This is a genomic window from Gordonia oryzae (assembly GCF_003797185.1).
GTDB classification, from domain to species: Bacteria; Actinomycetota; Actinomycetes; order Mycobacteriales; family Mycobacteriaceae; genus Gordonia; species Gordonia oryzae.
This window is the reverse complement of sequence record NZ_RKMH01000005.1, coordinates 115343-230685: the sequence shown is the minus strand read 5'-3', so window position 1 is coordinate 230685 and position 115343 is coordinate 115343. Positions and strand designations below refer to the sequence as shown.

The window sequence follows — 115343 nt, the reverse complement described above, 5'->3', positions numbered from 1 at the left end:
TGCGTTGGACTTCTACGACGATCTCGAGATCGACAACACGAAGTCGTTCTGGACGGCGCATAAGGCCACGTATTCCTCCGCAGTGGCCGAACCTATGGTTGCGCTGACTGCCGACCTCGCCGAGGAATTCGGCGAGGCCACACTGTTCCGGCCGTATCGCGATGTGCGCTTCGCCAAGGACAAGTCGCCCTACAAGACCCATCAGGGCGCATACGTCGCGGTTGCGCCGGCCACCGGGTACTACGTGCAGATCGGTGCGCCCGGCGTCCGGGTCGGCGCGGGTATTTACGACACCGCGGCCGACCGGCTCGCCGCCATCCGCGCCGCGATCGTCAACGAGCGCACCGGATCCGAGCTGGAGCGAATCGTCGATGAGTTGTCCGACGCCGGCTGGGAAGTCGGCGGCGACACACTCAAGACCGCGCCGCGGGGATTCGATCGGGATCATCCGCGGATCGGTCTACTGCGACACAAGACGATCACGGTCATGCGGGACTACGGATTCGATCCGGTCATCCATACCGCCGACCTCGTCGACCGCATTCGGGTCGACTGGAGAACCACCACGCCCTTGATCGAATGGATTCTGCGACACGGCAATGCGTAGAGAGACCCTCGGGTGTGTCGGAAGTACAGCCACACCTGCGACCATGTCCCGTGCGGCGGGTCGCATCGCCCGATGCCGACGCCGCACCTCCTTGTGGTCGAGGTGATCGATCAGCAGGACCGGCCGGTCCGCCCACCGGACGGCGCGGGCCCCAGTCGGAGCAGCCCAGGTGTCCCAAACACACCGACATCCCGGATCGAGGCGTTCGAGCGCACCGACCTCCCCGTAGTTCGCGGTCACCACCGCGGCGCGCTCACGCCGATCGGCGGGGCTCGCCGACCACACGCTGTCGACCGCGGCGGCGAACTCCGGCCGCGCCACCTGCTTGCTGCGTTCCCAGTTGAGCGGGTTGACGGTTCGCACCGGGCCGACGGGTAGCACCGGCAGCGCGATCGCGGCGGTTGGAGCCGATGGTGACCATCGATCCGGCGACGAGCAGCCGCCGTCGGATGGGCGCACGTGCCCACTTCGCCGCCGTTTGGGGCAGGACCACGACAACGGCGAGCATCACGCCGACGGGCAGCCACCATGAACGAAACCTGATACGCGGCCCGACGACGGGCACGCGGTGGTACCCGCAACGGCCCGACCGGGCAAGCACAATGATGACGAGCAGCTCGGCGATGCCGGGTATCGGTACCATCGTCAGTCACTGCCGCACCTCTGCCGTCGAGGTCACCCTGTCATGGTGCGGCATAGGCACGTAGCGGGTATCGGTCCCGTGTGACAGCAGTCCGCACGACGCTCGTCGTTGCCGGCGATCACAGCTGCCGCCCGACACCGCTCGCGGCAACCTGCAGCGCCGCGAGCAGCCGACTGCGATCCCGTTTGAGCGTGGGTACCACGACCCCGATGGCCGCGACCACCGACGTCCGATCACTGGCCGGCACCACCGGCACGGCCAGCGAGCAGGCTCCTGGCGACATCTCCTCGCTGGTGGTGGCGTATCCACTTGCCCGGATGTCCTCCAGTTGACGTGCGAGGACCTCTGGCGAGGTAATCGTGTGCGGGGTGATCCGCACCAGGTTCGACATCGATTCTGCGGCAATATCATCCGGCGCGTGCGCCAACAGCACCTTGCCGACGCCGGTGCAGTGCAACGGAAGCCGGCTGCCGACGGTGCTGACGATCGGCACCGAGGCACGCCCGGCCATCCGCTCCACGTAGAGCACCTGGGCGCCATCGCGAACCGCGAGGTGCACGGTCGCCAGCGTCGCCGCGTAGACGTCGTGCAGGAACGGCTCCGCGACCTGCTTGAGTCGGCCCGTGATCGGCGCACGCAGACCTGCCTCCCACAGGAGTCGACCGACCACGAACCGGCCGTCGGGACGGCGTGCCAGCGCGTCTCCGGCGACGAGTTCGGCCGCGAGTCGGTGCGTGGTCGCCACCGGCAACTTCGACCGCCGGGCGAGTTCGCTGAGCGTGAGCACTCGGTGGCGCTCGTCGAACGCCCCGATGATCGCTAGGACGCGTGAGGTGACAGTGGCCCCGGCGATCGAGGTGTTGCCGGCCATAAGACTCCTTACGACATACCTTTTCCGCTCAGCGGAAGTCTACTCTTTTCCAGCTCACGCAGACGGCCCTACTGTGAGCCACATGACAGCCCTGAACACCAACCCCGACAGCGCGTCGGCCAGCCAGCGGGAGATCAGCGGTGAGATCACCGCCATCGAGACCGCATATCAGCACGCCGGCATCGAGGAAACCCAGCCTCGTCTGGACTATCCGCCCTATCGCAGCAGCCTGCTGCGCCATCCGACCAAGGACCCACACCACGCCGATCCGGAGACCCTCGAGCTGTGCTCGCCGGTGTTCGGGGAACGTGATGTCCACACGCTCGAAGCCGATCTCACGATCGCGCATCGCGGCGAGCCGATCGGTGAGCGCATCGTGGTGACCGGTCGAGTCCTCGACGGTCAGGGCCGACCGGTGCGTCGCCAACTCGTAGAAATCTGGCAGGCGAACTCGGCCGGGCGCTATATCCATAAACGGGACCAGCACCACGCGCCGATCGACCCCAACTTCACCGGCGTCGGGCGATGCCTGACCGACGAGAGCGGGAACTACCGCTTCACTACGATCAAACCCGGCCCCTATCCGTGGAAGAACCACCACAATGCGTGGCGGCCCGCGCACATCCACTTCTCGCTCTTCGGAACCGACTTCACGCAGCGGATGATCACCCAGATGTACTTCCCGGGCGACCCGCTGTTCCCCTTCGACCCGATCTACCAGTCGATAGTCGACGCGAAGGCACGCGAACGGCTCGTCGCCGCCTACGATCACGACGTGACCAGTCACGAATGGTCCACCGGTTACCGTTGGGACATTGTGCTCACCGGCAGCAATCGCACCCCGCTCGACAACGAGGAGAACTGATGACCGCCCTGCTGCCGCCCACACCCGCCCAGACCGTCGGACCGTTCTACGGGTACGCACTGCCCTTCGAAGGTGACAATGAGCTGGTGCCGCCACGCTCCCCCGGCTCGATCCGCTTGCACGGAATCGTCACCGACGGCCACGGCCAACCGGTCCCGGACGTGCTACTCGAACTCTGGCAGGCCGATGCCGACGGCACCGTGGTGCAGCGACCCGGATCGCTTCGCCGAGACGGGTGGACCTTCACCGGTTGGGGACGCTGCGCCACCGATGACGCCGGCGAATATTCTTTCAGCACAGTCCCACCCGGACCGATCGAGGGCGCCGCGCCATACTTCCTGATCACCGTGTTCGGTCGCGGCCTGCTGCATCGGCTGTTCACCCGCGCCTACCTGCCAGGTTCACTCACCGAGGCCGATCCATTCCTGGCCGGTGTGCCCGAGGATCGACGCGCCACCCTGATCGCGACGGCCGACGGCGACGGATTCCGTTTCGACCTGCGCTTACAGGGCGCCGACGAGACCGTCTTCCTCCACTACCCGGGACAGTAGACGTTGAGTGATCTGTTTTGGCCGGGCGCTCACCGCGCAGGCGACCTGATGAGCGAGGAAGCGCTCTTGCGTGCCCTCATCGAGGTCGAGAACGCCTGGCTGAGAGCACTTGTCAGCCACGGTGTGGCACCCGCGGACGCCGCAGCAGACCTCCGTCCACTCGTCAGCACGGACGATCTCACGGCCATCGCCGTGGACGCCGAGGCCGACGGCAACCCCGTCAGCGGCTTGGTGTCGTTGTTGCGCTCGCGCGCCGGCGACACCGCCGCACAGTGGCTGCACCGGGGACTCACCAGTCAGGACACCCTCGACACGGCACTCATGATGTGTGCGCGAGACGTACTGCGCCGCATCGAGGACCATCTGCGGACGCAGGTCGGGGCGCTACAGGCATTGATCAACGCCCATCGTGATGCTCCCCTGCTGACGCGCACACTGACTCAGCCGGCACTGCCGGGCACCGCGGGACGCAAGTTCGGAGTATGGCTCACCGCCCTCCTCGACGCCGCCGACACCCTCGACGCCCTCCCTCCGATTCCCGTCCAGATCGGCGGCGCCGCAGGCACTCTCGCAGCACCAGTCGAATTGACCGGATCGGCGCAAGCCGCGCGGGCACTGGTGAGAGCAACGGCAGGCACCCTCGGTCTGGCGGCCTCGACGCCGTGGCATACCACGCGCGCCACCACCACCCGCATCGGTGACGCGCTGGTGACCTGCTGCGACGCATGGGGGCACCTCGCAGGTGATCTGGCGATCGCCGGCCGACCCGAGATCGGCGAGTTCACCGAAGGCGGCGGTGGCGGGTCATCGACGATGCCGCACAAGAACAATCCCGTCCTCACCGTGTTGCTCCGACGGGCCGCGCTGGTCGCACCGGGTCTCGCCGCGACCCTGCATGCCGCGTCGGCGGCGAGCCTCGACGAACGCTCCGACGGGGGTTGGCACGCCGAGTGGTCGACGCTGCGCACGTTGAGCCGTCTCACCGTCACCGCCGGCGCCCACGCCGCGCAATTGCTCACCGGTTTACGGTTTCACCCCGACCGCGCCGCCGCCAATCTCGTCTCGGCCCAAGGCATTCTGACCGAGCAGGAAACGATGTCACGACTGGCCGGACATGCGGCGTCGCCGGACTATCTCGGCGCCACCGACATCCTGGTCGACGACGTCGTGACGCGCGCGCACCGCTATCTCGAAGGAGCCCATTCGTGACCGATCCGTACACCGATCCCTACGAGGCCGGAATGACGGTCCGCCGTGAGGTTCTCGGCGACACGCACGTCGACCGGGCGACCGCCGCCATCACCGACCTCACCGAGGAGTTCCAGCAGTTCATCACCCGTTATGCCTGGGGAACGGTCTGGACGAGACCGGGACTGGACCGGCGCAGCCGATCGATGATCACACTGACGGCGTTGATCGCGCGCGGCCACCACGAAGAACTCGCCATGCACATCCGCGCCGCCCGCCGCAACGGACTCACGATCGACGAGATCAAGGAGGTCATCCTGCAGAGCGCCATCTATTGCGGGGTGCCCGATGCCAATTCGGCATTCCGCATCGCCTCGACCGTGCTCTCCGAGGAGATCTGAATCCCCACGACCGATCACCTCACACCGAGCGCGTCGAGGTAGAACCAACGGCCGTCCTCGCGCACGAAGCGGCTGTGTTCGGACATCGTCCGGCGCACTCCGTCGGTTCGGTGGTGGGCGACGAAGGCCACCTCTCCGGCATCGTCGAACAGACCACCTCCGGAGGTCTCGGTGACGTCGAGGCGATACCAGTCGATCTCGTCGTCGAGTTCGAGATCGCCGGGGCGCGTGCGCCGATGCCACGTGGCCAGCAGGTACTCCCGGTCGCCAACGGCGAACGCGGAGAATCGTGAACGCATCAACGCCTGAGCGGTCGGCGCGCGCCGCCGACCCTCGAGAAGCGGTCCACAGCATTCGCCAAAGATCAGCCCGGAGGTACACGGGCATCGGTCATCGGAGGACACCACATGCATATGTGCCAGCGTATCTGTCCGGTCGCAACGCCCTCGGGGTCGCGGCAGGTTCCACGGTCGGAAATATCGCCCGTGGTATGCGCCCTTGACATCCCCGCCCAGAACCGGAAGATTCGGCGGCGTCAGGTGATCTGACGTCAACGGTGAGAAGGTCTGCAATGAGCCGCAACGTGCTGGTCGTCGTCGGAACCGAGGGCAGGGGTGTGGTGATCGCGCGTCGGCAGGGCTGCGGGCGGCAGGTCCGACTCGCCGATGCCGATGCGACCGCTCTCGAGGTGCGGGTCGACGGCCTCGACGGCCTCGACGGCAAAGGGTGTGACGTTTCCGGCTTTCCGGTGGACGTGGGCGGCGGCGGATTCGCTGAGGGCGCCGGCCGAGCACGCATCCGGGCTCGGCGCTGTGGACCAGGTCGTCCACACAGTCGGTGTGTCGCCGGTGCACGCGAGCCCGGAGGCGATCCTTCGAGTCGAGCTCCTCGGGTCGCCCTGTCGCTAGACATCGTCGACGGAGTCGCCGACCCCGGCGATGCGGGTGTGGTGATCGCGAGCATGGCAGGACACGTGTTCGGGCCGCTGCGGGCCGATCAGGCCGCGGCAGTGGCCGCCACCGCCGCACCGGATCTGCTCGGCTGGGGTTTCCTGCACGCTGACGTCGCCTCGACGCCGGATCTGGCCAATGGGATCGCCCAGCAGCCCAACCACATCCGCGGGCGCGCGGCGGCCCGCAGCTGGAGCGCCCGCAGCGCCGGTATCAACAGCATCTCTCCCAGGGTGATCGCCACGGCGATGGGCCGCCAGGAGCTCGCCGACGCCAGCGCGGAGACGATGCGATCGATGATCGAGGGCTCGGTCACCGAACGGGTGGGCACCGCACCCGACATCACCGCCGCGACCGCCTTCCTCGGCCGCGAATCGTCGTTCGTCCCCCGCACCGACCTACTCGTGGACGGCGGCGTGGTTGCCACCGTGGCCGCGCAGGGCTGAGAGGTGTACACCGTCAACCGTTTCGGGCCGGTCGACGTCCTGACGGCGGGTAACGGCGGCGTCGTACCGTACGGCAACACCGTCGTGGTCCGCGGATCGGACGCGGTGCTGGTGATCGATCCGTCACTCGCCCTCGACGACGACCCCGTCGGCGCCGACGCGGTGATGATCAGTCACGCGCACGAGGACCACATCGCCGGGCTGCGGCACTTCACCGCCGACACCTTCGCCCACCGTTACGACGCGGCCGCCGTCGGCTCGCTCGACACCCTCATCGCCGGCTATGGGCTCGAGCCGGATCTCCGCGACGCGATGACCACGGTGATGACCGACGACTACCACCTGCCGGCCGTGCGTGACGGCGTCGTGGGTGTGACCGACGGCCACACCTTCGACCTCGGCGACCAGACCGCAACGGTCATCCACCTGCCCGGACACACCGCCGGTCACTGCGGCGTGCTGATCGAGCCTGCCGGGTTTCTCTACGTCGCCGACATCGACCTGACGTCGTTCGGACCGATGTACGGCGATCTCGGGTCCAGTCTCGACGACTTCCTCGCCTCCATAGACCGGGTCGGCGAGATCGACGCCCGCTGGTACGGAACCTTCCACCACAAGGGTGTGGTGACCGGACGTTCCGAGTTCGGTATCCGACTCGCCACCTACCGTCATCGGATCCTCGAGCGCGAGGAACGGTTACTCGAGTTCCTGCGACAGCCAAGGACTTTCGACGAGATCGTGGCACACCGGCTGGTGTATCGCCCACATGTCGAGGCGCCGTGGGTGCGATCGGTGGAGCGCCGGACCGCACAGTTGCACCTCGAACGACTCCTCGACGCGGGCGCGGTGACCGCGATCGCCGACGAACAGACCGGGCGTCACACGGGCGACGCTCAGACGGACACCCGGTCCGGCGCGCTATCGACCATGTCGTGGGTTGTCACCTAAGCGGCACCCATGCACGTCATCTCGCTGTACCGGTCGGCATAGGCGCGTCGGGTAAAACCTTCGATCCCGCCGGCGCGGCGGATTCGTATCACCGAATGCACCACGCTGGCGATCCACCGCGCGCCATTCAGCCAACTGCCAGCGCGATCGCGGCGCCATCCCAGCTGCGCGCAGTGTGATGATCGGTATGCACACTGCGAAGCACTCCTTCACCGACACTGTCCTCGTCGTCACCGACGGCTCGCCGCGGTCGCGCACCGTCATCGATCAGGTTTTGCGCTCGGGCCGCAATGCGGTGGTCGCGGGGCGCCACACGCGCGATCTCGTCTCCTATGTGGACGCCGCCGTCCACGACCAGGTCTGGGCGGTCGTCTGCGATCCGGCCGATCCGACGCAGATCGAGGCACTGATCGAACGCGCCGCCACCACGATGGGGCCGGTGATCATGGTCGTCGACCCGGCCGGACAACTGCACGACGTCCACTCCGCCGACCGGCATGTCGCCTGAACCGCAGATGTGCACGCGCCACCTCAGTGACGTGAGATCTCCCGTACCGTACGCACCGCCGCCATCTTGGCCGGATTCCGCATGACGAAGACGTGCCGGATGAGACCGTCGACCACATCGAGCCACAGGATCACACCCGGATCGTCGGACACCGCCACGGTGAATCCCGGCAGCCCGTTGACCTCGATCTCGCCGACCTGCATCTCGCCCGTTGCGTGAACGAGTGTCACCGCTGTGGCGCCGATGCGTTCGACCCGGGTGTGCTCGTGGCACACGACGCCGAGAGCATCGAGCGCGCGGCGTGTCCGCTCGCGCCCACGGACGGACAGGTTGGAGGCGATCTCGTCGGCGGTGACGAGGGTGACCCGGTGACCGGCCTCGGCGAGTTCGGCGGCGGTCTCGATCCCGGTCAAGCCGCCGCCGCCGACGGTGACGCGGCCGACGCCTCGCAGCTCTGCCAGCCGGTTGCGCAGGCGGGTGGCCGATTCCCAGTCGGTGACCAGGTGGGCGTGGTCGGCGGCACCCTCGATCGCCGCACGGCCCGGAGCTGCCGACGGCGTAGATCAGCCAGTCGTAGTCGAGCCGGCCGCCCGAGTCGAGGCCGACCAGTCGTCCGGGTCCGTCGATGTGTTCCGCGGTGGCGACGATGCGGCGGACGCGTGCGCAGAGCAGCGTCTCGAAGTCGCGGGTGGGCGTGGCGGTGCCGGACGCCTATTGATGTAACCGGATACGTTCGACGAAGTGGTCTCGCGCATTCACCATCACCACATCGAACGAGGATTCTGCGGCGAGTCTGCTGGCTGCCATCGTGCCGGCGTACCCGCCACCGACGACCACCACCGTGCTGCGTTGTTCACTCATGGTTCTCATTCCTCTACTTCCGGGGATCTGACTTACCCGAGACACCAGGCGGTCCGAGAATGTGACCGGCAGTGACTCGGATCACATCGTCGATGTGGATGATGCCGGTGCATGGGTAGGGCGAACGTGGCGTCGCTGGGGGGTGAACACCGATGACATAACCTGACGAGGTGCTGTCTGTCCGGGAGCTGTCGCCGCGCTTGATCGTCGTCGGCATTCTCATCGCCGCCGCAGGCATCTGTTACTCGTCGTGGGTGCTGGAGTTCTTCTGGGCCTCGCCTCTGGATCCGCTGCGCAGCTTTATGAGTGAACTCGACGCGGAGCACCGCCCGCATCGCCTGGTCTACGTGTACGGAGACGTCATCACCGCGGTGTGCGCCATGCTTGCCGGGGTGCTGGCGTTCGTTCCTCGTCCCGTGGTGGCCGGCGGCTTCGCCCGCGGCGCGCTCGTCTCGCTTGCGGCGTTCGGGGTGTCGACCATCACCGACGCATTGTCGCCCATCGACTGCATTCCGCACGTCGACCCGAACTGTCCGTCGGAGCCGAGTGGGCTGCTGCCCCAACTACATCACATCCACGCCTTCACCAGCAGTGTGGCGGTGTTCGCCATCTTCATTGCGATGATCCTCGGGGTGGTCGCGGCGTGGCGGACGTCGATCTGGCCGGTGCTGCGTCTGCTCGGCCTGACGATCCTGGTGGTGATCTCTGTCGCGACGGTGTGGATGTTGGCCGCCGACAACCTGTCCGGGGATTGGCTGCTGGGGCTCGCGCAACGCATTCAGATCGGCGGCATGACGCTGTATCTGGTGGTGTGGGGTGCTGCGGTGGCCGCTGCGCGAAGGTCGATCACACCGTCACCGGTGTCTGCGGCGTAGAGCGAGTCGATGTGCTCGGCGTACTCGTCGGCGAGGGCTTGCACCGCAACTTCCATCGTGGGGGGTGCGGGCTACGGCGTCGGGCGTGTTCAGTACCGTCGCGCGGGCGGCGCGGTGTCGGGATCGACCACGACGAGCGCCGACACAAGCGGCTTGGCGTCACCGATCGCGACGACCTGACCGATCAGCGACGACGGCGTCTTCAGCGCGTTCCCGATGTTGTTGGGCGACGTGTTCTTTCCGGACCCCGTTGACGATGAGTTCTTCGTGCTGTCGACGATCCGCACGTTGCCGGTGGCCAACCACCCGTCGGCGTCGATCGTCTCGGCTGTCATGTCGGGCGGAGTTTCGATAGCCGACCATGACCACCGGTACCCGGGTCAGCAGTTCCCCGTCGTCGGCGCGCGTGACCTCGACATCCGACACCGGATTACCGCCCGTACCGATCCTCACGTTCACCGGCGAGGTCATCGTGGAACCTCCGGTGGGTCGCCGACATTCCTCACACCTCCAGCACCGGCATTCCCAGACAGAGGAAGAGCGGCAGCACCTCTGGCGGAATCGCTGCGGCACCCGATCCGACGACGGTGCGGTGGTTCATACCGATCGCCGACCGCACCTGCTTCAGGACGAGCGCGGGTCGGCGAGCGTATGCCGGGCGACGTCGATCGCGTTGGGCGTACGGCCGTCGAGATGGGCCGATGCGGCCGCGGCACCGTTCCTCATCGCCCAGGCTCCCAGCTTCTTCGTGACTGGGCTGGTTTCCTCGGCGCCGGTTTCCTCGGCGCCGGCCCGGACCTTCTGCCAGACCCGGTACGCCGAAGACGAAGGTCGGACGCGCCTCGGGAGTGCGTGGGCGTTCTCCCGCGGATCGGCGCGCGCTACTTCTTGGGCGGGAAGTACTTGATGAGCGCTTCCTGCACGACGGAGGTGGCCAGTGTTCCATCCCGCATCCAGAACCGCCCCGAACCCATCCCGCGCGATCCGGTCGCCACCGGGGACCGCGTCGCGTAGAGCATCCACTCGTCGAAGCGGAAGTCTCGGTGGAACCACATCGAATGATTCACGGTGGCCGCGAAAAGTCGGTCGATGCCCCACGATAAGCCGTGCGTGGTGATGATCGAATCGAGGACGGTGGTGTCGGAGGCGTAACACATCGCGGCCACATGCATGATCGGCTCATCGGGCATCCGGCCGTCGGTCTTCATCCACACGCGGTTGTCGCGCAGCGTTTCCCCGGCTTCACGCATCTTCCACGACGGGTCGTTGGCAAACCGGATATCGATCGGGTGCAGTGCGTCGACGAACGTCGCAATCCGGTCCTCGAAACCCTTGAAATGCTCACCGAGGGGCGGCAATTCCTCCGGATAAGGCACCTGCGGGATCTCCACCGCGTGTTCCAGACCGGCCGAGTTGTCCTGGAATGCCACCAGCATGGTGAAGATCTCTTCACCCTTCTGTTTGGCGGTGACCTGACGGTTTGCAAAAGACTTGCCGTCGCGGAACCGGTCGACGTGGTACTGCATCGGTTCGTTGACGTCGCCGCCGCGAATGAAGTGCGCGTGCAGAGCATGGACCGGCGGAGTACCACGGGTCAGGGTGCGGGCTGCCGCCACGACACCCTGACCGAGCATCTGCCCACCGAAGGTGCGCGCCGTCTTCTGCTCGGGGTGTTGCCCGATGAACACATCGGCGTCGCGCTGCTCGACGTCGAGCAGTTCGAGCAGCTTGCCGAGGTCGCTGGTGGGGTCCGCAGTCATGCGAACAGACTAGGGACCCCGGCGTGCCCGGTGGCCACCGGGACCGTGGCGCGGCAGACCTGCGCAACATCGGCTCAACGAGTGGGTGGGCTCGCGTCATCGGCTCACCCACCGCTCACCAGGCGTGCCCGTACGACAGGGGGTGGGCCCGCGTCAGGCGGCTCACCCCCCCGCTCACCGGGCGCGCCACGCCTGCACGACCAAGAGCGCGGAGCGAAGCGACAATGCGATGAGGAGGAAGGCGTGGTGCCTCAGGCCCGATGAGCACGCGCGGACGGAGTCCGCGCCAACAACTCAGTGGTCCTGTTCGCCGATCCGGTGCACATGGATCATGTTGGTCGATCCGACGGTGCCGGGCGGCGCGCCGGCGACGATGACGACGACGTCGCCGTCCTTGAGCCGACCGATACGCAGCAGGTGGTGGTCGACCTGGTCGATCATGTGGTCGGTGGAGTCGACGTGATCGACGATGAAGGTCTCGGTTCCCCAGCTCAGGGCCAGTTGGCTGCGTACGGCCTGGGTGGGTGTGAACGCGAGAAGCGGCAGACGTGAATGCAGCCGTGCCAGTCGGCGGACGGTGTCGCCGGACTGGGTGAAGGCCACCATTGCCTTGACCTCGAGCCGTTCGCCGATGTCGCGGGCGGCGTAGGAGATGATGCCGCGTTTGGTACGGGGAACGTGGGAGAGCGGCGGTACATCGCGTGAGCCGGTTTCGACGGCCACGCAGATGCGGGTCATCGTCTGGACTGTCTCGATCGGCCACTTGCCGACAGAGGTCTCGCCGGAGAGCATCACTGCGTCGGCACCGTCCAGGACGGCGTTGGCGACGTCGGAGGCCTCGGCGCGGGTGGGCCGGGAGTTCTCGATCATCGAGTCGAGCATCTGAGTAGCCACGATCACCGGTTTGGCGTTCTCGCGGGCCATCTGGATGGCTCTTTTCTGGACCAGGGGGACCTGCTCGAGCGGTAGTTCCACGCCCAGGTCACCGCGGGCGACCATGACTCCGTCGAAGGCCAGCACGATGGCTTCGAGGTTGTCGATGGCCTCGGGCTTTTCCAGTTTGGCGATCACCGGGACGCGGCGACCCACGCGGTCCATCACTTCGTGGACGAGTTCGATGTCGGCCGGGGTGCGAACGAAGGAGAGTGCGACGAGGTCGACGCCGAGTTGCAGCGCGAACTCGAGGTCGGCGATGTCCTTTTCACTCAGGGCGGGGATCGAGGTCTTGACACCCGGCAGGTTCAAGCCCTTGTTGTTGCTGACCGGACCGCCTTCGGTGACCACGCAGACGACGTCGTTGCCGTCGATGGCGGTGACCTTCAGCCCGACCTTGCCGTCGTCGACGAGGAGTCGGTCTCCGGCTTCGGCGTCTTCGGCGAGTTGTTTGTAGGTCGTCGAGACGCGGTCGTGGGTGCCGACGACGTCGTCAACGGTGATGCGGACTTCTTCTCCGGTGGCCCACATGACCTGTCCATTGAGTGCCCCTTCGTCGACGAATTTGCCGAGTCGGATCTTGGGACCTTGTAGGTCCGCGAGAATGCCCACGGCCTTCTCCGCGGCATCGCCCGCGCGACGCACACGCTCGTAGACGGTGCGATGGTCCTCATGGCTGCCATGGCTGAAGTTGAGTCGAGCAACATCCATGCCCGCCTCGACGAGCTCTTTGAGACGCTCCTCGGAGTTGGTGGCGGGGCCCAGGGTGCAGACGATCTTGGTACGACGTGTCACGGTGCTCACCTTAGTCGTGTCGGATCAGCATCTCTATCGCTGGCGGCTACTGGCCATCACCCGGCCATAGGACGTTCGTCCACTCCCCCGAGGTCAGTGGCGGCGCCACCGTTTCATTCTGTTCAGCCCGATCGGGGTCACGCTCCGGGCGCGCCGCCCGACGGCTGTGTCGTGATCGCGACGGCGGCCCGGCCAATTGTCAACGCACCGAAAGCGGTAGCGCCGACGGGCGGACCGGTGACGGGAGATCGGAAGCACCCATCAGGTATTCGTCGACCGACCTTGCCGCCGAACGACCTTCGGCGATCGCCCACACCACCAACGACGCACCGCGGTGCGCATCACCGCAGACGAATACCCCGTCGGTGCCGGTTTGCCAGTCACTGCCGCAGGACAACGCGCCGCGTCCGTTGGGCGCGAGTTCAAGCCCGTCGAGTAACGGCCCTCGTTCAACACCTTCGAATCCGATCGCGAAAAGCGCCAGTTCGCAGGGGATCTCAAACTCCTCACCGACCGGCGTGATCACCCGTCGGCCGTCGGGTTCGCGGACAACGGCGACTTCGGCGAGCACCATCGTGGTGACGTTGCCGTGTTCGTCACCGACGAATCGTTGCACTGCCACCTGATATTTGCGCTCGCCGCCTTCGGCGTGCGCGCTGGAGGTACGCATCACCAGTGGCCAGGTCGGCCACGGGGACCGGGCGTCGTCGCGATCGGAGGGCAGTTCGGGGTTGTAGTCGAGTTGAACCACCGAGGCCGCTCCTTGCCGATGCGCGGTGCCGAGGCAGTCGGCACCGGTGTCTCCGCCACCGATGATGACGACGTGTTTGCCCTTGGCAGTGATCGGTGATTCTCCGTCTCCCTCGCATTCCCGGTTCGCCGGAACCAGATGTTCCATCGCGAGATGCACACCGTTGAGGTCGCGGCCGGGTACCGGGTTGTCGCGGGCAGCCATCGCACCGATCGCGAGAACGACAGCGTCGTGGCGCTCGCGCAGATCCGACACCAACAGGTCGGTGCCGACGTTGCAACTGGTGACGAATTTAGTTCCCTCTGAACGCATCTGGGTGATACGGCGGTCGATGTCGGACTTCTGCAACTTGTACTCGGGAATGCCGTAACGCAGCAGCCCACCCAGCCGGTCGTCACGCTCGTAGACGGTGACGTCGTGGCCGGCACGGGTCAGCTGCTGGGCGGCGGCCAGACCGCCCGGTCCGGAGCCGACCACGGCGACCGACTTGCCGGTCATGAGGGCGGGCGGCTCGGGCCTGATGATGCCCTCGGTCCAGGACTCGCGGGCGATCGTCTTCTCGATTCGCTTGATCGTGACGCTGCCGCCGGTGGTGGCCTCCGAGATGGACAGCACACACGCCGCCTCGCACGGGGCCGGGCACACCATTCCGGTGAACTCCGGGAAATTGTTGGTCGCGTGCAGGCGTTCGCTCGCCGCGTCCCATCGTCCACGTCGGACGAGGTCATTCCATTCCGGGATGAGATTGCCCAGCGGGCAGCCCGCGGTTCCGGAGTGACAGAACGGGATACCGCAATCCATGCATCGCCGGGCCTGATCACTCACCTCGGAGAGCACCGTGAGCGGCTTGTCGGCGTGCTCGTAGACATCGCCCCAGTCGCCGATGCGCTCGGCAACCGGCCGATATCGGGCCTCCTTCTTCGAGACCTCCAAGAATCCCCTCGGATCAGCCACGTGCCGCCTCCATGATCGCTGAATCAACGTCGCGCCCTTCGGCTTCGGCCATCTGGGCCGCGTCGAGGACACGCTTGTAATCGGTGGGCATGACCTTGGTGAACGCGAGACACCGTCGCGGCCAGTCGGCCAGCATCGACGCCCCGATCGCCGACCCGGTCAGCTCGGTGTGGATGGTGATGTGCTCGTGAAGCCAGCGCAGGTCGTCTGGGTCGGGGCGCATCAGCTCGACCATCGCCATGTTGACCTTGGCGGGATCGAGGTCGTAGACAAAGGCCATCCCGCCGGACATGCCGGCCGCCATGTTGCGGCCGGTTGCGCCGAGGATCACCACCCGACCACCGGTCATGTATTCGCAGGCATGGTCGCCGACGCCCTCGACCACGGCGGTGGCGCCCGAGTTGCGCACGGAGAACCGCTCGCCGACACGGCCGCGGAGATAGACCTGCCCGGAGGTCGCGCCGTAGAGGATGGTGTTACCCGCGATGACCTGATCCTCGGCAATGAACCAGGCGTCGGGGTGCGGCGCCACCACGATCTTGCCGCCGCACAAGCCTTTGCCGACGTAGTCATTGGTGTCGCCGCTGAGCTTGATCGTCACTCCCGGCGGCAGGAACGCGCCCAGGGATTGGCCGGCCGAGCCGGTCAGCTCGACGGTGATCGTGTCCTCGGCGAGGCCGGCGGCACCGTAGCGGCGGGTGACCTCGGCGCCGAGCAGCGTGCCCACCGTCCGATTCACATTGCGTACCGGCAGTTCCAGGGTGACGGGGTGTGCGTCCTCGAGCGCGCCCTCGGCGAGCGAGATCAGCGTCTGGTCGAGCGCCTTGCCGAGTCCGTGGTCCTGGTCGCGCACCCGACGCGTCGGACCCTTGTCCTCGATCCGACGGAAGATCGGGCTGAGATCAAGGCCCCTACTCTTCCAATGCGCGACTGCCGCATCGGTGTGTAATCGCTGCGACTGACCAACCGCCTCGTTGAGCGTCCGATATCCCAACTGCGCCAAATACTTCCGCACATCCTCGGCGATGAACCGGAAGAAGTTCACGATGTGCTCGGCCTGACCGCTGAAGCGCGCGCGCAGCTGCGGATTCTGGGTGGCCACACCCACCGGACAGGTGTCGAGATGACACACACGCATCATGACGCAGCCGGTCACGATGAGCGGCGCGGTGGAGAATCCGTATTCTTCTGCACCGAGCAACGCAGCCATGATCACATCCCGGCCGTTGCGCAGCGCGCCGTCGCACTGGACGGTAATTCGATCGCGTAAACCATTGAGCATCAACGTCTGTTGCGCGTCTGCCAGACCGATCTCCCACGGCGTGCCGGCATGTTTGAGTGAGGTCAGCGGCGACGCCCCGGTGCCGCCGTCGTGACCAGAGATGAGCACGACGTCGGCATGCGCCTTCGACACACCGGTGGCGACAGTGCCGACGCCGACTGCGCTGACCAGCTTCACGTGGATGCGGGCCTGCGAATTGGCGTTCTTGAGGTCATGGATCAGCTGGGCGAGATCCTCGATCGAGTAGATGTCGTGATGCGGCGGCGGCGAGATCAGTGCCACACCCGGAGTCGAATGGCGGGTCTTGGCTATCCACGGATACACCTTGTACGCCGGAAGCTGTCCGCCCTCACCGGGTTTGGCGCCCTGCGCCATCTTGATCTGGATGTCGGTGGCGTTGATCAGATAATCACTGGTGACACCGAACCGGCCCGACGCCACCTGTTTGACCGCGCTGCGTCGCTCCGGATCGTAGAGCCGGTCGACGTCCTCGCCGCCCTCCCCGGAGTTCGACCGTGCGCCGATGCGGTTCATCGCAATCGCAATCGTCTCGTGGGCTTCGGCCGAGATCGAGCCGTAACTCATTGCGCCGGTGTTGAAGCGCTTCATGATCTCCTCGGCCGGCTCGACTTCCTCAAGCGGGACCGGTTCGCGCGCAGCGAGATCGAGTTCGAACAGACCGCGCAGCGTGCCGCCCTCGCGCTGGAGGCGGTCGACCTCGTCGGAGTACTTCTGGAACACATCGTCGCGGCCGGTCTTGGTGGCGTGCTGCAGCAGGAAGATCGTCTCCGGAGTGAACACGTGCAGTTCACCCTCACGGCGGTACTGATACTCGCCGCCCACTTCGAGCCGGCGATAGACCTGCTCGGTCGGGTTCTCCGGGAACGCGCGATGATGGCGCATCCGGACCTCCTCGGCGAGTTCGTCGAGGCCGACACCCTCGATGCGGGAGACCGTCCGGGTAAAGTACTCCCTGACCACTTCCGAGGACAGGCCGACGGCCTCGAACGCCTGCGAAGCGGTGTAGGAGCTGATGGTGGAGATGCCCATCTTGCTCATCACCTTCAACACGCCCTTGCCGAGTGCCTCGACATAGTTGCGGATGGCCTTACTGGTGGCCACCCCGATCAACTCGCCCTGCGCGATCAGATCCTCGATCGATTCCAGTGCGAGATACGGATTCACCGCGGCCGCACCGAATCCGATGAGCAGGGCGATGTGGTGGACCTCGCGGGCATCGCCGGACTCGACGACCAGCGCGACCTTGGTGCGTTCCTTGGTGCGGACGAGGTGGTGGTGCACCGCAGAGGTGGCCAGCAACGACGGAATCGGCGCGTGCTCGCGATCGGTGTGGCGGTCGGAGATCACCAGGGTCCGGTGCCCCTCGGCGATCGCCTGGCTGGCGCGCAACCGCAGATCCTCCAGTGCCGCAGCCAATCCCGGACCACCATCGGCGACCTCATAAAGCCCGTGCAGTACCTTGGCCGACAACCCGGGGTTGTCGCCGTCGTCGTCGATGTGGACGAGCTTGGCGAGATCGTGGTTATCGATGACCGGCCAGTGCAGCAAGATCTGTCGGCACGATGCCGCGGTGGGGCGCAACAGGTTCTGCTCGGGCCCCATGACGCGGGCCATCGAGGTGACGATCTCCTCACGGATAGCGTCCAGCGGCGGGTTGGTGACCTGGGCGAAGAGTTCGACGAAGTAGTCGTAGAGAAGGCGGGAACGCTTGGACAACACCGCAACCGGGGTGTCGGTACCCATCGAGCCAAGCGGCTCATAGCCGGAGGCCGCCATCGGTGTGAGCAGGACGCGCAGATCCTCCTCGGTGTATCCGAACGAAACCTGTCGACGTACCACGGTGTCGTGATTCGGTGTGTAGACCGGTCGCGACGGCAGCGTCGTGATGTCGAGCAGTCCGGCGTGCAGCCATTCGTCGTAGGGCTCGGCGTTGATCAGGTCGCCCTTGACCTCCTCGTCGGGGATGATCCGACCGGCGGCGGTGTCGACGAGGAACATCGTGCCCGGCTCGAGGCGACCCTTGGACACGACGTCGTCGACCGGAACGTCGAGGACTCCGGCCTCAGAGGCGAGGATCACCCGACCGTCGCGGGTCTGCCACCAGCGTCCCGGACGCAGGCCATTGCGGTCGAGAACCGCTCCGACGACGGTGCCGTCGGTGAAGGTCACACATGCCGGTCCATCCCACGCCTCCATGAGAGAGCCGTTGAACTGTAGGAAGGCACGTCGCTTGGGATCCATCGACGGCACGTTCTCCCACGCCTCGGGGACCATCAGCATCACCGCATGGGCGACGCTGCGTCCGCCGAGATGCAGCAGCTCTAGCACCTCGTCGAGCGATGCGGAGTCGGACGCCTCCGGCGTGCAGATGGGGAACGCGCGCGTGAGGTCGCCGGGAATCAGGTCGGTCTCCAGCAGAGCCTCCCGCGCGCGCATTCGGTTGCGGTTGCCGCGCACGGTGTTGATCTCGCCGTTGTGGGCGACGAATCGGAAGGGATGTGCGAGCGGCCACGACGGAAAGGTGTTGGTCGAGAAGCGCGAGTGGACGATGGCGATCGCGCTCATGCACCGTTCGTCGCGCAGATCCGGGTAGTACAGCGGCAGTTGCATCGTGGTGAGCATGCCTTTGTAAACGATCGTGCGGCTCGACAGCGACGGGAAATACAGACCGGTGCCCTCGGCGTCAATCTCCGGGGTCACCCGCTCGGCCTGCTTACGGAAGGGATAGATGGCCCGGTCGAGGTCGATGCCACCGATGCGTGTGACTCCTGGCCCGGGATCGACGGTGACGAACAGCTGCGCCATGTGCGGCATGCAATCGAGCGCGGTATCACCGATGTCGGCGCCGTCGGGGTCGACCGGGAGCTCGCGCCAGCCGAGGATAGTGATGCCCTCGGCGGACGCGAGGTCGGTCAACCGTGCGAGCGCCGTCGAGCGCAAGTCCTGGTCCCTCGGCAGAAAGCAGGTGCCCGCAGCGTAGCTGTTGTCGCCCGACGCAGTCGGCTCAGGAAGCTCGAAATCAACACTGGCGCGCAGCAATTCGTCGGGCAACTGAATCAGGATGCCTGCACCGTCACCGCTGTTGGCCTCGGCGCCGGCCGCGCCACGATGTTCCAGATTCTCCAGCGCCAGCAACCCGTCGGAGACGATCGAGTGTGAGCGACGACCGTGGATGTCGGTGACCATTGCCACACCACAGGAATCGACCTCAGCCTCGGGGTCATACAGGCCCTGCTTGGCAGGGAGCGCCGAAAACAGCATCAATACCTCCACCGGATTCGTGACGAATCACATGCATGATGTCCTCTGGGACAGCGCTGGCCCGTGGAGCACGTGGGGTCGCGGATATGGGCTGCCGCAAACCGTGAAATCCCACTGTAACCGACCAACCAACGGGGTGCCCGTGATGGCGAGGTGATCCGAACCGGCTCAAACACCGAATCCGGTCAGCTGCCGAACCCCGTCAGTTGGTGTGTGGGGTGTCTTTGGCTGAGTCGGGAGCGCTGTCGGCGTCAGGCTGAGCGCTGTCGGCGTTATCGGGAGCGCTGTCGGCGTCAGACTGAGCGCTGTCGGCGTCAGGCTGAGCGCTGTCGGCGGTATCGGGAGCGCTGTCGGCGGCATCGGGAGCGCTGTCGGCGGCATCGGGAGCGCTGTCGGCGGCATTGTCGAGATCCGGGTCGATGGCGGTTTCCTCGTCGTGTTCGGCGATGCCCTTGTCGATGACCTCGGTCACGGTGCTGTCGTCGCCTACATCGGTCATCTCGCCGTCGGAGTCAAACAGGTCGTCCTCGTCGGGCTCCGACTCGCGCTCGTCATCGACGTCGTCGTCCGGGTACCGGTCGTCGACGTAGCCGACGACACCCAGGGCCTCGAGTTCCTCGGCACGGTCAGGGTGATACATCTGCAGACCCCGCTCACGGCCCTTGGTGGCGACGACGAAGTAGATCGCCGCGCACACGAACAGCAGCGCAGAGGTGAAGACGTTGATGCGGATGCCGGCAATGAAGGTGTACGCGGTGTCCGAGCGCAGGAGTTCGACGACGAACCTGCCCGCGCAGTAGCCGGCCACGTACAGCGCGAACAGTCGGCCGTGACCGATGCGGAATCGCCGGTCCAGCGCCACGAGCACCAGAACCACGAGCACGTTCCACACCAACTCGTACAAAAAGGTGGGGTGGACTATCTCGTACACCTGGCCGGTCGAGGTCCCGTTGATCAGGTTGGGTCCGGTCTGAATGCCGTTGGTGCGCTCGTAGATCTCCAACCCCCACGGCACCGTTGTCGGGCGGCCGTAGAGCTCCTGGTTGAAGTAGTTGCCCAGCCGCCCGATTGCCTGGGCGAGGAGGATCGGGGGCGCGATGGCATCGCCGAACGCGGGCAACCGGATACCGTGACGGCGCGCACCGATCCAGGCGCCGAGCGCACCAAGGATCACCGCACCCCAGATTCCGAGACCACCGTCCCAGATCTTGACGACGTCGATCGGGGACTTTCCACCGTCGCCGAAATAGATCGACCAGTCGGTGAGGACGTGATAGATACGGCCACCGATCAGACCGAAGGGGACCGCCCAGATGGCTATGTCGAGGACTTCACCGGGCTGGCCGCCGCGTGCGACCCATCGGCGATCCCCCCACCAGACCGCGACGATGATGCCGAGGATGATGCACAGCGCATACGCGCGCAACGGGACCGGCCCGAGATGCCAGACCCCCTGTGGCGGACTGGGGATGTAGGCGAGCAACGTCGTCGTCGGCGCGGTCACGGTCTCACCCTAACGGACCATCTGAGGCACACGATCGCACCACCCGGTGGGTTCGTCCGATCGGACCCCACGTGTACGGGTCACCTCGGCGGGTTCGGGTGGGCGACGCCGTCGGCAAGTTCGCCTACGAGCTCCCGTAGCCGAGCCTGCCCGGCCTGTGCCGCGGTCACCAGGGCCGAACCCACGATCACACCGTCGGCATACGAGGCGATCTCGGCAGCCTGCTCGCCACTGCGGACACCGAGACCAACCCCGATCGGAATGTCGGAGTGCTCGCGGATCCGGGCACAGAGCTCAGGGGCTGCGTTCGACACCGCTGTGCGAGCGCCGGTCACTCCCATCGTGGAGGCTGCGTAGACGAAACCGCGACACGCATCGACGGTGTAAGCCAGCCGCTCCGGGGTCGACGACGGTGCGACCAGATAGATGCGGTCCAGTCCCTGGACATCGGAGGCCTCGTGCCACCTATGACCCTCCTCGGGGATGAGGTTGGGAGTGATCAGTCCGGCTCCCCCGGCCTCGGCGAGATCGGCGGAGAACCGCTCGACACCGTAGGCGAGGATGGGATTCCAGTAACTCATTACGACGGCCTGCCCGCCGGCCTCGGCGATCGCCCGGACCGCGGTGAACACGTCACGCACCCGCACCCCGTTTGCCAGTGCAAGATCGGCGGCCTCCTGGATCGTCGGCCCGTCCATCACCGGATCCGAGTAGGGCACGCCGACCTCGATGATGTCGCACCCGGCCTCGACCATGGCGGTAAACGACTCCACCGACCCGGCCACCGTCGGATAGCCCACGGGCAGATAGCCGATCAGAGCGGCACGGCTCTGCTCACGGCATCGGGTGAAGACCGGCGAGAGGTTGGCGGCTCCAGCGTGTCGGACAGTCGGCACAGTCATCGAGTCTCCCTCGGATCTGATTGGGCCGCTACAGATTCAGACTGCATCTCGGATTCCGAAAGAGGCGGATCGAACAGCTGGAACCACTCCGCGGCGGTGTCGACGTCCTTGTCGCCGCGACCGGACAGGCTGACGACGATGATGGGCGCGCCTTCGGTACCGGCCTGTGCCCCGCGCGGTGTGGTGCGAGCGAGTTCGTGGCCGAGTTGCAATGCCCCGGCCACCGCATGCGCTGACTCGATCGCCGGGATGATCCCTTCCCGCCGGCTCAGCAATGCCAGTGCATTCATCGCCTCGGTGTCGGTGATCGGTCGATACTCGGCCCGACCGATGTCCTTGAGATGGGCATGCTCGGGGCCGACCCCGGGATAGTCCAAACCCGCCGAGATGGAATGGGACTCGATGGTTTGGCCATCCTCGTCTTGCAGGAGATAGGAGAAGGCGCCCTGGAAGGCGCCCGGTGAACCACCGGTGAACGTCGCCGCATGCCGACCGGTCTCGACCCCGTCGCCTGCGGCCTCATACCCGACGAGTCGGACATCGGCATCGTCGATGAACGGGTGAAACACACCGATCGCGTTCGAGCCGCCGCCGACGCAGGCCACCACCGCGTCGGGCAACCGGCCGGTGTGCGAGAGGATCTGCGCACGGGTCTCGAGGCCGACGATGCGCTGCAGATCGCGCACCAGCATCGGGAACGGATGCGGCCCCGCGGCGGTACCGAAGCAGTAATAGGTGTTGTGCGCGTTGGTGACCCAGTCGCGGAGCGCCTCGTTGATGGCGTCCTTGAGGGTCGCCGAGCCGTTCTCCACCGCCACTACTGTCGCACCGAGCAGACGCATCCGCGCCACGTTCAGCGCCTGGCGTTCGGTGTCGACGCGCCCCATGTAGACGATGCACTCCATACCGAACAGGGCACACCCGGTGGCGGTAGCGACCCCGTGCTGACCGGCACCGGTCTCGGCGATGATGCGCGACTTGCCCATACGGCGGGCCAACAACAACTGACCGAGCACGTTGTTGATCTTGTGGGAACCGGTGTGATTCAGGTCTTCGCGCTTGAGGAACACCCGTGCGCCGCCGGCATCGTCGGACAAACGTGTGGCCTCGTAGAGCGGCGAGGGCCGACCGACGTAGTCACGTTGCAGCCGGTCGAGTTCGGCGAGGTAATCGTCGTCGGTGCGCATCTTCTCGTAGGCGGTGGTCACCTCGTCGATGACCGCCATCAACGCCTCGGGAACGTGCCGCCCACCGTAGACACCGAAATGTCCCCCGGCGTCGGGCTCAAGGGAGGTGCGGGTGGCCACTCCCTGACTGGCCGTGGGCAGGACGGTCGGGGCGGCGTCGGTGCCGCTGCTCTGATCGGTCGTCACGGGACACCTCACTGCATCACATACGCGCGTCCACAGCCTCGGCCGGAGCCGGAGACCGTTGTCAGCGAACGGGTTTCGGACAGGACGGGTGGGTGCCAGCGGTCACCAGCTCCGCCACCGCGGTTCGGGGGTCGCCACTGGTGACCAGCCCCTCGCCCACCAGGACCGCATCGGCGCCGGCGCCGGCGAAGGCCAGCAGGTCGGCGGTGCCGCGCACACCCGACTCGGCGACACGAATCACCTTGGTGGGCAAGCCCGGAGCGATTCGCGAGAAGTTGTCGCGATCGACCTCAAGAGTTTTGAGATTGCGGTTGTTGACGCCGACCACCGAGGCGCCCGCCTCCAGCGCGCGATTGGCCTCTTCCTCGGTGTGCACCTCGACCAGAGCCGTCATGCCCAGACTCTCGGTGCGATCGAGCAACGAGGCCAACACATTCTGCTCCAGGGCCGCGACGATCAGCAAGATCATGTCGGCACCGTGTGCGCGCGCCTCATGGATCTGGTAGGGCCCGACGATGAAATCCTTGCGCAGCACCGGAATGTTCACGGCCGCGCGGACGGCATCGAGATCGGCGAGCGACCCGCGGAAGCGCCGCTCCTCAGTGAGCACACTGATGATCCGGGCGCCACCGTCCTCGTAGGCACGCGCAAGTTCGGCTGGGTCGGCGATGGTCGCGAGCTCGCCCTTCGACGGGCTGGCACGCTTGCACTCTGCGATCACTCCGATGCCAGGCTGTTGGAACGCGGCCATCACGTCCCTGGGATCGGGCGCCTGGACCGAGGCCGCCTTGACGGCCGCGTAATCGACGACCGCTTCGCGCGCGGCGACGTCGGCCTTGACTCCCTCGATGATCGAATCGAGGACGTTCGGCGTGCTCACGACAGCTGGTTCCCTTTCCACGCTCCTTGCCCTCACCAGGGTAGACCGGGGTTCCCGCAGGCCCATGCGCGGGTCCGCCGAGTCCTACGTCACGCCGAGCACCGCAGCGATCAGCGCTGTTCGGTCGGGTCGATCCCGGTGTCGAGGGCATCCCACATCATGCGTTCGTTCGCGTGTGGCGGTTCTATACGCGCCGCGTCCTCGCCGTCGGCCGCCGCGTGGGTCCCCTCCCGACCGATGTGCCCGCCGGCCGGCTCGGTCCCTGCACCGCCGGCCGATTTGCGTCGCTCGTGCTCGGCGAAGATCTCGCGCTCGAGTTCGTCGCGGCGTGCGGCAGGTGTCCGGTACTTGCTCGACATCCCCGCCCCCGAAGCCGAACGCAGCAACAGAACACCGGCCGCGACACAACTCACCGTCCCCGCGAACACGATCACCGACACCCAGCCGTGGTTGGTCGTCAGCCGCACGACGTACCGATCCGACAGATCGATCGCCCGTGCCGCGTACAGCGAATCGGAACTGCTGGTCAGCAGCGACAGCGCCGGGAACGCGGCGAGCAGTCCGCCCGCGGCGACGAGGACCGCCACGATCCGCAATCCCCACCCGCGCAGCGAAAACGCCGCAGGGATCGCCGCGAGCAACACCAACGCCAGCGGCGTCAGCCACGGACTCCAGTCGGCGCCCTTGACCGGTAGGTATCGGTCCGGCGACATACCGTCACCGGCAAAAACGGTCGCCCACGTCACACGCGAGGCCGACCAGAACGCCAACGCACCCAACGCCATCAGGATCGCGGCGATCACCTTGATCCGCCGGGACCTGCGGGCCGGGTCGGCGGCGTCGGGTGTCGTCGGACCGGGGGCCTGCTCACTCACTTGTCGGCCCACCTTCGGCAGCGCCGCCAGAGACCCGACGCATCGTCGAGGCGGCGGCGACCGCATTGAGCACCGCGGTCGCCTTGTTGCGGGCCTCGTTGTACTCGTAGTCGGGATCGCTGTCGGCCACGACCCCGCCGCCTGCCTGCACATAGGCGGTGCCGTCCTTGATCAACGCGGTGCGAATGGCGATCGCGGTGTCGGCGTTGCCGGCGAAGTCGAGATAACCGACGATGCCGCCGTACAGGCCGCGGCGCGTACGCTCGTGGGCGTCGATGAGCTCCATCGCCCGCACCTTGGGCGCGCCGGTGAGCGTCCCCGCCGGGAAGCAGGCCGTCACCGCGTCCAGGGCGTGCTTGTCCGCCCGCAACGCACCCGACACCGTCGAGACCAGGTGCATGACGTGGCTATAGCGTTCGATGTGTCGGTAATCGCTGACCTTCACGGAGCCGGGACGACACACCCGACCGAGATCATTCCGTCCGAGGTCGACGAGCATCAGATGTTCGGCGTTCTCCTTCTCGTCGGCGAGGAGATCCTTCCCGAGCAGTTGATCCTCCTCCTCGGTCGATCCACGCCACCTGGTGCCGGCGATCGGATGCGTCGTCGCCCAGCCGTCCTGCACGGTTACCAGTGCCTCGGGACTCGACCCGACGATCGTGAACGGATCGGACTCGATTCCCGGGATACGCAGCAGGTACATGTACGGGCTCGGATTGGACGAACGCAGCACGCGATAGACGTCGAGCGGGTCGGCAGCGGTGTCCATCTCGAACCGGATCGACGGCACTACCTGAAAGGCCTCGCCCGCCTCGATATCGCCAACGAGATCGCGCACGATCTCGTGGTACTCCTCGCGGCTGCGCTGCACCCGATAATCGGGAGTGGGCCGGTCGAAATGCGACACCGTTGACGGCGCCGGCGCCGCGAGAGCTTGGGTCATCGTGTCCAGCCGGGCCACGGCATCGGTGTAAGCCTGCTCGGCACGCTCGTCCAAACCGTCCCAGTTGACGGCGTTGGCGATCAGGGTGATCGTGCCCTCATGGTGATCGACCGCGGCCAGGTCGGTCGCGAGCAACATCATCAGATCCGGCAAGTGCAGGTCATCGGTAGTGGTCTCGGGAAGCCGTTCGAGCCGACGCACCATGTCGTATGCCATGAACCCGACGAAGCCCCCGGTCAGCGGCGGCATATCCGGCAGCGGATCGGTGGCCAGCAGCCGTAGCGACTCGGCCAGCACCGTCAGCGGGTCACCGTCGACCGGCGCACCGGACGGAACCGCCCCCCACCAACTCGCCTTGCCGTCGACAACGGTCAGCGCCGACGGCGCACCCGCGCCGATGAACGACCACCGCGACCAGCTACGCCCGTTCTCGGCGGACTCGAGCAAGAAGGTGCCCGCACGGTCGCCTGCGAGCTTGCGATACGCCGACAGCGGGGTCTCCGAATCGGCGAGGACCTTGCGGGTCACCGGCACCACACGATGGTCGGCGGCCAGATCCAGGAACTCGGCCAGACTGGTCGTGGCCGAACCCGCCGCATGATCGTGGGTGGAGGTGGTCATCGCGGGTGTACTCATCCCAGCGGCTCGCCGCCCACGCCCCACTGGGTGCGCGGGATCTCGTTGATGGTGACCCACACCGAATCCGGGCTCTTGCCGGTGGCCCGCGCATATGCCTCGGTCACCGCCGCGATGGTCTCGCGTTTCACCCGGTCCGAAAGCCCGGGGGTCTGCGAGATCTGGATCAATGGCATGAGTGGTCGCCACCTTTCGTCAAATGAGTGTCCGCCCCGATTCTCCCAGGCACTACCCCGCGCCGGAAGCGTCGGGTTGGGCGAACGGCAACGACGGGGTATCGAAACAACTGTGATTACCGGTGTGGCACGCCGCCCCGACCTGATCGACGATCAACAGAACCGTGTCGCCATCGCAGTCGAGCCGGACGTCATGCACGTACTGGGTGTGACCGCTGGTCTCACCCTTGACCCAATACTCCTGACGGGACCGCGAGAAGTAGGTCGCGCGCCGGGTGGCCAGGGTGCGTTCGAGCGCGGTGTCGTCCATCCACGCCACCATCAGCACCGTGCCCGTCTCACGCTCCTGCGCGACCGCGCTGAATAGCCCGTCGGCATTGCGGGTGAGCCGATTCGTCAACTCCGGATCGAGAGCCATCGCCTCACACCTCCATCGGTGCGTTCCGCACGGTCGTGTCGCGCGCGTTCCGCACGGTCGTGTCGCGCGCGTTCCGCACGGTCGTGTCGCGCGCGTTCCGCACGGTCGTGTCGCGCGCGTTCCGCACGGTGATCCCGGCGGCCGCCATCGACACTTTGACCTCACCGATGGTGAGCTGGCCGAAGTGAAACACCGAGGCCGCGAGCACCGCATCGGCGCCGGCCGCGACCGCCGGCGCGAAGTGCTCGACCGCCCCCGCGCCACCGCTGGCGATGACCGGCACCTCAACGGCCGCACGGACCGCGGTCAGCATGCGCAAATCGAAGCCCTGCTTGGTGCCGTCGGCATCCATCGAGTTCAACAGGATCTCCCCGACACCGAGTTCTTGTCCGCGCCGTGCCCATTCGACAGCGTCGACACCGGTACCCCGGCGGCCACCATGCGTGGTGACCTCCCAACCCGACGGAGTGGGTTGCTCACCGTCGGGCACGGTCCGCGCGTCAACCGACAGCACGATGCACTGAGAACCGAAACGCCGGCTCATCTCCTCGAGCACCTCGGGCCGGGCAATCGCTGCGGTGTTGACGCTGACCTTGTCGGCGCCGGCCCGCAGCATCGTGTCGACGTCGGCGACGGTGCGGATGCCGCCACCGACGGTCAGCGGGATGAAGATCTGCTCGGCGGTACGACCGACGACCTCGATCATCGTGGCGCGCCCCGAGCTCGACGCGGTGACGTCGAGGAATGTGAGCTCGTCGGCACCCTCCGCGTCGTAGCGCGCCGCGAGTTCCACCGGATCACCGGCATCACGCAGGTTCGCGAAGTTGACGCCCTTGACGACGCGTCCGTTGTCGACGTCGAGACACGGGATCACACGCACGGCCAAAGTCATCGGTCGGTCTCCTCGGGTCGGGAGGCATCGGCGGACCACTCGTCACCGATCACCTCGTACACAACGTCCATCAGCGCCGAATGAATCCCCGGTGACCCCGCGACCAACGACGGCGAGTCGACGGTCCAGTGCTGTCCGGAGAGATCGGTGGCCACGCCACCGGCAGCACGAACCAGGGCTGCCCCGGCAGCGTTGTCCCACGGGTGACGACCGAAGGCGATCGATCCGCCGAAGGTCCCCGACGCCGCGTAGGCCATGTCGACCCCGGTGCTGCCGGTCATCCGCAGCCGAGCCACACGCCCGGACAGCGCCCGGATCAGGTCGGCGCGGCGAGCGCCCGGATACCGGCCGCCGTGCCCGACATCGAACGGCCCGAAACCGATCGCGCACTGCGCCAATGACGTTGCACCGGAAGGGGTTACCGGCTCACCATTGCACAGCAACGGCGAGTCGAGGTGTCCGGCGAAACGTTGCCCCGACAACGGCAGCCACGTCAGTCCCATCACACTTTCGCCGTCGACGAGCAGCGCGAGCAGGATGCCCGTCAAAGGCACACCGGCCGAGTAGTTGTAGGTGCCGTCGACCGGATCGAGGACCCACACCACTCCCTCGTCGACGGGCGGGCCGCCGAATTCCTCACCGTGCACCCCGATGCCGGTCAACTCGGTCAGCTCGCCGACGATCCGGCGTTCGAGATCGAGATCGACCTGGGTGGCGAAGTCGGTGGCACTCTTACGGACCGCGCTGGGCGCTCCCAGACCGGTGATGAACTCGTCGCTGACCCCGTCGAGGACTCGCCCGGCCACCTGGAGCAGTCGGGACAAATCCAAGTCGGCGTCCGCGGTCACCGGCCGCCGACCGCCGTCAATGCCTCGGGCAGCGTGAACCGCCCGGCGTAGAGCGCCTTGCCGACGATCGCACCCTCGACGCCCTGCTCCACCAGGCCGGCGATCGCGATGAGGTCGTCGAGCGCCGACACCCCACCGGACGCGACGATCGGCGCGTCCGTGGCCGCGGCCACCTCGGCGAGCAGCTCGAGATTCGGGCCGCCCAGCGTCCCGTCCTTGGAAACGTCGGTGAGGACGTACCGCGCACATCCGTCGCCATTGAGCCGTTCGAGTACCTCCCACAGATCGCCGCCGTCGGTCACCCAGCCGCGCCCACGCAACCGGTACGACGAGCCTTCCCGGATGACGTCGAGTCCGACGGCGATCCGGTCGCCGAATCGCTCGATCGCCGTGGCACACCACTGCGGATTCTCCAGGGCGGCGGTGCCCAGATTCACCCGCGTACAACCGGTGGCCAGTGCGGCATCGAGCGACTCGTCGTCGCGGATGCCGCCGGACAATTCGACCTTCACGTCGAGTTCGCCGACGACCTCGGCGAGCAGGTCACGGTTGTTGCCCCGTCCGAAGGCCGCGTCGAGGTCGACGAGGTGAATCCACTCCGCACCGTCCTTCTGCCAGGCCAGCGCGGCCTCACGCGGTGAACCGTAGGAGGTTTCCGTACCGGCGGCACCCTGGACCAGGCGCACCGCCTGACCATCGGCGACGTCGACGGCCGGAAGCAGTTCGAGGGTTGTTCCCATGGGGTTGCGCGGGTCCTTTCAGGAGCTCGGGGGGTTGCTGCGATGCTGGGCGCGCAGCGCGCGTTCGGCTTTGCCAATCAAGCGTTTGGAGGTGATGCCGATCGCCGTGATCATCAGCACGATGCTGACCAGCGACGCGACCAACCCGGCGATCGCATTCCATCTGGCCAACGCCAGCACCACCGGGATGCAGATCACCAGCACGATGACACCTGCGCCGAGGACGAAGAGGACGAATCGACCATAAGAAAAGCGGTACTGCAGATCGCCACCGGCACCCGAGTCGGTCATGAGAGGGCCCCGATCCAGTTGGCGAGCAGGTGCGCCCCGGCGTCACCGGATTTCTCCGGATGGAACTGAGTGGCGCTCAACGGGCCGTTCTCGACCGCGGCGAGGAATTTCCCACCGTAATCGGCCCAGGTCAACCGGGGTGCGCGCAACGCGGTGCCGTCGTTGTCCATCTCCCACGACTGCGCGGCGTAGGAGTGCACGAAGTAGAAGCGGGTGTCGGCGTCGAGCCCGGCGAACAGCACCGAATCGTCGGGTGCGTCGACGGTGTTCCATCCCATGTGCGGCAGCACCGGTGCGGGCAGCCGGGTGATCGAACCGGGCCACTCACCGCATCCGTCGGCCTCCTCCCCGAACTCGACGCCGTGGTCGAACAGGATCTGCATGCCCACGCAGATCCCGAGGACCGGACGTCCGCCGGCGAGGCGACGCCCGATGATCCGGTCACCCTTCACAGCACGTAGCCCCTCCATACATGCCGCGAAGGCCCCGACGCCCGGCACGACCAGACCAGTCGCGTTCAGGGCGGTGTCGAAGTCGGCCGAAACGGTGACCTGGGCTCCTGCCCGCTCCAGTGCCCGCTGCGCCGACCGCAGATTCCCGGACCCGTAATCGAGGACAACGACGTCGGGCCCGCTCATAGAGCACCTTTCGTCGAGGGCACCCCGGTCACCCGCGGATCGGCCTCGGTGGCCTCACGCAGCGCGCGGGCAACGGCTTTGAACTCCGCCTCGGTGATGTGGTGCTGATCGCGTCCATAGAGCACCCGAACATGCAGTGCGATACGGGCATTCATCGCGATCGACTCGAAGACGTGCCGGTTGATGATTGTCGAGTACGGGACGCCTGGATACCCGCCGATAACCGCGGTCAGCAGATGCTCCGGCTCTCCGGTGTGGACGCAGTACGGTCGGCCCGACACGTCGACGACGGCGTGCGCGAGGGTCTCGTCCATCGGGATGTAGCAGTCGCCGAAGCGACGGATGCCCTTCTTGTCCCCGAGCGCCCGACCGAGTGCCTGACCGAGGACGATCGCGGTGTCCTCGATGGTGTGGTGGCCCTCGACCTCGACATCGCCGGTCGCCTTGACTGTCAGATCGAAGCTGCCGTGCGCACCGAACGCGGTGAGCATGTGATCAAAGAACGCGATGCCGGTGGAGATGTCGGTGCGACCAGTGCCGTCGAGATCGATCTCGACGGCGATCGACGACTCCTTGGTGGTGCGCTCGACCTTACCGATCCGGGCCCCGGTTGTACTCGACTCCTGTGTGGTGCTCACTCAGCCATTCTCCAGATCGGTTGCGGCCAGGCGTCGACTGACCTCGAGGAAGACATCATTCTCGGTGCGCAGACCGATCGTCACCCGCAGATGGGCAGCAATCCCGACGTCCCGGATGAGGACCCCGTCGTCGAGGTAGCGCAGCCACGACGCGGAGGCGTCGGCGAATCGTCCGAAGAGAACGAAGTTGGCGTCGGAATCGACCACCTCGAAACCTGCCGCGGCGAGCTCGGCGACGACGCGCTTGCGTTCGGCGATGATCGTGGCGACCCCGGACAAGGTCTCGTCACCGTGGCGAAGCGCCGCCTGCGCCGACGCCTGGGTCAGCACCGACAGGTGATAGGGCAACCGAACCAGTTGCAGCGCTTCGACGATCGCCGGCGACGCGGCCAGATACCCGAGCCGTCCACCGGCGAAAGCAAACGCCTTGCTCATCGTGCGGCTGACGACGACCTTAGCCGGGAACTCCTCGATCAATTCGGCCGCACTGGGTTGCTCGGAGAACTCGCCGTACGCTTCGTCGACGATGACGATGCCCGGCGCGGCATCGACGATGGCGCGCAACCCGGCGTTCGGGATCGACGCACCAGTCGGGTTGTTGGGCGAGGTGAGGAACACAACGTCGGGGCGACGCGCAGCAACCTCACCGATCGCGTAATCGACGTCGAGCGAGAAATCGGCGTTGCGCTTGGCCTCCAGCCAGGTGGTGGTGGTGCCGTCGGAGATGATCGGATGCATCGAATAGCTGGGCACAAATCCCAACGCGGTCCTCCCCGGCCCCCCGAAGGCCTGCAACAGCTGCTGCAGAATCTCGTTAGAACCATTTGCCGCCCAGAGGTTCTCGACCGACAACCGCACCCCGGTGGCGCGGGTGAGATACTCTGCGAGCTTCCCGCGCAACGCGATCGCATCCCGGTCGGGGTATCGATGTAACTCGGCCGCCGCCGCACGGACCGACTCGGCGACATCGGCGATCAACGCCACCGACGGCGGATGCGGATTCTCATTGGTGTTGAGCACCACCGGCACCGTCAACTGCGGCGCCCCGTAAGCGCTCTTCCCACGAAGGTTGTCCCGCAACGGCAACTCATCGACCGAGATGGACGCGCCGGGTACCTTCGGCCCGCTCGCTACGCTCCCGGCGCCGGGCATCTTCGGCCCGCTCGCTACGCTCCCGGCGCCGGGTACCTTCGGCCCGCTCGCTACGCTCCCGGCGCCGGGCACCTTCGGCCCGCTCGCTACGCTCCCGGCGCCGGGTACCTCCGCAGTCACCGCGCGTCCCCCTTGAAGCGCCGGGTGATCGCATCCCCATGTGCCGGAAGGTCTTCGGCCTGGGCCAGGGTGACGACCTTGTCGGCGACGTCACGCAGCGCGGCCTCGTCGTAGTCGATGACATGGACGCCCTTGAGGAAGGTCTGCACCGACAATCCCGACGCGAAGCGCGCCGAACCCGAGGTCGGCAGAACGTGATTGGAACCCGCACAGTAGTCACCGAGGCTGACCGGCGCGTAGTTACCGACGAAGATCGCGCCGGCATTGTGCACACGATCGGCCACCGCAGCCGCGTCACGCGTCTGGATCTCGAGATGCTCAGCGGCGTAGGCGTCGACCACCGCCAGACCGGCGTCGAGATCGTCGACGAGCACCACACCGGATTGCTGACCGGCCAAGGCGATTGCGACTCGTTCACGGTGTTTGGTCTGCGCCACCTGACCGTCGAGGGCCGCGTCGACGGCATCGGCGAGGTCGACGCTGTCGGTGACGAGTACCGAGGCGGCCAGGACATCGTGCTCGGCCTGGGAGATCAGATCTGCGGCAACGAGTTCGGGCACCGCCGTCTCGTCGGCGAGAATCGCGATCTCGGTCGGCCCAGCCTCCGAATCGATACCAACGACCCCGCGGCACAGTCGCTTGGCCGCCGTCACGTAGATGTTGCCCGGACCGGTGATGAGGTCCACCGGATCGAGGACGGCGCCGGGCGCATCGGCGGCGTCGGTGTCGGTTCCGCCGTAGGTCAACAGGGCAACGCCCTGCGCTCCGCCGACCGCCCACACCTCGTCGACCCCGAGCAACGCGCACGCGGCCAGGATCGTCGGATGCGGCCATCCGCCGAAGTCCTTCTGCGGCGGCGAGGCCACCACCAGCGACCCGACCCCTGCCTCCTGGGCCGGAACGACGTTCATGATCACCGACGAGGGATACACAGCATTGCCGCCGGGTACGTACAACCCGACGCGCCGCACCGGAATCCACTTCTCGCTGACCACACCGCCGTCGACGACCTGTGTCCGCGAGGTCTGTCTGCGCTGATCGGCGTGCACTGCACGCGCGCGGGTGATCGACTCGCGCAACGCGTCGGCGACCGCCGGATCCAACGCTGCGAGTGCGTCACCGATCACCGACGACGGCACCCGCACCGACGCGGGCCGTACACCGTCGAAGCGATCCCCGTAGTCCAGCGCCGCTGCCGTGCCGCGCTCGGCGACGGCATGGACCACCGGCCCCACCGTGTCGAGAACGGCGTTGACGTCGGTGCCCCCGCGGGGCAACGCACGACGCAGTTGCGCAAGCGTCGGGGTGCTACCGCGCAGGTCGGTTCGGGCGAGCATGGATCTCTCCTGGCGTGACTGGAGGAATGACCCATCCAGGATACGGGCACGTGGCGAGCGGATTTCATCTGCACCTCATGGCAGCGAGCAGTGCACACCTTGCGGATGCAAGAACTCGGATTCATTACGCATCTCTAACAAAATCGCACCATGAGTAACTATGGCTCCACCTGTCACGGATATGCTCACAGCGACCTCACAGATATGCGTCGCGAGACCACACCATCTGCGAACGGAGCATGTGGATGACAACTCGACGACCTGGCCTGAGACGCCCCGGACCGAACGGCGCAGGACCCCATGGGGCCGGACCCACCGCTTCTTCATGGGCCCGCCGCATCGGGATGATCGCGGCGATGCTGCTGCTGGCCGCGACCGCCGGTGCGCAGGTGCCGGCTCGCGCACAGGCCGCACACCTCGTCGCCGTTCACGACCTCTCCCCAACCGAGTCGGTACTCAAGGTGTACTCGTCGGCAATGGGCAAGGTGATCACCAGTCAGGTCCTGCACCCGCCCGGTCGACCTCCGGGGCCGGCCGTCTACATGCTGCCGGGACTCGGTGGCGGCGAGGACGGGATCTCCTGGATCAACAACGGTGGCGCCCGTGCCTTCTTCGCAGGCAAGGCCGTGACGGCAGTCTTCCCGGTCGGAGGTCGCGCGTCGATGTTCACCGACTGGCAGCGAGACGATCCGGTCCTGGGCCGCAACAAGTGGCGAACCTTTCTGACGCGAGAACTGCCGCCGATCGTCAACCGCGCCTTTCACACCAACGGGATCAACGCGATCACCGGGGTGTCGATGTCGGGCGGTCCGGCCCTGGCGATCGCCGAATCGGCTCCCGGCTTGTACCGAGCCGTGGCGTCCTACAGCGGGTGTCCCGGTACCACCGACCTGCTCGGCGTCGGCGCGGTGACCGCCGTGGTCACCCGCGGCGGCGGCAACGTGCTCAACATGTGGGGACCGCCGGGCGGCCCCGATTGGATGGCCAATGACCCGATCGTCAATGCGGGCAAGCTGCGCGGCACGGCGGTGTTCCTGTCGGCGGCCACCGGTGTGCCCGGTCCGATCGACGGCGGCCCGGCCGAGACCCTCGGCGGGCTTGCCGGCGGTGGTCAGATCGAGGCGTACACGCGAGCATGCACTGCGGCCGTGTCCAATCGGTTGACCGCCTTGGGGATTGCGCACACATTCTCGGCACGGCCGCTGGGATCGCACTCCTGGGGCGTGTTCGCCGCGGACCTACGTGCCTCGTGGCCGGTGATCGGGCGCGCGATCGGGGCGTGAGCGCCAAGCTTGCCATCAGATACTTACTGATCCGCGGCCTGCACTTGATGCATGATTTCTGCATTGTTCCGAACTCCGGACTGAGATCACCGCAATGCCGTTGCGCGCCCGCGCGTGACGTCGCCGACGTCACGTTGCCGCGGTGTTCTTCGCAATCCTGCCGAGCACCGTTCAGACGGCGCGCCGCCCGGTCAACCAAAGGCCGCCCGGTCAACCAAGGTGAGTATCGCTGTCGATGTTGGCCTCGATTGCCGATCGTCACGGCCGCCGATCGTCTCAGTCGCCGATATCCAACCCGAGATCGAGCACGGCCACCGAGTGGGTGAGCGCCCCCACGGCGAGATAGTCGACGCCGGTGCGGGCGTATTCGGCAGCGACGTCGAGCGTTAAGCCACCGGAACTCTCCAACTTGGTCTGCGGTGACCGAGAATTGCGGCGCTGCACCGCGATCTGGGTGGCCCAGGGCTCGAAATTGTCCAGGAGTACCAGTTGCGGCGACAACTCGAGGACCTCGTCGAACTGTTCGAGCGAATCGACTTCAACCTCCACCGGCATATCCGGCGCGGCCGCGCGCACAGCCTGCAACGCGGCGCGAACCGATCCGGCCGCGGCCACATGGTTGTCCTTGATCAGTGCGGCGTCACCCAGGCCCATCCGATGGTTGACACCGCCACCGGCGCGGACGGCATACTTCTGTAGAGACCGCATGCCGGGCAACGTCTTCCGGGAATCCCTGATCGCGACGTCGGTACCGGCGACAGCATCGACCCACGTCGCAGTCGCGGTGGCGATCCCCGACAGGTGACACAGCAGGTTCAGACAGGTGCGCTCGGCGGTGAGCAGAGCCGCGGTCGGTGCATGTACCGCGAAGACCGTGTCGCCAGGTGCCACTCGCGTGCCGTCGGGCACAACCTCGGTCACCGTGTACGCCTCGGCACCGATGACCTCGTCGAAGACCGCCTGCACCAACGGGATTCCAGCAACGACGCCGTGTTGGCGGGACACGATCGCGGCGTCGGTGCTCGCGTCCGGCGCCACCGTGGCAGCGGTGGTCACGTCGGGCCCGTAGCGCAGGTCCTCGTCGAGTGCGGTGCGGATGAGCGCACGGATCTCGTCGGTGATCTCGAGTTCGTCTCGGCCCGTGGCCGTTTCCTGCCCGACAAACGTGGCGTTCATCGTGTCACTCCCCCGAGCCCGGATTACCGATCGCGATCATCCGCTCCACGCTGCGCCGGGCACGCTCGGCGACGTCATCGGCGACGAACACCTCGTCGCGACCCTCCCGCAACGCGCGCAGCAGCGCAGCCGGGGTGATCATTTTCATGTACGGGCAGGAAGCGCGATCGTTGACGGCCTGGAAGTCGATGCCGGGGGCGGCCTTTCGCAGCTGGTGCAGCATGCCGATCTCGGTGGCGACGAGGACCTGCCTGGCACCGGTGGAGCGGGCGGCATCAATCATCCCGCCGGTGGAGAGAATCTTGACCCGGTTGTCGGGAACTGCGCCCTCACCGGCAAGGTACAACGCCGATGTGGCGCAACCGCATTCGGGGTGGATGAACAGGTCGGCGTCGGGGTGGGCGTTGGCCTGCGCGGTCAGCTCGTCGCCGTTGATCCCGGCGTGCACGTGGCATTCGCCGGCCCAGATGTGGATGTTGTCGCGGCCGGTCTCTCGCTTGACGTGTGCCCCGAGGAACTGATCGGGCAGGAAGAGCACATCACGCTCGGGATCGATCGAGGCGACCACGTCGACGGCGTTCGACGAGGTGCAGCAGATGTCGGTGAGGCCCTTGACCTCGGCGGTGGTGTTCACGTAGGAGACCACGACGGCGTCGGGGTACTCCTGCTTCCAGGCGCGCAGGTCGTCGGCGGTGATCGAGTCGGCCAGCGAACAGCCGGCTCGGGCGTCGGGAATGAGCACACGCTTGTCCGGACTCAGGATCTTCGCGGTCTCGGCCATGAAATGCACACCGCAGAAGACGATTTCGTCGGAGTCGACCTCCGCGGCGATGCGCGACAGGGCCAGCGAGTCGCCGACGTGGTCGGCGACGTCCTGGATGGCCGGCAGCTCATAATTGTGGGCGAGCAGCGTGGCATTGCGGGCACGTGCGAGGCGTCGGACCTCCTCGGCCCACTCCGCGGTCGGTTCGACACCGGTGTATCCCCCGGGACCGTCCACCCACCGGGCGTCGATCAGTGCCGGCGTGCTGTCGCCGACGGCGATGCGGTCGCTGGTGATGCTCATCTGCCACTCCGTCCTTCATGCCGCTCGGGCATTACTGCTCGCGGCACAGGCTGTGCTCCGAGACCGGTTTTCGACTACTGATCGAAAACCCGGTGACCATCGTAACACCGGCCCCATACGCGGACATTCCCATGTATATGAGCAGTTCCAAGCGCATTCCACTGAGTGACTACGCGCGTGTGCCGGTGACGCGCGTCGAACCCAGTTTCGGTAGTGCGTCGCCGCACACCCCCGCACCTGCACGTTCCCCGGCGACGACCATGATGACCGCACGTCTGACCGCCACCGGAGAATCTCGGGCCCCGGATCGTCCCCATCGTCGCGCCACGCCTGGTCATGCCGGTGCGGCGGGGCGTACTGCTCGCAACCTCTGCCGGCGGTTCGCCGTCGGGGGTCGCTCGACCGTCTCGCCGTGCGTCGTATCGTCCCCCCGATGCCACAACCGAAGTCGTCGCGCCCTGCCCTCGTGCCCGAGCCGGCGCAGACACGGCAGTATCCCGCGGTCCCGCTGGCGTGCCGCGAGGTCGAGGTGTCGTGTACCTGGCCCCTCGTGGACTCCACGTCCGAGGCAGCGACGGATCTGAACACCTCAGCAGGTGCCACCATCACTCAGCTGGCCGGGTTGTGCAGCAAAGACGCCCAGACCGGACGCACCACGTGCACCACGGCATCGCGGTGGTCTGCCCTCCAGAACGGGCTGGTCGTGATCGACGAACTTTGCTGCGGCCGCCGGACGAACGCACAGCCGACAGAGTTCATGTCGAGAATTCACATGGGCGGCTTGAGGGTGGCGAACTCGTCGGTGACGCGAAGTTGGTTGTCGGTAAAGGCATACAAGGCCGGTGGCCGCCCCCCGGACCGGCCCGTCCGGCCCAACGTGCCGGTGGCGACGACAACACCCCGGCGACTGAGGATCCGCAGGAGATTGGTGGTGTCGACGCGGTAGCCGAGAGCAGCACCGTAGATCTCGGAGAGCTCCGACATCGGGAACCTTCTCGGCGCCAACGCGAAAGCGATGTTGGTGTAGGAGAGCTTCGCGGCCAACCGATGGCGGGCCTTGGCGATGACAGCGTCGTGATCGAAGGCCAGTTCGGGCAACGCTTCGACACGGTGCCAGTCGGCGCGATCCCGTGCGGTCGTGTGCGCATCGCTCGGCACGAGTCCGAGGTAGGTCGACGCGATGGTTCTGATACCTGGCACGCGATGCGGCGCGGAGAACACCGAAAGCTGTTCGAGGTGCACGAGGGTGTCGATGTCGACCAGGTCTGCGACGACCAGCCGCGCGCAGCTTTCCAGGGTGTCCTCGGCGCCGACCCGCCCGCCGGGGAGACACCACGTCGATCCCTCGCCGCGGGCCAGGAGCACACAGAGTTCCGGCGCGGTGCGGTCGATGTCGCGGACCTGGAACACCGCGGTCAGGACCTCGACACGCAAGGGCGAGACGGACGCCTCGCCGGACTCCTCGGCGCGCGCGGATGATGGCATGGGTCGATTGTAGGGGTGCGCCTCAGTATCGACTGGCGCCGTCGACGTCGAGATGGGCGCCGTCGATGCCAGGACGGGCACCGTCGCGACTAGGCAGGCGGGGCGGGCTGCACGGGAACAGGTTGCGGCGCCGGGGTTTCGGGCGGCGCATCCCCGACGCCGAGATCTCCGTGGCGATTGGCCAGGGCGAAGACGAGGTAGACGACCGTGGCCGTGAGCGGCGCGCAGATCGCCAACACCCATGGACCACTGGGGGTTCCGCGGGTGGCGCCGTCGAGCCACAGTTGCGGGACGGCCCGGAAGAGGGCACCTACGGTGACCGAGTCGGGATCGGTGAAGCGACGCGCCGCGATCAGGGTCCCGGCCCATCCGGCGATGCCCGACCCGAGCACCGTGGTGAGAACGACGGTCGCGTACCCGGGCAGCCCGCGCCACCCCGGGGCCACCAGCCACCCCAGTACGCCTGCCAGCGCGCCGTACCCGAGCATGACGAACGCAAACGCCGAGACACCGGCGACGCTGTCGATCGGATACACCTGATGGGCACCCTTCAGAGCGCTCATCGACGGGGTGATCACAGCCCACAGACCACCGGCGACCACCGCGAGCACTCCGATCACCACTGCGCACGCCGCCAGCGTCGCCGGGGTGCGGTGCGCGGGGTGCCTGCGGCGGCCGGCGGACACCGTCCCCGGCGCGGTCATCGGTGCCCCAGGTCGGAGGAGTCGACGCGACCGTGCCGCGAGCATCGCGCATCCCATCCGTCGGGGCGGACCTGCACGATCATGCGCCGCCCGCACTGCCCGCAGAATCGAGGCGGCTCGAGGCCGAGCCGGGCCGCGGGCGGTATGGCGTCGGCCGACTCGATCTCCACCTCGATCCCGGTGTATACGCCGTACCGGCACGGCTGATCCAGCGGGCCCGGGATCGGCACCGCGCCGGAGGTCACGCTTGTTGTCATCGCACCACTCACGCTGGCGAGCCTAGTCACGTTCGTCCTGGGGGGGGATCAGATGCTGTCGTTGAGCGCCTTGATGGGCATCGACAAGTCCTGCAGGAGATCGAGGTCGTCCTCGGCGGGGCGGCCCAACGTCGTCAGGTAGTTTCCGACGATGACGGCGTTGATGCCGCCGAGGATGCCCTGCTTGGCCCCGAGATCGCCGAGGGTGATCTCGCGGCCACCGGCGAACCGCAGAATCGTGCGCGGCAGGGCCAACCGGAATGCGGCGACGGCTTTGAGCGCCTCGGCCGCGGGCAACACGTCGAGATCGCCGAACGGGGTGCCCGGACGCGGATTCAAGAAGTTCAGCGGCACCTCGTCGGGCTCGAGCGAGGCAAGGTCGGCGGCGAACTCGGCGCGCTGCTCGAGAGACTCCCCCATGCCGAGGATGCCGCCGCAGCAGACCTCCATACCCGCGTCGCGAACCATGCGCAGCGTGTCCCAACGCTCTTCCCAGGTGTGGGTGGTGACCACGTTCGGGAAGTGACTGCGGGCGGTCTCCAGGTTGTGGTTGTAGCGATGGACACCCATGTCCTTGAGCTGGTCGACCTGATCCTGGGTGAGCATGCCCAGGCTGCAGGCGATCTGGATGTCGACCTCGTTGCGGATCGCCTCGATCCCGGCGGCCACCTGCGCGAGCAGTCGCGTGTCGGGGCCGCGTACGGCCGCGACGATGCAGAACTCGGTGGCTCCGGTCTTGGCCGTCTGCTTGGCGGCTTCGACCAGGGACGGGATGTCGATCCAGGCGCTGCGCACCGGGGAGGCGAAAAGGCCAGACTGCGAACAGAAGTGGCAGTCCTCGGGGCACCCGCCGGTCTTGAGTGAGATGATGCCCTCGACCTCGACCTCAGGCCCGCACCACCGCATGCGGACGTCGTGGGCCAGTTGCAGGAGCTCGGTAAGCCGGTCGTCGCCGAGTCGGAGCACGGTGAGCACCTGATCGCGGGTCAGCGCCTCACCGCGTTCGAGGACCTGTGCGCGGGCGACGGCGAGGATGTCGGTGTCGGTCCCGGCCGCGACGTGGGACTGTACGGGGGCCTGGGTCATGGGTGAACTCCTTGATGTGCGGGGACTGATGGTGGTGCGGGTACCGACTGAGGTGACGGCATCGGCGTTGTGGGAGTGAGGCTCTCGATCCAGCCGGGGTCGAACCAGCCGGGTGCGGTCTCGGTGAACTCGGCCCGGCTACGGCCGCCGGCACCAGCGGGCAGCACCCCGACGACCGGTACCCCGGTCAGCCGCGGCAGATCCTCGCGATTGCAGCGCATCGCGAGATCGGGCGTGCCCGGCCACGATCCGAGAACGAGCCCGGCCGGCCGCAGCCCCGCTGACCGGATGGCCCGAACCGTCAGTTCGGCGTGGTTGAGGGCGCCGAGTGCGGGGTCGACGACGACGAGCACGTCGGCGGCGAGTGCGGCGGCCACGTCGAGGATCGTGTGCTCGGGAGCCAACCGGACCAGGAGCCCGCCGGAACCCTCAACGAGCGTCATCTGGTGTGCCGCGACAAATCCGGCGATCTGATCGCCCATCGTGCCGCGGTCGGCCTGCGGCGTCCCGGCATGTCGGGCCGCGGTCTCGGGGGCAAGGGGGTCGGCGAACCGCACGCACTCGTGGGTCGGCAGCGCTCCGGCGAGGGCCGTGACGGTGGCGAGATCACCGGGCCCGTCGGGTCCGACGCCGGTTTGGGCGGGCTTGCACACCGCGACATCGACACCGCGGTCCACCAGGGTCACGGCGAGCGCTGCGGTGACGACGGTCTTACCTACGTCGGTCGAGGTGCCGGTGATCACCAGGCAACGATCCGCAAGACCATGTGAACCCGTAAGGCTTTGTGGGACAACCCGACCACCGGTCATCGAACACCCACCTCCCGGAGTGCGGCGAGGACGACGTCGGCAGCACGATCGACGTCGGCGACGTCGAGGTCGGCGCGCATCGTCAGCCGCAGACGCGAGGTACCCGGCGGTACCGACGGCGGTCGGAAGCATCCGACGAACACCCCGCGGGCCCGGCAGGCGGCGGCGGCGGCGAGCGCGGGTTGCGGATCACCGACGATCACCGAGAGCACCGCGGAGGTCTGCGGTGTCCCGTCGGGGCCGAGCGGCAGGGTCAGGCCGAGACGGTCGGCGATACGCAGGACGTTGTCGCGCAACCGTAGTGGCATGTCTGGGTCCGCCCGCAGCAGCGCCAGGGCGGCGCGGGCGGCGCCGACGGCCCCCGGATTGAGGCCGGTGTCGAAGATGAAGGTGCGGGCCCGGTCGATCAGGTGGCCGCGCAGCACCGTCGGTCCGAGTACCACTCCCCCTTGTGCGCCCAGCGATTTCGAGGCGACCGTGGTCACCACGAGATCCGGTGCACCCGAGAGCCCGGCCTCGGCGATGACGCCGCGTCCGCCCGAGCCGCGGACCCCGAGGCCGTGCGCCTCGTCGACCAACAGCGCCGCGCCGTGCGCTCGTGCGGCGTCGTAGAGTTCGCGCACGGGAGCGGCAGCTCCGTCGACGCTGTAGATCGAGTCGGTGACGACGAGTGCGCGTTCCTCCTCCCGGGCCGCGAGGGCCGCGCGGACCGCGTCGTGATCGCCGCGATCGACGACCACCACACGCGCCCGCGACAGCCGGCAGCCGTCGATCAGGGAGGCGTGGGTACCGGTGTCGCTGACGATCAGGTCGCCGCGTCCGACCAGCGCGGTGATCGCCCCCACGTTGGCGAGGTAGCCGGAGGAGAACACCAGAGCCGAAGGGAATCCCAGGAATTCGGCGATCTCGTCTTCGAGGTCGAGGTGCGCACGGGTGGTGCCCGCGACCAATCGCGAGGCGGTCGAGCCCGCGCCCCACTCGTCGATCGCCGTGCGCGCCGCGGCGAGTACGGCCGGATTCCGCGACATCCCCAGGTAGTCGTTCGAGGCGAGATCGAGCAGGCCCGCACCGCCGTCGCGAACGACGGGGTCCCGATGCAGCCCGGCCTGCGCGGTGGCATGTTGGGCCGCGTGCAGCCAGTCGAGGGCGGGCCCGGTCGTGCCGATGATCGTGTCCATGGTGGTCACGACGACACCACCTCTCGGGTTGCGGCGATACTGGCCTGCGCCGCCGATGTCATGGCGCGCGTGATCACCTCGACGTCGTCGTCGGAGCACAGGAACGGCGGCATGGCGTAGATCAGGGTGCGGAATGGTCGCAGCCATGCGCCGGCGTCGAGCGCGGCGGTGGTGGCGGCGGTCATGTCGACCGGTCGGTCGAGTTCGACGACGCCGATCGCGCCGAGGACCCGGACATCGCGGACACCGTCGAGGCGGCGCAGCGGGTCGAGTCCGTGGCGCAGCCCGTCCCGGATGCGGGTGACATCGTCACGCCACCGGCGCGACAGCAGTAGTTCGGTCGACGCGACGGCGACCGCACACGCCAGCGGATTGGCCATGAACGTGGGTCCGTGGGCCAGGCCGCCCGCCTCCCCGGAACTGATCACCTCGGCAATCTCCTCGGTGCACAGGGTCGCGGCGAGGGTGAGGTATCCCCCGGTCAAGGCCTTGCCGACACACATGATGTCGGGGGCGACACCGGCGTGATCGGCCGCGAACATCGATCCGGTACGACCGAAGCCGGTGGCGATCTCGTCGAAGATCAACAGCACGCCCTGCTCGTCGCAGATGCGGCGCAGGGCGCGCAGATGCGCCGGATCGTGGAAGCGCATGCCCCCGGCGCCCTGGACGATCGGTTCGACGATGATCGCCGCAAGTTCGTCGCGATGGACTGCGACGATGTCGGCGACGTCGGCGTCGTAGGCGTCGTCGGCGTCCTCCGGCGGCGTCGGCACGAAGATCTGGCGGGCCAGGACGTCAGTCCACATGCTGTGCATCCCGCCGTCGGGGTCGCACACGCTCATCGGGGTGAAGGTGTCGCCGTGGTAACCGCCGCGCCACGTGAGCAACCGGGTGCGGCCCGGTTCGCCACGACCACGCCAGTACTGCAGCGCCATCTTGACCGCGACCTCCACCGAAACCGATCCGGAATCGCAGAAGAACACCTTGCGCAGCGGTTCGGGGGTGAGCTCGACGAGGAGCTCGGCGAGTCGCGCTGCGGGCTCGTGGGTGAGTCCGCCGAACATGACGTGCGACATCGAGTCCAGCTGCCGCCGCACCGCGGCGTCGAGCACCGGGTGACGATACCCATGGATGGCCGCCCACCACGAGCTCATCCCGTCGACGACCGTGCGTCCGTCGGCCAGCTCCAGTCGCACGCCGGATGCGCCGGTGACGACGAGCGGCCGGGTCGACGGCGGGAACGCACCGTAGGGATGCCAGATGTGTTCCGCATCGATGCGGCTGATGCTCATCTGATCCACGGGGACGTTCCTTCGATGTGTCGATGCGGGCGACGTGTCGATCCGGGGCCGGGCGGCCCACACAGGCGCGGGAGGGGCTGCCTCTGGCGAAGCCTCGCCTGGACACTGTACAGGGATGTCCTGGACGGTGTACAGGAGCGCATCGGCGGTGCCCGGCCCCGGGGTTCTACGCTGTCCGGGTGAGCAACAATCGCGCCGACATCCTCGCCGCCGCCCGCGACGTGCTCACCCGACACAGCCTCGCAGACCTGACCATGCGCAGGCTGGCAACCGAGGTCGGCGTCCGCCCCAACGCCCTGTACTGGCACTTCCCCAACAAACAGACGCTGTTGGCGGCACTCGCCGACGATATCCTCACCGACATCGCCGAACCCGCTCCGGACCTGCGGTGGGACGAACGCCTTGAGGCACTGGCGACCGGAATGCGCACGGCCCTGCTGGCCGTCCCCGACAGCGCCGAGGTCGTCTCGTCCAGCTGGGCCAGCGCATTGTCCGGGCGGGCCGTCGCCGACGACGTGGCCTCCGCCGCCGCACTCGGCGGCCTCGACGAGCACGGGGCCCGTGCGGTCGCGACCGCGATCTGCCAGCTGGTGATCGGGCTGACGATCGAGGAACAGACGCGAGCCCAGATGGAGCGGCTCAGAGTCATCGAGCCGTCCGATCGGGACTTCGACGAGGAATTCACCGGCGCACTGGCGGTCATCATCGACGGCGCCCGCAGTCGCGCCCGCGTCGCCGGGCACTTGTAGAACAGTCGGCGCGGGTGGCGTCGAGGGTGCGCATACTTGCAAGCGCTGTCCCGCGATCGTGGACACCATCGTCGTATGCAAGGACCGCTATACCTCAGCGCAAGCCACGTGGGCCGTCGCACCGACGGGTACGACAGGCAGCTCCGGCGAGCACCGCCCTCAACCGGCGGCGTAGGAAGGCAAGACACCGGAGCTCAATGGGTTCCTGCCAAGATGAATGCGCGCGGCTTCGCGACTACTGTCGGTGCATGACCGACAGAAGGTGGGTATGACCGTACCGCCAACCGCCGATGGCGCCCCAGGGTGCGAGACCGCAGGTACCGAGACTTCTGCCACCGGGACCGGTACCGGCTCCACCGCGGGCCCTCTGAGCAGTAGCACCCGACCCCATCCGACGGACAGTCTCATCGCCGACGTCGCCCAGCGGGGAGAGGCGATAGTCGAGCCGGAGCCCACGCCGATTCCGGTGTGGCCCGGTCAGGCATACCCGCTGGGTGCCACCTACGACGGAGTGGGAACCAACTTCTCCCTGTTCTCCGAGGTCGCCGAGGCAGTGGATCTGTGCCTGATCGATCGCGACGGTAACGAACGCCGCGTCCGTATCGAAGAGGTCGACGGATACTGCTGGCACTGCTACCTGCCCAATGTCGGTCCCGGCCAGTTCTACGGCTACCGCGTCCACGGACCGTACGATCCCGGACGCGGATTACGTTGCGACCCCAGCAAACTGCTTCTCGATCCCTACGGGAAGGCATATCACGGCGAATTCGACGGTGATGCGTCACTGTTCTCCTACCCGCTACCCGAGACCACCACCGCCGCCGATCATGCGAGCGCCGGGACCACCGAGAGCTCCGACGACGAGGACAACACTCTCGACGAAGCGGATACCGCAGAGTTCGAGGCTGCCGAGGTCACCAACTCTACCGCCGATTCGACGGATGCCGACGAGTCCGACTCTGCGACAACAGATGCCATAGGCCCCGCGGTGTCCGATGCAGCAGCGCCGGGCACCGAACTGTCGGATGGCCAAGGGCCCTCCGACACCGGCGGACTGCCCGCCGACGACACCACCGACGTCGTGCCGCAGGCACCGGAGCCGGTCGCCGAGCCACAACCGTCGCCGACGATGCCGCAACTGGATTCGTTGGGGCACACCATGTTGTCGGTGGTCATCAATCCGTACTTCGATTGGCAGAACGACCACTCGCCCCGGCTGCCGTACCACCAGACGGTGATCTACGAGGCCCACGTCAAGGGCATGACCGCGACGCATCCCGACGTCCCCGAGTCGTTGCGCGGCACGTACTCCGGGCTGTGTCATCCGGTGATCATCGATCACCTGAAGTCCTTGGGGGTGACCGCCATCGAACTGATGCCGGTACATCAGTTCATGCAGGACTTCGTCCTGGTCGACAAAGGTCTGCGAAACTACTGGGGCTACAATACCTTCGGCTTCTTTGCACCGCATGCCGACTATGCGTCGAATCACGACCAGCCCGGGAGCGCGGTCACCGAGTTCAAGGCTATGGTGCGCGCCTTTCACAAGGCGGGTATCGAGGTGATTCTCGATGTGGTCTACAACCACACCGCCGAGGGCAATCACCTCGGGCCGACGATCGCTTTCCGCGGAATCGACAATGCCGCCTACTACCGTCTCGTGGACGACAATCCAGAGTTATACATGGACTACACCGGGACCGGCAACAGTCTCAACGGCCGCCATCCGCACACCCTGCAGCTGATCATGGATTCGCTGCGCTACTGGGTGCTCGAGATGCACGTCGACGGTTTCCGGTTCGATCTCGCCTCGACACTGGCACGCGAACTGCATGACGTGGACCGGCTCTCGGCGTTCTTCGACCTGGTCCAACAGGATCCGGTGGTCAGCCAGGTCAAGCTCATCGCCGAGCCGTGGGACGTCGGCGAAGGCGGATATCAGGTCGGGAATTTCCCGCCGCTATGGACCGAATGGAACGGGAAATACCGCGACACCGTACGGGACTACTGGCGCGGGGAACCGTCCACCCTGGGCGAGTTCGCCTCCCGGCTCACCGGATCGTCGGATCTCTACGAGGCGACCGGGCGGCGCCCGCTCGCGAGCATCAACTTCGTCATCGCCCATGACGGCTTCACCTTGCGTGATCTCGTGTCCTACAACGAGAAACACAACATGGCCAACGGCGAGGACAACCGCGACGGCGAAAGCCACAACCGATCCTGGAACTGTGGGGTCGAGGGTCCCTCCGACGATCCAGAGGTCAATGCGCTGCGTGCCCGGCAGCAACGCAACATCCTTGCCACGCTGTTCCTCTCACAGGGGACGCCGATGCTCGCCCATGGGGATGAGATCGGACGCACGCAGTCGGGCAACAACAACGTCTACTGCCAGGATTCCCAGTTGTCCTGGATGGACTGGTCGTTGGCGGAGAAGAACTCCGATCTGCTGGAGTTCACCCGAAAGGCCATCGCGCTGCGCACCAGACACCCGGTGTTCCGCCGACGCCGGTTCTTCGCGGGCAAGCCCATCCGGTGGGGTAGGCAGTATCTCGACATCGCCTGGCTCACCCCCTCAGGCGAGGAGATGACCACCGCCGACTGGGACAGCGGATTCGGCAAGAGTCTCGCGGTGTTCCTCAACGGCAACGGGATCGGCGAAAAGGACGAGCGCGGCGAGAAGATCGTCGACGACAGCTTCATCATCTGCTTCAACGCCCACTACGAGCCGATCGAGTTCACGCTGCCGTCCATCCTGGAGTCGGGATGGACCGGTGTCCTCGACTCCGCACAACCCACCGGCGACTCCGATATCGAGGATGCCTGTGGCGGAACCACATTCACGGTTCAGGCCCGCTCGCTACTCGTCCTGCGAGAGCAGAACTGATCCGATGGCCGGTATGTACCCGGGCGCGCATACCGGCGACGATGCGCCAGTCGCCGCCGGCGGCAACCGTCCCGAACCCATCGCCACCTACCGGATTCAGCTGACCCCAGAATTCGGTTTCGTCGAGGTGATCGGCATTCTCGGGCATCTGGCGGATCTCGGTGTCAGCCACCTCTACCTCTCGCCGATCGGCGCCGCGATGCCCGGCTCCACCCACGGCTACGACTGGGTACCCCCACCACAGGTGTCACCGGTCCTCGGTGGCCGTGAGGGTCTGGCCGCACTGCGCGCGGCGGCGCGTGCGGTCGGTCTGGGCATCCTCATCGACATTGTTCCCAACCACACCGGGGTAGCCGAGGTGCTGCGCAATCCCTGGTTCGCCGACCTGTTGCGGCACGGCCCCGGATCGCAGTACGCCGGGTACTTCGACGCGGATTTCTCTTCCGACAACGGCAGCGATGGGAAGCTGGCCCTGCCGGTCCTCGCCGCCGACGGTGACCTGGCGTCGCTGACCGTCGACCGGCACGGAGTTCTCCGCTATTACGACCACGAATTTCCCACCGCACCGGGGAGTCTCGGCGGTACGGCAACCGATGTCCATGCGCGACAGCACTATCGACTCGTCCCGTGGAACTCCGGGATCATCGGTTACCGTCGATTCTTCACGGTCAACGAACTCGCCGGACTCCGCCAGGAGAACGACGCCGTGTACGACGCCACCCACGCCTGGATACGCGAGCTCCTCGACGCCGACCTGATCGACGGCGTCCGCGTCGATCACCCCGACGGGCTGTGGGACCCGACGTCTTATCTCGAGCGATTGCGTGGCGACATCGGCACCGATCGACTGCTCTACATCGAGAAGATCCTCGCCGCCGACGAGGCACTGGAGCCGACTTTACCTGTTGAGGGAACCACCGGCTACGACCAGTTGCGGCTCATCGAGGCGGTGTTCACCGCCCCGTCGGGCATCGTCGAGCTCAGCGAGATCCACGAACACACCACTGGGATGCCGGCCGACGCCCACTGGCTACACGACACCGAGCGGCAGCGTAAACTGACCACGCTCGCGCAGATGTTCCCCGCCGAACACCGCAGGCTCGTGCGCACACTGACCCATGCCGATCCAACCGCCGACTCGGCCGCGCTCACCGACGCCGTCTCCGAGATGATCGCCGATCTCGGTGTCTACCGTGCCGACTATCCGTCGCTTCGATCCCGTCTGCTCGGTGTGGCCGAGGAGATCGCACGCCGTCGACCGGATCTCGCCGACGCCGTCACGCTCATCGTGCGCGCCACTGCCAACCCCGGTGCCCCGACCTCCCGGTTGGCACAGACGTGCGGCGCGGTCACCGCCAAAAGCGTCGAGGACAGTCTGTTCTACCGCACGGCCCGCCTCGTGTCGGCGCAAGAGGTCGGTGGCGACCCGGCCAATCCGGCACTGTCGCTTAGTTATTTCCACGAGCGCAACGTCGTCCGGGCGCAGGACTGGCCGCGGGCCATGACGGCCTCCTCGACCCACGACACCAAGCGCGGCGAGGACGTGCGGGCGCGTATCGCATTGCTCGCGCAGGTCCCCGAGCGGTGGTCTCTGCTGGTCCGCCACATCTGGGACACCGCTCCACCACCGGATCATCTGACCGGATACTTCTTGCTGCAGAACGTGATCGGGGTGTGGCCGCTCGGCGGCCGGGTCGATGGTGGGTTGCGAGATCGCTTGCGCGCCTATGCACGCAAAGCCGCCCGTGAAGCCGGTGTGCGGACCACGTGGACCGAGGTCGACGAGACCTTCGAGGATGCGCTCGATGCCTGGATCGGCGCGCTCACCACCGAACCGGTGGCTGGGAGGATCGATGACCTGGTCACTCGGATCGGCCCGGCATGGGAGCAGGAAGTGTTGGCACGCAAGGCCATCGCACTTCTCGGACCTGGTGTCGGCGACATCTACCAGGGCACCGAGTGGTACGAGGACTCACTGGTCGATCCCGACAATCGTCGACCCGTGGACTTCCGCCGGTCGCTCGATCATCCCAAGGCGCGGCTGGTGGCTGCCGCCCTGCGCGTTCGTCGAGCACACCGCCTGGCGTTCGGCCCCGACGGTGACTATCGCCCGCTACAGGTCGATGGGCCGGCCGCCGACCACGCGATCGCCTTCGGCCGCGGTGTGCGCGGCGAGAGCGATCCTCGGGTGATCGTGGTGACCGCCCGCTTCACCCATAGCCTCGACGACCGTGCCGCGACGACCACGCTCGCACTACCTTCCGGCACCTGGATCGATGCCGGGTCACGGTCCGAGCACGCGGGGTCGGTCGACCTCGCGGCTCTACGAGCCCCCGGCCCGGTGGCGATCCTGACCCGGTCGGGTATCTGACCGACCCCGACGACCTCAGCCGCCGGGTGCCGGAGCGGGCGCAGGCGTGGGTACCGGGGTACTTGCCTGCCCTGCGTTCGGAGTGGACCCACCGCCGGCACCGGCCTCACCGGCATCGGACAGGCCGGCCTGCATGGCGTCGAGATCGGATACCAGCCACTTGCCGTCGACCTTGTCGAGCTTGAGCGAATACATGAACAGCGATGTACCACCTTGCGGCGCAAGGGTACTCGTACCGGTTACCTGTACCACGGCCATGGTCGAGGCGTGGTCGGTGCCGAAGTCGATCACCGACACCTTCTGGACATCGATCTTGGTGTTCTTGACGTTGATCGACTGGATCGCCTTGGTGGTGTCGCCGAGTTGGGACTCGAGGTGTTTGCGGTACTCGCCGGTGGTCAGTGGCCCGACGATGTCCTTCATGTTGGCCACAGTGTCGGCGTTCATGCTGCTGGTCAGCTTTTGGGCGAAGATCGCCGAGGCACTCTTGGCGTCGTCGAAGGCGTTGAGGCGCTGTTGATCGCGGTAGAAGAACCAGCCGAGAAAGCCCACACCGACGATCGCAGCGACGACCACCACGGCCACCAGCGATCTCCACAGCGCGCGCGCCGACAGCGTGATCGAGATCTGCTTGCCACGTGCGGGTGCGGCCGCTGCGTGGGCGGATGCGCCACGCGCGGATGCACCCCCGGTGGCGGCCGCAGTCGATGCCGTGTGCTCGCCGGAACTGGCGGCATCAGCCTTGTCAGCATCCGCCTTGTCGGCATCGGCATCCTCCGGATCCGAGCGCCGCGACGACCCCGACCGGGCGCTCTTGGTACGCGGGATCGGCTTGTTGGTCAGCGGCGCCTTCGTCGGCGCGGTATCGGAGACACCGGCCCCGTCGGCGAGGGTTGAGTCCGGTTCGCCGGACTCCTCCACGGCGCCGAGCTCAGTCGTCGCTATGGCTTCTCTACCGTCATCGGCTGCGTCGTTGCGCACGTCGTCCTGCCCACCTGTCATCGCGTGTTTCCGTTCTCACTTGCCGCCCACTCGGCCTCCACCGAACCGACCCCACCTGACTCCTCTCGGCCAGGAGCCAGGTGCGGCGCGAGCCCCCGGAGGGCGGGCGTCACTTGTCCAGCGGAACCGTCCGTGCATTCGGGTCGTAGTTCGGCGGCGGTCCGGCGGTGTCGTCCCCCGGCGGACGGGGTGCGTTCGCCGAGCCACGGATCTGCTGGTTGGGATCCTCGGTGACACAGTACAGATTGGTCGGCACCGACAACTCCAGGATCTTGGTGGGGCGCACCGGGGTGACCGCGTAGTCGCAGTAGGGACGCGGGTAGAGCGAAGCGAACGCCCACCACGCGCCGTCGTGGAACATGGTCAGAGACTTGATCGACGCGTCCCGGATCGACGGCAACAGATTGACCACCGCTGGTGCGCGCAAGGCACCCTGACGGGTCACATCCAGCAGCTGACCGAGCACATCGGTGATCGGATCTTGGATCTCGTTGATCGAGCCGGATAGGCTGGACAACTGCTGCGGACCCTTGCCCAGCAAGGTGCGCAGCTCACGGTCCGCGGCTACCGCAGCGTTGACAACCGAACTCAACGAGGACACCGTGCCCTGCAGATCGGGCTGGATCTGCGAGGTGGTCTGCAGGATCGTGCCCGCCTCGGAAATCAACTTGGTCGTCTGCGGCAACACGCGGTAGAGATCGGCAAAGATCGTTCCGCCCGCATCGAACAACACGCGCAGATCGTTGGTGTCGCCCTTGGGATTGAGCGCGACGTCGAGGTTGTCGACGATCGAGGCGAGTTTCGCCGGATCGATCTGGTCGATCACACCCAGCGAGCTCTCGAGTAACTGCGGGAACGGCGTGGTCACCTTCGTCTGGTTCATGTTGATGGTGTCGCCGTCACGCAGGTAGGGCCCCTCGGCGCTGGGCGGGGAGAAATCGACGTACTGTTCACCCGCGGCCGACATGCCGAGTGCCGAGACCGTCGTGTTGCGGTTGATGTGCACGTCGTCGTCGACCGACACCACCACCTTCACCGACTGTGGTTGCACCTGAATAGAGGTGACATCGCCGATCGGGACGCCGCGCAGGGTGACCTGCGAGGTGTCCTGCAAGCCACCGGAGATCGGGAAATTGATCGTGAGCGTGTAGTGGCCCTGGAACGGCGCCCACCGCAGCGCGCCGAACGACAAGTAGGCCAGCCCGATGAGCATCACCCCGATCAGCGCCAGGTTGCCCAGCACGATCGAACGTTTGCGCAGCCACCCCATGAATCCACTCATCCGCAGCACCCCTGGGTCGCAGTCAGTCGGGCCAGCAGTCGGGTCAGCGTCTGCTGCAACGACTCTCCCGCTGCACCGACATCTCCGAGTTCGGGAAGGCGGCTGGCCGAATCGAACCCGGCGCCCGGGTTGAGGTAGTACACCTTCGCAGACAACGACGCCGCACTTGAACTGGTCGACTTGGCCCACTTCGGGGTCAACTCGGCGACATTGTCCGACAATGGTCCGAGGATCGCCGCACCTTGCTTGAGTTCGTCGAGGAGGGTCGCGAGATGATCGGTGAGCTCGACGAAGTTCCGTCCGTCGCTGTCGAGGAAATCGTTCGTGGCGGCGGTGACCTGGTTGGTCTTGTCGAGCGTGGTCAGGATCGTCTGCATCTCGTCGTTGATGGTGTCGAAGGCGGGCGAGAGCTTGTTGATCGACGCCATGATCTGCGCGCGACCCGCCGCGAGCTGACCGGTCAGCATCTGTGTGTTACGCATCGCAGCGTCGACCTCGGCGGAGTTCTGGTTGAGTTTGCGCAGGGCCGTGGTCAATCCGGCGATGGCACCGTTGAGTTGTTGCGGATTGTCCGGCGAGGTCGACACCGCGGCGCTGAGTTCGGTGATGATCTGCTGGGTGGAACCGAGTGATCCGCTGTCGACGAACCCACTCAGACTGACCAGCAGATCCTCGACGGTCGCCGCAGCCGACCGCGGGCCAGTCAGTGTCTGGCCGTTGGCCATGTAGCCGGCATCGGACTTCGACGGTGGGAGCAACGCGACGAATACGTCACCAAGCGGGGTCGCCTGTCGCAGTTCGGCGCCGGTGCCCTTGGGCACCTTGGCCGAGGTGCTGACATCCATGGTGACGATCGCCTTGTAGTTCTCGGCGCGAATACCGGTGACCTCGCCGACGTCCATGCCGTAGAGCTTCACCTTGGCCCGGGTCGGCAGATTCAGCGCATTGTCGAAACTCGCGTTCAACGTCATGGTGTCGCCGAGATTGCCCGGGGCTGGCAGCGGGATCTGCTCGACGGTCAGACCGGGTATCGCCGAACAACCGGTGACGGCCAACACGGTGGCGACGACCCCGGTCACCACCAACTTGCGCGTCCATGAATGAACCGGCGCCAGACGGCGTCTGGAGAACGTTCGGCGAGCGGCCGGCTGACGGGAGGAGGATGCTGGGCTCATTGTGTCAGGGCCTCCAATGCCGAGAAGACCCCGAGATCGGGCCCGAAGCCCTGGAGTTGCCCGGTCTCGCAACCGTTCTTGTGCAGATTGATCGCCTTGCAGAACTGGGATACCAGCTGGGTGTCGATTAGGGACTTATCCAGCAGGACCTGGGCACGCCAGGCACCCTGTTCGGCGGAGATGGAATTGCTCAGGTTCTGGAAGAGTAGCGGCCCGAGGTCGATGGTCTCGACGACCTGACGTGAGTAGTCGCTCAGGTTCTCCGCCAGTGCGGCCAGTCGCCCGGTGGACGCGCCGATCGTGCCTGCGTTGTTGTGCAGGAACTCCGAGGTGTTGAGCAGTGTCTGATTCAGATCGCCCAGGGTCGCCACCAGACCCGGTGATTGGCGGCCGAGCATCTCGCTGACCTGATTGATGGAATTCGAGAAGTCCTTCATCTTCGGGTAATTCGCGACGAGGGCGGCGGTGAGTTGCTGGACCGACTTGACGATGTCGACGATCGCGTCGCCGTTGCCCGATACCACCTGCGAGGCGCTGCCGAGCTGATTGATCGCTTCCTGCAGCCGTTGTCCGTTGTCGCTGGTGATGCCCGAGGTCACGTCCATCAGGTCGGCGACCGGCCCCTCCCCCGGCGCCTGGCCGGAGAGGTTGCTGACGAGCTTGTCGACCGCGTCAAAGAGGTCACCCACCGACACCGGACTCATGCCCTCGTTGCGCAACACCGCCCCATCGGTCAGCTTCGGGCCCTTGGAGTACGCCGGGGTCAGCTCGATGTGCCGGGTGGTGACGATCGAGGTGTTGACGATGGCCGCGGTCGCGTCGACCGGAACGGGCACGTTCTTGTCGATGGTGAATTTCACCATGACCCGGTTGCCCTGCTCCTCGATCTTGGTGACCTGGCCGACCGGCATTCCGAGTACCGCGACGTCATTGGTGGTGTAGAGGCCTGCGGTGTTCGGGAAGTACGCGGTGACCTCGATGGCCTGACCTGTTGCGGTCTTCCAGCCGGCCGGTATCAGCGAACACCCCGAGAGCACACCGACGGCAAGGACGATCAGCCCCGCGAGGATCATCGACCGCCGCGTCACCTTCGGAGAAACCATGTGCGCGTTCAGCATCCGTCCACCACCCGTGCCGTGCAGAGCCAGTTGTCGGGGAAGATGCCCCACGGCAGGTAGCCGTTGGCGTACGGGCCGTCTCCGATGATGTTGTTGGTCAGGCGCGCGGTGACCGGCAAGACCTCGAGCATCTTGCGGAGGTTGTCGCGGTTCTTCTCCAGGCCCTGGGTGATGGTGTTCAGGTTGGCCATGATCGGGGCGAACTGGTCGGAATCCTCGGCGGCGATAAGTTGGGCCTGCTCGGTGATCTGTGCGACGCCGTCGAGCAACCGGGTCACCAGGGCCTCGCGGGCGACGATTTTGTTCGCCAGTTGCGCTCCCTGACCGACGATGATCGCCAGCTGCGCCGAATTATCCTGCACAATGGCGGTCACCGACTTGGTGTCGCTGATCAGCTGATTGATCTGATCACGACGGTCGGTGATGATCTCCGACATCTGTGTCAGCGAGTCGAGCGTCGGCTTGGTGACCGCGGGCGCGCCGGCGAGCTGCTGGTTGAGCGTTCGGATGCTCTGGCCGAGGTCCTGTTCGTTGATGCCATTGAGGACGGGCGTGCCCTTCTCGATGGTCTTCTGCAGATCGTAGGGAACCCTGGTCTCGGTGATCACATTGCCGGCCGCCGGATCGGGTGCATTGCCCAACGAGATATCGATGTAGCGCTGGCCGAGCAGGGTCGAGAGTTTGATCTCGGCTGAACCGTTGGCGGTGACGTCGACGTCCTTGTCGACCTTCATCGTGATGTGGACGTGATTGCCCTGCAGTTCGGTCGAGCCGACCTCACCGACGTCGATGCCGGCCACTCGAACCTTGTCGCCCGGTCGCACGCCACCGGCCTGGGCAAAGTCCGCCGAATAAGTCTTCTTGCCGATATCTGCCTTGCCGATTCCCACGATTCCCAGGACGAGCAGCACGATGACCGCTGTGCCGGTCAATCCGTACCAGAGGAGTCGGTGGTCGTCGAAGCTCCGACGCATACGGCTTCTCATCGGCACACCACCGAATGGTTGGTGCCACCGATCTTATTGAGGATCCCTGGCGGGAACAACACGTCACCGATCGCGATGTCGAGGTCGCAGGCGTAGATGTTCAGGTAGGCCCCCTGGCCGAGCACGAGCGGGAAATGTCCGAGGAAGATCGGCAGGTTCTTGGCCATCCCGTCGAGTTTGGAGCCGTTGCCGATCAGAATCCTGGTCGCCTGATTGGCCGAGGTGGCCGCGTCGGCGAGATTACCCCGGGATTGGGTGAGGACGTCGGCGAATCCCGATGCGGTGTTGCCGATCTGGGTGACGGCCGTACCGAAGGCCGCCGAATTCGCGTTCAGGCTCTTGATGACGCCGGAGACGCTCTCGACGAGGGTCCCGATCTGGTCGCCCTGACGCGACAGATCACGCAGCACCCCGCTGAGATTGTCGATGATCGCCCCGATCACCACGTCCCGGTTGGACATGTCGGAGGCGAACTTGCCGACCTGGGCGACGGTGTTGGACAACGACACCGAGTCGCCCTGGAACGCCTGGACCAGACCGTTGGAGAGATTGTTGACCTGCTCGGGAGTCAAGGTGTCGAAGACCGGCTGGAATCCGGCGAGCAGTTTGGTCACGTCGAAGGAGTCTTCCGAGGGCTCCTTGAGCGTCGACCCGACCGAAAGTGGTTGCGGGGTCCCGTCGGCGAGGGACAGCGCGAGATACCGCTGGCCGATCAGGTTCTGGTACCGGATCGCGGCCTGCGTGGTGGTGTACATCGGCTGGTCGTCCTGCACCTCGAAGGTGACCTTGGCGCGGCCGTCGACGAGATCGATCGAATCGACACGACCCACCCGCACACCCGCCATCCGGACGTCGTCGCCCTTGGCCAGTCCCGAGGCATCGGTGAAGAAGGTGCTGAAGTTGTTGGTACTGCCCGACACCGATCGTTCCAGCGTCGAATAAATGATGTAGGTCAGCAGCAATGCGACGACCGCGAACAGCGCGAACCCGATCAGCGGTTTACGGATACTCGACTGCGCGGCGCTCATCGTCCCCCTCCCGAGGTGCCAGTCTGGGTCGAAGCAGTCTGGGTCGAAGCAGTCTGGGTCGAGACCGACTGCACCAGCGGACCGAGCATCAAGGTGTCGGCCGCACTGGGCGCACGATCGAGCGCGGCGGTCAGCGTCTGGTTGTCGGTGCCGGTGGTGACCATGCCCGCCGGCGACATCCGGCGCATCCCGTCGGACGGATAGATCATCAGCGGACCCGAACTCGTCGGACCCGTGCCGGTGCCCGGACCGACGCACCCGGGACCGCGCAGCTGACCGTAGGGCCCACCGTTGTACACGGGACAGTTCTGGCGGGTATAACGCTGGAACGCACTGAAACTCAGGCCTATGTTGAGCTGCGCATGCCCGTTGACACCGGTGAACACCGTGAGGACCTTTGCCGCGAGATTGTTCAGTGCAGTCAGCGCCTGCGGCAACGCATTCGGCTCATAGACCGCTGCGCCGAGCAGGGTGTTGGTGTCGGCGACGATGCGCTTGCCACCGTCACCATTGGCCGCGAACAGTGACTGCACCTCGTCGGTCAGGCCTTGCGCCGCCGAGAGCAACGCAGTCAGGTCGTTCCGCGACTGCGCTATCGTCATCGCCGGAATCACGCTGCGGCCCAACGTATCCAACAGTTGCGGCGCGGATCGCGACAGGCCCTGTACGGACTGGTTGAAGTTGTCGAATCCGGACGGCGCGCCCGGGGGAAACTGCGCGTTGATGGTGTCGAAATAGTTCTGCAGGACGCCGACGAACAGACCGAAGGTGGTCCCGCCACCGCGCAGCGCGTCGGCGATGGTGCCAAGGACACCGGCGAGTTGCTCCGGGGGCACTGCCTGCAACAGGGTCCGCAGCTGGTTTTGCGCGTCCTGCAGTTTGATCGTCTGTAGCGATCGGTCCGCAGGGATGGACGCGCCCGCCGAAAGATGGTCGGCGGCCGGATGGTCCGGTTGCACCAGCTCGACCGCGTTCACACCGAAGAGGTTGGAGGGTACTGTGCGCGCGGTGACGTTGGCCGGAATGCCCTCGGACTGTGCCGGAGTGATGTCCATATCGACCTGGCGCAGGTTCACCCCGGACTGGCCCGGTTCGTCGGTGAGACCGACGTTCTTGACCGACCCCACGATGAGTCCGTTGTAGCGCACATCGGCACCCGCGGTCAGGCCGTCACCGACGTCGGTGAGTTTGGCATTGACCGCGACGGTGGAGCTGAACACGCCCTCGTACCGCATGAACAACAACACGAAAAGGATCACCAACACGATCAGGAATGCACTGCCGCGCAATACATAGTGCATCAGCGAGGGGTTACGGCCGTCGGTGGCTATCAGCATGGCTACCCCCTCACCCCGAGATCCTGATTCCGGGCGATGTTCCCCAGAACACCAGCGTCATGACCAGATTCGCGAACACGATGACGATGATCGCCAGCCGGATCGCGTGTCCGGCTGCCACCCCGACGCCCTCCGGCCCGCCGGAGGCGAAATACCCGTAGTAGCACTGGATGAACGTGGTCAACAGCACAAAGATGATGACCTTGATGAACGAGTACACCATGTCACTCGAGACCAGGAAGGCATTGAAATAAGCGAGGTAGTTTCCCGCCCCCTGCCCGCTCTGGATCTGGAACATCACTTGGCACGCAAGGTAATTCGCAGCCAACGAGACCGAGTACAGCGGCACGATCGCCAGTACCGCCGCCGACATCCGGGTGGTCACCAGATACGGCAGGGGCCGGATCGCGATGGATTCCAGCGCATCGATCTCCTCACTGATCCGCATCGACCCGAGCTGTGCGGTGAAGCGGCAACCCGACTGCGCGGTGAACGCGGTCGCCGCCAACAGGGGCGCGATCTCACGGGTCGTCGCGAATGCCGACAGACCACCGGTCACCGGTGACATGCCGAGGAGATTCAGTGCGGTGTAACCCTCGATGCCGACCGTCGCGCCGCCCATGACGCCGAGGATCACCATGACACCGACGGTGCCGCCTCCGACCACTATTGCGCCATTGCCCCATGCGACATCGGCAAGCAGACGCCAAACCTCTTTGCGGTAGTGGGTGAACGCGAGAGGCACCGAACCGACCGACCGCACCAAGAACGTAATGAGGTGCCCCATGCGGGCCAGCGCGTCACGCGGCCCGCGGTAGACACCCTTCGCAGCCTCGACGGGCCGAAGTACGGGCGGAACATACCGGGACGCGACCATCTCACACCACCTTTGCCGGGACGACGATGGCGAACAACTGCGTGAGCACCACGTTGACGGTGAACAACAGCAGCACCGAATTGACCACGGCGGCGTTCACCGAGTTGGCGACGCCGGCGGGACCACCCTTGGTGTTGAGTCCGCGGTCACAAGCCACGATCGCCACGATCGCGCCGAAAATGACCGATTTGATCAAGGCGAACAACAGGTCCGACACCGAGGCGAACGAGGAGAAGGTGCCAGTGTAGCTACCGGGGGTGCCACCCTGGAAGTACACGTTGAAGGCGTAACCGGTGATGAAGCCGACGAAACATACGAAACCGCAGAGCAGGAAGCTGACCACCATGGTTGCGAGCAGGCGCGGCGAGATCAGTCGCTGCACGGGGTTCACACCCATCACGCGCATCGCGTCGATCTCGTCCCGTATCGTCCGGGAACCCAGGTCGGCGGCAATCGCCGAACCGACCGCACCGGCGAGCAACAGTGAGGTAACCAACGGGGCGCCCTGGCGGATGACACCGAGTCCGGTGGCGGCACCGGAGAACGACGTCGCACCGATCTGCCCAGCGATGTTGGATACCTGGATCGAGACGATCACGCCAATCGGGATGGCGACCAGGAAGGTCGGGAACACCGAGGTGCTCGACATGAAGGCGCACTGACGGATGAACTCACCGAACGGGAAGCGGCGCTTGAGAATGTCCTCGATGAGGACCCTGAACACCTCGACGAACATCGCGAGCTGACGACCGAAGGTCTCGAAACTCGCCACAATGTGTTCACGAAACCACTTGCGCACTCCCCCGGGCTTGCGCGTCCCTGTTGCCTCGTCTTCCGAAGCCACTGCGTCAGTGCTGCTCAACACCCATCCCTGCGTCGTACGTCATCCGTCGCGCGCCCCCCTGGCAGGCCTAGCTCGCAGTAATATACAGCACCGCCGAGCACGTCGTATGCCGCGGGTCACACCCCGCGTGGCCTGCACGCTCGCATCCCACCCAATACGGTGGGTTCTGTGGTCGAGCCTCAGGATGGTCCCCCCGATGTGGAGGGCCACGCATGTATGGGTGCCGACACAGTAACTTGGTCAGGCGTCCAAGGTGAGGAGAAACACGGGAATCGCTCCAACAGAATCGGCGCGACTCCCTTCCTACCCCCTCGGGGAATGGCCGACCTCCAGGTCTGGGCGCCCGCGGCAGCACGGATGCGCACCCGGGTCGTCACTCCGACGGGCACGCGTGATCTGCCGATGATCGGCACCGGCGCACCCGGGTGGTACCGGATTGATCCGGCCGTACTGACCACAGCGCCTGGCGAACTCGGACACACTGATCCCGAGCACCTGCGGTACGGATTCCTCATCGACGACGGGGAGCGCGCGCTGCCCGACCCGCGGTCGGTCCGCCTGCCTGACGGTGTCCACGGCCTGTCCGCATTCCATGTGGTCGACCCGTCGATCTGGCACGACGCACAGTGGACCGGTCGCGACATCCGCGGTGCCGTGCTCTACGAGCTCCACATCGGCACCTTCACCCCCGAGGGGACCCTCGACTCGGCTATCGGGCACCTCGACGACCTGGTGGAGCTCGGCATCGATGCAGTGGAGGTCATGCCGCTCAATGCCTTCAATGGTGAGTACAACTGGGGATATGACGGCGTCGGCTGGTATGCGGTGCACGAACCATACGGCGGCCCGGATGCCTTCGCCCGCTTCGTTGACGCCTGTCACGTCCGGGGGCTGGCCGTGGTGCTCGACGTCGTCTACAACCACCTCGGACCGTCGGGCAATTACCTCCCCGAGTTCGGGCCCTATCTCGGTGCCGGTTCGACCGGCTGGGGTTCGTCGCTGAATCTCGACGGTCCGTCCTCCGATGAGGTGCGCACCTATATTCTGCAGAACGCGCTGCGCTGGTTCGCCGAGTTTCACGTCGACGCGCTGCGGTTGGACGCGGTACACGCCCTCGTCGATCACCGCGCCTATCCACTGCTCGAAGCCCTCGCAGTCAGTGCCGACGCGCTGTCGGACTCGTTGGGCCGTCCGTGCTCTCTCATCGCCGAGTCCGACCTCAACGATCCGCGACTGATCGTGCCCAGAGCGGTCAACGGCCACGGTCTGACCGCTCAATGGGACGACGACATCCATCACGCGATCCACACCGCCGTCTCCGGGGAACGACAAGGGTATTATGCGGATTTCGGCAGCCTCAAGGGTCTGTCAAAGGTGTTGCGCGGCGGCTTCTTCCACGACGGAACGTACTCATCCTTCCGCGGCCGCCACCACGGCAGGCCGATCCCGGAGACGGTCCCGACCACCGCGCTGGTGGCCTACACCTGCGACCACGATCAGATCGGCAACCGGGCGATCGGGGATCGGCCGAGCCACTACCTCGACCACGGCCAGCTCGCCATCAAGGCGGCATTGGTGCTGTTGTCTCCCTTCACCCCGATGCTGTTCATGGGCGAGGAGTGGGCCGCCGGTACGCCGTTTGCGTTCTTCACCTCCCATCCCGAGCCCGAACTCGCCGAGGCCACCCGCAACGGCCGCAAGGCCGAATTCGCCGACCACGGTTGGGATACCGCCGACATCCCCGACCCGCAGGATCCGGAGACGTTTCTGCGCTCCAGGCTGAACTGGAGGGAAGCCGATGCGCCGGAGCACTCCCGGGTCCGGAACTTCTACCGCGAGCTCATCGCGCTGCGTAAGTCCACAGATGCCATCTCCCGCAGCGATTTCGCGTCCGTTGACACCGACTACGACGACGCCGGGGGATGGTTCGCGATGCATCGTGGAGATGACGGGTCCGAGACGCAGTGGTCGGTCGTCTGCGTCCTGGCTGACCAGCCGCTCACCGTGCCCATCGATGTCGAACCGGTGTTGTGGTGGGAGCCGGCGGAATCGGCCGACGACGGGATACGCAGCCCTGGCCACAACGTGGTGATCGGCCGCCGCCGCTCGTAACCGTCACCGGCGATCGGCCGAGACTTCGTAGCCGTCACTGTCAGGTCAGATACTGATATGCCGGCGAATCCGGTTCTAGCCGTTCACAATTGAGTCGCGAGCGATCCATCCGTTCCATCAGTCCGGCGAGTCCGTCGCGGTCGCCGAGCTCGATACCCACGAGTGCCGCGCCGGTCTCGCGATTGTTGCGCTTGACGTACTCGAACAGCGTGATGTCGTCGTCGGGACCGAGGACCTCGTCGAGGAAACGCCGAAGCGCCCCCGGCTCCTGCGGAAAATCGACGAGGAAGTAGTGCTTGAGCCCCCGGTGGACCAGCGAGCGTTCGATGATCTCGCCGTAGCGGGAGACATCGTTGTTGCCACCGGAGACCAAGCACACCACCACGGCGTCCGCGGGCAGCTTCAGCTGCGAGAGACCGGCCACCGCCAGCGCTCCGGCCGGTTCGGCGATGATGCCCTCGTTCTGATAGAGCTCGAGCATCGTCGTGCAGATCGCACCCTCGTCGACGTGGGTGATGTGTGCCGATCCCGCAGGCAACGACACCGGCTCGTCGGGCAGTACCCGAACCGGACTGTGCGTCATGGTCCCTGCCCGGACCTCGTCGAGAACCGCGTGGGCGGTGACCGATGCGTCGAGATCGGCCATCGCGCGGTGCCCGAGCACGCCGATCCGTTTGACGGCCGCACCGTCGACGAACGGGTCGATCCGATCGAGCGTCACCGGTCCGTCGGCAACCAGGGCGGCTGCGAGGGAGACGGCGCCGGTCGGCTCGACCCCGACGATGACGGTCGCGCGCGATACCGAGCGGAAGTAGGTGGCCATCCCGGCCAGACAACCACCGCCACCGACGGGTGCGACGACGACATCCGGTGCGCGGCCGAGTTGATCGACGACCTCCCTGGCGATCGTGCCCTGACCCGCGGCGGTCCGCGGATCGTCGAAGGCATGGATCCAGGCCGCACCGCTACCCGCTACATCGGCTTGGGCGGCAGCCGCGGCCGCGTCGTAGGTGTCGCCGACCGCCAAGAGCTCCACGTAATCGCCCCCGTGCCAACGAATCCGGTCGCGCTTCTGTTTCGGGGTGGTGGTCGGCACGTAGATACGTCCGGGCGTCTGCATGGCGCGACAGGCGTAGGCCACCCCCTGGGCGTGGTTGCCGGCGCTCGCGGCAACCACCCCGCGCGACCGCTCCTCTGGGGACAGCTGCGCCATCACGTTGTAGGCACCGCGGATCTTGTAGGACCGGACGGTCTGCAGATCCTCGCGCTTGAGGTAGACCTGCGCGCCGACATCACCGCTGATGCGCGGGGCCGCCTCGAGCGGGGTGTGGGCGACCGCGGGCTCGATGCGTGCGGCGGCCGCGTCGATCGCCGCGGCTGACAAACCCGGCCCCGACTCCTGGTGCGACTCATGGACGTGCGGTGTGCTCACGGCACCCATGGTCTCACCGGCAGCGCTGTCCAGACCGGGCGGGGCGGACGGCTGGACGGCCCCTTCAGACCGACGCCGGTGACACCACCGGCAATTGTCTGCGTCGAGCCGCGTGCCGGGCGTAGACTCGGCGACAAAGTGTCCACCACATCGGCGTAGGCGCGTACCGGCAGGACTCGAGACAACGGTTCGCGCCAGCCGATGACCGATCACCATGTCAGCGGAAGGAACTCCCTTGACCCTGCTCGCCCGGACCCTGCTCACACGTCCGCTCCGGCGCGGCTCTCGCCGACTACTCGCCGCGGCTTGTGGTGGAGTGCTGACCGCCGGAGTACTCAGCGCCCTCGGGACGGCCCCGGCCCAGGCGGCGCCGGTCTGCGCAGGCGGCGGCGCGCCTGCCCGGCTTGTCGGCGCTGTCCCCGGCGCGGCGCTGGAGGGCCTGACCGTCGATGCCGCCGGTCGCGCGTATGTGACCGATCTATTCAGCGGACAGGTGTTCCGGTTCGACCGCCCGGGCGCACCGGGGCGGGCGATCGCCCGCGTTCCCTCCGGTGGCGGCGGGGCATTGGCCTGGGCACCCGACGGCACGCTGCTCGTCGGGTACGGCGCCGATCCACGGGTGGTCGTCGGGGATGCGGTGCGCCAGGGCGCGATCGCGCGACTGAATACCCGGACAAATGTCCTGCGACCGTGGGTGGGCGGGCTCTCCGCCGCCGACGGGATGGACGTGGCCGCCAACGGTACCGTCTACGCCACCAACGACTTTGGCAACCTCATCGGACGCATCACACCGAACGGTGCGGTCAACGCACAGTGGGGATCGCTACCGAGTGCCAACGGCGCCGTCCTCGGTCGGGGCGACAAATGGCTGTACGTCTCTCGCACCTTCACCAATCCGGGCGTCAGCCGGATCTCGACGGCGAACCCACGTGTCGTACAAAGCCTGCTGACCCTCGGCGGCGCGGACGCCCTGGCAGCTCCCGACGGCCTGACCCTGGACTCGCGAGATCGGCCGGTGGTGCCGTTCAATGCCGGTGGGCAGATCGTCAGGATTACCGCACCGGGATCGTATTGCGTTCTGGCGCAAGGACTTCGCCTGTCCAGCGTGCTGAGCTACGGCCGTGGGGACCGCGGATTCTCGGCAGGCCGACTCTATCGTGCCGGATTCGACGGCCGGATCTATGAGATCCCCGGCGGGTTCGACGCCGGGGCGGTCGCCGCGTTTCCGGGCAGGTGACGCGCGACGAGCCACGTCGTTACCAGCGCGACACCGGAGAGCCAGGCGGTGAGTTCCGGTGTGAGGGCAAGCAGTGAGATCAGTCCGACGACGCCGGCCACTGCAATCGCCTGAAGCTTGTGCACCGGCCACGCCACTCCCGCGACATCGACACTGCGCACCACGCGAGCATGCTCACGAAAGAGGTTTATCTCGATCATCGCGGTCATCTGCGCGCTCCTGCCGATGGGTCTTCGTACTGCCGTGATGCCGAATATAGCACCACCATCAACCCTGGTTTCGGCCAGCCGAAACCAGGGTTTCGTGGTATGGCTCGGCGCGCCGACGCACCGGTCTCAACGACTGCGTTGCAGCGTGTCGAGCAGTTCGTGATAGGGCCCGACCAGATACGCGGTGTCTTCGGCAGCCAGCCGATCGTCGCGTCGGGGATGCAGAATGGTCCCGGATCGCCCGACGATCGCGATGATGCGGGTCCGTGTGGGCAGGTCGGCGAGCAGCATGCCGTCGAGGACGCTGCCGCGCCGGACGAACAGGCCGCCAACCATGAACGAATACCGTCCAACCGAAAACGTGGAGATGACCTGCAGACCGAGTGCCGCTCCGATGAACCACGGCGCGGCGAGTTCGACGGTGGACCGCACGTTCTCGAATCCGAAACGGTGCGCGACCGCCGCGCCCAACGAGTGGTCATAGACGCGAAGCACCACCGGAACGCCCGTCTGTCCGGCCGACCGGGACCAGCGCCGTCCGAGTACCTCACGCAGGATGATGCCGGTCTCGATGTTCACCATGTCGTCGTGGGTGAGCACGGCCACCGCGTGCGCGCGGTCGATACCAGCATCGGCGAGTGTGCGCCGCAGCGTCGCGTCCCCGATGATCACCGGGATGTTTAGTTCGGTCGCCACCTCGAGGAAGCGGTTGTCGTCGTTGCGTTCGACCACGACCACCTCATGTCCGAGCGCCCGTAGATCGGTCGCCACCCGGATGCCGAAGGACCCCAACCCCACGACCAGGATGTGACCGGCCATGTCGCGAACGCGCCGACGTGCGGCGGACGCACCGATTCGGCGGGACAACAACAGGTCGGCGACGAAGGCCATCAACACCGCGGTGGTGGTGACTCCGGCGAACATCAAACCGATAGCGAACAACCGCAGCCAGGTCGGCTGTCCGACGAAGCTGAAATCGCCGTAACCGACCGTCGCAATGGTCTCGGTCGAGAAATAGAGCGCATCGACCAGACTCATCCCGGGCCGGTGATAAGTGAAACGCAGCAGGATGGTGGCAAAGGCCAACAGTGCAAACGACACACCAAGCGCGCGAAAGAGGTTCGGGTTGACGTCGTCGCGGAACGCTCGGAAGGCGCCGAGAGCGCGCAGCGGGAGCGGACGACGTGAGCGCGCGGGTCGCCGGTCCGGGGTGATCTCCACACCCTGCGCGGCGAGGTCGTCGACCGTGCCGATCATCGAGACCCAATCCCCCGGTTCGACCGGCAGATCGCGGCCCGGGCATGGCACGACCGACTCCGCACCCGACCCGGATCCGGCGCGCAACACGGCCACCGGCGCGAGGTCGCCGTAGAGCTCACGCAGTGTGCCCGCTCTCGTGGCATGGGCCCCCGACACCACAAACTCGTTGCCCGCCACCGGGATCGAGTGCGTCGTACGACCCAGACACGCCTCGACGACCGACGGGGCGGCGAGTTCGGCAACGTCGAGTACAGCGCCCGGCCCGTTGCCCGAGGCGACCGCGTCACGCAGAACCGCATTGGACAGGTTGGCGACCACCCGCACGTGCGGGTCGAGAGTGCGTGCCAGTAGGGCGATTTCGAGGTTCACCGCGTCGTCCGACCCGGCGCACACCACTGCCGCGGCCTGCCCGACACCGGCGTCGGCGAGATCACCGGGTGCCGACAGCGTGATGATGCGCGCTCCGGCACTGGCGAGTTCCTCGGTGATCCTCAGCGTCAGCGCGTCGTCACCGTGCACGATGATGTGATCGGGCATTTCACAGAGCGTACCCGTGGCAGGTCAAGCACGCGCGCCGACGCTGACCGCCCCCGGTGACTCAGCTCAGGCAGCTCGGACCGAGGAGCGCCTTGAGGTCACCCATCAGCGCCGAACTCGGGGTCACCCGCAGCGATTCGGTCAGGCACAGCAGCGTCGAGCGATCTTCGGACACGAGAGTGACGTGAACGTCGGCGGTCCCGGGATGGCGGGTCAACACCTGCTTGAGTGCGGCGACCCGATCCGGCGTACACAGACGGCTCGGCAACGTCAGGGCAACCGGCTTGGTCGTGCCCGCCACGTCGAGGTCGGGGACGGCGAGGTCATTGGCGCTGATCATCATCTTGTCGTCCTCACGCAGGGTCACGCGAGCCTTGATGAGCACGATGTTGTCCGGAGCGATGTCCATCCCATAGGCCACGAACGAGCGTGGGAAGAAGTAGACCTCGACGCCACCGACCATGTCCTCGAGGGTGATCGCGGCCCACGGCTCACCCTTCTTGTTCACCCGGCGGGTGACCGTGGAGATGATGCCGCCAATCGTGATCTGGGCGCCGTCGGACACATTGCCCTCAAGCAGTTGGGTGATCGAGGTGTCGGTCTGGGCGGCGATGGCATGCTCGACGCCGGCCAACGGGTGCCCGGATACGTAGAGCCCCAACATCTCTCGTTCCAGGGTGAGCTTGTGTTTGGTATCCCACTCCTGGTCGGGCACGGGCACCGCGAACACCTCGGCGAGACTGTCGTCGGCCGACTCGTCGCCACCACCGAACAGATCGAACTGCCCGATCGCTTCGGCCTTCTTGGTGCCGATCACCGATTCGACAGCCTCGGCGTGGATCAAGAACAGACCCTTGCGCGGATGGCCGAGAGAGTCGAAGGCGCCAGCCTTGATCAGCGACTCAGTGACCTTCTTGTTGCAGGCGGTGACGTCGATCTTGTTGAGGTAGTCGGAGAAGTTCACGAACTTCCCCTTCGACTCCCGGGCCTCGAGGATCGAACCCACTACCCCGGAACCGACGTTGCGGATCGCGGCCAGGCCGAAGCGGATGTCGGTGCCGACGGCGGCGAAGTTGCGCTGCGACTCGTTGACGTCGGGCGGCAACACGGTGATGCCCAGCTTGCGGCAATCGGCCAGGTAGATCGCGGCCTTGTCCTTGTCGTCGCCGACCGAGGTGAGCAGACCGGCCATATACTCGGCGGGATAGTTGGCCTTGAGGTAGGCGGTCCAGAAGGAGACCAGGCCGTAGCCCGCCGCGTGCGATTTGTTGAACGCGTATCCGGCGAACGGCAACACCGTGTCCCACAGGGCGGTGATCGCCGCCTGCGAGAACCCGTTGTTGCGCATGCCCTCGGCGAAGCCGTCGTAGGCCTCGTCGAGGATCTCCTTCTTCTTCTTTCCCATCGCGCGTCGGAGCAGGTCTGCTTGGCCGAGTGAGTAGCCGGCGACCTTCTGCGCGATCTGCATGATCTGCTCTTGATAGACGATGAGGCCATAGGTCTCGGAGAGGATCTCCTTGAGCGGTTCCTCGAGTTCGGGGTGGATCGGCCGGATCTGCTGCACACCGTTCTTGCGCTTGGCGTAGTCCGTGTGCGCGTTGACGCCCATCGGGCCCGGGCGATACAGGGCGAGGACGGCGACGATGTCCTCGAAACCGGTCGGCTGCATCATCTTCAGTAGTTCGCGCATGGCCGCGCCGTCGAGCTGGAACACGCCGAGCGTGTCGCCACGGGCAAGGAGCTCGTAGGTCTTCGGGTCCTCGAGTGGGAGCTTGTCGAGATCGAGGTCGATCCCACGGTTGAGCTTGATGTTCTCCAGGGCGTCACCGATGACGGTGAGATTACGCAGTCCCAGGAAATCCATCTTCAACAGGCCGATCGCCTCGCACGAGGGATAGTCCCAACCGGTGATGATCGCGCCGTCCTGGGCGCGCTTCCACACCGGGATTGCGTCGGTGAGCGGCTCCGAGGACATGATCACCGCGCAGGCGTGGACACCGGCATTGCGGATCAGCCCCTCGAGGCCGAGCGCGGTGTCGTAGATCTTCTTGACGTCGGGGTCAGTCTCGATGAGAGTGCGCACCTCGGTGGCCTCGCCGAATCGCTCGTGCTCGGGGTTGGTAATCCCCCATACCGGGATGTCCTTGGCCATGATGGGCGGCGGGAGGGCCTTGGTGATGCGGTCGGCGATCGCGAAGCCGGGCTGGCCGAACTGGACTCTGGCCGAGTCCTTGATCGCGGCCTTGGTCTTGATCGTGCCGAACGTGATGACCTGGGCGACCTTGTCGCTGCCCCATCGTTCGGTGGCGTAGCGCACCATCTCACCGCGCCGGCGGTCGTCGAAGTCGATGTCGATATCGGGCATCGACACGCGCTCGGGATTCAGGAATCGCTCGAAAAGCAGTCCATGCGGGATCGGGTCGATGTTGGTGATGCCCAACGCCCACGCGACCAGTGAGCCGGCCGCCGACCCGCGGCCCGGGCCGACGCGGATACCGACCTCTTGCGCGTGCCGGATGAGGTCGCCGACCACCAGGAAGTAGGCCGGAAACCCCATCTGGATGATGACGTCGAGTTCGTAGTTCGCGCGCTCCTGGTACTTCGCGGGCACCTCGGAGTCGGGGAAGCGACGTTCTTTGAGGCCCTTGGCCACCTCCTTGCGCAACCAGGTTTCCTGGGAATCCCCCTCGGGCACCGGGAAGACCGGCATCCGGTCGCGGTGGGTGAAGACGTCGGCGTAACTCTGCACCCGCTCGCCGATCTCCAGGGTGTTGTCGCAAGCACCGGGCACAACCGAATCCCACTGCTCCCGCATCTCCGCGGCCGACTTCAGGTAGTAGCCGTCACCGTCGAACTTGAAGCGGGTGGGATCGGACAGGGTCTTGCCGGTCTGCACGCACAGCAGCGCCTCGTGCGCGGCGGCGTGCTCCTTGGTGACGTAATGGCAATCGTTGGTGACGATGGGTTTGATGCCGAGCTTTCGACCGATCTCGAGCAGTCCGTCGCGGACCCGGCGCTCGATCTCGAGGCCGTGCTCCATCAGTTCGAGATAGAAGTTCTCCTTGCCGAAGATCTCCTGCCATTTCGCAGCCGCCTCGAGTGCTTCACGCTCGTGACCGAGCCGCAACCGCGTCTGCACCTCGCCCGACGGGCAGCCGGTGGTGGCGATGATCCCCTCGGCATGCGCGGCGATGATCTCGGCGTCCATGCGTGCCCACTTGCCCAACTGCCCCTCGATCGACGCCAACGACGAGAGCGTGAACAGGTTGCGCAGTCCCGTGGCGTTCTCGGCGACCATCGTCATGTGGGTGTAGGCACCCGAGCCGGAGACGTCGTCGTCCTTCTGGTCGCGAGTACCCCACAGAATGCGGCTGGTGGTGAAGCGCGACTCCGGGGCGATGTAGGCCTCGATGCCGATGATGGGGGTGATGTCGTTCTTCACCGCGGTGTTGTAGAACTCGCTGGCACCGAACATGTTGCCGTGGTCGGTCATACCGATCGCGGTCATTCCCAGGCGCTTGGCCTCGGCGAATAGCGGCGACACCTTCGCCGCGCCGTCGAGCATCGAGTACTCGGTGTGGTTGTGCAGGTGAACAAACGAGTCTGCCACGGACGCTTCTCACCTCTGGTGCGAGTCTTTCGGATAGGGCGTCACCAACTCTAGGCGCTGCAACCGACAGCCACGCCCGGGCACGCCGCCGCGGGAAAGCTGTGGCAGGTGAGGCACCTACGCAGAGTGTCGGCGTCGGTGTGTCACGCCCGGCGTGTCGGGCGGCCGCCGGTCCGGGGCGCCTCAGCCCTCGCGAAGAACGTCGAGCGCGTGCTGCAGATCCTTCGGATACGGGCTGGTGTATTCGACATGACGACCGTCGGCGGGGTGGGCGAATCCCAGCGACCGCGCGTGCAGCCACTGACGCTCGAGACCCAGACGTGACGCGAGCACCGGGTCGGCCCCGTAGGTGAGATCACCGCAACACGGATGGTGCAGTGCCGAGAAGTGCACCCGGATCTGATGGGTGCGGCCGGTCTCGAGATGGATGTCGAGTAGTGACGCCGCCGCGAACATCTCGAGGGTGTCGTAGTGGGTGATGCTCGGCTTGCCACCCGCGGTGACCGCGAACTTCCAGTCGTTGCCGCGATGGCGGCCGATCGGGGCGTCGATGGTCCCCCCGGCCGGATCGAGATGTCCCTGCACCAGCGCGTGATACCCCTTGACGACCTCGCGGTCCCGGAAGGCGCGCTTGAGCAACGAATACGCACGCTCGGAGACCGCTACCACCATCAGTCCGGAGGTCCCGACGTCGAGCCGGGACACGATGCCCTGCCGCTCGGAAGCACCCGAGGTGGAGATCCGATAGCCCGCGGCGGCCAGCGCACCGACGACGGTCGGTCCGCTCCAGCCCACCGAGGGATGTGCAGCGACCCCGACCGGTTTGTCGACGACGATGATGTCGGAGTCGTGATAGACGACCGAGAGGTCCGCCACCGGTGTGGGCTCGACCCGCAGCGGCTCTGTCGGCGCGGGCAGCAGGACATCGAGCCAACCGCCGGCGACCAGTTTGTGAGACTTGCCGACCGCGACGCCATCGACCGAGATCTCGCCGTCGTCGGCGAGCCGGCCCACGACCGTGCGCGACAGGCCCAGCAGCCGCGCCACCCCGGCATCGGCCCGCATCCCATCGAGACCGTCGGGAATGGGCATCGCGCGCGACTCACGCATCGGCGTTCCTTCCGGTCTCGGTGCCCGTGGTGGTCCCGGTGCCCGTGGTGGTCCCGGTGCCCGTGGTGGTCCCGGTGCCCGTGGTGGTCCCGGTGCTCTTGTTGATCCCGGTATCCGCGCGTGCGTCGACCGCGCCGGCATCGATGGCCCCGGGATCGGCCTCCGACGGCTGCTCGTCGGGGTCCGGGTCGTTGCGGGCCGCCCAGCCCGAGCGGGTGCCGTCGTGGTCGAATCCGAGCAGCGACAGGATCACCAACAGCACCGCCCCGCAGACGACCGCCGAGTCCGCAACGTTGAACACCGGCCACCAGCCCACCGACACGAAATCGACGACACGCCCGCGCAGCGGGCCCGGCGCCCGGAAGATCCGGTCGATCAGATTGCCCAGTGCCCCACCGAGAACCAGCCCCAGACCGAGAATCCACCAGCCCGATCGGAGGCGGCCGGCATAACGGATGATGACGGCCACCACCGCCAGGGCGATCAACGTGAGAACCCACGTGTAACCGGTCGCCGTCGAGAAGGCCGCGCCGCTGTTGCGCACCAGGCGCAGGGTCACCGTGTCGCCGATGATCCGCACCGGCTCGCCCGGTGTGATCAGGTCCACTACAAGGGTTTTGGTGATGACATCGAGAGCGACGACGGTACCGGCGATGACGCCCAGAACGGCGAGTACCTTCGCGCTGCGATGCGTGCGGCGGGCCGTCGTCGCGGTCGTCATCTGCTCGCCGGCACCCGAGGTGGTGTCACTGGTCGCTGAGTCGTCCACCCGTCCATCATCCCTGACGTGTGCAATACGCTGACTGCCGTGCCCCCCACGCCCGCATCGTCCAGGATCGCCGCACGCACGATCCGGCGCAGGCGCCGCCCGTCACGCAGGTCCACTGCCACGGTCTGGGCGACCGTCCTCACCGGCGCCCTCGCGGTGAGCGCCTGTGGCTCCGTCAGCGATACAGCAGCGTCGTCGCAACCGCCGACCCCGACCGGGGCATGCGCCACCGACCCCGGAATCGGTCTGACGCAGACCACACCGATCCCGATCCCGACCGCGACTGTCACGCTCATCTCCCCCGGCGCGGCACCCACCCGCGTCGCCACACCCGCACCCGACGTCGGTTCGGCACAGCAGGTGACGCTGTCGACCACCTCGAGCGAGGTCTCCACCACCGCGCAGACCACCCAGGAAGTCACCACCCCGCTGACCGCACGGTTCGGCTGCACGACAACCTCCGAACTGCACCTCGTCCTCGGAACACCGACCTCGACGCAGCCCGAACTGACCGACCAGCTCGCCAAGGCGAAGGGCAGCATCGGCGGAATCGCCCTCGGACCGGCGCTGAGCCCGATGTCGCTACGTCTGCGGCCGACCGACGCGTCGTCGGCTCCCGCACGTCGTGCGCTCGAACAGTCGCTCGTGCAGACGCTGCAGGATTCGATCGTGCTACCCACCGACGCGATCGGTGTGGGCGCGACGTGGCGTAGCGAACGCACCGTCGTCGGTGCCGCAACGGTGACGCAGACGATCCAGGCGCGGCTGGACGCGTGGAACGGCACTCGCCTGACCATCTCCTTCACCGCCGAGGAGTCACCGATCAACTCGGTGTTCGCGATCCCCGGCGGCAACACCACGCTGACGATCGCCCGGTATTCCTATTCCGGGTCCGGGGCGATCACCGTCGACCTCACCCGAGGATTGCCCGTCGGCGGGCATGCCGACTACAGCGGTGCGCGAGAACTGGTCGGCGCCGACCCCGACCAGCCACTACTGCAACGCATCGGGTTCAGCGTGCACTGGAGGTGACCTGTCGGGCCGCATATGCACCCGACATCATCGCAAACACCGCAGGGCCCGACTCGTAGAGTCGGGCCCTGCGGTGTCATTATCGGATGCTCGATCAGCTCGACGGGCGGGTGCTGGTCGACGACGGGCACATCGGCGTCGTCACTCCGTTGCTGGTGATCAGCGGGCAGACGAAGCTGCTGGCCAGCTTCCATCGGCCGCCGTCGTAGACGATCTGCGCATCGATGTCCTGCGGTTGCTGATCGGGAAGTTTGACCTGAACGCGGACGCTCGCGCGATTCGGCCCATCGGTGGTCACCGGACCCCGGATCTGGTAGCTGGCTCCGGGATTATCGCTCTTCAGCTTGACCAGCCGGTTAAAGATCGACGGGTCCTTCTGCGAGTTCTGCACCAGCTGGGTCTTTTGCGCGTTCGGCACATTCGGGTCGAGTGCGGTCTGCAGCATCTGGTTCAGGGTCGCTACCGAGGGCGGATTGCTCGCATCGGTGACGTTGGTCCCGCCGCCGGCGGTCGAGGCGGCGCTGCTGGTGGTGGTCTGGGCGACGGTGGGGATATCGTCGGAGCTGTCGCCGCTGCTACACGCTGCAACGCTGACGGTCACCGCGGCCGTGATCATGACGGCACCCACGAACTTCGGAAACTTCAACGATCTCCCTCACTGTCTGTGCGACCTCGCCCTTTCCGGCGCGGTCATCCTTACGACTTGTCGCGGTTGCTCCCTCCCGGTCGGGATGGGTCAACGGTGACACCACTATGCCAAACGTTCGCACGGCACCAGCGTGCCGGACACGACACCACCACGACCGCAACGGTTGACGCCGGCGGCGGGTTCCCGCAACCTGTGACCCATGGCACCCATGCCGCGCGCACGCATCGCCCTGATCACCACTGGCGGCACCGTCGCGGCCCGCACCACAACCGACGGCGCGGTGCCCGTGCTCTCCGCCGGAGACCTGCTGACCACCGCTGATGAGTCAGCCGCGCACGAGACGCCCGTCGGGGGAGCGTTCGAACCACAGATCGTCCCCGTCGATCTGATGTCGGTGGACAGTTCGGCGATGACACCGACCGAACAGTTCCGCGTGGTCACCGCGATCGCCGACGCTCTCACCGACCCCGACATCGACGGGGTGGTGGTGACCCATGGCACTGACACGATGGAGGAGACCGCCTTCCTCGCCGACCTCGTCGCCGCCGACCCACGTCCGGTCGTCTTCACCGGCGCGCAACGCCCAGCGGACACACCACACGCCGACGGCCCGGCCAACATCGCATCGGCGTTGGCGTATGCCGCCGATCCGGACTCGCGCTCGCTCGGCGTCCAGATCGTCCTCGGCGGTCGGATCACCGCGGCACGTGGGGCGTTCAAGGTCTCGACGGTCGATCTCGATGTCTTCGATTCCGTGCACGATTCGTTGCCACGACCATTGCTGACCGGCCCACTGCCGGGTGGGCGTCCGGCGCGCGTCGACGCCTACACCCTGTATCCGGGTGTGTCACCGGGACTCATCGCGGCCTCGGTGTCGCAGAACGCCGCAGGTATTGTGCTCGCCGGGACCGGTTCGGGCAATACCCATCCCGACATCACCGCTGAGGTCAGTCTGGCGCGGCAGCGCGGGGTGGCTGTGGTCGTCACCACCCGCGTGCCCTACGGCCCGGTGGTTGCCACCTATGGCGGCGGGGGTGGCGCGGTGGACCTCGCGCGTGCCGGGGCGATCGTCTCGCGGTGGCTGCGCGCACCTCAGGCGCGTGTGGCTTTGCAGGCGCTGCTCACCACCGGCTGCGACGCCGACGAGGTCGCCGACTTCTTCTCCGCATCCGAGCCGCGGTACGACTGAGCAACCCGCCGATTGGGCGATTGGGCAGTTGAAGGCCGTACGCTCACCCGTTCGGCCAGTCCAGACTGTCGATCGGGTCCGCGCGGCGCAGATCGGGGTCGTCGGCGGCGAAGGTACGCGCCGGACCGGGCCCGCTGGTCCTGGTTTCGAACCGCACGGTGACCACCCCGTGCCCGGCACCCTGCACCCAGCCGTGCCCGTGGTCGCGGTGGGTCACATCATTGCCGGTCGCCCACTCGTTGCGAGTGGCCACATTCTCTGCACCGCCGCCGGCCCAGGTGCCGGTGCCGTCCGCGATGACGTCACTGCCGCCACTGCTCGCGATGCCTCGGGTATCGGGCACCGAATCCGAGGTGTGCGTGGACATGCCGGGCACCCGCCCGGCCGGTGCCATAACGTCATCGAACAGCGCATACTGTTCGGTGTCACTGAGACCGGAATAGCCAACTCCGACAAGGCGAATCGGCCCGATCGACTCGGGATCGAGGGCCAGGCGCCGGGCCACCGCGGTGAGTGCGTCGAGATCGCTGGTGGCCGCGGGCAGCGTGAAGCTGCGCGTGAGCACCGACATGTCGGCACGTTTGAGTTTGAGCACGACGGTGCGGGCACCACGCCCGTCGGAAATGAGCCGACGGTGCGCGTCGGCGGCCGACCGATCGATCGCCGGCCACAGTCCCGCCATCGACACGATGTCGGTGGCGAAGGTGGATTCGGCCGAAATCTGTTTGGCCGCAGCACGTTCGGTGACCGGCCGATCGTCGACACCCCGCGCAAGCCGGTGCAGCGCCGGACCGACGGTGGAACCGAGCACGGAGGCGACCTCGACGTCCGATAACGCCGCGAGGTCGCCGATCGTGTCGATACCCAACCGGGACAGACGATCCCCGGAGACCGGGCCGATCCCCCACAGTTTCCGGACCGGTAGCGCATGCAGGAATGACAGCTCACGACTGGGCGAGATCACCATCACGCCATCGGGCTTAGCCATCCCCGAAGCAATCTTGGCGATCTGCTTACCCGAGCCGAATCCCACCGACGCGGCCAGGCCCACCTCGTCGCGGATACGCCGCCGGATATCAGCGGCGAACGCGTACGCCTGCGCGGCGGTGCATCCGACAAGCGCCTCGGGTTCGGCGAATGCCTCGTCGAAGGACAACATCTCGATCACACCCACCGTCTCGCGGACCAGCGCGAAGATCCGCTCACTGACAACCCGATAGACGGCGCCGCGCGGCGGGAGCACCACCGCGGACGCGCCGACGAGTCGCCGCGCCTGATGCATCGGCATCGCCGACGACGCGCCGAAGGCCCGAGCCATATAGCTCGCGCCCGCGACCACTCCCCGCCCACCGGCCCCCCCAACCAGCACCGGCCTGCCCCGCAGGGTCGGACGCGTCAGCTCTTCGACGGAAGCGAAGAAGGCGTCCATGTCGAGATGCATCACCCATCGCGCGCTGCGCTCGGTGTCCCCACGCTCGGTGTCCCCGCGCTCGCTGCGCTCGATGGCGTCATCCCGACCGGCGATCCCCGGGACTCCTGCAGACTCCGACACCCTTGCAGACTAGGTCCTGACCCGCCCACCGATCGTCACGGCGTCGGCACACCTGGCAGCGGGCGACTAGGCGGCAGAGACGGTGAAGACCGGGATCTGTTCGGCATGCTCCGCGAGCTGCGCCTCGGTCGCGTCCACCCCAAGCCCTTCCGGCAGGAACCGCCCGACCTCCCACCCCCACTTGTCGAGGTAGCGACGGATGATTGCGGCCCGGTCGGCCGCGGGCACCTCGACGAGCGCGACCCGGCGCGAGCGCCGGCCACGACGCAATTCTCCCGAACCCGCCACCCGTGCGTTGCGGACCCATTGGGTGGCACCACGCACCGCCACCAGGTACTCGACGCCGTCGAGGACGAGCGGATTGACCGGAATTCTCTGCGGCGTACCGGAGGTGCGACCGATCACGGTCAGGGTCTGGGCGCCGGCGAGTGAGAAGCCGTGGTCGGTCAGCCAGCGGACGAAGGCATTCATTCGGGAATCCGTCGTCGTGGGCGGGAGGTAATGGGTCATCGGAGGCCACCTTTCGTCAATTGAGAGCACCGCTCTCGTTTTGAGTATGCGCGCACCCGGCTCAAAAAACAAGAGCAATGCTCTCGGTTGTGCGATGATGGTCGCCATGCCCGGACCGACGACACGCGCACACCGCACCCGAGCCGAGAACCGGCAGACCATGGAGACCGAGATCCTGCGGCTCGGTCGGGAACATCTGAGCACCCACGGTGCCGCGGGACTGTCACTGCGCGCGATCGCGCGGGAACTCGGCGTGGTCTCCTCGGCGGTCTACCGCTATGTCCCGAGTCGCGACGAACTGCTCACCCGACTGCTCGTGGAGGGATACACCCATCTCGCGGAGTCTGTTGACGCCGCCATCGACCGCATCGACACCGAGGACCATCCCGGCCGGATCATGGCTGCCGCCAAGGCGATCCGGACCTGGGCCGTCGACAACCCGGCACGCTGGGCACTCCTCTACGGCAGCCCCGTGCCCGGATACGCGGCGCCCGCCGACCGTACCGTCAGCTCCGGCACCCGCGTCATCGCACGGCTCATCGCCGAACTCGCCGCCGCACACGACGCGGGCGTCCTCGCCACCCCGGGCTGCGAAGTCTCCCCCACGCTGTCGGTTGACCTCGATGCCATCCGCACCGAGTTCGGCAGCGACCTACCCGATGCCGCGCTGGTCACCGGGACCCTGTTGTGGGCCGCGGTGATCGGGGCGACCTCACTGGAGGTGTTCGGTCAATACGGCGCGGAGACGTTCTCGGTACCCGAGCACCTTTTCACCGCCCAGATCGACGCGGTCCTGTCATCGGCGTTGCGTTGACGGATGCTCCTCGACCGCGGTCACGACGCGCACCCGCTCGGCGATCCATCCGTGCGACGAGAGTTCCTTGACGTCGTCATCGACGTCCTACCGGTGATCGGAGCCGGGAACCTCGAGGCCCGCGCAGCGCGGTGGCGGCCTCGAGCCGCCGGACCGAGCATCCGTCCCTGGTCGGTCAGGACATCGTCGTGCGCCAGGAAGACCAGAGGGAAAAGCAATACCGGTGAGATCAGCCGTGTCGGCGCCGCCGGCGAGTGAGACCAGCCGGGCACATCCCAGCCGTTGTCCGCGGATTTTCGACGACGATCTCGACAACCAGGGCGTCGCGCACGCCTAGATCTGCGCGGCGTTCCCGGCTCCCGGTCCCCCTGGTCGAGCTCACCTTCGGGGTGCCAGGATTTCCGTTCGGCGCGAGTGACTACCGATCATCGGCACCATCGGTGCCACGCACATGTTCGGGATGGCCGGCGGTAATGCCCCCGAGAGCCTCCCCTCGAGACGCCGATCGCCCGCGCGCGTAACGCGTGCGGGCAATCGGGAATACCGCGCAGCGCGGCTCAGGCGGTGGCGCGGGTGATGTCGGCGGACACTCCGTCGCCGAGCTCGATGCCGCCCGGCGGGTCGGACTGCACCACCTCGAAGACAACCGCGAGCACCTCCCCGGCGATCAGGTCGGCGTGGGTACGGGCCCAGTCCAGGCGTGTGGCAGGCACCACCAGGCGCACCTCGATCCGATCCGAGACGTCGAGACCCAGCGCTCGCCGAGCCTCCTGGAGCTCACGGATCCGATCCTTGGCCCACCCCTCGGCCTCGAGCTCCGGGGTGACCGCGGTGTCGAGAACGACCAACCCCGCGCCGCCGGGCAATTCGGCGGTCGATTCGGGCTCCTGCGCGACAAGCCGGCGCGTGTACTCACCGGGCTCGAGGTCGATACCAGCGGCACTGACCACCTCGGTGCCGTCGTCGGTGGTGCGCACCGCCCAGTCGCCTGCCTTGACCGCCTTGATGACCCGCTGCACGTCCTTGCCCAGACGCGGACCGGCGGCCCGCGCATTCACCGCGAGCTCCTGGCGTCCATACGCATCGGCCTCGGTAGACAGCGTCACCGACTTCACGTTCATCTCGTCGGCGATCAGGTCGGTGAACGGCTCGAGTTGCCCGGCCGTCGGCGAGGCCACAGTCAGACCCGGCAGGGGCAGCCGCACCCGCAACTTGTTGGCCTTGCGCACGCTCGATGCCGTTGAGCACACCGCCTGCACCTCGTCCATTGCCGCCACCAGCGCCACGTCGGCGGGTAACTCGTCGGCGGTGGGCCAGTCGGTCAGGTGCACCGACCGCCCACCGGTGAGCCCACGCCAGATCGCCTCGGTGGCCATCGGCAACAGCGGCGCGGCAAGGCGAGAGGCCACCTCGAGCACCGTGTACAGCGTGTCGAAGGCGTCGGTGTCGGCGTCCTGACCGGCCCAGAACCTGGACCGGGACCGGCGCACATACCAGTTCGTCAGTGATTCCACGAAGCGCCGCAACGAATCACACGCGCCGGCGATGTCGTACGCATCGAGCGCGGCGGTCATCTCGTCGCGGGTCAGCGCGAGTTTGGCCAGGATGTAGCGGTCGAGCACGTTGGTCGAATCGGTCCGCCAGCTCGCCGGCCTCTCCGCGTAGAGCGCCAGGAAGCTGTAGGCATTCCACAACGGCAGCAATGCTTGTCGCACACCTTCGCGGATTCCCTTCTCGGTGACGATGAGGTTACCGCCCCGCAGCACCGGCGATGCCATCAGGAACCAGCGCATCGCATCGCTGCCGTCGCGGTCGAAGACCTCGTTGACGTCGGGGTAGTTGCGCTTGGACTTGCTCATCTTCTGCCCGTCGTCGCCGAGCACGATCCCGTGCGCGACAACACTTTTGAATGCGGGACGATCGAAGAGCGCGGTGGCCAGCACGTGCAGGTTGTAGAACCAGCCCCGGGTCTGACCGTTGTATTCGACGATGAAGTCGCCCGGATTGTGCGGTGCCAGGCCCGCGTCGGCGTCACCGTCGAACCAGTCGGCGTTCTCGAATGGGTAGTGCACCTGCGCGAACGGCATCGAACCCGACTCGAACCAGCAGTCGAAGACCTCGGGCACACGACGCATCGTCGACGCGCCGGTGGGGTCGTCCGGATTGGGCCGGGTCAACTCGTCGATGTAAGGCCGATGCAGATTGTCCGGACGCACCCCGAAGTCACGCTCAAGCGCGTCGAGCGAACCGTACACATCGGTACGCGGATAGTCCGGATTGTCGGAGACCCACACCGGGATCGGCGCACCCCAGAATCGATTTCGGCTGATATTCCAGTCACGGGCGCCTTCGAGCCACTTGCCGAACTGGCCGTCGCGGATGTGATCGGGCGCCCAGGTGATCTGCTTGTTGAGTTCGAGCATGCGCTCCTTGATCGGGGTGACCGCGACGAACCACGACGGAACAGCCATGTAGATCAACGGCTTTCCCGAGCGCCACGAATGCGGATAGGAGTGCTCAATGGTCTCGTGCCGAAGGATGCGCCCGCTCCTCCGATCGGGCCCCGCCTGGACATGGCCACCACCGGCCTTGAGATCCTTGATGATTGCCGGGTTGGCATCGAAGACCATCTGCCCCTCGTAGGTCGGCACCGCCGAAGTGAACCTACCCCCGGGATCGAGGGGCTGGACAACCTCGATGCCATTGGCGGTGGCCAGCTCCATATCCTCCTCACCGAACGCGGGAGCCAGGTGCACGATGCCGGTGCCGCTGTCGGTGGTGACATAGTCGCCGAGCAACACTCGATGGGAATTCGGATGGTCGACAAAGAAGTCGAACGGTGGCAGGTAGTGCAGGCCGGCCAGCTCCGCGCCCGGGTACCGGCCGAGTTCGGCGGTGTCGCCGAGCTCGCCCGCATACGCACCCAACAACGCCTCGGCGAGCAGATAATCGTGCCCGTCGGCGGCGCGGACGTGGACGTAGGTGACCTTGGGATTCACCGCGATCGCGAGGTTGCTCGGCAGCGTCCACGGAGTGGTCGTCCAGATCAATGCATTCACGCCGTCGAGCGGACTACCGGGAGCCACGAGCGGCATGGTCACCGTCACCGCCGGATCCTGTCGCATCCGGTAGGCGTCGTCGAGCTTGGACTCCTGGTTACTCAGCGGGGTCTGCTCGTACCAGCTGTACGGCAGCACCCGATAGCCCTGGTAGATCAAACCCTTGTCCCACAAGCGCTTGAACGCCCACATCACCGACTCCATGTAGTCGATGTCGAGGGTCTTGTAGTCGTTGTCGAAGTCGACCCAGCGTGCCTGACGGGTCACATAGTCGCGCCACTCCCCGGTGTACCGGAGCACCGAGTCACGGCAGAAGTCGTTAAACCGCTCCATGCCCATCGTCTCGATCTCCGACTTGTCGGTGATCCCGAGCTGACGTTCGGCCTCCAATTCGGCGGGCAGACCGTGTGTGTCCCAGCCGAACCGGCGCTCGACCTTCTTGCCCCGCATGGTCTGATAACGCGGGACGACGTCCTTGACGTAACCGGTGAGCAGATGCCCGTAGTGCGGCAGACCGTTGGCGAATGGCGGGCCGTCATAGAAGACGAACTCTTCGGCCAGGGACCTTTTCTCAACAGACGCACGGAAGGTGTCGTCGGCGTCCCAGTACTGCAACACGGTGCGCTCGACGTCAGGGAAAGACGGCGCACCACGCTCGCCGCCGGTCATGTCGACGCGCGGATAGATCCGGCTCCCGTCGTCGGCAGGCGACGACGTACCGGTTTCGGCGGGCTGGGGGGTATGCGGGGATTGACCTACGTCGGTCACTACTGGTCTCCTCGTGCCATCTCGATACTCCTCGGCACGGGGACGCATACCGTTTCCCGGTTGCGCGGTACCACCCCGCTTGCATTGACGACGGCCAATGCCTCTCGAGTCCCGCGCAAGGATGATGCCGGTGTCACGGGACACGGGCTGTGACGGGCCCACCCGCCCGGTTCTACTGAGAACGACCCGACGGGGACGTGCGGTTCTTCCGGGTGCTCCCCGGTGATGGCCGGATCAACGCGCACACCAGTCTAGCCGTGCCGGACCTCGTCAGGCCAAATCGTTATCCGCCACACGTCAGCCGGTCGCCGGGCGAGCCGGCCGTCACAGCTCTGGTGGGGGTACCGGAGTGTCACTGCTCGGCGGCCGCCAGTCCGGATGTAGCGGATCAACCTTCTCCGGCCGCTCCCCCGCCGTGCGGTCTCCCAGCGGCGCCGTCGGCCCGACATTGGAGGAGTGCATATCGCGAAATGGCCGTGGAGTAGGCGCCGGTCCGGGCGGCCCCGCAGGAATTCGTCCGGATCCGGGCGGGCCGAGCGGTTGTCCGCCACGCGGATCGGAAGCCGTGTTCGGACCGGTTGCGTTCGGGCCAGCGGGGTTCGACACAGCAGGGTCGGCTACCGGTGTTCGCGGCCTCGCGTCGGCGGCCCCGACCGATCGCAGATAGTCGTCATATCCCCGCTCAGCGGTCGAGGGCGCGGTGTGCCGATCGGCTTCCGGTGCGCCGGGGAGAGTAGGCAGCGGAGCAGCTTGGGTCGGCACGGACTCCGGCGGACGCGGATCACTCCCGTGTGCATCCCTCTCTGAGTCGGGTGCGCCGGGAGACGAGATCACGCCTTCCCAGAGCGCCCGACGGCGATCCTCAGTCGACTGCGTATCGGTGTCCTGGTGTTGCTCGGACACCGGCTGGGGACCACCGTCCTCGGTGCTCCTGGAGGCGTGCCGGGCATCGTCGGAGTCGTCGCCGTCTTCGTCGTGCTGCCCCGCGGCAAACCCGAAGCCACCACCGGCCTCGTCGTCGGCCCTACTGCGCCGACCACTCGACACGATATCGGCAACGAGGAAGATCAGGCCGACGAGGCAGACGACGATGCAGGCGAGGGCAAGCCACAGTGTGCCGGTGATCAGGCCGACGACAAGTAGGACGAATCCGACAAGCGTGGCAGCCAACGCCAGGGTCAGCACGTCATCGACCTAGTGTCGTCCCGTTCAGCTCTGAGAATAGCTGCTGAATCCACCGTTGCCGGGATCGGTGGAGAACGACTGATCGGCCGGGCGTCCGCTCTCGACCGGAGCCGCACTACCGCGCTGCTGAAGTTCCTCGAGCTGGGATTCCAGGTAGGTCTTGAGGCGCGTACGGTATTCGCGCTCGTAGATCTTGAGTTGCTCGATCCGCCCCTCGAGCACACCGCGCTGCTGGTTGATTGTGCCCATGATCTCGGCGTGCTTGCGCTCGGCATCACTCTGCAAGGCGTCGGCACGCTCCTGCGCCTGACGCAGCTGCGCCTCCGAGCGGGTCTGCGCGTCGGCCAGGATGGCCTCCGACCGCTGCCGCGCATCGGCGAGCATGGCCTCGGACTTGCTCTGCGCGTCGGCAACCATCGAGTCCGACCGCTGCCGCGCATCGGCCAGCAACGAGTCGGCTTCCTGCCGTGACGTGCTGGTCAGACGATCGGCGGTCTCCTGCGCAAGCGCGAGGACCTTGGCCGCACGGACGTGTGAGTCGGCATCGGCCGGTGCCGCCGCCGGAACAGAAGCCGGTGCGGCCTGGGGTTCGGGAGTGGACACCGCGAAGACCTGGGTGTGGTCCTCCGACGGCGCAGGCGCCGCAGCAGCACCCGATCGCGCTTCGGTGAGCTCGCCTTCGAGTTCTTCGACGCGTTGTTTCAGATCCGAGTTCTCGTCGATCAGACGCGCGAGTTCTGCTTCGACAAAGTCGAGGAACTGGTCCACCTCGTCTTCGTTGTAGCCGCGTTTACCGATAGGCGGTTTGCTGAACGCGACGTTGTGCACATCAGCTGGTGTCAGCCGCATGTCGGTTCCCCTCAATGTCGTTCGAGCTTGTCTTGGTCGTGCGTTATGTCAGTAGTACTGCGTCAGTCGAGTAGTTCCACGCTGTCGCGTGTCGCATTACAGACTGTCACTGACCATTCATACCAGTCAAAATCTGTAACTGGCGTCTTATCCTGTCACATCTGAACCGTTCGTAGTAGGACGTCGATGTCATCCTGCAATCAAACAGTCACTCAACCATGACATCAGCAATACGCTCTCCGGCCAAGTCGCCAGGCAATTCGGCGACCGACCTTCCCGTCCGACCTCCGTCGACGCCGGTCACATTCCGAGTGCCGACACCGCGGCCCCCACCCTGAACGACCCGACCACCTGCATCGCGATCACCACCAGGATCAGCACGATCATCAACGACAGGTCGAGGCGGACCGGGCCGAGTGGAATCGGCGGGATGATCCGCCGGAACAATTTGATCGGTGGGTCGGTCACCGTGAAGGTGATCTCGAAGATCGCCACGACGATCCCCGTCGGTCGCCATTCCCGCGCGAAGGTGCGCACCAACTCCACGACGAGCCGGGCCAGCAAGAGCAGCCAATAGACGAACAGGATGTACCAGATGACTTCGAACGCAATCGCCACTTCTCAAGAGTGCCTGACGTGAGGCACCCGCGGCCGCACCGGGGTTCCGGCACGTCGCCGCGGGCGCGAGGACGGTGATTCGGGGGAATTGCCGGACGCCTCGCAGCGCGGTGCGATATCGGGCAATCCGTACCGGTCAGGACTGGTTGTAGAACCCGGTCTCGGCGATCTTGCGCCGGTCCTCGGCCGAGACGTCAATATCGGCGGGTGAGAGCAAGAACACCTTGGTGGCCACCTTGTCGAAGGAGCCGCGCAATGCGAATGCCAGTCCGGCGGCGAAGTCGACGAGTCGCTTGGCATCGTCGTTGGTCATATTGACCAGGTCCATGATCACCGGATTGCCGTCACGGAAGCGCTCACCGATGGTGCGGGCCTCACCGTAATCGGACGGGCGCAGGGTGGTGATCTTGTGTAACGGACCGTCGGCGAACACGCGCTCGAGGTCACCCCGCTCGGCCGCGCTCGGCCGTCCGGCGCCGGTCGCGCGCAACGTTGCACCGCTCGAGCGCTGCAACGGCTCGAGCCGGGTGGCACGCACCCGCTCGGGCGACACCTCGGTGGCCGCTCGGACCACACCGCCCGCGTAGGCGTACTCCGCGCCTGCGTACCCGGGCTCGTATCCCTCGTAGCCACCCACCGCATAGCGCCGCTCCTCGGCGTAGACCTCACGATCGCGTCCGGCGAAGCCGGCCTCGCGATCCCGGTAGCCGGCGTCGCGGTAATCACCGTAGGCGGCGTCGGCGAGTGCCTCCTCCCGGTAGGACGAATCGCCGTAGTAGTCGTCGCGGTAGGCGCGCTCGCGCACAGCGGTCCGGACCGGGCCGGGGCCGGGCTCGTCGAGGTAATCGTCCTCGTACTCGCTCGGAGGCACCATGCCGAAATACGCCTTGAATTTCTGCATCGTGGTCATGTGCTGGGCCTCTCTGGTCATCCGACGCTCACGAGCGGGTGTTGCAGCTGTTGCCGGTGTGTGAGCTGTTCTCGATGGTTCTCGTGTGACTTGTGTGATTACTGAGAGAGTAACGGCCGAGATCCCATGATCGCGGTACCGACACGCACACATGTCGAGCCGTATTCGACGGCGATCGCCATGTCGGCACTCATGCCGGCCGACAGCGCTGTCGCATCCGGATACTCTCGGAGGAATCTCTCGCGGATGCGCGCCGTCCTGGCCATCCACTCCCGCACCTCACCATTGGTCGGGGCGATCACCATCAGGCCCGCCAGCCGCAACGACGGCGCCGCGACCACGCGCTGCGCGAGTTCGGGTAGCTCCGCCTCGATGACGCCACCGCGCGTCGGGTCACCGTCGAGACTGACCTGACAGAACACCCCCAGCGGCTCGGTGCGCAACTGCTCGTGCAGCGCCGCCTGCGCCGCCGTCGCCAACTGATCGACGAGCTTGTGGCGATCCACCGATTGCACCGAACGCGCCCATCGTGCAACGGTTTTCGCCTTCTTGGTCTGCACACTGCCGATCATGTCGAAGACGGCTCCGCGGCTGTCGACGAGTTCACCGAGTTCGGCGATCTTGCGACTCGCCTCCGGTTCGCGGGACTCGCCGAACTCGCGCTCGCCCAGCTCGATCAGGCGCGCGACGTCGGCGGCCGGAAAGAACTTGGTCACCACCAGCAGCTCGACGTCACCCGGCACCCGACCGGTGCGTGCGACGGCTGCGTCAAGCTCCGCGCGCACCGTGGCCAGGCGCTGCGCGAGCTCCTCGGTGCGCGGATCGCTCACCGGTCGATCCAGATGACCGACGCCAGCCGACCCGTCGGCGCGCCGCGGCGGTGACTGAACAGATCAGTGTCGGAGATCGTGCACCGCGGGTCGACGGCCACCGAGTTCACCCCGGCGGCAAGCAACTGCCGCCGGATACCGGCCCGCAGGTCCAGACCAGCGGTACCCTTCGCCGTCTGGCACGCGCTGCCGGGCAAATGCTCCTCGACGTCACGCTGCATCGCGTCGGGCACCTCGTAGCGCTCACCACCGGCCGCCGGGCCGAGGAAGGCCCCGATGCGCTCAGGACGCGCCCCGAGCCGGATCATCGCGCGCAGGGTGGCCGGCACGATACCGATGCGGGCACCGACACGACCGGCGTGAACACCGGCGATGACACCGGCCTGGTCGTCACTGAGCAGCACCGGCACACAATCAGCCGAAAGCACCGCGAGCGCCACCCTGGGCAGGGCGGTGACCAGTGCATCGGTCGCCGGCACCCGGATCGAGGGGCCGATCTTCTCGACGTCGGACGCGGTAAACGTCGACTCGTCGACCACGGTCACGTTGCGGCTGTGGATCTGCTCCATCCACACCATCCGGGACTCGTCCACCCCGATCTGGCGGGCCAGCCGCGAACGATTGGCCGCGACCGCTGCCGGGTCGTCACCGACGTGATCACCGAGATTGAAACTCTCGTACGGCGCCTGCGAGCTGCCGCCGGCGCGCGTGGTGACCACCCGACGCACCTGGGCCGCCGTCGCCGGTCCGCCGGTCTGACCCACGACTATCGCTTCATGAAGGAGGGCACATCGACGTCGTCGTCGTCGATGGTCACATTGTTGCGACGTGGCCGCTCCGGCGTCGACGACGAGGCGAAGGGATCGCCCTGACCCGACGGCATCTCACCGAACAGGGGGTCGTTCTTCGCCGGCCGGGACACGTCACCGGCCTGCGCGGCCCCGACCTTGCCCGCGCCGGCGGCCGGAGCGTCGGCACGCTTGCGCGGCGAGCCACCGTCGAACCCGGCGGCGATCACTGTGACCCGCACCTCGTCGCCGAGGTTGTCGTCGATCACCGTGCCGAAGATGATGTTCGCGTCCTCGTGGGCGGCTTCTTGGACCTGGGTCGCGGCGTTGTGGATCTCGAACAGACCGAGGTCACTGCCACCGGCGATCGAGATGAGCACACCACGCGCACCTTCCATCGACGCCTCGAGCAACGGCGAGTTGATCGCCGACTCGGCAGCCTTCTTCGCGCGGTCCTCGCCGCGCGCGGAGCCGATTCCCATCAGGGCGCTGCCAGCATCACTCATGACGCCCTTGACGTCGGCGAAGTCGACGTTGATCAGGCCCGGGGTGGTGATCAGATCGGTGATGCCCTGCACGCCGTTGAGAAGCACCTCGTCGGCGCTACGGAAGGCGTCCATGAGGCTCACCTGGGCATCGCCGAGCTGAAGCAGACGATCGTTGGGGATGACGATCAGGGTGTCGCACGATTCACGCAGCGCGGTGATCCCTGCCTCTGCCTGGCCACCGCGGCGCTTGCCCTCGAATGCGAACGGTCGCGTCACCACGCCGACGGTCAGTGCGCCAAGCTTGCGGGCGATCTGGGCCACCACCGGTGCACCACCGGTGCCGGTGCCGCCGCCCTCTCCCGCGGTCACGAAGACCATATCGGCGCCCTTAAGGAGCTCCTCGATCTCGTCGCGGGCGTCTTCGGCCGCACGCCGGCCGACCTCGGGATCTGCACCGGCGCCGAGCCCCCTGGTCGAGTCACGTCCGACGTCGAGCTTGACGTCGGCGTCGCTCATCAGCAGCGCCTGGGCGTCGGTATTGATGGCGATGAACTCCACCCCCTTGAGCCCCTGCTCGATCATGCGGTTCACGGCGTTGACGCCGCCGCCGCCGATGCCGACGACCTTGATCACGGCCAGGTAGTTGTGCGGTGGCGTCATGACGCTCGCCTTCCTCTTGTCGATCGCGAAACCCTAAACCTCAACCATAGATTCAGAGTTATGTCAAGTAGTGATGTTGGGATTGACGCTAGGCATCACCACCCCGGTGGGCCAGCAGGTGGCCCGGCGTGTCGCCAAACTCGTGTCCTCCGACACCGATTCGCAGGGCGTCGACAGCGAATCCTCAGCGAAAGGCAGGGAAGTTCGGCGCCGAGACGTTGTACTCGGTCGCCCTCTGGCTCAGGAGGTAGCCAAGTGTGCGCGCCTTCTCGTCGTTGCGAGTGTCATCACCCCAGATGACCTTGCGGTCGCCGGTCAACGCCAATTCGATATCCACCGGCGAATTCGCGATCACCCGCAGCACCAGCGCCGACAACTGCGGAGGCAGGCCCGCGGTCACCCCGAGCGCAGCGCGCGTTGTCGGATCGGCCGGACCGGGAGTCGCGGTCTGCAACACCGGGAGTTTCTTGACCTCTGCGGGAATCGCGGAGTTCGGGTACGTCAGGTATCCCACGCCAGACCGGTCGAGCACGTGCACCTTGTCGCCATCGGGAACCACTGCGACCGGTACCCGTTCGGAGACAGTGATCTGCAAGGTCGAGGGATAACTACGCTGCACCCGCGCCGAAGAGATGGACGGGATGGCCGCGATCCGCCGCGCCACCGCCTCGGTGTCGACCTGCAACAGCGGCGTACCGGACGCGACCGCGGCAGCACCGAGGATCTGTGCTCCGGGAACGGTTCGATTGTCACTGATCTCGATGTTGCGCACCGACATCAGCGGCGTCAGGTAAGCGATGAGCACCAGGCCCACGACCACCACGACGGTCAGAACGACGCCAAGAACAATCCGCGGACGACGCCGTTGCGGCAGCACACGCATCAACGCTCACCGCCGCCCGTTGTCTCGACGTCGGGATCGAGATCCCCACCGGACGCGCGATGCGCGAGCGCGGCAAGGATTTCCGGACCCTGCATCGTGATGTCGCCCGCACCGATGGTCAACACCACGTCCCCCGGCCGCACCAGCCTGGCCACCGTTGTTGCCAGCGCGGACAGATCGGGCTCGAAGTGTGCCGCCAGCGCCATCCGCTCGACGATCATCCGGCCACTGACACCGGGTACCGGCTCCTCGCGCGCCCCGTACACATCGGCGACCACCACTGCATCGGCGAGGTCGAGCGAAGCAGCAAAATCGTCGGCAAATTCCTCTGTGCGCGAATACAAGTGGGGTTGAAACACCGCGACGACGCGGCGTCGGTGGCCGGAGTCGTCGCCGTCGACCATGGCACGCGCGGCCGTCAGCACCGCGGCCACCTCGGTCGGATGATGGGCGTAATCATCGAAGACCTCGACGACTCCCCCGGCCGTCGCACCCCGTTCGGCGCTGTCGTCGCCGTCGGCCCCACCGCCCTCGACACCACCGTCGTCGATGCTCACGCGGCCCTTGAATTCGAATCGCCTGCGCACGCCGGCGAACGCCTCGATCCCCTTGATCACCGCCGAGAGGTCACCGCCTGCGCAGGTGGCTGCGACGATCGCAGCAATCGCGTTGCGCGCCATATGGATTCCCGGAATCGTCAGTGCCACCGAGCGGTGCACCGGATTGTCCGCCACCGCCTCGGCATCGATGACCGGCGAGCCGAAACGCACACCGATCTCACTGCCGGTCGCCGTCGGCATCCAAGAGGTCATCGTCGCCACCACCCGCACGCCGTCGGGAACCTCCACCTCCGGCACGCCGTAACCCAGCACCGACACGCCACGCTGCGACAGAGACGCCGCGTGGCGCCGCGCAAGTGCGCAAGCACCCGGATCATCGAGACACACCACCAAGGATCCACCCGGCTTGATCCGCGCAACGAACTCGTCGAACACCGCGACGTAACGCTCCACCGTGCCGAAGAAGTCGAGATGATCGACCTCGATGTTGGTGACCACCACGATATCCGGGACGTATTCGAGCAGCGACCCGTCACTCTCATCGGCCTCGGCCACGAACACCGACCCGCTTCCGTGATGGGCGTTGGTACCCGACTCGTTGAGTTCACCGCCGATCGCGAACGACGGATCGAGGCCACAGTGTTGCAGTGCCACCACCGTCATCGAGGTGGTCGAGGTCTTTCCGTGCGTGCCCGCGATCAGCACCGACCGGTACCCGACCATCAACTCCGCCAGCACATGCGGCCGCAACAGGATCGGAATCCGGCGCGACCGCGCGGCAACAAGTTCCGGGTTGGTCTTGGGGATCGCCGCGTGCGTGGTCACCACCACCGACGGACCACCAGGGATCTGATCCAGCGCCGAGGGGTCGTGCCCCACCTGGATCAGGGCGCCACGTGTGCGCAACGCCAGGATGCCGCGACTACTCTTGGCGTCCGACCCCGACACCTGAGATCCCCGCGCGAGCAGGATACGAGCCAAACCCGACATGCCCGCACCACCGATGCCGACCATGTGGACACGGCGCAGATGGTCGGGCAGCTCCCCGACCACCGACCCCGACATCTCGCCGGTCATGGGTTACCTCCCTCGCCGGATTCCACACGACAACTCACGTCGGCACCAGGCGTGCCGACTCCCCAATTGTTCACTGCTCGGAGGCCGAGAGCGGCGAACGAAACGCGGCCGCCAGCGGCTTACGATGCTCACCGGCGCGAAACCGCGCAGCCAGGTCCAACGCCGCCCGCGCCACCTCGGTCGCCGCGTCGCGATGCCCGGTACCCGACGCGGCCGCCGACATCGCCGACAGCCGTTCCGGATCCGACAACAGGTCGGGCACCTCCCGCGCCACCCAGTCGCTGGTGAGATCGTCGTTGTCGACGAGCAGCCCACCACCGGCACGCACGACCGGCAACGCGTTGAGCCGCTGCTCCCCATTGCCATGCGGCAGCGGCACGTAGATCGCCGGGAGCCCCGTCGCCGACACCTCGGCCACCGTCATCGCACCCGACCGGCACACGACCAGGTCGGCCGCGGCATATGCGAGGTCCATCCGCTTGAGATATCCGACACCCCGATATGGTGGAGCCCCCTCGGGCGAGACCGGATCGATCGAGTTCTTCGGTCCGTACGCGTGCAGAACACCGATGCCCGCGCGACCCAACGCCTCGGCCGCACCGGCCACCGCCGCATTGAGCTGCGCAGCCCCCTGCGAGCCGCCGAACACCAGTAGCGTCGGAGCATCCTCGTCAAGCCCGAAATAATGACGAGCCTTGGCGCGCAAGGCCATCCGATCCAACTCGGCGATCTGCCCGCGCACCGGGATACCGACCACCCGGGCGTCGGCGAGCCCCGAACCGTCCACCGCTGCGAGCACCACGTCAGCGAACCGTGCACCCACCTTGTTGGCGATACCGGCACTGGCATTCGCCTCGTGGATCACCACCGGTAGCCGCCGTTTGCCCCGCAGATGCGCCTGCGCCGCGAGGTAGGCGGGAATCGACACATAACCGCCGAAACCGACGACGACGTCGGCATCCACCGCCGCCAGCGCCTTGCGTGCAGCTACCACCGACCGGGCCAGTCGCAGCGGAGTCTTCGCCAACTCCACACCCGGCTTACGCGGCAACGGCACCGGCGGGATCAACGACAACTCGTATCCACGCTCGGGAACCAGCGACGTCTCCAGCCCACGACTCGTTCCCAACGCGGTGATCCTGGCCTGCGAGTCCAGACGCCGCACCGCGTCGGCGACCGCCAACGCAGGCTCGATGTGCCCAGCCGTACCGCCACCGGCCACTACCACCGAGAGCGGGCGAGAGTCCGATCCCTCGGCCCACGCAGCACCGTGCTCCTGTGATTCCATCGCGGGTCGTCAACTCCATTTCGCCGCCAGTCGGCGGGTCACACCGTCACATCCGAACACGCACGTCTGCCTCAGCGGCGACGCGCCGTACCACTGGGATATCCGCGCGGCTGCGACCGCGACTGCGAACCCGAATATCCAGACCGGGGCCACCTCGAATGACCGGCCGAGTACCGCGCGTTCGCTTCGCTCCCGGCGCCCCGATAACGAGGCCCGCTCGCTTGACTCCCGGCGCCCCAATAACGAGGCCCGCTCGCTTCGCTCCCGGCGCCCCAATAACGAGGCCCGCTCGCTTCGCTCCCGGCGCCTGCACGATACCTGCCGGCGTCCTGGGTCGCCCCTGCCGGGCGCACCGCCGCTCCCGACCTGCGACCCGGCAGCACCCGGCGCCATATCGATCGCTTGGCCTCCGGAGTCGGAGCCGGACCACCCCTCGGTCCTAGCCGTCCGCGACGCACCGACGCCGGGGTCGAGCCCGACCCCGAACGCCGCCCATCGAGTCGATCACGCAGCACCTCGGCGCGAGACGGCTTGTAGGCCACCGGGGTCGGTAGGCGCAGGATACGGCCCAGCCGTCCGGGCCTACTCGTCGACAACGCCACCACCGCTTCCGGTTCATGGCGGGCCGCGTTGGCCAACAACCCGAGCATCGCCAACACCGTCAACGTCGATGTGCCGCCCGCCGACAATAGCGGCAACTGGATGCCGGTTACCGGTAGCAGGCCGATCACATATCCAATGTTGATCAGCGCCTGCGTGGTGATCAACACGGTGATCGTCGCCGTCATCAAGCGCAGGAACGGATCGGTCGACCGGTGGGCGATGCGCAGACCGATGAAGGTGAAGATCACGAACAGCGCCACCACCAGCAGGCCCCCGATGAGCCCGAGTTCCTCACCGATGATCGCGAAGATGAAGTCGTTGTGCGCGTTGGGCAGATAGTTCCATTTGGCACGACTCTGCCCGAGCCCTACCCCGAACACACCGCCGTTGGCCAGTGCATAGGTCGCCTGACGGGCCTGGTATCCGGCCCCCTGCGGATCGTCGATACCGCCGAGGAAGCTCATCACTCGCTGCGAGCGATAGCCCTCCACCAGAGCCAGCACGATCGCGATGCCCGCACCCGTCAGCGCGAACGCAGTGAACACCTTGATCGGTAGACCCGCGAACCACAACAGGGTGCCGATGATGATCGCGATGGTGATCGTCGTCGACAGGTTCGGTTCGAGGATGATCAGCAGACAGATCAGCAAACCGACCGGCAACAGCGGGATCAGCAGTTCCTTCAGCGGTGCGTTGTCCCGACGCCGCGACGCCAGCAAATGCGCACCCCACACACAGAGCGCGACCTTCACCAGCTCCGACGGTTGCACCGACAGCCCCGAGATGACGAACCAGCGTCGGGCACCCTGGCTGAGCGTGCCCACCCCGGGGATCAGCACCAGCGCCAGCAGCACCGTCGTGATCACCATCAGGGGCGCGGCCATCCGGCGCAACAACCGCACCGGTAGTCGCAACGTGAGGTAAAAGACGACCACGCCCATCAGGGCGAACACGACCTGCGTCGCGAACAGGCCGTAGGCCGATCCGTCCTGCGAATAACGCTCGACCGACGACGCCGAGAGCACCATTACCAGCCCGAACGCCGTCAACAGCAACGCCAGGGTCACGATCAGGTGATACGACGCGAGCGGACGGCCCAGTAGGCTGCGCGTACCCTCCGCGATCGTCGACAATGCCGTCCCGACCATTTCGGCCACACCGGCCTGCTTCGGCGTGTCGGAGGTTCGCGCGTCTGCTCGTGACCGGGAGCGCGAGGGCGTGCTTTCCCTCGTCTCTGTCGCGTCGTTCGCGGCCCCATCGTTCGCGGCCCCATCGTTCGCAGCCCAGACGGCGTCGGTATCCGACTCCACTTCCGTGTCGTCGGTCGGCGCGTCGGGATCGTCGGACGATCCGTCCGTCGACGCGGTACTCATCGCCGCTGCGCCTGCTCATCGACCGCCCGGCCGTCGCCGGCGAGCGAGCGTGCGGCGTCGGCGAATGCATCCCCGCGTCGACCATAGCCGGCGAACATGTCCAGCGACGCGGCCGCGGGCGCCAGCAGGATCGCGTCGGGACGATCCTTGCCCCGGTGAGCCGCGGCGAGGGACCACGCGACGTGTACGGCGCGATCCATCACCGCCACCGCGGTGTCGCCGGGTGGCGATGCGGATGCCGACGACACACCGGAGGCACCCGGGGCGACGGAGGCACCCGGAGCTGCGGGCAGGTCGACGCCCGACGGGAAGCAGAGCTCTCGCTGTACGGTCACGCAGCCATCGTCCCCTGTGAACACTGTGACGGTTGGGACTTCTGGGGCGTGTCGCGCGATCGCTGCGACAACCAGCTCGCGATCGCGCCCGATCGCAACGACGCCGGCAAGACGATCGGCGACGGCGTCGAGCATGCTCGCCAGCGACGCGCCCTTGAGCAAACCGCCGGCGATCAGGATCACCCTGCGATGAGCGGCGATCGCCGCCTGCGCGGCATGCGGATTGGTCGCCTTGGAATCGTCAACGAAGGCAATGCCATCCAGCTCTGCAACGACCTCGCCACGGTGTGCGGCCGGCCGGAACGCCGCCAGTGCCGATCGGATCGCGTCGGGGCTCACCCCGATCGACCGGGCCAGCGCCGCAGCGGCCAGGGCATCGGCCAGCCCGGACGGTCCCGGTGGCCGGATACCCGCGACTTCGGCGAGTGTCGTGCCCTCCGCACTCCCGACTCCGGCCATCGCGTCCGCCTCGCCGAACGCGCGGTCGACCAGTTCCCCGTCGCGAACCCCGACTTCGCCGTCGGCGGGCGCCGACAGCGTGAACCCGACCCGCCTACCCATGACCGCCAGCGCTGCGGCGACGGGATCATCGAGCCCGACGACGCCGACGGCTCCGTGCAGGGCGATCTGCTTGGCCTGTGCGTAGGCGTCGAAGGACCCGTGCCAGTCGAGATGGTCGTCGGCGACGTTCAGCACGACACCGGCACTCGGCACGATCGACGGCGCCCAATACAGTTGGAACGACGAGAGTTCTGCGCAGAGCACGTCGACGCGGGGGCTCTCGGCCATGGCGTCGAGCACCGGGCGCCCGATGTTGCCGCACGCTGCGCCGGCACGCCCGGACGCGGCGACGATGTCGGCGAGCATCGAGGTCGTCGTGGTCTTGCCGTTGGTGCCGGTAACGACCAGCCACGTGCGCGGGGGTCCATAGATCCCGGCGGAATCCAGCTGCCAGGCGAGTTCGACCTCACCCCATATGGGTAGGTCTGCAGCGCGTGCGGCGACGGCGAGCGGGTGGTCGGGCGGGAAGCCCGGCGACACGATGACCAGATCGGTACGTTCTATCCAGGCAGGATCAGCAAGTAGATCGGCGACGGCGATCAGCCGAGCCCCGCGGTCGACCATGGCCGACGCCCCGGCGATGGCGCCCACTCCCTCGGTGGTGACGCGTTCGTCGGCAATGGTGACCTGCGCACCCAGATCCAGCAGGTGGCCTGCCGCCGACATCCCGGCCGACCCGCCGCCCGCGACGAGCACCGAACGGCCCGGCAGCGGTACCCCGGGGTGGGACGTCGCACTCATCGTCTCAGCCCTTGACGGCCAGGAACTCGCCGTAGAACAGCGAGAGCCCCAGGGCACAGGCGATGGCCGTCAACAGCCAAAACCGGATGATCACCGTCGTCTCCGCCCAACCGCCGAGCTCGAAGTGGTGATGGAACGGCGCCATCCGGAACACCCGTCGCCCGGTGGTCCGGAAGAATGCAATCTGGATGACCACCGACACAATCTCGGCGACGAACAGAGCACCGATCACGACGGCGAGCAACTCGGTGCGGGTGGTGATGGACAGCCCGGCGAGCATGCCGCCGAGCGCCAGCGACCCGGTGTCGCCCATAAATATCTTGGCAGGAGCGGCATTCCACCAGAGGAATCCCAGGCAGGCTCCGCCACCGGCAACCGCGATCAGCGCCAGATCCAGCGGATCGCGCACGTTGTAGCAACCCTGGGGGATGTCGTTGGCCGGTTTCGCCCCGCCGGAGCAGGCGTTGACGAACTGGAAGAAGGCCACCAGCACATAGGACCCGAGGACCATCGCCATCGAGCCGGCGGCCAGACCGTCGAGACCGTCGGTGAAGTTGACGGCGTTCGACCACGCGGCGACCACCAGCCAGACAAACACGACAAAGGCAACCGACACCATCGAGATCGCGTCGATGTCGCGGACGTAGGACAGGTACGGTCCGGCCGGGGTGAGACCGGAGTTGTTGCGGAACTGCAGCACCAGGATGCCGAACAGGATCGCGGCGATGAACTGCCCGATCGATTTGGCGGTCTTGTTGAGTCCCAGGTTGCGCTGTTTGCGGATCTTGATGAAGTCGTCAAGGAATCCGACACCGCCCAATGCCGTTGCAAGCCCCAACACGAGCAATCCCGATGCGCTCGGCCCAGCGTCGGAATCCATGAAAATCCCGGCCAGGTGGGCACCGAAATAGCCGGCCCACAAGGCGATCAGGATCGCGACACCGCCCATCGACGGCGTGCCTCGTTTGGTCTGGTGGCTCTGCGGGCCCTCGACCCGGATCTCCTGACCGAAGCCCTGCCGCGAGAACAATCGGATCAGCAACGGGGTGAGCATGATCGACACCGCCACCGAGATGGCCCCCGCGATGAGGATCTGGGTCACCTGCACGTCCTCGCCTTCATTCGTTCGCTCCTGCGTTTGAGTCGTCCGGCTGCGCTGCCTTCTCGGCCTGCGCTGTCTTCTCGGCCTCCACCGTGCGCAGTGTCACCGGTTGATGAAACGCATCCTCGATGAAGGCGGCGATCCCACCGGCCCGGTCTCCCGCCGCCCACAGGACGGTGTCGCCCGGCTGCGGTCGCCACTGCGGCTCGTCGATGAACAAGGCGACGACCTCCTCGACGCTCTGGACCTGACGGACCTCGTCTCCCCAGGACCCCTCCATCACGGTGCCTTGATGCAGCGCACGCACGGCCCGACCGGACCCTACGCACAACACCTTGTCCACGGCGAGACGAACCGCAAGCCGGCCGACCCGGTCGTGTTCGACGGCCCGATGGTTCTCGTCGTCGCGGTCGGCGCCGTCGAGCAAGAGTTCGCCGATGATCGCCCACGTCCGCCGGCCCAGGAGGTCGCCCGCGCCCGCTCGCCGAGCCCGATCGGCCGACTCTACGAGTGCCCGCAGCCCAGACGTGACGTCATCGATCCGCGCGGGCATCGCGGTGGTGAGCACGGTCAGCTCGGTGCTCACCGGAGTGCCTCTCGGCCCGCCGGCTGCTCGGTGGCGCCACCGGAAATCTGGTCCAGGGCCTCGCCCAGCACCACACGGTCGTCGAAGGGGTGCTTCACGCCGTCGATCTCCTGACCTGCCTCATGTCCCTTGCCGGCCACCAGGATCACGTCGCCGGGCTGCGCCCACTCGACGGCTGCGGTGATGGCCGCCCTCCGATCCCCGATCTCGCGATGATCGGCACCGGCGGGCAGATCGTCGGCGGGTACCTCGGCGAGTCCGGCGAGCATCGCCGCCCGGATCGCCGCGGGGTCCTCGGAGCGCGGGTTGTCGTCGGTGATGATGACCAGCTCGGCCCCGCGGGCTGCCGCGGCGCCCATCATGGGGCGCTTGCCGTGGTCCCGATCGCCGCCTGCGCCGACGACCACACCGATCCGGCCAGCACTCTGCGCGCGCAACGTCGACAGCACGGCATCGAGGGCGCCGGGCTTGTGCGCATAGTCGACGATGGCCAGAAATGGCTGTCCACGGTCGACCCGCTCGAGACGACCGGGCACCGACACCTGCGCCAACGCGGTGGCGGCCTCGGTGGCGCTCACCCCGGCGGCAACGGCGATCGCGACGGCCAAGGTGGCGTTGGCCACGTTGAACCGGCCGGGCAGCGGCAGCATCATCCCGACGCCGCTGCGCCCGGGACCGGTGAGCGTGACGTGCTGCGACCCGTCGGGCCCGACCGTCACCTGCTCGGCACGCCAGGTCGCCGCGACGTCCGCCGTCGTCGACACCGTGACCGGATCGAATGACGAACCAGCAGAAGCGATTTCGGCCATCCGACGACCCCACTCGTCGTCGACGCAGATCACCGAGCGCACCGCACGGGTCGACGATCCGGCAACGAACATCAGCGCCTTGGCCTCGAAGTAGGCTCGCATCGTCGGATGGAAATCGAGGTGATCCTGCGACAAATTGGTGAACGCGCCCACCGAGAAATGTGCACCGTCGACGCGCCCGAGCGCCAACGCGTGGCTCGAGACCTCCATGACCACCGCGTCGACGCCGCGCTCGACCATGGCGGCGAGCAACCCCTGCAGCGTCGGAGCCTCGGGAGTGGTGAGCGAACTCGGCACAGCGGCACCGTTGACCCGCGTCTGGACGGTGCCGATCAGTCCTACCGAGTGCCCGGCGGCCAGCAGCGCCGCCTCGACCATGTAGGACGTCGTGGTCTTGCCCGAGGTACCGGTGATGCCGATGAGCTTGAGTCGCTGTGACGGATTACCGTAGATACGCGCACTGACCCCGCCGAGAACACGCCGGGGTTCGGGGTGCACGAGGACAGCACAGTTCGCGTCAATGGGTAGGACACGGGTCAACTCGGCTCGTCCCGCGGCATCGGTGAGCACGGCGGTCGCGCCGCGTTCGACAGCGTCGGCGGCGAATCGGGCACCGTGGGTGCGAGCGCCGGGCAGCGCGGCGAACAGGTCACCGGACCGGACGTCCTGGGCGCGCAGCGACACCCCGGTGACGGCAGTTGTCGCACGTGCCTCGCCCACCAGATCGAGCCGCGCGCCGGTCGCCTGGGAGAGGACGCCGACCTCGGTGGGATCGAGATGGGTCGGGCGGCTCAGGTCGTTCGGCCGACGCCGCGGTGACGATCCGCTTCGTCCTGCCATCGTGCAGATCCCCTCCTCTCACGCCGTCGCACACATCTCGGGTTCGGGTTCGGGCGGACCCGTTGTCAGATATCGGCTGTCAATACCGGCCCTCATGTGCCGGCTCTCGCCTGCCTACCAACCGCTGTTGTCTGATACGCCCGTGAACACACCTACGATACCGTCAGCCCGGACGCCACCCGTACAGGGTCGGCGCCGGCGTCGGGGCTCACGAAGCCTGCAACACCATATGAGGCGTGGGCTGCGGCGATTGCGGAATGCGGTCGTGCTGCAAGATCCACGATGCGATCGACTTGAACAGCGGAGCAGCCGACTGCCCGCCCGAACCGTCGGAACTGCGCTTGGGATTGTCGAGCATGATCCCGACCACAAACCGCGGATCATCGGCCGGGGCGATCCCCGCGAAGGTGATGTTGTAGCTCGAGTTCGAGTAGCACCCGCACGCCGGATCGACCTGCTGTGCCGTACCGGTCTTGCCCGACAGTTGATAGCCCGGTACCGCACCCTTGGCGCCGGTACCCTCCTGCTCACCCGTCGGATCGTCCTGGAAGATCCCGCGGAACATGTTGCGCACCGTCACCGCGGTCTGCGGACTCACGACCTGCACGCCCTGTGGTCGAGGTTCGTCGGACGGCGATTGCCCCTGTCGTGCTTCGGACTCGAGAATGCGCGGCGGGATGCGCAGTCCGTCGTTGGCGATGGCCTGGTACATGCCTGTCATCTGCAACAGCGTCATCGACAGGCCCTGCCCGATCGGCAGGTTCGCGAACGAACCACCCGACCACTGGCTCAGCGCGGGAACCTCGCCGCCGCTCTCGGCGGGCAAACCGACGCCGGTGATGCGGCCGAGTCCGAAGCGGTTCACCAGATCGGCGAATCGTTGCTCGCCGACCTGCTGAGCCAGCATGAGGGTGCCGACATTGGAGGACTTACTGAAGATCCCGGTCGTGGTGTACGGGGCAACACCGTGCACCCACGCGTCGTTGACGGTGACCCCGGCCATGTGGATGCTGCCGGGAACCTGATGAACCTGTTCGGGCGTGGTCAACCCGTACTGAATCGCCGCCGACGCGGTGATCACCTTGTTGACTGAGCCGGGCTCGAACGGTGAGGTCACCGAGGGGTTGCCCAGGTTGGCGTCTGGCTGATCCGACAGCGGCTTGGATGCGTTGAACGTGCCGTCGTTGGCCATTGCGAGTACCTCACCGGTCTTCGCGTCGAGCACCACCGCCGACGCCGACCGCGCACCTGATGCGGCCTTGGCCTTCATCACCTCGCTCTGCACGTACCACTGGATGTCGGAGTCGATGGTCAGTTGCACGTTGGCGCCGTTGATCGCCGGGTGGACGTTGCGTGTTGATCCGGGGATGATCGCGCCGTCGGAACCGCGGTCATAGGTCTTGGAGCCGTCGGTGCCGGCCAGCACCGAGTCGAGTGATGCCTCGAGACCGATCAGCCCGATGCCGTCATAATTGACGTCTCCGACGATGTTGGCGGCAAGCGATCCGCCGGGATAGATCCGCACGCTCTGCGGATCGGCCCCGACCTCGGGGTAATCGGCGGTGATCCGCGATGCAACGTCCGGGCTGATCGAGCGCGCCAGATAGACGAATGTGTCGTCACTGGTGAGCTTCTTGTAGAGGTCGTCGGCGCTGATCGATCCGCCGAGCGCGCCCGAGACGCCGTCGGCGATCTGATGCAGACGGGTCTCGACGTCAGGCAAATTGGGATTGTCTTTGTGCGCCTTGGCGATCGAGTTGCGCACCGCTTTGGGCAAGAAGGTCAGCGACCGCGCCTCATCGGTGTAGGCCAACGGCCGTCCGTTGCGGTCGAGGATGGCCCCACGCTTGGCGGTCATGATCTGCGTGTACTCGCGCTGCGCAGCTGCCTGTTGCGCCAGCGACGGCGCCTCGATGGTGTGGACGACCACCATGCGAATCGCCACGGCGATGACCGCGAGCAGTACCACCACACCCGCGATCCGACTGCGAACCACGAAGGTATGCGGCCGATTCGGGGGTTGTCGGGGGCGCCGTGGTGATCGGCCTGCTCCGCCGGCGGGCGATCGGCCTGCTCCGCCGGCGGCCGAATGGCCGGAGGCGGCCGATCTGGTCGCACGTGTCGTCATGATCGTCAATTGTCCACCGTACTAACGCGTCTCCGGCGAATTTCCGCTCGGCGGGTTGCTCGTCGCCGGCGCGGGCACGGCCTGCGGCAGCACATTGGGCGCAGGCGTGGTCGCCGCCGCGGCCGGCGATGCCGGGGTTGTGGGGGCCGTGGCACCCGGCGTCGCGGTGCCGGCCGGAGCACCAGAACTCGGTGTGGTGGAGTTCGGTGCGGTGGAGTTCGATGCGGAAGTCTGGGCGCCACCGAGACCCACCGAGTCGTCGACCTTCTTCGGATCGATCGTGGCAGCCAGATTCGGCTGATCATCGGGATTGATCGAGGGCATCCGTTTTCCGGTGGCCGCCTCCGGGTCGCCGACGATGTGCGCCTTGCCGTCCGCACCGATCACCATGCGCGCCGGGTTCTGATCCACCACCAGCCCGAGCGCCCCTGCGGCATCGGACAATTCGGGTGCCGAGTTACCTGACTCGAAGGTGCGCTTGAGCGCGTCGGTGCGATCGAGTAGCTCTTGATTCTGTTGGCGGGCGATGCCGATCTGATAGGAGTCCTGCGCCGCCTTGGTCGAGAGCCACAGACTCACACCCAGGCCGAAGGCCAGCACGAGCAGCACTGGGATGACGAAGGGTATACGGGAGAGCCGTTCGGACAAGCTGACCCGCCGGGTACGAGACGCCACGACGACGGCCTCCGAGACCGAACCGCGCCGCGACCGCCGTTCCTGCGCGGCGATCCGCTTGCTGTGCCGATCAATCGCACGCTGGGCCGCCCGCGATCGGGTCGGCCGTCCGACTTCACCTCGGGTGTACCGGGCGGCGCGCTCGGTGGTGTCGGAGTCCTTGTCGCGCTGTCGATCCTGACGTTCGATGTCGCCGAGAAGGGTCATCTCACCTCCTCCTCTGCGATTCGTTCGATGACGCGGACGCGGACCGGCGCCGACCGCGAGTTCGAGTCGAGTTCTTGATGGTCAGGGCGCTCGGCCCCCCGGGTGACGAGTCGGAATCGTGGGGCCGTGCCGGGCAATTCGACCGGTAGACCGGGCGGCGAGGTCGAGGTTGTCCGTAATGCGAACTCCCGCTTGACGATCGTGTCCTCGAGAGACTGGTAGCTCATCATCGCCACACGGCCACCCACCCGCAACGACGCGAGTGCCCCCGGAAGCGCCTGCCGGAGTGCCTCGAGCTCGCCGTTGACCTCCACCCGCAGCGCCTGAAAGGTCCGCTTCGCCGGGTGCCCACCGATGCGCCGAGTGGCAGCGGGGATCGTCGCATAGAGGAGTTCAACGAGTCTCGCACTCGTGGTGAAGGGCGCCCGTTCGCGCTCGCGCACGATCGCCGACGCAATCTTTCCGGCGAAGCGTTCGTCACCGTATTCGCGGAGTATGCGGGCGATGTCACCGTGCGAGTAGGTGTTGAGCACATCGGCAGCAGTAGGTCCGGCCTCGGGATTCATTCGCATGTCCAGTGGTGCGTCAACGGCGTAGGCGAATCCCCGATCCGCCTGGTCGAGCTGCATCGAGGACACGCCGAGGTCGAACAGGGCGGCATCGATTCGGTCGATGCCGGCTTCAGCGAGGACCAAAGGAAGTCCGTCGAATCGAGCCTGGTGGAAGGTGATTCGATCGCCGAAGTCAGCCAGACGCGCAGCGGCGATGTCCAGTGCAGCCGCATCCCGGTCGATCCCGATGACCCGGACCAACCCGAACTCCCGCAGGATCAGCTCGGTATGACCGCCGGCACCGAGGGTGGCATCGATGAACACCGGTTGTGCGACAGCGGGATTCGAGAGAGCGGGTCGCAACAACTCGATGATGCGCGCAGCCATGACGGGCACGTGTCCGTGTTCGCCGGAGCGAGGCGCCCCGGAGTGCTCGCGCGAGTGACCCAACGGCGGGGTCTGCGCACCCGCGCTGGCGTCGTCGTTCCGCGGTCTCACCGGCCTGCCCCTCCGAGTTCGCCGACCCCCGAGTGAAGTCTTCCGTTGTCCGGGCAGGCCTCGATGAGGGGTGGCTGTCGTGTGTTGCTTGCGTCGGCTTGTGGTGGAGCGGGGTCCCGACCCGATCGCGCACCTGGCGTTGGGGAAGTACGCCAGGGTCGGACCGGGTCGGGGCCTCGTGCCACCCGAAGCCCTGTGCATCTGTCCTGCACCCACGTTGCGGAGTTAGAGCACCGTGCTCAACGCCGCGGAGTTCGCCGCCGAGAAGTTCTCCTCATGCTGGCTCTGGTATTCACGCCATGCCTGTGCATCCCAGATCTCCAGGTGATCGAAACTGCCGATCACCACACACTCCTTGGACAGTCCCGCGTACTGCCGATGCTCGGCCGACAGGGTGATCCGCCCTTGCCCGTCGGGCCGTTGCTCGTCGGTGCTGGCAAAGAAGTACCGCTGGAATGCGCGCGCTTCGGGATCATTGCGCGACGCCTCCATCGTCCTTTCCGCGATCGCATCGAACTCCTCGGCCCGATACACCGACAAGCTGTAGTCCTGGCCGCGTGTGACCATCACCCCTCCTGCCAATGCGTCGCGAAACTTCGCGGGCAACGTGAGTCGCCCCTTGTCGTCCAGCTTGGGCGTGTAGGTACCGACGAATCTCGTCGACATCTCGGCACCTCCCGCCCACTGGGTACGGCGTTCCGGATTGCCTCACCCAGTGATGCCCACAGTACCCCACTTTCCACCACTTTCCACCCAAAACCCGACCCAATTCCCCCACTGACCATAAATATGCAGGTCACGTGCATGACTTAGGTTTCAACACGGCATGGATCGGTCGTGTCGTTGACACAGCAGGGCTCAACATTTGTGGCCTCTAGTGAGAATTGTGACTGGTGAGGTCACTCCTTCGGCATGGGTGGGGCGTGGTGGGGCACCGCTTGGGGCACGGCGGGTGACGCGGTGGGGCGTGGTGGGGCACCGCTTGGGGCACGGCGGGTGACGCGGTGGGGCGTGGTGGTGCAGCTGATCCGGCGGCCGAACCCCGGAAGCGGGTAGACAACAACAGCCGCACACCCGATAGGGGTGTGCGGCTGTTGTGATGAGTCAGTCGCGGAACCTCACTGGGTTCGTCGCGGGATCAGTCCTGCTCAAACCGGCGGTTGAAGCGGCCTTCCATGCGCTCGGTGAACCTACGTCTGGGCGTAGCGGCCTTCGATCCGCGCCCGCCCGAGCCGCGGTCGGCCGGTCGCGGCGCGCCCTTGCCGGGTAATCCGCCCCAGAGCGCAAGCAGTGCGGCGGCGAACATGACAAGGAAGCCGACAAGACTCAGGATGGGGAAACCACCCACGTCGAGTCCAATGACGGGTCCAACGATCAACAACGCGAGACCGAAGACGAAAACGACCACCGCCTGGATACGACGGCGACCGCTCGCCCGCCCGAGGCGACGCCGGCTGACGCTGGACGCGAACTTCGGGTCCTCCGCGTACAGAGCGCTTTCGATCTCTTCGAGCATGCGCTGCTCGTGCTCTGAGAGTGGCACCGACCCTCCTTAAACCTGTACCGACGAGCCATCGACGAGATGTTGGCCGCGACACTCGCCTGATGACTGCGTTCGCGGCTTAGGACCATGATACGAGGTGATTCCGGTGCCGACCACCATAACCACACTCGTTGAATCGGTTTTGCGTTCAGGGCTGTCACCGGCGCCTATGCGCTGACATGGAAGGCGCCGACGCACGTGACCGCCCGACGGCTTGTGCATATCAGGCAGGATGTGCCAGCGATCCGGATTGCGCGCCATGTCCGCCTTGTTCGTAGCCGATCACCACGGCCTCAACCGTGTCCAGGAATGTCAACACCAGGCGATGTAGCTCGGCGACGACGACGGGATCGACGTCTCGCTCCAACCCGGCCTCGATGTGCATTCGAAGACCTGACCATGCGGCGAAGCGTTCGGCTTGTTCGGCAAGATCCGGCATGATCACGGTCAGCCGATCCCATGCGTTCGACGACAACCCGCGCGTCGAACGGCCGCTGGTCGGCTCACCGATCGCCAGTGCGGCGCCGGCGGCCCGCAGCGCGGCGAGGTAGAGCTGCCGGAAGCGTTCGGCGTCGTCGGTGATCCCGTCGGCGTTCTCGAGAAGGAGATCGGCACGTTCGAGCAGGTCACGTGCGCGCCCGACCACGATCGGATCCACTTCGACCTGTGGGATCGTTCGATGTGCCATCCTGGGCCTCCCTCCGTTGTCGCGATCCTCACGGGCGGTCAACTCGGCGTTACCGGCCGCCCCTTGGGTCAACACGATCCGAGGGCAGGCGCTTCCCTCGCCCACCGCCGGACCGCGTCGGTCGTCGGGTGGCGGCGAACAGCTTGCGGAGGCACATTCATCGAACACCCGTTCGACAGATTCAATGTTAGTCAGATCTGGTCGCCGGAGCAAGGCGTGCCAGCAACCCGATACGCACCACCATGCCCGAGGCCACCGACACAATGCCGCACTCGGCCGGGGCGTGGGAACGACGACAGGAAGGACCGTTCGTGACGATTCGGATCGCCCGTCTCGACGGACGTGACTGTGCGGCCTGGCTCGGTCCCGCGCTCGAGATCTACGTCACAGCGATGAACTACCCACGCGGGACCGAGAGGCATCGCGCCGGATTGTGGCGCGAGCATATCCATCGGCCCGGATGGGAGGCCTACGGCGCGATCGCGGCCGCGCCCCACGTCGAGGATGGCTCGTTGGATCTCGTCCGACGACGGTTGGAGCCGCCCCTGTCCCCCGGCGGCGCTGAGGTGCTCGTCGGCATCACCTACGGCTATCGCGGAACTCGAGACCAATGGTGGAATCAGCAACTGCGAGCCGGCCTGCTATCGACCGGTCGGGACCCGCGGGTCATCGACGAGATCACCGAGGACTACTTCGAGCTGACCGAACTCCACGTCCACCCGAGCGCCCAGGGGCAACGGATCGGCGAATGGCTACTGCACCACCTGCTCGCCGACCGACCCGAACATCACGTCCTGTTGTCCACCCCGGAGGTCGCTGACGAGGGCAACCGGGCGTGGGCGTTGTACCGGCGCATGGGATTCGGTGACGTGCTGCGCGGATTCACCTTCACCGGCGACCCGCGCCCGTTCGCCTTCCTCGGGCGACGACTACCCCTGTCCGCACCGTCGATCGTGCCGGGCGCCGCCGCCGGTCCCACCGTTCCCGGCGAATCCGGCCGCGCCCGATGACCGGACACCCGGTGGCCGACGCGATCGTCGTTGGCGCCGGCCATAACGGGCTGGTCGCGGCCGCCTATCTGGCCCGGGCCGGGCGTTCGGTGAGCGTCGTCGAACGCGACACCATCCCCGGCGGGGCGGTGTCTACCGTCGAACGCTTCCCTGGCTATCGCGTCGACCGGGGATCGTCGGCGCACCTGATGATCCGCCACTCTCCCGTCCTCGACGAACTCGCACTCGCCGACGCCGGTTTGACCTACCTCGACTGCGACCCGTGGGCGTTCTGTCCGGCCACCGACACCGCCGGGCCGATCGTCTTCCGGACCGACCTCGACGCCACCTGCGCCTCGATCGAAGGTGCCTGCGGACGCGCCGATGCCGACGCTTATCGCGCGTTCGTGGCGACCTGGGCACCGCGCGCCCGAGCTCTCATGCGCTCCTTCTACGAGCCAGCCACGCCGGGTCGGTTCACGCGCGCGTTCGGCGGGCTCGGCCCCACCGCCACCACTGCGCGGACCGGACTCTTCGGTGCGCGATCGGGTCGGATGATGTCGGTGACCCAGGACCTGATGTCGTCCGGGGATGCCCTGCTCGACCGATGGTTCGGCTCCGAGCACCTCAAAGCCGCCCTGGCCTGGTTCGGCGCCCAGTCGGGCCCGCCGATGAGCGCCCCCGCGACTGCCCCGATGATCGGGTTCGCGGCGCTGATGCACCAGATCCCACCCGGACGCGCCGTCGGGGGCAGCGGAGCACTGACCGATGCCCTGGTGCGCCGCCTCACCGGTGACGGTGGCGAGGTGATCACCGGTGCCGCGGCCACCTCGATCTCCCGATGCGGCGACCACTGGCGCGTCGATACCGCCGACGGCGCACCGCGATGTGCCGACACAGTGATCAGCGCCTGCCACATCCTGGCCACCCTCGACCTGCTCGCGGCGGGCGGATTCGACCCCGAAGCGCTCGCGCGGTGGCGGCGTCAGATCATCGTCGGCTCGGGTATCGGGATGGCCGTCCGGCTGGCAACCAGGAAGCTGCCCGAGTATCGGGATCTGCCCGCCGACCTGCCCGCCCACGGCGTGCATTCGGCGTTGGGCCTGCTCGTCACAGATCGGGACCACCTTCGTCGCGCGCAAACCGCAGCAGCTGTCGGCGAACTGCCGGATCGGCCTGCCTGTGTGGCGATGGGATTCTCGGGCATCGACCCGACCCTCAGCCCGCCCGGACACCATCTCGTCAATCTGTGGGCGCAATGGCATCCGCGTCATCTCGCCAACGGCACCGGATGGGACGAGGTGTCCGCCACCGCCGCCGACGCGATGGTCGCCGAGGTCGAGCGCCACGCGCCCGGCTTCGCCGACGCCATCGAACTGCGCCACGTCCAGAACCCGCAGGCGCTGGAATCCGAGCTGGCACTGATCGGCGGCAACATCATGCACGTCGAGATGACCATCGACCAGATGTTCATGCTGCGTCCGCACCCGGACCTGTCCGGCCATGAGGTACCCGGCGCCGACGGAATCCTGCTCGCCGGCGCGTCCACCCATCCCGGCGGCGGAGTCACCGGAGCCAGCGGGCGGATCGCCGGAAAGGCGGCGATCGCCCGCAGCTCGGGCAGGCACAACGGTGATAGACGCGGTCGGCGCCTATGGCGGCTGTCACCCCGGCATCTGGCACGATGATCAGCGTGCGTCCGCCGATCACTCGCCCGAGCCCACCCCGCGCGTCGTCCCTTGTTCTCATGGTCGTGCTGCTCATAGCGGCCCCGTTGATGTCGGGATGCCTGCAACGGTCCACGACCGTCGGTGATCGATTCGCTGGCAGCGTGATCGTGGCCACCTCGCCGGACAATCCGCGTGGCGCACCGAAATTCGACATCCCCGAGTCGATGGCTGGCACCATCGCGGTCTCGGACTATCGCGCTAGCACGTCGACACAGACTTCGGGCGCGCCGTCGTCGGCGCAGCCGGGTGACACCGATCAGCCGGGTTCATCCCCGTTCGGTTCCAGCCCGTCGCAGTCCACGCCGTCCGATTCCACACAGGCGGCCCCGACCCCTCAGGAACAGTCCGGCGACAGCAACGACGACGCCACGCTGGTCGGAAGCCGGGCAACCTTCAGCAATCTGACCGGGGGTCAGCTCAGTCAGCTCGGCGACATCATCGCCAATGCCTTCGGCGACACCACGATGACCATGGACCTGTCTGCCAAGCGCACCGGCTCGGTGGTGCGCTTCCGTGGGTCGACCGACCTCACCGGACTGATCCCGAAGCGCGACTACGTACGGTTCACGATCTCGTTCGCCGGCCCGATCACCGCGACCAACGGTGACCAGAACACCAACACCGCGGTCTCCTGGACACCCGAGCCCGGCAAGTCCGCCGACTTCACCGCCGAATCGACCTACGCCGACCCGTCGACCGCCGCATTCGGTGGCTGGACCTGGCTGATGGTGCTCATCTGCGCCGCCGTGGTGCTTGTCGTCATCCGGTTGGCCTACGTTTCCCGTGACCGAAGCCCGCGCCCGGGACGCCCGGCAGCAGCAGGCAAGAAGACATTCGGGAAGAAGACGTCGGGGATCACAACGTCGGGGATCACAACGTCGGGGACCGCATCATCGCCGGCGACGACCGCCGGTGACATGTCGCCGGGGAAGGCCCCCGTTCACGCCGACGCTGCGCCCGATCGTGGAGCTACACAGCCGAACTCCGCAGTACCGAACCCTGGAAAGACCGGCACGTCCTGACCCGGCTCCCGCCGAATCACCCCGAGCCGACCGATCGGCCTCAGTGCGCCCCGACCGTCGGCAACGCATCGGGCACACCGACGCCGAGGCGGTCGAGCACCTCACACGTCGCCTTGGCGAAGTTCAGGCTGCAGAAGTGCAGGCCGGCAACGCCTTCGGCGATGAGTCGTTGCGCGGTCTCGGTGGCGAAGTCGATGCCGACCGCCCGCACTGCGGCACGATCCTCCTCTGGGCCGTCACCGGCGGCCTCGGCGAAGCGTCGCTCGACCTCGGCAGGGATCACCGACCCCGACAGTTGTGTCATGCGACGGGCGCTTGCCAGCGAGGTGATCGGCATGAGCCCGGGAATGAGTGGCTTGGCCGCCTGTTCGGGATCGGCGCGCGCCACCCGGTCGCGCAGCCGCAAGAAGTCCTCGACGTCGAAGAACATCTGGGTCACCGAATACTCGGCACCGGCACGCAGCTTGCCGACGAGCACGTCGGTGTCCTGGTCGAGATCGCGGGCCCGGTGGTGCCCCTCGGGAAACGAGGCGACGCCGACGTGGAAGTCACCGAGGCCCGAGATCAGCTCGACGAGTTCACGCGCGTACTCCACACCCTGCGGGTGTCGAACCCATTCGCCGAGTGGATCGCCCGGCGGATCCCCGCGCAGCGCAAGCAGATTCGTGATGCCCTGGTCGGCGTAAGAACCGACGAGGGCACGTAGTTCGGCGATGCTGTGATTGACCGCGGTCAGATGCGCAACCGTCACCAGTGTCGTCTCCGTGGCGAGTTCACCGGCGATCCGGACGGTACGATCCCTCGTCGACCCGCCTGCCCCGTAAGTCAACGACACGAATGCCGGGTCGAGACGTTCGAACACTCGAACTGCCCGCCACAGCCGAGCCTCGCCCTCGAGGTCGCGCGGTGGCATGAACTCCACCGAGAAGTGCACCACGCCGTTGACCGGAGGTGCGGCGAGTCGCTCGACGACGGAGAGGGCCGGCAGGGATGAGGTCACCGCGCCATTGTACGTAGGCCGTCACTGCGTGTCGGTCGTCACTGCGTGTCGGTCGTCACTGCGTGTCGGTCGTCGGTGCGTGTCGGTCGTCGGTGCATGTCGATCGCCGGTGCGGTGCCGTTCGCGGCAGGCGCTCCGAACGTGTCTGTCCACAGACGACATGCCCTAGCCTGAGGGAGTGAGCCCGACCGCACCGCCGCCCGCCGCAGAGCCCACGTCGTTGTCGGAGGTACCCGACGCCACGGGCGCGGTCCTCGAGCACTTCTTCGACGCCACACTGCCGGTCGCCGGCGACATCGCGCCGGTCGTGGGCCGTGCTGCCGACATCGTCGCCGACTTCGTCCGTTTCGGCGGCAAACGTGTTCGACCGATGTTCGCCTACGCGGGCTGGTTGGCCGCGATGAGTAGCCCACACCGGCGACCGCCCCATCCCGAACAGTCCGTCACCGATGCGCTGCGGGTCTGTGCCGCATTGGAACTCGTGCAGGCATGTGCATTGATCCACGACGACATCATCGATCATTCCGACACCCGCCGCGGTCGGCCGACGGTGCATCGGCGCTTCGAGACCGCCCATCGCGACGCCGGATGGTCCGGCGATGGTGCCCGCCACGGCGTCGCCGCGGCCATCCTCGCCGGCGATCTCGCGCTGGCCTGGGCCGACGACCTCTTCGGCGGCCACAGCCCGGCCGGACCGGACACCGGTGCACCTGCACCGAATCCACTTCCGGCCACGGTCTCGGCAATCTGGGCGGCGATGCGCACCGAGGTGCTCGGCGGTCAGTATCTCGACATCGTCAACGAGGTCAGCGGCGACGAGACGGTCGAATCCGCCTATCGGGTGATGGAATTCAAGACCGCCGCCTATACCGTTGCCCGTCCTCTCGAACTCGGGGCCCGCATGGCCGGCGGCCCTGCCGAACTACTCGACGACCTGCGCTCGGTGGGCCACGATCTGGGCATCGCCTTTCAGCTGCGAGACGATCTGCTCGGAATGTTCGGCGACCCGGATCGGACCGGTAAGCCCTCCGGCGACGATCTCGCCGAGGGCAAACGCACCGCGCTTCTGGCGCTGGGCCTCAAGCGCGCCCAACAGCGCGACCCACGGTCGGCGATCGCGCTGCGCGACGCGGTCGGCCGTCGGCTCGACGACAACGAATTGAACCGCATCCGTGAGCTTCTCGTCGATGTGGGAGCCGTCGACGAGATCGAACGCCGCATCATCGACCTGCTCGACGCCGCCGTCACCCGGCTCGAACACGCCGAGATCGGCACCGATATCCGGGCCGATCTGATCGCAATGGCCGGTCGAATCGCCCACCGCGAGGCCTGACTCGTGTTCTCTCGCAGTCGGATTGTGACGACGACCGGCCGGTCGACGCTCGGGCAACCGGGCCCGCCATCGCGCCTGCCGACCGAGATCTGGCTCGGCGGGATCGGGGCGATCGCGGTGTGCCTGGGCGGGTTCTCAGTCGCCGACATCCCACGCAATCACCCGGGTCTGCAGCGCGTGGGACTCGACGCAATCACCTACGGCCACGGAAAGACGCTGGGCGCGATCGTGTTCTGGCTCGGCGTCGCTGCGATGGTGTTCGCGTGGATGCGTGTGGGTCGCCGATTGTGCACGCCGGTTGCCGGTGAACCCCGGCCGAGCCTGACCACATTGCGATGGACAGTGATCGGTTGGGCCGCACCGCTGTGCGTGACCGTGCCACTGTTCAGCCGCGACGTCTATGCCTACCTCGGCCAGGGTGTGGTCTTCGCCGCCGGATTCGATCCCTACGCCGACGGACCTGCCCACCATCCCGGTCCCGTCCTCGACAGCATGGCGCAGGTGTGGGCGTCGACGACCGCGCCGTACGGCCCGATGTTCATGGCGATCACCCGAGGTGTGGTGGCCGTGTCGGGTGAGCACGTCCTCACCGGAGTCTGGTTGATGCGAGTGGCGTTGTTGCCCGGACTCCTGTTGTCACTGTGGGCCATTCCGCGTCTGGCGACCCACTTCGGCGCGTCACCGGAGGTCGGGGTGTGGCTGGCGTTGCTCAATCCGATGGTGGTGATCCACGTCGTCGGCGGCCCACACGTGGAACTGCTGATGATGGGTATGCTGGCCGCCGGGCTCGCACTGACCGTCGCCGGCCGGCACCTCAGCGGACTGGCGGTGCTCGGGCTGGCCGTATCGATCAAGGTCACCGCGGGAGTGGCGATCCCGTTTGTTGTGTGGATCTGGCTCTCCCACATCCGATCCGAACGTAAGGTCACCCGCGCCGACGTCGCGCGGGTGTTCGCGGTGGTGATTGTCGTGCCCGTCGCGGTGTTCGCTGCCTGGACCGCCGCACTCGGTCTGGGACTGGGATGGCTCACCGGCTTGGGCTGGGCCGACCAGATCATCAACTGGTTCACACTGCCCACTGCCGTGGCACATCTGGTGACGCTGGTGGCAGCACCGTTCACCTCGCTGAACCTGTGGCCGGTGCTCACCGTCACACGGGCGATCGGTGCTGTGTCTCTGGCGATCATTCTCGTGGCTTTGTGGTGGCGCCACCGCGCCGACGAACGCAGCGCCGTCGCCGGGCTGGCCTGGGCGATGCTGGCGGTGCTGCTGCTCGAACCCTCGACATTGCCCTGGTACTACACGTGGGTCCTCGTCATCTCGGTCGCGTTCACGCTGCCCGACTGGGTGCGCGCCGTCGTGGTCGGGGTGTCGACGTTCATGGTGATCGTCTTCCAGCCCGACGATTCGATCGTCTTCTACAAGCTGCCCGAGGCGGCGCTGGCTGCCGCGGTGTCGCTACTCGCCGCCATCTCGCTGCTGCGCCCCGACCCGCTGCGCCTGGGCGCCGTGGCCCGCCGGTTGTGGGGCGCCGAAGCCGACAGGCCCCAGGGGTGTGAGACCTAGAACGCCTGCGCCTGCGCTCGTCGGATGACCTCGCGTGCCGAGTGGGTGTGCAGCGCCGCGGCCGGGTGCATCTGCAAATCGTCGAACTCGGTGAACAGCCAACGCATCGCTTCGTCGCGGGTGAATCCGCCGTCAAGTAGGACATCGACAAGGCCGGTGAAGTGCTTGGCGATACCGAGGTCGTCGAAAAACAGGCGGGGCACCGCGGGCTCGCCGTCCCGGGAGACGGCCAGCAGGCGGTGGTCGCGGATCAAGGTGCGCACGCGATTGGTCGAGACTCCCAACCGTCGGGAGACCTCGTCGACCGAATACGTCTCGACCCCGGCCGGGATGACATCGCGCGAGAGGGGAAGTGAACTCACGGCCCAGAGATTACCGGCTCCCGGCCGGTGTCTTCACCTGGATCGCCGCCATCACCGCCGGGCTCGGTGGTGCACAGCACCGCAGTGGTTGCGGTGCGCAGGACCGCCACCCAGGTAGATTCACTGTCGTGCAGGCAGGGGTCGACGAGCTGATCGGGGCGGTGCTGGAGGACCGCTACCGCATCGACGCGCCCATCGCACGTGGCGGGATGTCGGCGGTGTACCTCGCTCTCGATCTACGGCTGGGCCGTGATGTCGCGGTCAAGGTGATGGACACCCGATATTCCGCGGACCCCCAGTTCTTGCGCCGCTTCGAGTTCGAGGCGCGGGCGGTGGCCGGTCTCAAACATCCCGGGCTCGTCGCGGTCTACGACCAGGGCATTGACGACGGGGTCGCCTTCCTGGTGATGGAACTCGTCGAGGGCGGCAGTGTCCGGGAATTGTTGCGCGAGCGGGGCCCGATGCCCCCGCATGCGGTCCTCGCCATTGCCGATCCGACACTGGGCGGACTGGGTACGGCACACGCGGCCGGCCTGGTACATCGCGATATCAAACCCGAGAACGTGCTGATCTCTGATGCCGGCGAGGTCAAGGTCGCCGACTTCGGGCTGGTGCGCGCGGTCGCCGAGTCGGGCGTCACCTCGGCCAGCGTCATCCTCGGCACCGCCGCCTACCTCTCCCCCGAGCAGGTCGAGTCTGCGACCGCCGATGCCCGCAGCGACGTCTATTCGATGGGGGTCATGCTCTTCGAATTGCTCACCGGGCGTACGCCGTTCCGCGGCGATACGCCACTGGCACTGGCCTACCAGAGACTGACCTATGACGTACCTGCTCCCGGTGACGTGATCGCCGGGGTACCGGTCGAACTCGACGAGGTGGTGTTACGGGCGACCGAACGCCGCCCGGCCGATCGCTACGCGAACGCCTTCGAGATGCGGGAGGCGCTGCTCGACGTGGCCGAAGATCTCGATCTGCCGCCGTTCACCGTGCCGGCCCCACGACGCTCCGCCGAGCGGGAGACGATGGCACGCCGTCGGGCGGCGGTCAGCCCGCACGGCACCCGGGTTGCCGCGCGAGCCTGGTCCCGATCGACGACCGACACGCCACCGACGACGGCATCGGCGGCGATCGATCGCCATGCCACACCCGGATCCGTGGCGAGCAACCGCAGTAGTGGGCAGGGCCCGCCCGAGAGGTTCGACGATGCCACCGACGGGCGCCTGCGCACACTGATCTGGTTGGTGATCGTGCTCATCGCGGCGGCCGCGGCGGGTGGCGCCGGATGGTGGGTCGGCTCGCAGTTGCTGCTCTCCTGAGGCACGCACCCGAAAACCCCCGGGCGCCCGAAAGCCTTCAGCAACCGAAAAGCCTAGCCGCGCAACATCTCCGCGACGAGAAACGCCAACTCCAGCGATTGCTGGGTGTTCAGGCGCGGGTCGCACGCCGTCTCATAGCGTCCGGCGAGGTCGAGGTCGGAGATGTCCTGTGCGCCGCCGAGACACTCGGTGACATCTTCGCCGGTGAGCTCAATGTGGATGCCGCCGGGATGGGTTCCCAGTGCATGGTGCACCTCGAAGAATCCCTGAACCTCGTCAACGACGCGGTCGAAGTGGCGCGTTTTGTATCCGGTCGGTGAGGAGTGGGTGTTTCCGTGCATCGGGTCGCTCTGCCAGATCACCTTGTGCCCGCTGGCCTCGACCGCGGTGACCAGTGGCGGCAACACGTCGCGGACCTTGCCGTTGCCCATGCGGGCCACCAGGGTGAGCCGGCCGGGCTCGTTGTACGGGTCGAGACGTTCGACGTACTCCACGGCCTGCTCGGGGGTGGTGGTCGGGCCGATCTTGATGCCGATCGGGTTGCGGATCAGCTCGGCGAAGGCGATGTGGGCACCGTCGAGTTGGCGGGTGCGCTCACCTATCCACAGGAAGTGCGCCGACAGGTCGTAGAGCACCCTGCCGTCGGCGCCGACGCTCGGGTCTTCTGGGGCCTCAGCCAGGCGCAGCAGTGCCCGTTCGTAATCGAGAACCAGTGCCTCGTGGGAGGCGAAGATGTCGGCGGCGCCCAGCGAGGAATCGGAGACCCCACACGCATCCATAAAGCGCAAACCACGGTCGATCTCGGAGGCCAACGCCTCGTAGCGGGCGCCGGCCGGGGACGTGCGGACGAATTCCCGGTTCCAGTCGTGCACCCGCCGCAAGTCGGCCTCCGAGTGGGTCAGCGCGCGAACCAGATTCATCGCCGCTGCGGCGTTGGCGTAGGCGCGCACCAGCCGTGAGGGGTC

At 66.8% G+C, this 115343-nt stretch carries 101 protein-coding genes and 1 pseudogene (2 of these 102 running past the window's edge); 25 read left to right on the top strand and 77 right to left on the bottom strand.

Going from position 1 to position 115343, the window contains the following annotated elements; all coding sequences use genetic code 11:
- Nucleotides 1-607, top strand: partial view of a DUF2461 domain-containing protein gene (locus EF294_RS08430; protein WP_123928132.1) — the 3' portion only. Its footprint begins 26 nt before the window's first position; 607 of the gene's 633 nt are visible here — the last part of the coding sequence; its start codon lies beyond the left edge, outside the window; the stop codon is at nucleotides 605-607.
- A gap of 253 nt (nucleotides 608-860) precedes the next feature.
- Here EF294_RS08430 and EF294_RS08425 read toward each other — a convergent pair whose 3' ends face one another.
- Both EF294_RS08425 and EF294_RS08420 read right to left on the bottom strand, forming a co-directional pair.
- The gene (locus tag EF294_RS08425) at nucleotides 861-1250 is read right to left on the bottom strand and encodes a hypothetical protein (RefSeq protein ID WP_123928129.1); all 390 of its coding nucleotides are present in this window, start codon (nucleotides 1248-1250) and stop codon (nucleotides 861-863) included.
- A gap of 118 nt (nucleotides 1251-1368) precedes the next feature.
- Nucleotides 1369-2121, bottom strand: a complete 753-nt coding sequence (locus tag EF294_RS08420; RefSeq protein WP_123928126.1) for an IclR family transcriptional regulator — start codon at nucleotides 2119-2121, stop codon at nucleotides 1369-1371.
- An 82-nt stretch (nucleotides 2122-2203) separates the two neighbouring features.
- Here EF294_RS08420 and pcaH point away from each other — a divergent pair, with 82 nt between their 5' ends.
- Genes pcaH through pcaC form a run of 4 tightly spaced genes read left to right on the top strand, consistent with a single transcriptional unit; the run spans nucleotide 2204 to nucleotide 5126 of the window.
- Nucleotides 2204-2986, top strand: a complete 783-nt coding sequence (gene pcaH / locus EF294_RS08415) for a protocatechuate 3,4-dioxygenase subunit beta (RefSeq protein WP_123928123.1) — start codon at nucleotides 2204-2206, stop codon at nucleotides 2984-2986.
- On the top strand, nucleotides 2986-3537 hold the full coding sequence (pcaG, locus tag EF294_RS08410) for a protocatechuate 3,4-dioxygenase subunit alpha (RefSeq protein WP_123928120.1): 552 nt from the start codon (nucleotides 2986-2988) through the stop codon (nucleotides 3535-3537). Before pcaH ends, pcaG begins: the two co-directional genes overlap by 1 nt.
- 3 nt (nucleotides 3538-3540) lie before the next feature.
- Nucleotides 3541-4746 carry a lyase family protein gene (locus tag EF294_RS08405; protein WP_123928117.1) on the top strand — a complete coding sequence of 402 codons (1206 nt, stop codon included), beginning with the start codon at nucleotides 3541-3543 and terminating at the stop codon, nucleotides 4744-4746.
- Nucleotides 4743-5126: a 4-carboxymuconolactone decarboxylase gene (gene pcaC, locus EF294_RS08400; protein WP_123928115.1), complete on the top strand. Its 384-nt coding sequence runs from the start codon at nucleotides 4743-4745 to the stop codon at nucleotides 5124-5126. Before EF294_RS08405 ends, pcaC begins: the two co-directional genes overlap by 4 nt.
- 14 nt (nucleotides 5127-5140) lie before the next feature.
- Here the strand turns inward: pcaC and EF294_RS08395 are convergent, their stop codons facing one another.
- On the bottom strand, nucleotides 5141-5539 hold the full coding sequence (locus EF294_RS08395) for a YchJ family protein (protein ID WP_123928111.1): 399 nt from the start codon (nucleotides 5537-5539) through the stop codon (nucleotides 5141-5143).
- Between the two features lie 158 nt (nucleotides 5540-5697).
- Here EF294_RS08395 and EF294_RS08390 point away from each other — a divergent pair, with 158 nt between their 5' ends.
- The 3 genes from EF294_RS08390 (at nucleotide 5698) to EF294_RS08380 (ending at nucleotide 7978) form a co-directional block, all read left to right on the top strand.
- Nucleotides 5698-6522, top strand: coding sequence for an SDR family oxidoreductase (locus EF294_RS08390; protein ID WP_246007753.1), 825 nt, complete (start codon nucleotides 5698-5700; stop codon nucleotides 6520-6522).
- 3 nt (nucleotides 6523-6525) lie between these two features.
- Nucleotides 6526-7470 (top strand): MBL fold metallo-hydrolase, encoded by a 945-nt coding sequence (locus EF294_RS08385; protein ID WP_123928108.1) that lies wholly within the window; start codon nucleotides 6526-6528, stop codon nucleotides 7468-7470.
- 187 nt (nucleotides 7471-7657) lie between these two features.
- Complete coding sequence (locus EF294_RS08380) at nucleotides 7658-7978, top strand: SDR family oxidoreductase (protein ID WP_185090991.1); 321 nt, start codon at nucleotides 7658-7660, stop codon at nucleotides 7976-7978.
- Between the two features lie 23 nt (nucleotides 7979-8001).
- Here EF294_RS08380 and EF294_RS08375 read toward each other — a convergent pair whose 3' ends face one another.
- Entirely contained in the window at nucleotides 8002-8481 is a 480-nt protein-coding gene (locus EF294_RS08375; RefSeq protein ID WP_246007761.1) for an FAD-dependent oxidoreductase, read from the bottom strand.
- Between the two features lie 208 nt (nucleotides 8482-8689).
- Complete coding sequence (locus tag EF294_RS21375; protein ID WP_185090990.1) at nucleotides 8690-8839, bottom strand: FAD-dependent oxidoreductase; 150 nt, start codon at nucleotides 8837-8839, stop codon at nucleotides 8690-8692.
- A 170-nt stretch (nucleotides 8840-9009) separates the two neighbouring features.
- Between EF294_RS21375 and EF294_RS08370 the strand changes: the two genes are divergently transcribed.
- A complete protein-coding gene (locus tag EF294_RS08370) occupies nucleotides 9010-9714 on the top strand; it encodes a DUF998 domain-containing protein (RefSeq protein ID WP_123928100.1) in 705 nt (234 codons plus the stop codon).
- Nucleotides 9715-9803: 89 nt separating this feature from the next.
- Here EF294_RS08370 and EF294_RS08365 read toward each other — a convergent pair whose 3' ends face one another.
- The 21 genes and pseudogenes from EF294_RS08365 to hisD all read right to left on the bottom strand — a co-directional run bounded on the left by EF294_RS08365 (nucleotide 9804) and on the right by hisD (nucleotide 33834).
- Nucleotides 9804-10049, bottom strand: coding sequence for a hypothetical protein (locus EF294_RS08365; protein WP_123928097.1), 246 nt, complete (start codon nucleotides 10047-10049; stop codon nucleotides 9804-9806).
- A gap of 546 nt (nucleotides 10050-10595) precedes the next feature.
- Complete coding sequence (locus tag EF294_RS08360; RefSeq protein WP_123928094.1) at nucleotides 10596-11474, bottom strand: acyl-CoA thioesterase; 879 nt, start codon at nucleotides 11472-11474, stop codon at nucleotides 10596-10598.
- A 294-nt stretch (nucleotides 11475-11768) separates the two neighbouring features.
- Nucleotides 11769-13202 (bottom strand): pyruvate kinase, encoded by a 1434-nt coding sequence (gene pyk, locus EF294_RS08355; RefSeq protein ID WP_123928091.1) that lies wholly within the window; start codon nucleotides 13200-13202, stop codon nucleotides 11769-11771.
- 199 nt (nucleotides 13203-13401) lie between these two features.
- Complete coding sequence (locus tag EF294_RS08350) at nucleotides 13402-14907, bottom strand: glutamate synthase subunit beta (protein WP_123928089.1); 1506 nt, start codon at nucleotides 14905-14907, stop codon at nucleotides 13402-13404.
- Nucleotides 14900-19471 carry a glutamate synthase large subunit gene (gene gltB / locus EF294_RS08345; RefSeq protein WP_123928086.1) on the bottom strand — a complete coding sequence of 1524 codons (4572 nt, stop codon included), beginning with the start codon at nucleotides 19469-19471 and terminating at the stop codon, nucleotides 14900-14902. The genes EF294_RS08350 and gltB overlap by 8 nt, the downstream gene beginning before the upstream one ends.
- 226 nt (nucleotides 19472-19697) lie before the next feature.
- A pseudogene (lgt, locus tag EF294_RS08340) lies at nucleotides 19698-20975 on the bottom strand (prolipoprotein diacylglyceryl transferase); the annotation flags it as partial.
- Nucleotides 20976-21055: 80 nt separating this feature from the next.
- Nucleotides 21056-21877, bottom strand: coding sequence for a tryptophan synthase subunit alpha (gene trpA / locus EF294_RS08335; RefSeq protein ID WP_123928083.1), 822 nt, complete (start codon nucleotides 21875-21877; stop codon nucleotides 21056-21058).
- Nucleotides 21874-23250, bottom strand: coding sequence for a tryptophan synthase subunit beta (gene trpB, locus EF294_RS08330; RefSeq protein WP_123928080.1), 1377 nt, complete (start codon nucleotides 23248-23250; stop codon nucleotides 21874-21876). Before trpB ends, trpA begins: the two co-directional genes overlap by 4 nt.
- Before the next feature lie 61 nt (nucleotides 23251-23311).
- Nucleotides 23312-24130, bottom strand: coding sequence for an indole-3-glycerol phosphate synthase TrpC (trpC, locus tag EF294_RS08325; protein ID WP_123928076.1), 819 nt, complete (start codon nucleotides 24128-24130; stop codon nucleotides 23312-23314).
- A 110-nt stretch (nucleotides 24131-24240) separates the two neighbouring features.
- Nucleotides 24241-25005 carry a TIGR02234 family membrane protein gene (locus tag EF294_RS08320; protein WP_123928073.1) on the bottom strand — a complete coding sequence of 255 codons (765 nt, stop codon included), beginning with the start codon at nucleotides 25003-25005 and terminating at the stop codon, nucleotides 24241-24243.
- Nucleotides 24998-26584, bottom strand: a complete 1587-nt coding sequence (locus EF294_RS08315; protein WP_123928070.1) for an anthranilate synthase component I — start codon at nucleotides 26582-26584, stop codon at nucleotides 24998-25000. Before EF294_RS08315 ends, EF294_RS08320 begins: the two co-directional genes overlap by 8 nt.
- Nucleotides 26581-26760: a tautomerase family protein gene (locus EF294_RS08310; protein WP_006371433.1), complete on the bottom strand. Its 180-nt coding sequence runs from the start codon at nucleotides 26758-26760 to the stop codon at nucleotides 26581-26583. The genes EF294_RS08315 and EF294_RS08310 overlap by 4 nt, the downstream gene beginning before the upstream one ends.
- A 52-nt stretch (nucleotides 26761-26812) precedes the next feature.
- On the bottom strand, nucleotides 26813-27178 hold the full coding sequence (hisI, locus tag EF294_RS08305; RefSeq protein ID WP_123928067.1) for a phosphoribosyl-AMP cyclohydrolase: 366 nt from the start codon (nucleotides 27176-27178) through the stop codon (nucleotides 26813-26815).
- Between the two features lie 4 nt (nucleotides 27179-27182).
- Nucleotides 27183-28070, bottom strand: coding sequence for an imidazole glycerol phosphate synthase subunit HisF (hisF, locus tag EF294_RS08300; protein ID WP_123928064.1), 888 nt, complete (start codon nucleotides 28068-28070; stop codon nucleotides 27183-27185).
- Entirely contained in the window at nucleotides 28067-28918 is an 852-nt protein-coding gene (locus tag EF294_RS08295; RefSeq protein ID WP_123928061.1) for an inositol monophosphatase family protein, read from the bottom strand. The genes hisF and EF294_RS08295 overlap by 4 nt, the downstream gene beginning before the upstream one ends.
- Complete coding sequence (priA, locus tag EF294_RS08290; RefSeq protein WP_123928058.1) at nucleotides 28915-29658, bottom strand: bifunctional 1-(5-phosphoribosyl)-5-((5-phosphoribosylamino)methylideneamino)imidazole-4-carboxamide isomerase/phosphoribosylanthranilate isomerase PriA; 744 nt, start codon at nucleotides 29656-29658, stop codon at nucleotides 28915-28917. Before priA ends, EF294_RS08295 begins: the two co-directional genes overlap by 4 nt.
- Nucleotides 29659-29676: 18 nt before the next feature.
- Nucleotides 29677-29949 carry a hypothetical protein gene (locus EF294_RS08285; protein WP_123928055.1) on the bottom strand — a complete coding sequence of 91 codons (273 nt, stop codon included), beginning with the start codon at nucleotides 29947-29949 and terminating at the stop codon, nucleotides 29677-29679.
- Nucleotides 29946-30587: an imidazole glycerol phosphate synthase subunit HisH gene (hisH, locus tag EF294_RS08280; RefSeq protein ID WP_014360307.1), complete on the bottom strand. Its 642-nt coding sequence runs from the start codon at nucleotides 30585-30587 to the stop codon at nucleotides 29946-29948. Before hisH ends, EF294_RS08285 begins: the two co-directional genes overlap by 4 nt.
- Nucleotides 30584-31225 (bottom strand): imidazoleglycerol-phosphate dehydratase HisB, encoded by a 642-nt coding sequence (gene hisB, locus EF294_RS08275; RefSeq protein ID WP_123928052.1) that lies wholly within the window; start codon nucleotides 31223-31225, stop codon nucleotides 30584-30586. Before hisB ends, hisH begins: the two co-directional genes overlap by 4 nt.
- Nucleotides 31226-32377, bottom strand: a complete 1152-nt coding sequence (locus EF294_RS08270; RefSeq protein ID WP_123928327.1) for a histidinol-phosphate transaminase — start codon at nucleotides 32375-32377, stop codon at nucleotides 31226-31228.
- A 116-nt stretch (nucleotides 32378-32493) separates the two neighbouring features.
- The gene (hisD, locus tag EF294_RS08265; RefSeq protein WP_123928049.1) at nucleotides 32494-33834 is read right to left on the bottom strand and encodes a histidinol dehydrogenase; all 1341 of its coding nucleotides are present in this window, start codon (nucleotides 33832-33834) and stop codon (nucleotides 32494-32496) included.
- A 245-nt stretch (nucleotides 33835-34079) separates the two neighbouring features.
- On the opposite strand from hisD, the gene EF294_RS08260 reads away from it, so the two are divergent.
- Complete coding sequence (locus EF294_RS08260) at nucleotides 34080-35117, top strand: alpha/beta hydrolase (RefSeq protein ID WP_123928046.1); 1038 nt, start codon at nucleotides 34080-34082, stop codon at nucleotides 35115-35117.
- 276 nt (nucleotides 35118-35393) lie between these two features.
- Here the strand turns inward: EF294_RS08260 and nadC are convergent, their stop codons facing one another.
- From nadC to EF294_RS08210, 9 genes are all read right to left on the bottom strand, one after another.
- Nucleotides 35394-36293: a carboxylating nicotinate-nucleotide diphosphorylase gene (gene nadC / locus EF294_RS08255; RefSeq protein ID WP_123928043.1), complete on the bottom strand. Its 900-nt coding sequence runs from the start codon at nucleotides 36291-36293 to the stop codon at nucleotides 35394-35396.
- 4 nt (nucleotides 36294-36297) lie between these two features.
- Entirely contained in the window at nucleotides 36298-37359 is a 1062-nt protein-coding gene (gene nadA, locus EF294_RS08250; protein WP_123928040.1) for a quinolinate synthase NadA, read from the bottom strand.
- 768 nt (nucleotides 37360-38127) lie between these two features.
- Nucleotides 38128-38844, bottom strand: coding sequence for an NUDIX hydrolase (locus EF294_RS08240; RefSeq protein ID WP_123928037.1), 717 nt, complete (start codon nucleotides 38842-38844; stop codon nucleotides 38128-38130).
- An 89-nt stretch (nucleotides 38845-38933) separates the two neighbouring features.
- A complete protein-coding gene (locus EF294_RS08235; protein ID WP_123928034.1) occupies nucleotides 38934-39548 on the bottom strand; it encodes a DUF2567 domain-containing protein in 615 nt (204 codons plus the stop codon).
- A complete protein-coding gene (bsaP, locus tag EF294_RS08230; RefSeq protein ID WP_123928031.1) occupies nucleotides 39545-39805 on the bottom strand; it encodes a biotin synthase auxiliary protein BsaP in 261 nt (86 codons plus the stop codon). The genes EF294_RS08235 and bsaP overlap by 4 nt, the downstream gene beginning before the upstream one ends.
- A 48-nt stretch (nucleotides 39806-39853) precedes the next feature.
- A complete protein-coding gene (gene bioB / locus EF294_RS08225) occupies nucleotides 39854-40891 on the bottom strand; it encodes a biotin synthase BioB (protein WP_123928028.1) in 1038 nt (345 codons plus the stop codon).
- Nucleotides 40888-41634: a dethiobiotin synthase gene (gene bioD, locus EF294_RS08220; RefSeq protein WP_123928025.1), complete on the bottom strand. Its 747-nt coding sequence runs from the start codon at nucleotides 41632-41634 to the stop codon at nucleotides 40888-40890. Before bioD ends, bioB begins: the two co-directional genes overlap by 4 nt.
- A 62-nt stretch (nucleotides 41635-41696) precedes the next feature.
- Complete coding sequence (locus EF294_RS08215) at nucleotides 41697-42878, bottom strand: 8-amino-7-oxononanoate synthase (protein WP_425459410.1); 1182 nt, start codon at nucleotides 42876-42878, stop codon at nucleotides 41697-41699.
- A gap of 5 nt (nucleotides 42879-42883) precedes the next feature.
- Nucleotides 42884-44182, bottom strand: coding sequence for an adenosylmethionine--8-amino-7-oxononanoate transaminase (locus tag EF294_RS08210; protein WP_123928018.1), 1299 nt, complete (start codon nucleotides 44180-44182; stop codon nucleotides 42884-42886).
- Nucleotides 44183-44361: 179 nt separating this feature from the next.
- On the opposite strand from EF294_RS08210, the gene EF294_RS08205 reads away from it, so the two are divergent.
- The 3 genes from EF294_RS08205 to treY all read left to right on the top strand — a co-directional run bounded on the left by EF294_RS08205 (nucleotide 44362) and on the right by treY (nucleotide 50186).
- Nucleotides 44362-44931, top strand: a complete 570-nt coding sequence (locus EF294_RS08205; RefSeq protein WP_123928015.1) for a TetR/AcrR family transcriptional regulator — start codon at nucleotides 44362-44364, stop codon at nucleotides 44929-44931.
- Between the two features lie 268 nt (nucleotides 44932-45199).
- On the top strand, nucleotides 45200-47815 hold the full coding sequence (gene glgX, locus EF294_RS08200; RefSeq protein ID WP_123928012.1) for a glycogen debranching protein GlgX: 2616 nt from the start codon (nucleotides 45200-45202) through the stop codon (nucleotides 47813-47815).
- Between the two features lie 4 nt (nucleotides 47816-47819).
- Nucleotides 47820-50186, top strand: a complete 2367-nt coding sequence (gene treY / locus EF294_RS08195) for a malto-oligosyltrehalose synthase (protein ID WP_123928009.1) — start codon at nucleotides 47820-47822, stop codon at nucleotides 50184-50186.
- 15 nt (nucleotides 50187-50201) lie between these two features.
- Here treY and EF294_RS08190 read toward each other — a convergent pair whose 3' ends face one another.
- The 9 genes from EF294_RS08190 to EF294_RS08150 all read right to left on the bottom strand — a co-directional run bounded on the left by EF294_RS08190 (nucleotide 50202) and on the right by EF294_RS08150 (nucleotide 59790).
- Nucleotides 50202-51188, bottom strand: a complete 987-nt coding sequence (locus tag EF294_RS08190; RefSeq protein ID WP_123928006.1) for a hypothetical protein — start codon at nucleotides 51186-51188, stop codon at nucleotides 50202-50204.
- A 109-nt stretch (nucleotides 51189-51297) separates the two neighbouring features.
- Entirely contained in the window at nucleotides 51298-52470 is a 1173-nt protein-coding gene (locus EF294_RS08185) for an MCE family protein (protein ID WP_123928003.1), read from the bottom strand.
- Nucleotides 52467-53552, bottom strand: coding sequence for an MlaD family protein (locus tag EF294_RS08180; protein ID WP_123928323.1), 1086 nt, complete (start codon nucleotides 53550-53552; stop codon nucleotides 52467-52469). Before EF294_RS08180 ends, EF294_RS08185 begins: the two co-directional genes overlap by 4 nt.
- A gap of 89 nt (nucleotides 53553-53641) precedes the next feature.
- Entirely contained in the window at nucleotides 53642-54763 is a 1122-nt protein-coding gene (locus EF294_RS08175; protein ID WP_123928000.1) for an MCE family protein, read from the bottom strand.
- Nucleotides 54757-55737 carry an MCE family protein gene (locus tag EF294_RS08170; RefSeq protein WP_123927997.1) on the bottom strand — a complete coding sequence of 327 codons (981 nt, stop codon included), beginning with the start codon at nucleotides 55735-55737 and terminating at the stop codon, nucleotides 54757-54759. Before EF294_RS08170 ends, EF294_RS08175 begins: the two co-directional genes overlap by 7 nt.
- A gap of 8 nt (nucleotides 55738-55745) precedes the next feature.
- Nucleotides 55746-56777 (bottom strand): MCE family protein, encoded by a 1032-nt coding sequence (locus EF294_RS08165; protein WP_123927994.1) that lies wholly within the window; start codon nucleotides 56775-56777, stop codon nucleotides 55746-55748.
- Complete coding sequence (locus tag EF294_RS08160) at nucleotides 56774-58114, bottom strand: MlaD family protein (RefSeq protein WP_123927991.1); 1341 nt, start codon at nucleotides 58112-58114, stop codon at nucleotides 56774-56776. Before EF294_RS08160 ends, EF294_RS08165 begins: the two co-directional genes overlap by 4 nt.
- 10 nt (nucleotides 58115-58124) lie before the next feature.
- On the bottom strand, nucleotides 58125-58991 hold the full coding sequence (locus tag EF294_RS08155) for an MlaE family ABC transporter permease (protein ID WP_123927989.1): 867 nt from the start codon (nucleotides 58989-58991) through the stop codon (nucleotides 58125-58127).
- A 1-nt stretch (nucleotide 58992) separates the two neighbouring features.
- Nucleotides 58993-59790: an MlaE family ABC transporter permease gene (locus tag EF294_RS08150; RefSeq protein WP_123928320.1), complete on the bottom strand. Its 798-nt coding sequence runs from the start codon at nucleotides 59788-59790 to the stop codon at nucleotides 58993-58995.
- 363 nt (nucleotides 59791-60153) lie between these two features.
- On the opposite strand from EF294_RS08150, the gene treZ reads away from it, so the two are divergent.
- Nucleotides 60154-61947 carry a malto-oligosyltrehalose trehalohydrolase gene (treZ, locus tag EF294_RS08145; protein ID WP_123927987.1) on the top strand — a complete coding sequence of 598 codons (1794 nt, stop codon included), beginning with the start codon at nucleotides 60154-60156 and terminating at the stop codon, nucleotides 61945-61947.
- Between the two features lie 40 nt (nucleotides 61948-61987).
- Here the strand turns inward: treZ and ilvA are convergent, their stop codons facing one another.
- A complete protein-coding gene (ilvA, locus tag EF294_RS08140; RefSeq protein ID WP_123927984.1) occupies nucleotides 61988-63388 on the bottom strand; it encodes a threonine ammonia-lyase IlvA in 1401 nt (466 codons plus the stop codon).
- 226 nt (nucleotides 63389-63614) lie between these two features.
- Here ilvA and EF294_RS08135 point away from each other — a divergent pair, with 226 nt between their 5' ends.
- Complete coding sequence (locus tag EF294_RS08135; protein WP_123927981.1) at nucleotides 63615-64616, top strand: SMP-30/gluconolactonase/LRE family protein; 1002 nt, start codon at nucleotides 63615-63617, stop codon at nucleotides 64614-64616.
- Here EF294_RS08135 and EF294_RS08130 read toward each other — a convergent pair.
- From EF294_RS08130 to lspA, 5 genes are all read right to left on the bottom strand, one after another.
- Nucleotides 64559-64825 (bottom strand): hypothetical protein, encoded by a 267-nt coding sequence (locus tag EF294_RS08130; protein WP_123927977.1) that lies wholly within the window; start codon nucleotides 64823-64825, stop codon nucleotides 64559-64561. The genes EF294_RS08135 and EF294_RS08130 overlap by 58 nt on opposite strands.
- A 126-nt stretch (nucleotides 64826-64951) precedes the next feature.
- Nucleotides 64952-66622 carry an NAD-binding protein gene (locus tag EF294_RS08125; protein WP_123927974.1) on the bottom strand — a complete coding sequence of 557 codons (1671 nt, stop codon included), beginning with the start codon at nucleotides 66620-66622 and terminating at the stop codon, nucleotides 64952-64954.
- A 61-nt stretch (nucleotides 66623-66683) separates the two neighbouring features.
- A complete protein-coding gene (dnaE, locus tag EF294_RS08120) occupies nucleotides 66684-70232 on the bottom strand; it encodes a DNA polymerase III subunit alpha (protein ID WP_123927971.1) in 3549 nt (1182 codons plus the stop codon).
- A 183-nt stretch (nucleotides 70233-70415) separates the two neighbouring features.
- Nucleotides 70416-71342: an RluA family pseudouridine synthase gene (locus tag EF294_RS08115; RefSeq protein ID WP_123927967.1), complete on the bottom strand. Its 927-nt coding sequence runs from the start codon at nucleotides 71340-71342 to the stop codon at nucleotides 70416-70418.
- The gene (gene lspA / locus EF294_RS08110; RefSeq protein ID WP_123927964.1) at nucleotides 71335-72111 is read right to left on the bottom strand and encodes a signal peptidase II; all 777 of its coding nucleotides are present in this window, start codon (nucleotides 72109-72111) and stop codon (nucleotides 71335-71337) included. The genes EF294_RS08115 and lspA overlap by 8 nt, the downstream gene beginning before the upstream one ends.
- A gap of 81 nt (nucleotides 72112-72192) precedes the next feature.
- On the opposite strand from lspA, the gene EF294_RS08105 reads away from it, so the two are divergent.
- Nucleotides 72193-73143 carry a hypothetical protein gene (locus tag EF294_RS08105; protein ID WP_123928317.1) on the top strand — a complete coding sequence of 317 codons (951 nt, stop codon included), beginning with the start codon at nucleotides 72193-72195 and terminating at the stop codon, nucleotides 73141-73143.
- Between the two features lie 94 nt (nucleotides 73144-73237).
- Here the strand turns inward: EF294_RS08105 and EF294_RS08100 are convergent, their stop codons facing one another.
- The gene (locus EF294_RS08100; protein WP_185090989.1) at nucleotides 73238-73789 is read right to left on the bottom strand and encodes a WKL family lipoprotein; all 552 of its coding nucleotides are present in this window, start codon (nucleotides 73787-73789) and stop codon (nucleotides 73238-73240) included.
- 202 nt (nucleotides 73790-73991) lie between these two features.
- Between EF294_RS08100 and EF294_RS08095 the strand changes: the two genes are divergently transcribed.
- Nucleotides 73992-74981 carry an asparaginase gene (locus EF294_RS08095; RefSeq protein ID WP_123927961.1) on the top strand — a complete coding sequence of 330 codons (990 nt, stop codon included), beginning with the start codon at nucleotides 73992-73994 and terminating at the stop codon, nucleotides 74979-74981.
- 43 nt (nucleotides 74982-75024) lie between these two features.
- Here EF294_RS08095 and EF294_RS08090 read toward each other — a convergent pair whose 3' ends face one another.
- Together EF294_RS08090 and EF294_RS08085 are read right to left on the bottom strand one after the other, a co-directional pair.
- Nucleotides 75025-76533: a DNA polymerase IV gene (locus tag EF294_RS08090; RefSeq protein WP_123927959.1), complete on the bottom strand. Its 1509-nt coding sequence runs from the start codon at nucleotides 76531-76533 to the stop codon at nucleotides 75025-75027.
- Between the two features lie 66 nt (nucleotides 76534-76599).
- Complete coding sequence (locus EF294_RS08085; RefSeq protein WP_123927956.1) at nucleotides 76600-77043, bottom strand: PNPOx family protein; 444 nt, start codon at nucleotides 77041-77043, stop codon at nucleotides 76600-76602.
- A gap of 106 nt (nucleotides 77044-77149) precedes the next feature.
- Between EF294_RS08085 and EF294_RS08080 the strand changes: the two genes are divergently transcribed.
- Nucleotides 77150-77857, top strand: coding sequence for a TetR/AcrR family transcriptional regulator (locus EF294_RS08080; RefSeq protein WP_246007750.1), 708 nt, complete (start codon nucleotides 77150-77152; stop codon nucleotides 77855-77857).
- A gap of 557 nt (nucleotides 77858-78414) precedes the next feature.
- Here the strand turns inward: EF294_RS08080 and ileS are convergent.
- A complete protein-coding gene (gene ileS, locus EF294_RS08070; RefSeq protein WP_123927950.1) occupies nucleotides 78415-81684 on the bottom strand; it encodes an isoleucine--tRNA ligase in 3270 nt (1089 codons plus the stop codon).
- 888 nt (nucleotides 81685-82572) lie between these two features.
- On the opposite strand from ileS, the gene EF294_RS21370 reads away from it, so the two are divergent.
- Nucleotides 82573-82827: a hypothetical protein gene (locus tag EF294_RS21370; protein WP_185090988.1), complete on the top strand. Its 255-nt coding sequence runs from the start codon at nucleotides 82573-82575 to the stop codon at nucleotides 82825-82827.
- 66 nt (nucleotides 82828-82893) lie between these two features.
- Here the strand turns inward: EF294_RS21370 and wag31 are convergent, their stop codons facing one another.
- From wag31 to EF294_RS07965, 20 genes are all read right to left on the bottom strand, one after another.
- Nucleotides 82894-83718, bottom strand: a complete 825-nt coding sequence (gene wag31 / locus EF294_RS08060; RefSeq protein WP_123927944.1) for a DivIVA-like cell division protein Wag31 — start codon at nucleotides 83716-83718, stop codon at nucleotides 82894-82896.
- Nucleotides 83719-84018: 300 nt separating this feature from the next.
- Nucleotides 84019-84336, bottom strand: coding sequence for a YggT family protein (locus tag EF294_RS08055; RefSeq protein ID WP_123927941.1), 318 nt, complete (start codon nucleotides 84334-84336; stop codon nucleotides 84019-84021).
- A 136-nt stretch (nucleotides 84337-84472) separates the two neighbouring features.
- Nucleotides 84473-85246, bottom strand: coding sequence for a cell division protein SepF (locus EF294_RS08050; protein WP_123927939.1), 774 nt, complete (start codon nucleotides 85244-85246; stop codon nucleotides 84473-84475).
- A 98-nt stretch (nucleotides 85247-85344) separates the two neighbouring features.
- Nucleotides 85345-86076: a YggS family pyridoxal phosphate-dependent enzyme gene (locus tag EF294_RS08045; protein ID WP_123927936.1), complete on the bottom strand. Its 732-nt coding sequence runs from the start codon at nucleotides 86074-86076 to the stop codon at nucleotides 85345-85347.
- Nucleotides 86073-86840 (bottom strand): peptidoglycan editing factor PgeF, encoded by a 768-nt coding sequence (gene pgeF / locus EF294_RS08040; protein ID WP_123927933.1) that lies wholly within the window; start codon nucleotides 86838-86840, stop codon nucleotides 86073-86075. The genes EF294_RS08045 and pgeF overlap by 4 nt, the downstream gene beginning before the upstream one ends.
- A 2-nt stretch (nucleotides 86841-86842) precedes the next feature.
- Entirely contained in the window at nucleotides 86843-88012 is a 1170-nt protein-coding gene (gene ftsZ, locus EF294_RS08035) for a cell division protein FtsZ (protein ID WP_123927920.1), read from the bottom strand.
- A gap of 184 nt (nucleotides 88013-88196) precedes the next feature.
- Nucleotides 88197-88895 (bottom strand): cell division protein FtsQ/DivIB, encoded by a 699-nt coding sequence (locus tag EF294_RS08030; RefSeq protein ID WP_123927916.1) that lies wholly within the window; start codon nucleotides 88893-88895, stop codon nucleotides 88197-88199.
- A complete protein-coding gene (murC, locus tag EF294_RS08025; protein WP_123927913.1) occupies nucleotides 88895-90532 on the bottom strand; it encodes a UDP-N-acetylmuramate--L-alanine ligase in 1638 nt (545 codons plus the stop codon). Before murC ends, EF294_RS08030 begins: the two co-directional genes overlap by 1 nt.
- 70 nt (nucleotides 90533-90602) lie before the next feature.
- Nucleotides 90603-91820 (bottom strand): undecaprenyldiphospho-muramoylpentapeptide beta-N-acetylglucosaminyltransferase, encoded by a 1218-nt coding sequence (gene murG, locus EF294_RS08020; protein ID WP_123927911.1) that lies wholly within the window; start codon nucleotides 91818-91820, stop codon nucleotides 90603-90605.
- A 71-nt stretch (nucleotides 91821-91891) separates the two neighbouring features.
- Nucleotides 91892-93796 carry a putative lipid II flippase FtsW gene (gene ftsW / locus EF294_RS08015; RefSeq protein WP_123927907.1) on the bottom strand — a complete coding sequence of 635 codons (1905 nt, stop codon included), beginning with the start codon at nucleotides 93794-93796 and terminating at the stop codon, nucleotides 91892-91894.
- Nucleotides 93793-95433 (bottom strand): UDP-N-acetylmuramoyl-L-alanine--D-glutamate ligase, encoded by a 1641-nt coding sequence (gene murD, locus EF294_RS08010; RefSeq protein WP_123927904.1) that lies wholly within the window; start codon nucleotides 95431-95433, stop codon nucleotides 93793-93795. The genes ftsW and murD overlap by 4 nt, the downstream gene beginning before the upstream one ends.
- Before the next feature lie 4 nt (nucleotides 95434-95437).
- Nucleotides 95438-96535, bottom strand: coding sequence for a phospho-N-acetylmuramoyl-pentapeptide-transferase (gene mraY, locus EF294_RS08005; protein ID WP_123927901.1), 1098 nt, complete (start codon nucleotides 96533-96535; stop codon nucleotides 95438-95440).
- A gap of 16 nt (nucleotides 96536-96551) precedes the next feature.
- Nucleotides 96552-97121 carry a UDP-N-acetylmuramoyl-tripeptide--D-alanyl-D-alanine ligase gene (locus EF294_RS08000; protein ID WP_123927897.1) on the bottom strand — a complete coding sequence of 190 codons (570 nt, stop codon included), beginning with the start codon at nucleotides 97119-97121 and terminating at the stop codon, nucleotides 96552-96554.
- Nucleotides 97118-98770: a UDP-N-acetylmuramoyl-L-alanyl-D-glutamate--2,6-diaminopimelate ligase gene (locus EF294_RS07995; RefSeq protein WP_123927894.1), complete on the bottom strand. Its 1653-nt coding sequence runs from the start codon at nucleotides 98768-98770 to the stop codon at nucleotides 97118-97120. Before EF294_RS07995 ends, EF294_RS08000 begins: the two co-directional genes overlap by 4 nt.
- Before the next feature lie 208 nt (nucleotides 98771-98978).
- Nucleotides 98979-100898, bottom strand: a complete 1920-nt coding sequence (locus EF294_RS07990) for a peptidoglycan D,D-transpeptidase FtsI family protein (protein WP_185090987.1) — start codon at nucleotides 100896-100898, stop codon at nucleotides 98979-98981.
- A gap of 21 nt (nucleotides 100899-100919) precedes the next feature.
- Nucleotides 100920-101780: a cell division protein FtsL gene (ftsL, locus tag EF294_RS07985; protein ID WP_123927889.1), complete on the bottom strand. Its 861-nt coding sequence runs from the start codon at nucleotides 101778-101780 to the stop codon at nucleotides 100920-100922.
- A complete protein-coding gene (rsmH, locus tag EF294_RS07980) occupies nucleotides 101777-102718 on the bottom strand; it encodes a 16S rRNA (cytosine(1402)-N(4))-methyltransferase RsmH (RefSeq protein ID WP_185090986.1) in 942 nt (313 codons plus the stop codon). The genes ftsL and rsmH overlap by 4 nt, the downstream gene beginning before the upstream one ends.
- A gap of 336 nt (nucleotides 102719-103054) precedes the next feature.
- The gene (gene mraZ / locus EF294_RS07975) at nucleotides 103055-103495 is read right to left on the bottom strand and encodes a division/cell wall cluster transcriptional repressor MraZ (RefSeq protein WP_123927883.1); all 441 of its coding nucleotides are present in this window, start codon (nucleotides 103493-103495) and stop codon (nucleotides 103055-103057) included.
- A 472-nt stretch (nucleotides 103496-103967) separates the two neighbouring features.
- Entirely contained in the window at nucleotides 103968-104372 is a 405-nt protein-coding gene (locus tag EF294_RS07970) for a DUF3040 domain-containing protein (RefSeq protein WP_123927880.1), read from the bottom strand.
- Nucleotides 104373-104595: 223 nt separating this feature from the next.
- Entirely contained in the window at nucleotides 104596-105060 is a 465-nt protein-coding gene (locus tag EF294_RS07965; protein WP_123927877.1) for an SAV_6107 family HEPN domain-containing protein, read from the bottom strand.
- A gap of 311 nt (nucleotides 105061-105371) precedes the next feature.
- On the opposite strand from EF294_RS07965, the gene EF294_RS07960 reads away from it, so the two are divergent.
- From EF294_RS07960 to EF294_RS07950, 3 genes are read left to right on the top strand one after another with little or no spacing between them, the layout of a single operon-like run.
- Nucleotides 105372-106070: a GNAT family N-acetyltransferase gene (locus EF294_RS07960; protein WP_123927874.1), complete on the top strand. Its 699-nt coding sequence runs from the start codon at nucleotides 105372-105374 to the stop codon at nucleotides 106068-106070.
- Nucleotides 106067-107737, top strand: a complete 1671-nt coding sequence (locus EF294_RS07955) for a phytoene desaturase family protein (RefSeq protein WP_123927871.1) — start codon at nucleotides 106067-106069, stop codon at nucleotides 107735-107737. The genes EF294_RS07960 and EF294_RS07955 overlap by 4 nt, the downstream gene beginning before the upstream one ends.
- Nucleotides 107734-108801 (top strand): LppM family (lipo)protein, encoded by a 1068-nt coding sequence (locus EF294_RS07950; RefSeq protein ID WP_123928311.1) that lies wholly within the window; start codon nucleotides 107734-107736, stop codon nucleotides 108799-108801. Before EF294_RS07955 ends, EF294_RS07950 begins: the two co-directional genes overlap by 4 nt.
- Nucleotides 108802-108841: 40 nt before the next feature.
- Here EF294_RS07950 and EF294_RS07945 read toward each other — a convergent pair whose 3' ends face one another.
- Nucleotides 108842-109801: a methylenetetrahydrofolate reductase gene (locus EF294_RS07945; protein ID WP_123927868.1), complete on the bottom strand. Its 960-nt coding sequence runs from the start codon at nucleotides 109799-109801 to the stop codon at nucleotides 108842-108844.
- A 178-nt stretch (nucleotides 109802-109979) separates the two neighbouring features.
- On the opposite strand from EF294_RS07945, the gene EF294_RS07940 reads away from it, so the two are divergent.
- On the top strand, nucleotides 109980-111134 hold the full coding sequence (locus EF294_RS07940) for a polyprenyl synthetase family protein (RefSeq protein WP_123927865.1): 1155 nt from the start codon (nucleotides 109980-109982) through the stop codon (nucleotides 111132-111134).
- A 24-nt stretch (nucleotides 111135-111158) separates the two neighbouring features.
- A complete protein-coding gene (gene mptB, locus EF294_RS07935) occupies nucleotides 111159-112700 on the top strand; it encodes a polyprenol phosphomannose-dependent alpha 1,6 mannosyltransferase MptB (RefSeq protein WP_246007749.1) in 1542 nt (513 codons plus the stop codon).
- On the opposite strand, the gene EF294_RS07930 is transcribed toward mptB, so the two are convergent.
- Nucleotides 112697-113062 (bottom strand): Rv2175c family DNA-binding protein, encoded by a 366-nt coding sequence (locus EF294_RS07930; RefSeq protein WP_123927859.1) that lies wholly within the window; start codon nucleotides 113060-113062, stop codon nucleotides 112697-112699. The two genes, mptB and EF294_RS07930, sit on opposite strands and share 4 nt — an antisense overlap.
- A 128-nt stretch (nucleotides 113063-113190) precedes the next feature.
- Here EF294_RS07930 and EF294_RS07925 point away from each other — a divergent pair, with 128 nt between their 5' ends.
- A complete protein-coding gene (locus EF294_RS07925) occupies nucleotides 113191-114378 on the top strand; it encodes a protein kinase domain-containing protein (protein WP_185090985.1) in 1188 nt (395 codons plus the stop codon).
- A 53-nt stretch (nucleotides 114379-114431) separates the two neighbouring features.
- On the opposite strand, the gene EF294_RS07920 is transcribed toward EF294_RS07925, so the two are convergent.
- A protein-coding gene (locus tag EF294_RS07920) for a class II 3-deoxy-7-phosphoheptulonate synthase (protein WP_123927853.1) crosses the window boundary here: on the bottom strand, nucleotides 114432-115343 show its 3' portion. It continues 495 nt past the right edge of the window; the window shows 912 of its 1407 coding nt (coding positions 496-1407); the start codon falls outside the window, past its right edge — the gene reads right to left on this strand; its stop codon occupies nucleotides 114432-114434.

Coding starts and splice junctions, on each gene's coding strand:
- EF294_RS08425 (WP_123928129.1), bottom strand. CDS start 1,250: ATGGTACCGATACCCGGCATCGCCGAGCTGCTCGTCATCATTGTGCTT.
- EF294_RS08420 (WP_123928126.1), bottom strand. CDS start 2,121: ATGGCCGGCAACACCTCGATCGCCGGGGCCACTGTCACCTCACGCGTC.
- pcaH (WP_123928123.1), top strand. CDS start 2,204: ATGACAGCCCTGAACACCAACCCCGACAGCGCGTCGGCCAGCCAGCGG.
- pcaG (WP_123928120.1), top strand. CDS start 2,986: ATGACCGCCCTGCTGCCGCCCACACCCGCCCAGACCGTCGGACCGTTC.
- EF294_RS08395 (WP_123928111.1), bottom strand. CDS start 5,539: ATGCATGTGGTGTCCTCCGATGACCGATGCCCGTGTACCTCCGGGCTG.
- EF294_RS08390 (WP_246007753.1), top strand. CDS start 5,698: ATGAGCCGCAACGTGCTGGTCGTCGTCGGAACCGAGGGCAGGGGTGTG.
- EF294_RS08380 (WP_185090991.1), top strand. CDS start 7,658: ATGCACACTGCGAAGCACTCCTTCACCGACACTGTCCTCGTCGTCACC.
- EF294_RS21375 (WP_185090990.1), bottom strand. CDS start 8,839: ATGAGTGAACAACGCAGCACGGTGGTGGTCGTCGGTGGCGGGTACGCC.
- EF294_RS08365 (WP_123928097.1), bottom strand. CDS start 10,049: ATGACAGCCGAGACGATCGACGCCGACGGGTGGTTGGCCACCGGCAAC.
- EF294_RS08360 (WP_123928094.1), bottom strand. CDS start 11,474: ATGACTGCGGACCCCACCAGCGACCTCGGCAAGCTGCTCGAACTGCTC.
- gltB (WP_123928086.1), bottom strand. CDS start 19,471: ATGCTGTTTTCGGCGCTCCCTGCCAAGCAGGGCCTGTATGACCCCGAG.
- trpA (WP_123928083.1), bottom strand. CDS start 21,877: ATGACTGTGCCGACTGTCCGACACGCTGGAGCCGCCAACCTCTCGCCG.
- EF294_RS08315 (WP_123928070.1), bottom strand. CDS start 26,584: ATGAGTACACCCGCGATGACCACCTCCACCCACGATCATGCGGCGGGT.
- EF294_RS08310 (WP_006371433.1), bottom strand. CDS start 26,760: ATGCCATTGATCCAGATCTCGCAGACCCCCGGGCTTTCGGACCGGGTG.
- hisI (WP_123928067.1), bottom strand. CDS start 27,178: ATGGCTCTCGATCCGGAGTTGACGAATCGGCTCACCCGCAATGCCGAC.
- hisF (WP_123928064.1), bottom strand. CDS start 28,070: ATGACTTTGGCCGTGCGTGTGATCCCGTGTCTCGACGTCGACAACGGA.
- priA (WP_123928058.1), bottom strand. CDS start 29,658: ATGGGAACAACCCTCGAACTGCTTCCGGCCGTCGACGTCGCCGATGGT.
- EF294_RS08285 (WP_123928055.1), bottom strand. CDS start 29,949: ATGACCGACTCGGGTGCCGGTGGCGATCTGCAGTACCGCTTTTCTTAT.
- hisH (WP_014360307.1), bottom strand. CDS start 30,587: ATGAGCGGGCCCGACGTCGTTGTCCTCGATTACGGGTCCGGGAATCTG.
- EF294_RS08270 (WP_123928327.1), bottom strand. CDS start 32,377: ATGCCCGGCGCCGGGAGCGTAGCGAGCGGGCCGAAGGTACCCGGCGCG.
- hisD (WP_123928049.1), bottom strand. CDS start 33,834: ATGCTCGCCCGAACCGACCTGCGCGGTAGCACCCCGACGCTTGCGCAA.
- EF294_RS08260 (WP_123928046.1), top strand. CDS start 34,080: ATGACAACTCGACGACCTGGCCTGAGACGCCCCGGACCGAACGGCGCA.
- nadC (WP_123928043.1), bottom strand. CDS start 36,293: ATGAACGCCACGTTTGTCGGGCAGGAAACGGCCACGGGCCGAGACGAA.
- nadA (WP_123928040.1), bottom strand. CDS start 37,359: ATGAGCATCACCAGCGACCGCATCGCCGTCGGCGACAGCACGCCGGCA.
- EF294_RS08240 (WP_123928037.1), bottom strand. CDS start 38,844: ATGCCATCATCCGCGCGCGCCGAGGAGTCCGGCGAGGCGTCCGTCTCG.
- EF294_RS08235 (WP_123928034.1), bottom strand. CDS start 39,548: ATGACCGCGCCGGGGACGGTGTCCGCCGGCCGCCGCAGGCACCCCGCG.
- bsaP (WP_123928031.1), bottom strand. CDS start 39,805: ATGACAACAAGCGTGACCTCCGGCGCGGTGCCGATCCCGGGCCCGCTG.
- bioB (WP_123928028.1), bottom strand. CDS start 40,891: ATGACCCAGGCCCCCGTACAGTCCCACGTCGCGGCCGGGACCGACACC.
- EF294_RS08215 (WP_425459410.1), bottom strand. CDS start 42,878: ATGGACACGATCATCGGCACGACCGGGCCCGCCCTCGACTGGCTGCAC.
- glgX (WP_123928012.1), top strand. CDS start 45,200: ATGACCGTACCGCCAACCGCCGATGGCGCCCCAGGGTGCGAGACCGCA.
- treY (WP_123928009.1), top strand. CDS start 47,820: ATGGCCGGTATGTACCCGGGCGCGCATACCGGCGACGATGCGCCAGTC.
- EF294_RS08190 (WP_123928006.1), bottom strand. CDS start 51,188: ATGACAGGTGGGCAGGACGACGTGCGCAACGACGCAGCCGATGACGGT.
- EF294_RS08185 (WP_123928003.1), bottom strand. CDS start 52,470: ATGAGTGGATTCATGGGGTGGCTGCGCAAACGTTCGATCGTGCTGGGC.
- EF294_RS08175 (WP_123928000.1), bottom strand. CDS start 54,763: ATGCTGAACGCGCACATGGTTTCTCCGAAGGTGACGCGGCGGTCGATG.
- EF294_RS08170 (WP_123927997.1), bottom strand. CDS start 55,737: ATGCGTCGGAGCTTCGACGACCACCGACTCCTCTGGTACGGATTGACC.
- EF294_RS08165 (WP_123927994.1), bottom strand. CDS start 56,777: ATGAGCGCCGCGCAGTCGAGTATCCGTAAACCGCTGATCGGGTTCGCG.
- EF294_RS08160 (WP_123927991.1), bottom strand. CDS start 58,114: ATGCTGATAGCCACCGACGGCCGTAACCCCTCGCTGATGCACTATGTA.
- EF294_RS08155 (WP_123927989.1), bottom strand. CDS start 58,991: ATGGTCGCGTCCCGGTATGTTCCGCCCGTACTTCGGCCCGTCGAGGCT.
- treZ (WP_123927987.1), top strand. CDS start 60,154: ATGGCCGACCTCCAGGTCTGGGCGCCCGCGGCAGCACGGATGCGCACC.
- ilvA (WP_123927984.1), bottom strand. CDS start 63,388: ATGGGTGCCGTGAGCACACCGCACGTCCATGAGTCGCACCAGGAGTCG.
- EF294_RS08130 (WP_123927977.1), bottom strand. CDS start 64,825: ATGACCGCGATGATCGAGATAAACCTCTTTCGTGAGCATGCTCGCGTG.
- EF294_RS08125 (WP_123927974.1), bottom strand. CDS start 66,622: ATGCCCGATCACATCATCGTGCACGGTGACGACGCGCTGACGCTGAGG.
- EF294_RS08115 (WP_123927967.1), bottom strand. CDS start 71,342: ATGCGTGAGTCGCGCGCGATGCCCATTCCCGACGGTCTCGATGGGATG.
- EF294_RS08095 (WP_123927961.1), top strand. CDS start 73,992: ATGGCACCCATGCCGCGCGCACGCATCGCCCTGATCACCACTGGCGGC.
- EF294_RS08085 (WP_123927956.1), bottom strand. CDS start 77,043: ATGACCCATTACCTCCCGCCCACGACGACGGATTCCCGAATGAATGCC.
- EF294_RS08080 (WP_246007750.1), top strand. CDS start 77,150: ATGCCCGGACCGACGACACGCGCACACCGCACCCGAGCCGAGAACCGG.
- wag31 (WP_123927944.1), bottom strand. CDS start 83,718: ATGCGGCTGACACCAGCTGATGTGCACAACGTCGCGTTCAGCAAACCG.
- EF294_RS08050 (WP_123927939.1), bottom strand. CDS start 85,246: ATGACCACGATGCAGAAATTCAAGGCGTATTTCGGCATGGTGCCTCCG.
- ftsZ (WP_123927920.1), bottom strand. CDS start 88,012: ATGACGCCACCGCACAACTACCTGGCCGTGATCAAGGTCGTCGGCATC.
- EF294_RS08030 (WP_123927916.1), bottom strand. CDS start 88,895: ATGCGTGTGCTGCCGCAACGGCGTCGTCCGCGGATTGTTCTTGGCGTC.
- murC (WP_123927913.1), bottom strand. CDS start 90,532: ATGACCGGCGAGATGTCGGGGTCGGTGGTCGGGGAGCTGCCCGACCAT.
- murG (WP_123927911.1), bottom strand. CDS start 91,820: ATGGAATCACAGGAGCACGGTGCTGCGTGGGCCGAGGGATCGGACTCT.
- ftsW (WP_123927907.1), bottom strand. CDS start 93,796: ATGAGTACCGCGTCGACGGACGGATCGTCCGACGATCCCGACGCGCCG.
- murD (WP_123927904.1), bottom strand. CDS start 95,433: ATGAGTGCGACGTCCCACCCCGGGGTACCGCTGCCGGGCCGTTCGGTG.
- EF294_RS07995 (WP_123927894.1), bottom strand. CDS start 98,770: ATGGCAGGACGAAGCGGATCGTCACCGCGGCGTCGGCCGAACGACCTG.
- EF294_RS07990 (WP_185090987.1), bottom strand. CDS start 100,898: ATGACGACACGTGCGACCAGATCGGCCGCCTCCGGCCATTCGGCCGCC.
- ftsL (WP_123927889.1), bottom strand. CDS start 101,780: ATGACCCTTCTCGGCGACATCGAACGTCAGGATCGACAGCGCGACAAG.
- rsmH (WP_185090986.1), bottom strand. CDS start 102,718: ATGGCTGCGCGCATCATCGAGTTGTTGCGACCCGCTCTCTCGAATCCC.
- mraZ (WP_123927883.1), bottom strand. CDS start 103,495: ATGTCGACGAGATTCGTCGGTACCTACACGCCCAAGCTGGACGACAAG.
- EF294_RS07965 (WP_123927877.1), bottom strand. CDS start 105,060: ATGGCACATCGAACGATCCCACAGGTCGAAGTGGATCCGATCGTGGTC.
- EF294_RS07955 (WP_123927871.1), top strand. CDS start 106,067: ATGACCGGACACCCGGTGGCCGACGCGATCGTCGTTGGCGCCGGCCAT.
- EF294_RS07950 (WP_123928311.1), top strand. CDS start 107,734: ATGATCAGCGTGCGTCCGCCGATCACTCGCCCGAGCCCACCCCGCGCG.